The organism is Streptomyces sp. NPDC006283, assembly GCF_040613325.1.
Taxonomy (GTDB): Bacteria; Actinomycetota; Actinomycetes; order Streptomycetales; family Streptomycetaceae; genus Streptomyces.
Window position 1 is genome coordinate 1 of record NZ_JBEXRZ010000002.1, and the last position, 113,618, is coordinate 113,618.

At 70.1% G+C, this 113,618-nt stretch carries 98 protein-coding genes and 9 pseudogenes (1 of these 107 running past the window's edge); 53 read left to right on the top strand and 54 right to left on the bottom strand.

Annotated features, from left to right (window positions below; all coding sequences use genetic code 11):
• Positions 1-177: 177 nt before the first annotated feature.
• Positions 178-702, bottom strand: a complete 525-nt coding sequence (locus tag ABZ070_RS00625) for a transglycosylase SLT domain-containing protein (RefSeq protein WP_356628360.1) — start codon at positions 700-702, stop codon at positions 178-180.
• Between the two features lie 491 nt (positions 703-1,193).
• On the opposite strand from ABZ070_RS00625, the gene ABZ070_RS00630 reads away from it, so the two are divergent.
• Positions 1,194-1,643: a GNAT family N-acetyltransferase gene (locus ABZ070_RS00630; protein WP_356628553.1), complete on the top strand. Its 450-nt coding sequence runs from the start codon at positions 1,194-1,196 to the stop codon at positions 1,641-1,643.
• An 86-nt stretch (positions 1,644-1,729) separates the two neighbouring features.
• Here the strand turns inward: ABZ070_RS00630 and ABZ070_RS00635 are convergent, their stop codons facing one another.
• From ABZ070_RS00635 to ABZ070_RS00645, 3 genes are all read right to left on the bottom strand, one after another.
• Complete coding sequence (locus tag ABZ070_RS00635; protein WP_356628362.1) at positions 1,730-3,100, bottom strand: MFS transporter; 1,371 nt, start codon at positions 3,098-3,100, stop codon at positions 1,730-1,732.
• A gap of 243 nt (positions 3,101-3,343) precedes the next feature.
• Positions 3,344-3,814 carry an RpiB/LacA/LacB family sugar-phosphate isomerase gene (locus ABZ070_RS00640; protein ID WP_356628364.1) on the bottom strand — a complete coding sequence of 157 codons (471 nt, stop codon included), beginning with the start codon at positions 3,812-3,814 and terminating at the stop codon, positions 3,344-3,346.
• Between the two features lie 61 nt (positions 3,815-3,875).
• Positions 3,876-4,886: a LacI family DNA-binding transcriptional regulator gene (locus ABZ070_RS00645; RefSeq protein ID WP_356628366.1), complete on the bottom strand. Its 1,011-nt coding sequence runs from the start codon at positions 4,884-4,886 to the stop codon at positions 3,876-3,878.
• A gap of 241 nt (positions 4,887-5,127) precedes the next feature.
• On the opposite strand from ABZ070_RS00645, the gene ABZ070_RS00650 reads away from it, so the two are divergent.
• Positions 5,128-5,913 (top strand): SDR family oxidoreductase, encoded by a 786-nt coding sequence (locus ABZ070_RS00650; protein ID WP_356628368.1) that lies wholly within the window; start codon positions 5,128-5,130, stop codon positions 5,911-5,913.
• 163 nt (positions 5,914-6,076) lie between these two features.
• Complete coding sequence (locus ABZ070_RS00655) at positions 6,077-8,302, top strand: catalase (RefSeq protein ID WP_356628370.1); 2,226 nt, start codon at positions 6,077-6,079, stop codon at positions 8,300-8,302.
• Positions 8,303-8,407: 105 nt separating this feature from the next.
• Here the strand turns inward: ABZ070_RS00655 and ABZ070_RS00660 are convergent, their stop codons facing one another.
• A complete protein-coding gene (locus ABZ070_RS00660) occupies positions 8,408-9,157 on the bottom strand; it encodes a class E sortase (protein WP_356628555.1) in 750 nt (249 codons plus the stop codon).
• 235 nt (positions 9,158-9,392) lie between these two features.
• On the opposite strand from ABZ070_RS00660, the gene ABZ070_RS00665 reads away from it, so the two are divergent.
• Positions 9,393-9,806: a helix-turn-helix transcriptional regulator gene (locus ABZ070_RS00665; protein ID WP_356628557.1), complete on the top strand. Its 414-nt coding sequence runs from the start codon at positions 9,393-9,395 to the stop codon at positions 9,804-9,806.
• Between the two features lie 58 nt (positions 9,807-9,864).
• Positions 9,865-10,311, top strand: coding sequence for a VOC family protein (locus tag ABZ070_RS00670; protein WP_356628372.1), 447 nt, complete (start codon positions 9,865-9,867; stop codon positions 10,309-10,311).
• A gap of 22 nt (positions 10,312-10,333) precedes the next feature.
• Here the strand turns inward: ABZ070_RS00670 and ABZ070_RS00675 are convergent, their stop codons facing one another.
• The 3 genes from ABZ070_RS00675 to ABZ070_RS00685 all read right to left on the bottom strand — a co-directional run bounded on the left by ABZ070_RS00675 (position 10,334) and on the right by ABZ070_RS00685 (position 14,178).
• Positions 10,334-11,503, bottom strand: coding sequence for an aromatic acid exporter family protein (locus ABZ070_RS00675; RefSeq protein WP_356628374.1), 1,170 nt, complete (start codon positions 11,501-11,503; stop codon positions 10,334-10,336).
• A gap of 169 nt (positions 11,504-11,672) precedes the next feature.
• Positions 11,673-12,554, bottom strand: coding sequence for a diacylglycerol kinase family protein (locus tag ABZ070_RS00680; RefSeq protein ID WP_356628376.1), 882 nt, complete (start codon positions 12,552-12,554; stop codon positions 11,673-11,675).
• Positions 12,555-12,582: 28 nt separating this feature from the next.
• Complete coding sequence (locus tag ABZ070_RS00685; protein WP_356628378.1) at positions 12,583-14,178, bottom strand: FAD-binding oxidoreductase; 1,596 nt, start codon at positions 14,176-14,178, stop codon at positions 12,583-12,585.
• 73 nt (positions 14,179-14,251) lie between these two features.
• On the opposite strand from ABZ070_RS00685, the gene ABZ070_RS00690 reads away from it, so the two are divergent.
• From ABZ070_RS00690 to tgmB, 4 genes are all read left to right on the top strand, one after another.
• Positions 14,252-14,851, top strand: a complete 600-nt coding sequence (locus ABZ070_RS00690) for a TetR/AcrR family transcriptional regulator (RefSeq protein WP_356628380.1) — start codon at positions 14,252-14,254, stop codon at positions 14,849-14,851.
• On the top strand, positions 14,848-16,437 hold the full coding sequence (locus ABZ070_RS00695; protein ID WP_356628382.1) for a glycerol-3-phosphate dehydrogenase/oxidase: 1,590 nt from the start codon (positions 14,848-14,850) through the stop codon (positions 16,435-16,437). Before ABZ070_RS00690 ends, ABZ070_RS00695 begins: the two co-directional genes overlap by 4 nt.
• A gap of 510 nt (positions 16,438-16,947) precedes the next feature.
• The gene (gene tgmA / locus ABZ070_RS00700; RefSeq protein WP_356628384.1) at positions 16,948-17,139 is read left to right on the top strand and encodes a putative ATP-grasp-modified RiPP; all 192 of its coding nucleotides are present in this window, start codon (positions 16,948-16,950) and stop codon (positions 17,137-17,139) included.
• A 13-nt stretch (positions 17,140-17,152) separates the two neighbouring features.
• Positions 17,153-18,082 carry an ATP-grasp ribosomal peptide maturase gene (gene tgmB, locus ABZ070_RS00705; protein WP_356628386.1) on the top strand — a complete coding sequence of 310 codons (930 nt, stop codon included), beginning with the start codon at positions 17,153-17,155 and terminating at the stop codon, positions 18,080-18,082.
• 43 nt (positions 18,083-18,125) lie between these two features.
• Here tgmB and ABZ070_RS00710 read toward each other — a convergent pair whose 3' ends face one another.
• From ABZ070_RS00710 to ABZ070_RS00720, 3 genes are all read right to left on the bottom strand, one after another.
• Positions 18,126-19,133 carry a SchA/CurD-like domain-containing protein gene (locus ABZ070_RS00710; protein WP_356628388.1) on the bottom strand — a complete coding sequence of 336 codons (1,008 nt, stop codon included), beginning with the start codon at positions 19,131-19,133 and terminating at the stop codon, positions 18,126-18,128.
• Between the two features lie 227 nt (positions 19,134-19,360).
• On the bottom strand, positions 19,361-23,830 hold the full coding sequence (locus ABZ070_RS00715) for a tetratricopeptide repeat-containing serine protease family protein (protein ID WP_356628390.1): 4,470 nt from the start codon (positions 23,828-23,830) through the stop codon (positions 19,361-19,363).
• 13 nt (positions 23,831-23,843) lie between these two features.
• On the bottom strand, positions 23,844-24,155 hold the full coding sequence (locus ABZ070_RS00720) for a trypco2 family protein (RefSeq protein WP_356628392.1): 312 nt from the start codon (positions 24,153-24,155) through the stop codon (positions 23,844-23,846).
• A gap of 364 nt (positions 24,156-24,519) precedes the next feature.
• Between ABZ070_RS00720 and ABZ070_RS00725 the strand changes: the two genes are divergently transcribed.
• On the top strand, positions 24,520-24,873 hold the full coding sequence (locus ABZ070_RS00725; protein ID WP_356628394.1) for a cupin domain-containing protein: 354 nt from the start codon (positions 24,520-24,522) through the stop codon (positions 24,871-24,873).
• Between the two features lie 48 nt (positions 24,874-24,921).
• On the opposite strand, the gene ABZ070_RS00730 is transcribed toward ABZ070_RS00725, so the two are convergent.
• Complete coding sequence (locus tag ABZ070_RS00730) at positions 24,922-25,410, bottom strand: potassium channel family protein (protein ID WP_356628396.1); 489 nt, start codon at positions 25,408-25,410, stop codon at positions 24,922-24,924.
• Between the two features lie 348 nt (positions 25,411-25,758).
• Between ABZ070_RS00730 and ABZ070_RS00735 the strand changes: the two genes are divergently transcribed.
• Entirely contained in the window at positions 25,759-27,192 is a 1,434-nt protein-coding gene (locus ABZ070_RS00735) for an amino acid permease (RefSeq protein ID WP_356628398.1), read from the top strand.
• 120 nt (positions 27,193-27,312) lie between these two features.
• On the opposite strand, the gene helR is transcribed toward ABZ070_RS00735, so the two are convergent.
• The gene (gene helR, locus ABZ070_RS00740; RefSeq protein WP_356628400.1) at positions 27,313-29,463 is read right to left on the bottom strand and encodes an RNA polymerase recycling motor ATPase HelR; all 2,151 of its coding nucleotides are present in this window, start codon (positions 29,461-29,463) and stop codon (positions 27,313-27,315) included.
• Positions 29,464-30,217: 754 nt separating this feature from the next.
• On the opposite strand from helR, the gene ABZ070_RS00745 reads away from it, so the two are divergent.
• Together ABZ070_RS00745 and ABZ070_RS00750 are read left to right on the top strand one after the other, a co-directional pair.
• A complete protein-coding gene (locus ABZ070_RS00745) occupies positions 30,218-31,102 on the top strand; it encodes a serine protease (RefSeq protein WP_356628402.1) in 885 nt (294 codons plus the stop codon).
• Between the two features lie 310 nt (positions 31,103-31,412).
• On the top strand, positions 31,413-32,021 hold the full coding sequence (locus ABZ070_RS00750; protein WP_356628404.1) for a GPP34 family phosphoprotein: 609 nt from the start codon (positions 31,413-31,415) through the stop codon (positions 32,019-32,021).
• A 74-nt stretch (positions 32,022-32,095) separates the two neighbouring features.
• Here the strand turns inward: ABZ070_RS00750 and ABZ070_RS00755 are convergent, their stop codons facing one another.
• The gene (locus ABZ070_RS00755; protein ID WP_356628406.1) at positions 32,096-36,202 is read right to left on the bottom strand and encodes a hypothetical protein; all 4,107 of its coding nucleotides are present in this window, start codon (positions 36,200-36,202) and stop codon (positions 32,096-32,098) included.
• Positions 36,203-36,541: 339 nt separating this feature from the next.
• Positions 36,542-40,912: a S8 family serine peptidase gene (locus tag ABZ070_RS00760; protein WP_356628408.1), complete on the bottom strand. Its 4,371-nt coding sequence runs from the start codon at positions 40,910-40,912 to the stop codon at positions 36,542-36,544.
• A gap of 701 nt (positions 40,913-41,613) precedes the next feature.
• Between ABZ070_RS00760 and ABZ070_RS00765 the strand changes: the two genes are divergently transcribed.
• The 6 genes from ABZ070_RS00765 to ABZ070_RS00790 all read left to right on the top strand — a co-directional run bounded on the left by ABZ070_RS00765 (position 41,614) and on the right by ABZ070_RS00790 (position 45,361).
• On the top strand, positions 41,614-41,937 hold the full coding sequence (locus tag ABZ070_RS00765; protein ID WP_356628410.1) for a TraR/DksA C4-type zinc finger protein: 324 nt from the start codon (positions 41,614-41,616) through the stop codon (positions 41,935-41,937).
• Positions 41,938-41,983: 46 nt separating this feature from the next.
• A complete protein-coding gene (locus tag ABZ070_RS00770; RefSeq protein WP_356628412.1) occupies positions 41,984-42,352 on the top strand; it encodes a TraR/DksA C4-type zinc finger protein in 369 nt (122 codons plus the stop codon).
• The gene (locus tag ABZ070_RS00775; RefSeq protein WP_356628414.1) at positions 42,349-43,167 is read left to right on the top strand and encodes a hypothetical protein; all 819 of its coding nucleotides are present in this window, start codon (positions 42,349-42,351) and stop codon (positions 43,165-43,167) included. Before ABZ070_RS00770 ends, ABZ070_RS00775 begins: the two co-directional genes overlap by 4 nt.
• A 67-nt stretch (positions 43,168-43,234) precedes the next feature.
• Complete coding sequence (locus ABZ070_RS00780; RefSeq protein ID WP_356628416.1) at positions 43,235-43,858, top strand: hypothetical protein; 624 nt, start codon at positions 43,235-43,237, stop codon at positions 43,856-43,858.
• Between the two features lie 243 nt (positions 43,859-44,101).
• Entirely contained in the window at positions 44,102-44,734 is a 633-nt protein-coding gene (locus ABZ070_RS00785) for an HAD-IA family hydrolase (protein ID WP_356628418.1), read from the top strand.
• 93 nt (positions 44,735-44,827) lie between these two features.
• Entirely contained in the window at positions 44,828-45,361 is a 534-nt protein-coding gene (locus ABZ070_RS00790) for an SMI1/KNR4 family protein (protein WP_356628420.1), read from the top strand.
• A gap of 136 nt (positions 45,362-45,497) precedes the next feature.
• Here the strand turns inward: ABZ070_RS00790 and ABZ070_RS00795 are convergent, their stop codons facing one another.
• From ABZ070_RS00795 to ABZ070_RS00805, 3 genes are all read right to left on the bottom strand, one after another.
• Positions 45,498-46,502 carry a MerR family transcriptional regulator gene (locus ABZ070_RS00795; RefSeq protein WP_356628422.1) on the bottom strand — a complete coding sequence of 335 codons (1,005 nt, stop codon included), beginning with the start codon at positions 46,500-46,502 and terminating at the stop codon, positions 45,498-45,500.
• On the bottom strand, positions 46,489-47,184 hold the full coding sequence (locus ABZ070_RS00800; protein WP_356628424.1) for a HEAT repeat domain-containing protein: 696 nt from the start codon (positions 47,182-47,184) through the stop codon (positions 46,489-46,491). Before ABZ070_RS00800 ends, ABZ070_RS00795 begins: the two co-directional genes overlap by 14 nt.
• A gap of 587 nt (positions 47,185-47,771) precedes the next feature.
• On the bottom strand, positions 47,772-49,151 hold the full coding sequence (locus ABZ070_RS00805) for a DUF5685 family protein (protein WP_356628426.1): 1,380 nt from the start codon (positions 49,149-49,151) through the stop codon (positions 47,772-47,774).
• 612 nt (positions 49,152-49,763) lie between these two features.
• On the opposite strand from ABZ070_RS00805, the gene ABZ070_RS00810 reads away from it, so the two are divergent.
• Positions 49,764-50,234 (top strand): GNAT family N-acetyltransferase, encoded by a 471-nt coding sequence (locus ABZ070_RS00810; RefSeq protein WP_356628428.1) that lies wholly within the window; start codon positions 49,764-49,766, stop codon positions 50,232-50,234.
• Between the two features lie 495 nt (positions 50,235-50,729).
• Here ABZ070_RS00810 and ABZ070_RS00815 read toward each other — a convergent pair.
• Positions 50,730-50,831, bottom strand: a pseudogene (locus ABZ070_RS00815) (TetR/AcrR family transcriptional regulator); the annotation flags it as partial.
• A gap of 768 nt (positions 50,832-51,599) precedes the next feature.
• Between ABZ070_RS00815 and ABZ070_RS00820 the strand changes: the two are divergent.
• Positions 51,600-52,259 carry a lysophospholipid acyltransferase family protein gene (locus tag ABZ070_RS00820; RefSeq protein WP_356628430.1) on the top strand — a complete coding sequence of 220 codons (660 nt, stop codon included), beginning with the start codon at positions 51,600-51,602 and terminating at the stop codon, positions 52,257-52,259.
• A 406-nt stretch (positions 52,260-52,665) separates the two neighbouring features.
• On the opposite strand, the gene ABZ070_RS00825 is transcribed toward ABZ070_RS00820, so the two are convergent.
• Positions 52,666-53,712, bottom strand: coding sequence for a class I SAM-dependent methyltransferase (locus ABZ070_RS00825; protein ID WP_356628432.1), 1,047 nt, complete (start codon positions 53,710-53,712; stop codon positions 52,666-52,668).
• Between the two features lie 153 nt (positions 53,713-53,865).
• On the opposite strand from ABZ070_RS00825, the gene ABZ070_RS00830 reads away from it, so the two are divergent.
• On the top strand, positions 53,866-56,868 hold the full coding sequence (locus ABZ070_RS00830; protein WP_356628434.1) for a BTAD domain-containing putative transcriptional regulator: 3,003 nt from the start codon (positions 53,866-53,868) through the stop codon (positions 56,866-56,868).
• Between the two features lie 43 nt (positions 56,869-56,911).
• Here the strand turns inward: ABZ070_RS00830 and ABZ070_RS00835 are convergent, their stop codons facing one another.
• Both ABZ070_RS00835 and ABZ070_RS00840 read right to left on the bottom strand, forming a co-directional pair.
• Positions 56,912-57,652, bottom strand: a complete 741-nt coding sequence (locus ABZ070_RS00835; protein ID WP_356628436.1) for a PIG-L family deacetylase — start codon at positions 57,650-57,652, stop codon at positions 56,912-56,914.
• Entirely contained in the window at positions 57,649-58,908 is a 1,260-nt protein-coding gene (locus ABZ070_RS00840) for an MFS transporter (protein WP_356628438.1), read from the bottom strand. Before ABZ070_RS00840 ends, ABZ070_RS00835 begins: the two co-directional genes overlap by 4 nt.
• A gap of 342 nt (positions 58,909-59,250) precedes the next feature.
• Here ABZ070_RS00840 and ABZ070_RS00845 point away from each other — a divergent pair, with 342 nt between their 5' ends.
• On the top strand, positions 59,251-59,751 hold the full coding sequence (locus ABZ070_RS00845; RefSeq protein WP_356628440.1) for a GNAT family protein: 501 nt from the start codon (positions 59,251-59,253) through the stop codon (positions 59,749-59,751).
• A 116-nt stretch (positions 59,752-59,867) separates the two neighbouring features.
• On the opposite strand, the gene ABZ070_RS00850 is transcribed toward ABZ070_RS00845, so the two are convergent.
• Positions 59,868-61,040 (bottom strand): serine hydrolase domain-containing protein, encoded by a 1,173-nt coding sequence (locus ABZ070_RS00850; RefSeq protein ID WP_356628442.1) that lies wholly within the window; start codon positions 61,038-61,040, stop codon positions 59,868-59,870.
• A gap of 74 nt (positions 61,041-61,114) precedes the next feature.
• On the bottom strand, positions 61,115-61,606 hold the full coding sequence (locus ABZ070_RS00855; RefSeq protein WP_356628444.1) for a hypothetical protein: 492 nt from the start codon (positions 61,604-61,606) through the stop codon (positions 61,115-61,117).
• Positions 61,607-61,792: 186 nt separating this feature from the next.
• Here ABZ070_RS00855 and ABZ070_RS00860 point away from each other — a divergent pair, with 186 nt between their 5' ends.
• Both ABZ070_RS00860 and ABZ070_RS00865 read left to right on the top strand, forming a co-directional pair.
• Positions 61,793-62,929 (top strand): ROK family transcriptional regulator, encoded by a 1,137-nt coding sequence (locus ABZ070_RS00860; protein ID WP_356628559.1) that lies wholly within the window; start codon positions 61,793-61,795, stop codon positions 62,927-62,929.
• Positions 62,930-63,017: 88 nt separating this feature from the next.
• Entirely contained in the window at positions 63,018-64,283 is a 1,266-nt protein-coding gene (locus tag ABZ070_RS00865) for a Gfo/Idh/MocA family oxidoreductase (RefSeq protein ID WP_356628446.1), read from the top strand.
• 382 nt (positions 64,284-64,665) lie between these two features.
• Here the strand turns inward: ABZ070_RS00865 and ABZ070_RS00870 are convergent, their stop codons facing one another.
• The 4 genes from ABZ070_RS00870 to ABZ070_RS00885 form a co-directional block, all read right to left on the bottom strand.
• Entirely contained in the window at positions 64,666-66,090 is a 1,425-nt protein-coding gene (locus ABZ070_RS00870) for a serine hydrolase domain-containing protein (RefSeq protein ID WP_356628448.1), read from the bottom strand.
• An 82-nt stretch (positions 66,091-66,172) separates the two neighbouring features.
• Positions 66,173-66,493: a GYD domain-containing protein gene (locus ABZ070_RS00875; protein WP_356628450.1), complete on the bottom strand. Its 321-nt coding sequence runs from the start codon at positions 66,491-66,493 to the stop codon at positions 66,173-66,175.
• A gap of 388 nt (positions 66,494-66,881) precedes the next feature.
• The gene (locus ABZ070_RS00880) at positions 66,882-67,544 is read right to left on the bottom strand and encodes a hypothetical protein (protein ID WP_356628452.1); all 663 of its coding nucleotides are present in this window, start codon (positions 67,542-67,544) and stop codon (positions 66,882-66,884) included.
• Positions 67,544-67,675 (bottom strand): hypothetical protein, encoded by a 132-nt coding sequence (locus ABZ070_RS00885; protein ID WP_356628454.1) that lies wholly within the window; start codon positions 67,673-67,675, stop codon positions 67,544-67,546. The genes ABZ070_RS00880 and ABZ070_RS00885 overlap by 1 nt, the downstream gene beginning before the upstream one ends.
• 201 nt (positions 67,676-67,876) lie before the next feature.
• Between ABZ070_RS00885 and ABZ070_RS00890 the strand changes: the two genes are divergently transcribed.
• Together ABZ070_RS00890 and ABZ070_RS00895 are read left to right on the top strand one after the other, a co-directional pair.
• Positions 67,877-68,116 (top strand): hypothetical protein, encoded by a 240-nt coding sequence (locus tag ABZ070_RS00890; protein ID WP_356628456.1) that lies wholly within the window; start codon positions 67,877-67,879, stop codon positions 68,114-68,116.
• Positions 68,109-68,279: a hypothetical protein gene (locus ABZ070_RS00895; protein WP_356628458.1), complete on the top strand. Its 171-nt coding sequence runs from the start codon at positions 68,109-68,111 to the stop codon at positions 68,277-68,279. Before ABZ070_RS00890 ends, ABZ070_RS00895 begins: the two co-directional genes overlap by 8 nt.
• Before the next feature lie 141 nt (positions 68,280-68,420).
• On the opposite strand, the gene puuE is transcribed toward ABZ070_RS00895, so the two are convergent.
• Positions 68,421-69,329 (bottom strand): allantoinase PuuE, encoded by a 909-nt coding sequence (puuE, locus tag ABZ070_RS00900; RefSeq protein ID WP_356628561.1) that lies wholly within the window; start codon positions 69,327-69,329, stop codon positions 68,421-68,423.
• A gap of 376 nt (positions 69,330-69,705) precedes the next feature.
• Positions 69,706-69,798, bottom strand: a pseudogene (locus ABZ070_RS00905) (IS5/IS1182 family transposase); the annotation flags it as partial.
• Positions 69,799-69,802: 4 nt separating this feature from the next.
• Here ABZ070_RS00905 and ABZ070_RS00910 point away from each other — a divergent pair.
• The 6 genes and pseudogenes from ABZ070_RS00910 (at position 69,803) to ABZ070_RS00935 (ending at position 72,648) form a co-directional block, all read left to right on the top strand.
• Positions 69,803-70,288 carry an ArsR family transcriptional regulator gene (locus tag ABZ070_RS00910; protein WP_356628563.1) on the top strand — a complete coding sequence of 162 codons (486 nt, stop codon included), beginning with the start codon at positions 69,803-69,805 and terminating at the stop codon, positions 70,286-70,288.
• Positions 70,285-70,557 (top strand): hypothetical protein, encoded by a 273-nt coding sequence (locus ABZ070_RS00915; RefSeq protein WP_356628460.1) that lies wholly within the window; start codon positions 70,285-70,287, stop codon positions 70,555-70,557. Before ABZ070_RS00910 ends, ABZ070_RS00915 begins: the two co-directional genes overlap by 4 nt.
• An 82-nt stretch (positions 70,558-70,639) precedes the next feature.
• Positions 70,640-71,299, top strand: coding sequence for a DUF4097 family beta strand repeat-containing protein (locus ABZ070_RS00920; RefSeq protein ID WP_356628462.1), 660 nt, complete (start codon positions 70,640-70,642; stop codon positions 71,297-71,299).
• A gap of 18 nt (positions 71,300-71,317) precedes the next feature.
• Positions 71,318-71,416 (top strand): annotated as a pseudogene (locus ABZ070_RS00925) (IS5/IS1182 family transposase); the annotation flags it as partial.
• A gap of 179 nt (positions 71,417-71,595) precedes the next feature.
• Positions 71,596-72,048 (top strand): hypothetical protein, encoded by a 453-nt coding sequence (locus ABZ070_RS00930; protein WP_356628464.1) that lies wholly within the window; start codon positions 71,596-71,598, stop codon positions 72,046-72,048.
• Between the two features lie 171 nt (positions 72,049-72,219).
• Positions 72,220-72,648, top strand: a complete 429-nt coding sequence (locus ABZ070_RS00935; protein WP_356628466.1) for a VOC family protein — start codon at positions 72,220-72,222, stop codon at positions 72,646-72,648.
• 68 nt (positions 72,649-72,716) lie between these two features.
• On the opposite strand, the pseudogene ABZ070_RS00940 reads toward ABZ070_RS00935, so the two are convergent.
• Together ABZ070_RS00940 and ABZ070_RS00945 are read right to left on the bottom strand one after the other, a co-directional pair.
• A pseudogene (locus ABZ070_RS00940) lies at positions 72,717-72,809 on the bottom strand (site-specific integrase); the annotation flags it as partial.
• 239 nt (positions 72,810-73,048) lie between these two features.
• Entirely contained in the window at positions 73,049-73,261 is a 213-nt protein-coding gene (locus ABZ070_RS00945) for a hypothetical protein (protein WP_356628468.1), read from the bottom strand.
• A 526-nt stretch (positions 73,262-73,787) separates the two neighbouring features.
• On the opposite strand from ABZ070_RS00945, the gene ABZ070_RS00950 reads away from it, so the two are divergent.
• The 3 genes from ABZ070_RS00950 (at position 73,788) to ABZ070_RS00960 (ending at position 77,499) form a co-directional block, all read left to right on the top strand.
• Entirely contained in the window at positions 73,788-74,186 is a 399-nt protein-coding gene (locus ABZ070_RS00950; protein WP_356628470.1) for a hypothetical protein, read from the top strand.
• A 335-nt stretch (positions 74,187-74,521) separates the two neighbouring features.
• Positions 74,522-74,653: a hypothetical protein gene (locus tag ABZ070_RS00955; RefSeq protein WP_356628472.1), complete on the top strand. Its 132-nt coding sequence runs from the start codon at positions 74,522-74,524 to the stop codon at positions 74,651-74,653.
• 773 nt (positions 74,654-75,426) lie between these two features.
• Positions 75,427-77,499 (top strand): SpoIIE family protein phosphatase, encoded by a 2,073-nt coding sequence (locus ABZ070_RS00960; protein WP_356628474.1) that lies wholly within the window; start codon positions 75,427-75,429, stop codon positions 77,497-77,499.
• Positions 77,500-77,740: 241 nt separating this feature from the next.
• Here the strand turns inward: ABZ070_RS00960 and ABZ070_RS00965 are convergent, their stop codons facing one another.
• Positions 77,741-78,310, bottom strand: coding sequence for an XRE family transcriptional regulator (locus ABZ070_RS00965; RefSeq protein ID WP_356628476.1), 570 nt, complete (start codon positions 78,308-78,310; stop codon positions 77,741-77,743).
• 139 nt (positions 78,311-78,449) lie between these two features.
• Between ABZ070_RS00965 and ABZ070_RS00970 the strand changes: the two genes are divergently transcribed.
• A complete protein-coding gene (locus ABZ070_RS00970) occupies positions 78,450-79,703 on the top strand; it encodes a benzoate/H(+) symporter BenE family transporter (RefSeq protein ID WP_356628478.1) in 1,254 nt (417 codons plus the stop codon).
• On the opposite strand, the gene ABZ070_RS00975 is transcribed toward ABZ070_RS00970, so the two are convergent.
• From ABZ070_RS00975 to ABZ070_RS00985, 3 genes and pseudogenes are all read right to left on the bottom strand, one after another.
• Positions 79,663-80,391 (bottom strand): type 1 glutamine amidotransferase, encoded by a 729-nt coding sequence (locus tag ABZ070_RS00975; RefSeq protein ID WP_356628565.1) that lies wholly within the window; start codon positions 80,389-80,391, stop codon positions 79,663-79,665. The genes ABZ070_RS00970 and ABZ070_RS00975 overlap by 41 nt on opposite strands.
• Positions 80,392-80,532: 141 nt before the next feature.
• Positions 80,533-80,910, bottom strand: a pseudogene (locus ABZ070_RS00980) (cyclophilin-like fold protein); the annotation flags it as partial.
• 31 nt (positions 80,911-80,941) lie between these two features.
• Positions 80,942-81,073 (bottom strand): annotated as a pseudogene (locus ABZ070_RS00985) (IS110 family transposase); the annotation flags it as partial.
• Between the two features lie 168 nt (positions 81,074-81,241).
• Here ABZ070_RS00985 and ABZ070_RS00990 point away from each other — a divergent pair.
• Positions 81,242-82,306 carry a PP2C family protein-serine/threonine phosphatase gene (locus ABZ070_RS00990; RefSeq protein ID WP_356628480.1) on the top strand — a complete coding sequence of 355 codons (1,065 nt, stop codon included), beginning with the start codon at positions 81,242-81,244 and terminating at the stop codon, positions 82,304-82,306.
• Positions 82,307-82,942: 636 nt separating this feature from the next.
• Here ABZ070_RS00990 and ABZ070_RS00995 read toward each other — a convergent pair.
• The 3 genes from ABZ070_RS00995 to ABZ070_RS01005 are packed head-to-tail and all read right to left on the bottom strand — an operon-like array spanning position 82,943 to position 84,869.
• A complete protein-coding gene (locus tag ABZ070_RS00995; protein ID WP_356628567.1) occupies positions 82,943-84,088 on the bottom strand; it encodes an MFS transporter in 1,146 nt (381 codons plus the stop codon).
• A gap of 35 nt (positions 84,089-84,123) precedes the next feature.
• Entirely contained in the window at positions 84,124-84,690 is a 567-nt protein-coding gene (locus tag ABZ070_RS01000) for a Chromate resistance protein ChrB (protein WP_356628482.1), read from the bottom strand.
• A gap of 20 nt (positions 84,691-84,710) precedes the next feature.
• Positions 84,711-84,869, bottom strand: a complete 159-nt coding sequence (locus tag ABZ070_RS01005) for a hypothetical protein (protein WP_356628484.1) — start codon at positions 84,867-84,869, stop codon at positions 84,711-84,713.
• 91 nt (positions 84,870-84,960) lie between these two features.
• Between ABZ070_RS01005 and ABZ070_RS01010 the strand changes: the two genes are divergently transcribed.
• Complete coding sequence (locus tag ABZ070_RS01010; protein WP_356628486.1) at positions 84,961-85,908, top strand: hypothetical protein; 948 nt, start codon at positions 84,961-84,963, stop codon at positions 85,906-85,908.
• A gap of 38 nt (positions 85,909-85,946) precedes the next feature.
• On the opposite strand, the gene ABZ070_RS01015 is transcribed toward ABZ070_RS01010, so the two are convergent.
• From ABZ070_RS01015 to ABZ070_RS01045, 7 genes and pseudogenes are all read right to left on the bottom strand, one after another.
• Positions 85,947-86,624, bottom strand: a complete 678-nt coding sequence (locus ABZ070_RS01015) for a hypothetical protein (protein ID WP_356628488.1) — start codon at positions 86,622-86,624, stop codon at positions 85,947-85,949.
• A gap of 69 nt (positions 86,625-86,693) precedes the next feature.
• The gene (locus ABZ070_RS01020; RefSeq protein WP_356628490.1) at positions 86,694-87,251 is read right to left on the bottom strand and encodes a DUF3291 domain-containing protein; all 558 of its coding nucleotides are present in this window, start codon (positions 87,249-87,251) and stop codon (positions 86,694-86,696) included.
• Between the two features lie 546 nt (positions 87,252-87,797).
• On the bottom strand, positions 87,798-88,466 hold the full coding sequence (locus ABZ070_RS01025) for an NUDIX domain-containing protein (RefSeq protein ID WP_356628492.1): 669 nt from the start codon (positions 88,464-88,466) through the stop codon (positions 87,798-87,800).
• A 58-nt stretch (positions 88,467-88,524) separates the two neighbouring features.
• Positions 88,525-89,169 (bottom strand): NUDIX domain-containing protein, encoded by a 645-nt coding sequence (locus ABZ070_RS01030; RefSeq protein ID WP_356628494.1) that lies wholly within the window; start codon positions 89,167-89,169, stop codon positions 88,525-88,527.
• Positions 89,166-91,169: pseudogene (locus ABZ070_RS01035) on the bottom strand (ABC transporter ATP-binding protein). The gene ABZ070_RS01030 and the pseudogene ABZ070_RS01035 overlap by 4 nt, the downstream one beginning before the upstream one ends.
• Positions 91,170-91,643: 474 nt before the next feature.
• On the bottom strand, positions 91,644-91,961 hold the full coding sequence (locus ABZ070_RS01040; protein ID WP_356628496.1) for a hypothetical protein: 318 nt from the start codon (positions 91,959-91,961) through the stop codon (positions 91,644-91,646).
• A 156-nt stretch (positions 91,962-92,117) separates the two neighbouring features.
• Positions 92,118-92,279 carry a hypothetical protein gene (locus ABZ070_RS01045; RefSeq protein ID WP_356628498.1) on the bottom strand — a complete coding sequence of 54 codons (162 nt, stop codon included), beginning with the start codon at positions 92,277-92,279 and terminating at the stop codon, positions 92,118-92,120.
• Positions 92,280-92,481: 202 nt separating this feature from the next.
• On the opposite strand from ABZ070_RS01045, the gene ABZ070_RS01050 reads away from it, so the two are divergent.
• From ABZ070_RS01050 to ABZ070_RS01060, 3 genes are all read left to right on the top strand, one after another.
• Positions 92,482-92,940: a universal stress protein gene (locus ABZ070_RS01050; RefSeq protein ID WP_356628500.1), complete on the top strand. Its 459-nt coding sequence runs from the start codon at positions 92,482-92,484 to the stop codon at positions 92,938-92,940.
• Positions 92,941-93,192: 252 nt separating this feature from the next.
• Positions 93,193-94,080, top strand: coding sequence for a universal stress protein (locus ABZ070_RS01055; RefSeq protein ID WP_356628502.1), 888 nt, complete (start codon positions 93,193-93,195; stop codon positions 94,078-94,080).
• Between the two features lie 416 nt (positions 94,081-94,496).
• Positions 94,497-94,913 (top strand): hypothetical protein, encoded by a 417-nt coding sequence (locus ABZ070_RS01060; protein ID WP_356628504.1) that lies wholly within the window; start codon positions 94,497-94,499, stop codon positions 94,911-94,913.
• Positions 94,914-95,115: 202 nt separating this feature from the next.
• Here the strand turns inward: ABZ070_RS01060 and ABZ070_RS01065 are convergent, their stop codons facing one another.
• On the bottom strand, positions 95,116-96,123 hold the full coding sequence (locus ABZ070_RS01065) for an NAD(P)-dependent alcohol dehydrogenase (RefSeq protein ID WP_356628506.1): 1,008 nt from the start codon (positions 96,121-96,123) through the stop codon (positions 95,116-95,118).
• A 244-nt stretch (positions 96,124-96,367) separates the two neighbouring features.
• Between ABZ070_RS01065 and ABZ070_RS01070 the strand changes: the two genes are divergently transcribed.
• A complete protein-coding gene (locus tag ABZ070_RS01070; RefSeq protein ID WP_356628508.1) occupies positions 96,368-97,414 on the top strand; it encodes a lactonase family protein in 1,047 nt (348 codons plus the stop codon).
• A 160-nt stretch (positions 97,415-97,574) separates the two neighbouring features.
• Here the strand turns inward: ABZ070_RS01070 and ABZ070_RS01075 are convergent, their stop codons facing one another.
• On the bottom strand, positions 97,575-97,793 hold the full coding sequence (locus ABZ070_RS01075; RefSeq protein ID WP_356628510.1) for a hypothetical protein: 219 nt from the start codon (positions 97,791-97,793) through the stop codon (positions 97,575-97,577).
• A 20-nt stretch (positions 97,794-97,813) separates the two neighbouring features.
• Here ABZ070_RS01075 and ABZ070_RS01080 point away from each other — a divergent pair, with 20 nt between their 5' ends.
• Together ABZ070_RS01080 and ABZ070_RS01085 are read left to right on the top strand one after the other, a co-directional pair.
• The gene (locus ABZ070_RS01080) at positions 97,814-98,272 is read left to right on the top strand and encodes a universal stress protein (RefSeq protein WP_356628512.1); all 459 of its coding nucleotides are present in this window, start codon (positions 97,814-97,816) and stop codon (positions 98,270-98,272) included.
• A 610-nt stretch (positions 98,273-98,882) separates the two neighbouring features.
• Complete coding sequence (locus tag ABZ070_RS01085; protein ID WP_356628514.1) at positions 98,883-99,593, top strand: hypothetical protein; 711 nt, start codon at positions 98,883-98,885, stop codon at positions 99,591-99,593.
• Between the two features lie 505 nt (positions 99,594-100,098).
• Here the strand turns inward: ABZ070_RS01085 and ABZ070_RS01090 are convergent.
• Entirely contained in the window at positions 100,099-100,566 is a 468-nt protein-coding gene (locus tag ABZ070_RS01090) for a MarR family transcriptional regulator (protein WP_356628516.1), read from the bottom strand.
• A 94-nt stretch (positions 100,567-100,660) separates the two neighbouring features.
• Here ABZ070_RS01090 and ABZ070_RS01095 point away from each other — a divergent pair, with 94 nt between their 5' ends.
• On the top strand, positions 100,661-101,122 hold the full coding sequence (locus ABZ070_RS01095; RefSeq protein ID WP_356628518.1) for an ester cyclase: 462 nt from the start codon (positions 100,661-100,663) through the stop codon (positions 101,120-101,122).
• Between the two features lie 755 nt (positions 101,123-101,877).
• On the opposite strand, the gene ABZ070_RS01100 is transcribed toward ABZ070_RS01095, so the two are convergent.
• Positions 101,878-102,747, bottom strand: coding sequence for a YhjD/YihY/BrkB family envelope integrity protein (locus ABZ070_RS01100; protein ID WP_356628520.1), 870 nt, complete (start codon positions 102,745-102,747; stop codon positions 101,878-101,880).
• A gap of 317 nt (positions 102,748-103,064) precedes the next feature.
• Between ABZ070_RS01100 and ABZ070_RS01105 the strand changes: the two are divergent.
• Positions 103,065-103,642: pseudogene (locus ABZ070_RS01105) on the top strand (cation:proton antiporter); the annotation flags it as partial.
• Positions 103,643-103,679: 37 nt separating this feature from the next.
• Here the strand turns inward: ABZ070_RS01105 and ABZ070_RS01110 are convergent.
• A pseudogene (locus ABZ070_RS01110) lies at positions 103,680-103,946 on the bottom strand (TetR family transcriptional regulator); the annotation flags it as partial.
• Between the two features lie 71 nt (positions 103,947-104,017).
• Between ABZ070_RS01110 and ABZ070_RS01115 the strand changes: the two are divergent.
• Both ABZ070_RS01115 and ABZ070_RS01120 read left to right on the top strand, forming a co-directional pair.
• Complete coding sequence (locus ABZ070_RS01115) at positions 104,018-105,538, top strand: AMP-binding protein (RefSeq protein WP_356628522.1); 1,521 nt, start codon at positions 104,018-104,020, stop codon at positions 105,536-105,538.
• A gap of 149 nt (positions 105,539-105,687) precedes the next feature.
• The gene (locus ABZ070_RS01120) at positions 105,688-106,080 is read left to right on the top strand and encodes a helix-turn-helix domain-containing protein (protein ID WP_356628524.1); all 393 of its coding nucleotides are present in this window, start codon (positions 105,688-105,690) and stop codon (positions 106,078-106,080) included.
• A gap of 178 nt (positions 106,081-106,258) precedes the next feature.
• Here ABZ070_RS01120 and ABZ070_RS01125 read toward each other — a convergent pair whose 3' ends face one another.
• Positions 106,259-106,819 (bottom strand): DinB family protein, encoded by a 561-nt coding sequence (locus ABZ070_RS01125; protein WP_356628526.1) that lies wholly within the window; start codon positions 106,817-106,819, stop codon positions 106,259-106,261.
• A gap of 420 nt (positions 106,820-107,239) precedes the next feature.
• On the opposite strand from ABZ070_RS01125, the gene ABZ070_RS01130 reads away from it, so the two are divergent.
• From ABZ070_RS01130 to ABZ070_RS01140, 3 genes are all read left to right on the top strand, one after another.
• Positions 107,240-108,796 (top strand): oxidoreductase, encoded by a 1,557-nt coding sequence (locus ABZ070_RS01130; protein WP_356628528.1) that lies wholly within the window; start codon positions 107,240-107,242, stop codon positions 108,794-108,796.
• A 775-nt stretch (positions 108,797-109,571) separates the two neighbouring features.
• On the top strand, positions 109,572-111,155 hold the full coding sequence (locus ABZ070_RS01135) for an alpha/beta hydrolase (RefSeq protein WP_356628530.1): 1,584 nt from the start codon (positions 109,572-109,574) through the stop codon (positions 111,153-111,155).
• Between the two features lie 139 nt (positions 111,156-111,294).
• On the top strand, positions 111,295-111,468 hold the full coding sequence (locus tag ABZ070_RS01140; RefSeq protein WP_356628532.1) for a hypothetical protein: 174 nt from the start codon (positions 111,295-111,297) through the stop codon (positions 111,466-111,468).
• Between the two features lie 658 nt (positions 111,469-112,126).
• Here ABZ070_RS01140 and ABZ070_RS01145 read toward each other — a convergent pair.
• Positions 112,127-112,513, bottom strand: a complete 387-nt coding sequence (locus ABZ070_RS01145; RefSeq protein WP_356628533.1) for a fic family toxin-antitoxin system, toxin component — start codon at positions 112,511-112,513, stop codon at positions 112,127-112,129.
• Entirely contained in the window at positions 112,510-112,806 is a 297-nt protein-coding gene (locus ABZ070_RS01150) for a DUF1778 domain-containing protein (protein ID WP_356628535.1), read from the bottom strand. Before ABZ070_RS01150 ends, ABZ070_RS01145 begins: the two co-directional genes overlap by 4 nt.
• A 281-nt stretch (positions 112,807-113,087) precedes the next feature.
• On the opposite strand from ABZ070_RS01150, the gene ABZ070_RS01155 reads away from it, so the two are divergent.
• On the top strand, positions 113,088-113,618 hold the 5' portion of the coding sequence (locus tag ABZ070_RS01155; RefSeq protein WP_356628537.1) for a DNA topoisomerase IB. The gene runs 483 nt beyond the window's last position; 531 of the gene's 1,014 nt are visible here — the first part of the coding sequence; it begins with the start codon at positions 113,088-113,090; the stop codon falls past the right edge of the window.

Consider the following 113,618-nt stretch of genomic DNA (forward strand, 5'->3'; position numbering starts at 1 on the left):
GGACCTTGCCCGCCCGCAGGGGCAACACCAGAATGCCGACCTGGGCGAGCGTGAGCGCAGTGGTCAGAGCGCGCGGCCTGCGGTCGGGTGGGGGCCGGGGCCTTGCGCGGCCCGGGACGGACCGAGCGAGGTGCGCTCGGCCGAGCGGGGCGCTCCTCGGGCCGGGGAGGAGGAAGATCAGTAGGCGGAGTCGACGTTGTCGATCGAGCCGTACTTGTCGGCCGCGTAGTTGGCGGCCGCGGTGATGTTGGCGACCGGGTCGGTCAGGTCGTGCGGGGTGCCGGCCACGTGGTAGGCGTCGAACGTCGGCTGGATGACCTGGAGCAGGCCCTTCGACGGCGTGCCGTTCTGCGCGTTCACATCCCAGTTGTTCTGGGCGTTCGGGTTGCCGGAGGACTCACGCATGATGTTGCGGTGCAGGCCCTCGTAGCTGCCGGGGATGTCCTTGGACTTCATGATGTCCAGGGCTTCCTTGATCCAGCCGTCGAGGTTGTCGGCGTACTGCTTCTTCGCCTTCTTCGCCGGAGCGTCCGCCGCCGACACCTGCGCCGCCGCGACGTTGGCCGACACCGGTGCAGCCTGGGCGGCCGACGGCGCCAGGGTGAGCGCCGCTGCTGCGGCACCCGCGGTGGCTATCCCCGCGACGGAGAGCTTGCGGAATCGGGCGATGCGGCTGCTGGTGTTCTTGGCGGTGGCGGTCATACGGGGGTAACTCCATCTGAAGACGACATGGGGATGCCGACCGAATGCGGTGATGCGGTGCGGCATAGGCGGAGAAGATCTCCACCTGGCGGCCGGAGCGGTCGAGCGGACTCGTTCTGCTGTCCGGCCCTGCGCCGGGCTCCCCGGACGACAGCCATGTTTAGGGGCGCTTCGAGGGGAGCGCAAGGATGTGACGTACTACCCGACTACAGAGCAATTGCCCGAAATGGTCCGGCCGGTACGCCCTGGTGCCGGATCGAGGGCTGCTCGGTCTACTACCTCCCCTAGGACGTGACGTGGGCCCTATGCGGGGCATCACAGCCACGACGCCCTTCGGGGGTATTCACCTGACTCAACGGTCGACGGTCCTCACGCTCCGTGCCCGCCCCCGAGCGCTGGCCGACGAACAACGGTGTCCGTCTTCGGGCCAATGGCATGATCCGGCCGTGGATACGCGTACGAAGGCAGACGGGATACAGGCGGACCGGCCCATGGAATGGGCCGTGCGGCCCGCCGGGGCGGCGGACGTCGAGGCGATCGCGGAGCTGCGGGCCGTGGTGATGCGCCCGGACCTGGAGCGGTTGGGTCGGTTCGACGAGCATCGGGTCCGGCAGCGGCTTCGGGATTCCTTCTCCCCGCGGCACACGTCGGTCGTCCTGGCCGCCGGCGCCTTCGCGGGATGCGTCGCACTGCGTCCGGCCGACGGCGGGCAGTGGCTGGAGCACTTCTATCTGGCCCCGGAGGTCCAGGGACGGGGGCTCGGTTCGGCCGTCCTGCGGACACTGCTGGACCGGACCGATACCGACGGCTCGCCCGTCCGTCTGAACGTCCTGCAGGGCAGTGCCGCCCGGCGGCTGTACGAGCGCCACGGATTCACTGTGGAGACCGAGGACCCGATCGACGTCTACATGGTGCGACAGCCGGGCGCGGCATCCTCCTGAACGTGACCCCTTGCCGGAGGCAGCAGACGGGGGCGGCGGGACCGAGTAGGTCCCGCCGCCCCCGTCTGCTGCTTGCCTCCGCCGCGTCAGGGACGCTTCTGGGGCATCTCGCTCCGAGAGCCCTGCTGGGCGGGCAGGCCGTCGAGAGCCGTGACCGTCCCGGCGTCGGGGACCGCCCGCTGCGCGGGGCCCCACGTCTCGCGCGTCATGAGCACGCCCACGAGGCCGATGACGGCCACGCCGACGTAGAAGCCGGCTGGACCCCACCACCCGAAGGAGTCGGCGAGCAGCACGGCGATGAACGGTGCGAAGCCGGCCACCGATGCGGCGGTCTGGTACCCCAGGGAGGCTCCCGAGGTGCGGGTGCCGGTGCGGAACAGCTCGGCGAACCAGGCCGCCTGAGTGCCCGTCAGGGCTGCGTGGATGACGCCGATGGCGATGAGGAAGACGAGCACGATCAGAGCCGGGGCCCCGGTGTTGGCCATCATGTACATCGGGATGCCGAAGGCCACCGCGAGCAGGCAGCCGACCAGATAGACCGGCCGGCGTCCGACACGGTCGGTCAGTGCACCGGACAGGACCGTGGTGGCGACGGCCAGCAGGCTCGCGATGACAACGCCGGCGAGTGCGACGCTGCGGTCGTCGGGGTCGCGGTCCGTGATGTACGACAGCAGGTACGTCGCGGTGAGGTAGTAGGCGCAGGACTCGACCACACGCAGGGCGATGATGCGGAGGATGTTGCGCCAGTCGTCGCGGAGCACAGCGGCGAGCGGATTGCGCACCGTGCCGCCCTCGGCCTTGGCCGTCTCGAACTCCGGCGACTCGCTGAGCTTCATCCGGACGACGAGCCCGACCACGATCAGCAGGGAGCTGGCCAGGAACGGCAGGCGCCACGCCCAGTCGCCGTCGAGGGAGGCGGACAGCAGAAAGGCGACGTTGGCCAGCGCGATGCCGAGCGGGTTGCCGGCCTGCGGTATCGCCGCGTACAGACCACGGCGCCTGCGGGGGGCGTGCTCGTACGTCATCATCACCGCTCCGCCCCACTCGGCGCCGAACGCGAGGCCCTGCACACAGCGGATCGCGACGAGCAGGGCCGGGGCGACCACGCCGACCTGCTGGTACGTGGGGAGCAGGCCGATCATGACAGTGGCGACGCCCATGGTGAGCAGCGCGCCGACGAGCACGGGCTTACGTCCGTGCCGGTCGCCGAGGTAGCCGCCGAGGGCTCCGCCGACGGGTCGCATGAGGAAGCCGACGCCGAGCGTGACGAAGGCCAGGAGGGTGCCGACCACCGGGTCGGAGTCGGGGAAGAACGCGTCGCCGAAGTAGAGGGCGGCTGCGGTTCCGTACGCGACGAAGTCGTAGTTCTCCACACAGGTGCCTGCTGCCGAGGCGAGTGCGGTCTTGATGCGGCCGGGTCGGGCGTCCGGCGCGGAGGATGTGCTGAGCGCGCTCATGCCGGGATCTCCTTTGATGGCGGTATGCGCGGGGGACGGTTCAGCTCGCCGGCCACGGGGAGACGGCCGGTTCTCGGGGAGCGGGGGGCTTTCGCGGAGGGGACGGGGGCGGGGGTGCTTTCGTGGGAGGGGAAACGGGGACGGAGGTGCGTCGCGGGGCGGCTCGGAGCGGTGGAAACCGCAGACGGGGATGCATGCGGTGGGGGAAACGAGGACCGGGTGGGCGGTGCGCGGCGCGGGCGGTCAGAGCCGGTCGGCGAGCTCGCGCGCGGACCGCAGTTCGAGCTCGTGGAGCTTGGCGACGCGCCGCACGGTGTCGTCGTCGTTGTCGAACGTCGCTCCGAGGAACGCCTCCAGCACTTCGGTCGCCGTCCCGGGGCCGATCAGCCAGGCGCCCATGGCGAGGGCGTTGGCGTCATCGTGTTCGACGGCCTGGTGGGCGGAGTAGACGTCATGGCCCAGACCGCACCGGATTCCGGCGATCTTGTTGGCCGCCATCAGGGCGCCTGCGCCGGTGCCGCACACCAGCACGGCCCGGTCCGCCTCGCCCTTGCGCACGGCGTCGCAGGTGGCGAAGGTGACGTCCGGGAAGTCGACGGGCGTGTCGGTGCCGACGCCCCGGTCGATCACCTCGTGCCCGAGGCGGAGCAGCACCTGGTGCACATGGTCCTTGAGCCCGAGGCCCGCGTGGTCGTTGCCGAGCGCGATACGCATGGCAGTCCTTTCTGACGAAGTGTGAGGCGGTGGGAATCCCCGAACCTCCGGGGACGGGCGGTCAGTCGGTGGGCCGCCCGGTCGAGGACTCCCGCACCACGAGCCGCATCGGGAGCACCACGGACTCACCCGTGCCGCCTTCGATGACCTCCAGCAGGAGCCGCATCGCCCGTTCTCCGAGGGCGCGTGCGTCGTGGGCCACCACGGTCAGGGGCGGATCGATCTCCCCGAACCACTCGATGTCGTCGAAGGCGATTAGAGCCAGATCCGTTCCGATGCGCAGGCCCCTGCGCCGTACCTCGCCCAGGGCGCCGACCGCCATGAGACTGTCGGCGGCCAGCAGGGCTGTGGGGGGACGGTCCGTCGCGAGGAGCGCCGCGGCCGACGCGCTGCCGCTCGCACTGCGGAAGTCGCCGACGGCGATGAGTTCCGGATCCTGGTCGAGGCCGTGCCGTGCCACGGCGGCGAGGAACGCGTCGTGGCGCGCGCGTCCGGTCGACACGGACGGAGGCCCCCCGATGTACCCGACGCGGGTGTGTCCCTGGGCGGCGAGGTGGGCCACCGCGAGGTCGACCCCCTGCGCGTTGTCCGCCGTCACGCTGGGCACGTCGAATCCTTCGACGGTCCGGTCGACGAACACGAGCGGGGTACGGCCCTGTTCCAGCGCTCGCAGGTTGCCGCTGCCTGCACCCTGCGGGGCGATGATGATGCCGTCGACCCGTTGGGTGAGGAACGCCTCCAGGTAGGTGTCCTGCTGTGCCGTGTCCTCATTGGCGTTGGCGAGCAGGGTCACGTAGGAGGAGGCGAGTGCCGCTTGTTCGGCTCCGTGGGCGACATCGGCGAAGAAGGGGTTGCGCACGTCGGAGACGAGCAGTCCGACGGCATGGCTGCGGGCCGACCGCAGGCCGCGGGCGCGGGCGTCGGGCCGGTAACCGAGTTCCGTGGCGGCCTGGTTGACCCGCTCGCGAGCCGAGGCGGAGGTGGCCGGGCTGCCGGAGAGCACGCGCGACGCGGTTCCCACGGACACGCCCGCGCGGGCTGCCACGTCCTTGATGGTCACGCTGGTGTCCATGGGTGCCTTTCGGGCACGGCTCCGCACTGAGGCCGGCCGGGCGGGGATGGGTGGAGTGGGCGGAAACGATTCCATGGAATCGTTTCCAGCGGGATCATGGATGACGACCGTCCCATGCGTCAAGGGGTGTGACGGGCGCACTTGAGTGCACGCCGTCCCAGCTCTTCCAGCTGCGACCGTCGGCCCGGCACGCGCCGGACACGCACTCCCTCGGGCCCAGGGCCCGGCAGGCGCGTGTCCAATGCGCGGCGTTCTAGAGTCGGAACGCCTCGCCCGCCCCGTGATCGGAGACCACGTGTCCCAGCACCTCACCATCGTCACCGGTGGCAGCCGCGGCATCGGCGCCGCGGTCTGTGCCCGCCTCGCAGCCGAGGGTCATGACGTCGTGATCGGCTACCGGACCGACATGTCCGCCGCGCACGACGTGGCCGAGGCCGTGCGCGCGGCCGGCCGCCGGTCCCTCGCCGTCCAGGTCGACACCGCCGACGAGGCCTCGGTCGACCGCCTCTTCGACAGCGCCGCAGAGCTCGGCGTCGTGACCGGCCTGGTGAACAACGCGGGTATCAGCGGCCCCAACGGCCGCCTCGCCGACGCCGACGCGGACGGCATGCGCCGCGCCCTGGAGATCAACGTCTGGGGGTACCTGCTCTGCGCCCGCCGTGCGGTGCGCGACATGACCCGGTCCGGCGGCGGGGGTGCCATCGTCAACATCTCCTCCGCCGCGGCCACCCTCGGCAGCCCCGGCCAGTACGTCCACTACGCGGCCACCAAGGCCGCCGTCGACGCCATGACGACCGGCCTGTCCAAGGAAGTCGCCGCCGACGGCATCCGCGTCAACTGTGTCGCACCGGGCACGGTGTGGACCGATTTCCACGAGGACCCGGAGCGTCCCTCGAAGGTCGCCGTCAACGTCCCCATGGGCCGCGCCGGAGAGCCGCAGGAAATCGCGGGAGCCGTCGCATGGCTGCTCTCCGACGACGCGTCGTACGCGACCGGCGCGATCCTTCGTGTGGCGGGCGGAATGTAGCCGGCGCCGACCGCATCACGGGAGGCCCGCCCCGGTCTGCTTCACCCACCGGGATGGGGGTACTCAGGCTGCTCCCGGCCGGTCGCGGCAGAAGAATCGGCTGGGTGTGCCCGAGGCGGAAGCACTGCTTCCGCCGCCCGCCGCCCGAATCCGTGGAGGATGAATGAACCGGAACGACTCCGGCCCCGAGGACGGCATCCCCGGCAGGCCGGCGCCGCAGCCGCCGGCCGTCGAGGAGCCGACCGAACCACGCGACCCGCTGCCGCCCAAGCCGGATCAGAGCGGGCCTGCGAGCGTGAGCCCGACGGGGCAGGAAACCGGAGCCGTCCCGGCAGCCCTCGCCCAGGGCGGCGCGTACCTCACGACCGCGCAGGGTGCGCGGCTTCCCGACAGCGACCACTCCCTGAAGGCCGGAAGTCGCGGTCCGGTCCTGCTGCAGGACCACCATCTGCGCGAGAAGATCACGCATTTCGACCACGAGCGCATTCCCGAGCGCGTCGTCCACGCGCGCGGGGCCGCCGCGCACGGTGTGTTCAAGGGCTACGGCAGCGCCGCGCAGATCACCAAGGCGGCATTCCTGCGCAAGGACGTGGAGACCCCGGTCTTCGTGCGTTTCTCGACCGTGCTGGGATCGCGCGGTTCGGCGGACACCGTCCGCGACACCCGAGGGTTCGCGACCAAGTTCTATACGAGCGAGGGCACGTTCGACCTCGTCGGCAACAACATCCCGGTGTTCTTCATCCAGGACGCGATCAAATTCCCGGACGTCATCCACGCCGGCAAACCGCACCCGGACCGTGAGATCCCACAGGCGCAGAGTGCCCACGACACCTTCTGGGACTTCGTCACCCTGCACACGGAAGCCACCCACCACACGCTGTGGAACATGTCCGACCGCGGCATCCCCCGCTCGTTCCGCATGATGGAGGGTTTCGGCGTCCACACCTTCCGGCTGGTCAACGCCGAAGGGGCAACCACCCTGGTCAAGTTTCACTGGAAGCCGAAGCTGGGCGTCCACTCCCTCGTGTGGGAGGAGGCGCAGATCACGAGCGGTATGGACCCGGACTTCCACCGCCGTGACCTCGCCGACGCCATCGAGGCGGGCGCCTGCCCGCAGTGGGAACTGGGCGTTCAGACCTTCCCCGACAATGCCGAGCAGACATTCGAGGGCATCGACCTTCTCGACCCGACGAACATCGTTCCCGAGGAAATGGCGCCGGTGCAGCCGATCGGCCTGTTGACCCTGAACGCCAACCCGTCGAACTTCTTCGCCGAGACCGAGCAGGTGGCCTTCCACCCCGGCCATCTCGTCCCGGGCATCGACGTCACGGACGACCCGCTGCTGGCCGGGCGGCTCTTCTCGTACCTCGACACCCAGATCAGCCGGCTCGGTGGCCCGAACTTCGCCCAGATCCCCGTCAACCGCACCCACGCGCCCGTCAACGACATGCTGCGTGACGGCATGCACCAGACGGCCGTGCACCGCGGAACCGCCCCGTACCGGCCCAACTCGCTCGACGGAGGCTGCCCCTTCCAGGCCGGCCCGGACACGGGTGCGTACATCGAGGTGCCCCGCGACATCCCGGCGGCCAAGAAGGTCCGCCAGGCGCCGGATTCCTTCGCCGACCACTTCAGCCAGCCCCGGCGCTTCTGGCTCAGCATGTCGCCCGTGGAACGCGAGCACATCATCGCCGCCTATTCCTTCGAATTGGGCAAGTGCTACGAGCAGGCCATCAAGGAACGAGGGCTGCGCGTCCTCGCCAACATCGACCCCGAGCTGTGCGCCGGGGTCGCCGCCGGCCTCGGTCTGCCCGCGCCCGAGGCGAAGGAAGCGCTCTCGAACGTCGAACCCAGCCCGGCCCTGTCGCAGATCGGGCGTGAGTGGCCGCTGGACGGCCGCGTCATCGGCATCGTCGCCGACGCCGGCTGCGACCTCCACGGCGTACGCGCCGTGCGCCGTGCCGTGCTCGAGGCAGGCATGGTCCCGCTGGTGGTCGCGCCGGCCGGAGGGGAGCTCGGGACCGGGGGAGAGCGCGTTGTCGTGCAGCGCACCTTTGCCACAGCCCGCTCGATCGAGTTCGACGCCCTGCTGCTCGCAGGGGCCCCGGCCCCGGCGGCCGATGCGCTCGGCGCCCGGGACGCCAAAGCGGGGGATTCGGCAGGGCGGAATGCGGGGGTGGACCCGAGGGTGCTGCTGATGCTGTCCGAGGCCTTCCGGCACGGCAAGGCCATCGGTGGATGGGCCGGCGCCGACCGGGTCCTCGAGGCGGCGGGCGTGCCGGCCGACGCGCCCGGGGTGGTGAGCGGCGACAGCGGCGAAAGCGCACTGCAGGGGATCACCCGGCTGCTCGGCAGGCACAGGGTCTGGGACCGCTTCGACGCGGGCTGACCGGACCGCCACGCCACCCACCGGCCGGGGCGCCGCCTCACGGGCCCCGGCCGGTGGCGTCGTCCGTGCGTATGCCCATCGACGGCTGTACGGGTCCTCGGTGCTCTACCGCTCGGACACGTCCCGCAGCACACCGATCTTGTCGATGCGGTGCTCGGGATTGCCCTTGGCGTCACGCCAGAAATTGCCGGCCGCGTCGTCCTCCGGCGTCGCGCAGGTCGAGATCGTGATCATCGCCTTGGTGGGCCGCTCGCCGGGACGGCCGGGCACCGGCGCCCGCTGCTCCGCGAGCGAGCGCTCGGAACGGAAGGACGTCTGCCGGGTCTCTGTGATCACGTACTCGTACACGGAACCGCCCGCGGCGACGAACACGGAGTCGCCCTTGCCGACGGACGGCAGGTCGCGCAGCGGCCCTCCGGCCGACAGGCGATGGGCCGTGACCAGGTAGTTGCCGATCTCGCCCGGCCCGACACCGCCTTGGTCACCGTACGGGCTGGCGGCTACGCCGCGGTTCTGGATCAGGGTTCCCGGCCAGTCGTCCGTCGTGCCCTCGTACGGGACGACACGCAGATCCGTGAGCCCGATCGACGGTATGGACAGCACGGCCGTCTCGGTCCGTGGGTCGGCCCTGCGTGCCGCGGGCTCCGAAGACACGCCTACGCCGGGCCCGGACGCGCCGGCGGCGGTCTGCGACGGGGCGGTGGCCGGGTCCGTGGTGCGCGGCGGCGCCGGCGCGGAGGCGGGCGACGCGGCGGGAACGGAGGCGGACCCCTCGGCAGAGGCGCCGGCGCAGCCCGCGAGGAGGATGCCGAGAATGCCCGCGACAGCGGGGAGAACCACACGGGAAGGGATCATGAGCAGCCGGAATCCGTAGCCGGGACGCTCCTTCGGTCCTGGTCGAGTCGACTCGGCCAGGAGCAGGATGCGTGAAAACAGCATAATCCGAGCAGACGTTCCCATCCTGGTCAATGCCCGCCCACCCCCGCACCCCTGCCGATCACCGTCGCACCCCGCTGTCAGTGCCCCGTGCCAGCATGGAAACGTGACGAATCTGGCCCACATCCGGCAGCTGCGACTGGCCAAGGACGCGATGGACCGCGACTGGGCCGAGCCGCTCGACCTCGACGCGATCGCCGCCCACGCCGGATACTCCCGCTACCACTTCGTGCGGGCCTTCAAGGCGGTGTACGGGCAGACACCCGGCCAGTACCTCTCGCGGCGCAGGGTCGAGCGGGCCGAGGAGATGCTGCGCACCGCCAATCTGTCCGTCACCGAGATCTGCACGCTCGTCGGATTCAGCAGCCTGGGGACCTTCTCCGCCCGCTTCAAGAAGCAGACCGGTCTCTCGCCGAGCGACTACCGCTCCCGGCATGTCGGCGCCGGCGCCGCGCTCATCCCGGGTTGCTACGCGATGCTCTGGGCCGGCGGCTTCTCACCTGCGCGTCCGTCTGCCGGGCAGGACGTGGGTTCCGCCGAGCCCCGCAATTCTGAAGAAGCATGCTGAGGCAGCCGCCGCCTACGGTGGCAGAGCCGGAGAACACCACACCTTCCAGGAGCACGACATGATCAAGGGCCTCGCCATTTCCACCGTCTGGGTGCTGGACCAGGACCGGGCCAAGGAGTTCTACACCGAGAAGCTCGGCCTCGAGGTACGCACGGACATGACGATGGGCGAGGGCGGCATGCGCTGGGTGACCGTGGGCGCCAAGGACCAGCCCGATGTCGAACTGACGCTGATGGTGCCGGGCGCTCCTTCGATGGACCCCGAGTCGGCCGCGGCCATGAAGACCCTCGTATCCAAGGGCATTCTCGGCGCGGGCGTCCTGACCACGGACGACATCCACGGCGACTACGAGAAGCTCAAGGCTCGCGGCGTCGAGTTCCTGCAGGAGCCGCAGGAACGCCCCTACGGCACGGAGGCGATCTTCCGCGACGACTCGGGCAACTGGTTCTCGTTCACCCAGCGGCGACAGGGCGACCTCGATCTCGACAAGGACTGGGCCTGCTGACGGGCACGCCGGACGGGCCTCGTCACGCCGGGTGGGCCGCGTCCCGTCCGGCACCGAGGTCCCGCCCGGCATCGAGGACGTAGAGCAGCTGCTGTGTCTGCGCCACCAGCCCGCCGACCGCTGTCGCGATCTCGTGATCCTGATCGTGATGGTGGTCCAGCATCTGGGCCTTGAGTCGGCGGTGGCTCTCCCAGGCGCGCTCCATCGCCCTGCCCCGCGCATCGCCGTCGGGCCGGGACGAGGTGATCGCGGCCCGGTCCGCCTCGCACACGTCCGCCGTCGCACGGAACAGCTCAGGCAGGCAGCCGAGCACGTGTTCCGGCGGCGCGGCGAGCCTGCGCCAGTCGCCGGCCGTGTCGACCAGCATCCCGGTGACCGACTCGAGATGGTCGGTCACCTGGTACCAGTGGGAGTCCCAGTCGCGTGGCGGCGCTTCGGGCGCGCGCCGCAGACGGCGCCCCGGGTTGAAGCGGTGACTCTCGTCCGTCCACATACGTGCGTCGTGCAGTCCCTGGAGCGGGCCGGCGAGCCGCCAGGCACGCTCGTACCACTGCTCGGCGCTCGCCCGGGCGTAGCCGTTCTCCACGTCCTGCGCCATGTCGCGCAGCAGCGCCGCGCTGTCACGGCCGAGCCGGTCCAGGCTGTCGCGCACGTCGCGCAGGTGGACGGGCGGCAGGATCAGCGCGTTCACACCGATTCCGATCACCGCCCCCACCAGCGCCTCGAAGAGGCGGTGAAAGACGGCGGTACCGGAGAACGAGCTGTAGGCCAGCACGAAGACTGCCGTCGTGGGGGCGTAGATGCCCTGGTCACCGAAGCGGGGGTAGTTCCCGAGCAACACGGTCAGCGGCAGGGCGAGTGCCATCGCCGCCATCGTGTTGCCGGTCAGCGCGGCGGCACCGGCCGCGAGCACGGTGCCGACGCCGATGACGACAAGCTGCTGGACTCCGGCGCGCAGGGAGCGGTAGACGGTGCTCTGCACGAGGACCACGGCCGTCCAGGGAGCCATCAGTGCCATCGGCGCCTGCCACCACCACCCCACCAGCGCCCAGGCCAGGATCGCGGCTCCGGCGGCCTTGAGCGACTGGACAGCCAGGTCGCGTTCGGGCCCTGATGTCGTCAGGGCCCGGCGCACGGACGCCGCGACCGCCGACAGTTCCCACCCGGCGCGCCGCCACCATGCCACGGCCACCTGCAACCTCCCCGTCATCCGCCGTATCGACCGCCTGTCGGGGCGGTCGGTACGGCGGGTGCCCCGGTGGCCGCGCCCAACGCATGGTGAGCCGTGAACGGGCGATGAATCGTCGGAAGCGGTGAGGTCGGGGGAGCAGGGGCGGGCGGCAGCGGCCCGGCCCGGCAGGTCACCAGATCACGTTGAGCGCGCCTGGTTGGACCCGCGCCGTCACCGGGAGCGATGCGTCGACCTCGCCGTCCGCGCCGTAGGGGACGGGACGGTCCGCTTCGATGCGCACCTCCTTGCCGCGCAGGATCTCCACCTCGGGCCGTTCGAGGTGAGCGCCCGTCTTGAGCTCGTTCATCATCGTGAAGAACAGCCGCTTGGGGGCGTGCCGTATCACAACGACGTCCAAGAGGCCGTCGTCGACCCGTGCACCCGGCGCGATGTTGCGGCCGAAGCCGTAGAAGCCGGAGTTGGCCGCCACGACCGTGTAGCCGCGCCGTTCGTACTCGGCTCCGTCGATGGTGAGGCGGTACGCGGCGGGCCGCCACGCCAGCACGGCCCGCAGGCCGCCCGCGTAGTACGAGGCGGCGCCCCGCAGCAGCCGGGAGGTGTTGGCGTGCCGGTTGGCCACCGCGTCCACGCCCGCGTACACGCTGCCGAGCACGGACGTCGCGTCATGGACGGCGGAGGTGACCTCGATGGTGTCGACCGGCCTGGGGGAGCCGCCCAGCAGCAGCTCGGCGAGGGCTTCGGGCCGGGACGGCAGGCCGAGTGCGCGGGCGAAGTCGTTGCCCCGCCCGGCGGGGACCAGGCCGAAGACGGCGTCGGTGCCGCTGAGGGCCCCGCCCACGCAGCCGGCTATCCCGTCCCCGCCCACGGCGAGCACGACATGGCCCTGCCCGCCCGCCTGCCGGGCCACCTCCCGTGCGTGTTCCAGGCTGCGGCTGTACTTCGTATCGAGCTGCGCCCCGGCCTCCCTCAGGGCGCGGGCCAGCGGAAGCAGGGCCGCCGTGCCGCTCGACCCGCCCGCGGCGGGGTTGACGACGGCGGTGAACTGTCGCATGAATACGCCTCCGGAAGGCTGGGGCCGGTCAGCGGACGGGGATGAGGACGCCGGGGTTGAGTACCCCGGCGGGGTCGAGCTCGGCCTTGAGAGCCTGCAGGATACGGACCCCGACGGGGCCGATCTCCTCGGCGTACCAGTCACGGTGGTCCGTGCCAACGCCGTGATGGTGGCTGATGGTGCCGCCCGAGGCCACGATCGCGTCGTTGGCCGCTCGCTTGGCGGGTGCCCAGTGGGCGACAGCGTCTTCGCCCTGGGCCGAGACCACCGTGAAGTACAGCGACGCGCCGTTCTCGTACACGTGGGAGATGTGGCACATCACCAGGGGCGGCGTGCCGGCCTCGGTCAGCGTGGTCGTGAGCGCCTGCCGCACGGAGTCGTAGAGGCCGGGCAGGGCCGACCAGAAGCCGGCCGTCTCCAGGGTCTCGGCGAACGCGCCGGCGTCGAGCAGCGCGTCACGCAGGTACGGCGCGTTGTAGCGGCCGTGCGCCCAGCGGTCGCCCGGCTCCTCACCGACGTACTCACCGCCGCAGGCGAGCAGCACCTCCCGGGCATGCGCCCGGCGGTCGGCGTTGTCCTCTTCGGTGCCCTCGTAACCGGCGATCGCCATGCAGCCGGCCGGCGGCTGCGCCTGCGAACTGCCGATCCGGTCCGGCTGCGCCAGGCCGATGAAGGTCTCGGTCTCGTCCGACAGCCGCAGCACGGTCGGCCGCGGGCCGTCCTGCGCGAGCCTGCGCAGGGCGGCGGCCCCGGCCTCGAAGGACGGGAAGCGCCAGCCCTCGTAGACCTTGGCCGCCGGCCGCGGCCTGATCCGTACGGTGACGGAGGTGATCACGCCGAGTGCGCCCTCCGAGCCGAGGATCAGCTGCCTCAGATCGGGGCCTGCCGCAGAGCGCGGCGCGCGGCCGAGCTCCAGCGTCCCTTCGGGCGTGGCGACGGTGAGACCGAGCACCATCTCGTCGAAACGGCCGTAACCGGCCGACGCCTGGCCGCTGGAGCGGGCCGCGGCGAAACCTCCGACCGACGCCCACTCGTACGACTGCGGGAAGTGCCCCAGGGTGAAGCCCTGCTCGTCGAGCAGCCGTTCGCACTCGGGCGCACGCAGCCCCGGCTGCAGGGTCGCCGTGCGGGAGACCTCGTCGAGGGCGAGCAGGGCGTCCAGCCTGCGCAGGTCGAGGGCGATGAAGCAGCGCTTGCCCTCGGGCGCCAGGCCGCCGACGACGGACGTGCCGCCGCCGAAGGGGACGACGGCCACCCCGTGTTCCGCGCAGACGCGCAGCACGGCCACCACTTCGTCGTGGCTGCCCGGCAGCACCACGGCCGCGGGGACGTCGTCGACCTCGCCGGCCCGGATGCGCAGCAGGTCGGGTGTCGACTTGCCACGGGTGTGGCGGATACGGCTCTCCGCGTCGGTGCGCACATGGGCCGCGTCGCCCACGCACGCGGCGAGCGCCTCGCGTACCGCGCCGGGCAGCTCGGAGGCGGGGACCTCGATCGAGTCGAGCGAGGCCGGTGCGCCGGCGCGCGGCGTCACACCGAGCAGATCGCGCAGCAGGCCGATCACCGTGTCCGGCAGCGGGGCCGCCTTGGCCGGGTCGCCCCAGCCGCTCCACAACATGTCCACTTGGGCTGTTTCCTCACCGTCGGTTCGCGGGGCGCACTGCCGCGCGGCCTGCACTGGCATTACACTGTGACAGATGACGCCCATTCGTCACAACCATTCGGACGGAGACACCGTCCTCGACGCCGCACGCGACTGCGTCCTGGCCGTCGGTGTACGCAGGACGACCCTCACCGACATCGCCCGGCGCGCCGGGGTCTCCCGTATGACGCTGTACCGCCGCTGGCCCGACGTGCGCACCCTGGTCGGCGACCTGATGACGCGGGAGTGGATCGCCCTCGCCGTCGGGGCCATGCCCGAGCACGATCCCGGCACCCCCGCCAGGACACGGCTCGTCGACGGACTGGTCGCAGGAGTCGCCGCCTTCCGGGCCCATCCGCTCTTCCACAAGATCATCGACGTGGACCCCGAACTGCTGCTGCCCTACGTCCTCGACCGCCGGGGCGCCAGCCAGGACGCGCTGCTGGGACTCATCACCGGCGGACTGGAGGAGGGCCACGACGACGGGTCCGTCCGCCGCATCCACACCGACCGCCAGGCCCGCTCGCTGCTGCTCGTCGTGCAGTCCTGCACGCTCTCGCTGCGCACGATGACCGATGAGGCCGACCCCGAACTCACCGAAGCCGCCTTCCTCGACGAACTGCGGATCATCCTGGAGAGGACCCTCGCACCATGAGCAGCCCGGACAGGCCGGCCGCCACTCCCGCCACCTCCTCGCTGAACACGGCACGCCGCAGCCGGGAGCTCGCCGAACTCGCCGAAGGAACCGAGGTCGACGTCCTCGTCGTAGGCCTCGGGGCCACCGGCGCGGGCGCCGCCCTCGACGCCGCCTCGCGCGGCCTCAGCGTCGCCGCGATCGACGCACACGACCTGGCCTTCGGCACCTCGCGGTGGAGCTCCAAGCTCATCCACGGCGGACTGCGCTACCTCGCGACCGGACACCTGGACGTCGCGCACGAGAGCGCCGTCGAACGGGGCATCCTCATGCAGCGCACCGCCCCCCATCTGGTGCGGGCCCAGCCCTTCGTCCTCCCGCTCACCCCCCTCGTCTCCCGCGGTCAGGCCGCACTGGCCTGGGCGGGCTTTCGGGCCGGGGACGTGCTGCGCGCCTGTGCCCGCACCTCGCGCACCGCGCTGCCCGCGCCCCGCGCGCTCTCCGCCGTGGAGACCCGGCACATGGCCCCTGTGCTGCGGCCGACCGGCCTGCGCGGCGGGCTGCTCTCCTGGGACGGCCAACTCACCGACGACGCCCGCCTGGTGACCGCTGTCGCACGGACCGCCGCGGCCCACGGGGCCCGCATCCTCACCCGTACCCGTGCACTCGCCCTGAGAGGCAACGGCGCCCGGGTCCGCGACGAGGTGACGGGCGACGAGCTGGACATCCGGGCCCGCACCGTCATCAACGCCGCAGGGGTGTGGGCGGGCGGGCTGGTCGACGACGTCCGCCTGCGGCCCTCACGAGGGACCCATCTCGTCCTGCGCTCGCAGGATCTGGGCAGCCTCACCACCGGCATGCACATCCCCATCCCCGGCGAGTCCAACCGGTTCGTCCTCGTCCTGCCGCAGGGCGACGGCCGGGTCTACGTGGGACTCACCGACGAGCCGGTCGAGGGCGAGGTCCCCGACGTGCCCGAGGTGCCGGAGACCGACATCGGCTTCCTCCTCGACGTCCTCGGCTCCGCCCTCGACGTACCCCTGGGCCGCCAGGACGTGGTGGGTGCCTTCGCCGGACTCCGGCCCCTCCTGGACACCCGCGCGGCGGGTCCGGACGGCGCCGCCGGTCAGGGACGTACGGCGGACATCTCCCGCCGGCACGCGGTGCTCACCTCACCGGAAGGGGTGGTCACCGTCGTCGGCGGCAAGCTCACCACGTACCGGCGGATGGCCGAGGACGCCGTCGACGCGGCCCTCGTGTCCGGCTGCCTGACCGCCGGCCCCTGCCGTACGGCCGCCGTGCCCCTGGTCGGCGCTGCCTCCGCGAGCACGCTCGCGCGGCTGGACGCGCCGCGGCGCCTGGTCCGCCGCTACGGGGCCGAGGCCCCCGCGGTCCACGCCCTCGGCCTCGCCGACCCCGCCCTGGGCCGTCCGGTCGTCGAGGGGCACCCCGTCACCGGGGCCGAACTGGTGTGGGCAGTACGGCACGAGGGCGCCCTCGACGAGTCGGACGTCCTGGACCGTCGCACGCGCATCGGCCTCGTCGACGAGGACCGCCGGGCGGCTCGGTCCGTGGCCCGCGAGGCGCTGGACCGCTGCACCGTCTGACGCCACGGCTCCCGCCATGGCGCTCGGCCCGCGACGCCCTCGACCCGGAGCCTGCTCGCCGAGCGGCGGCAGGCTCCGGTCGGGGGCGTCGTGCACGGCCTCCTCCCCGATGCCGTGCTCCAGGTCGAAGAACGACAGGCGCAGGGTCACCTCGCCGGCGCCGTTCCCCGCCATCCCGATTCCTCGTGGCTCCCCTCGTTCCGCGCCGACACATCCGCCCGGCCCGCCCGTTCCCGTGATGTCCCGCAATCCTGCGGTTTGGTGTGTCGCCTGGGTCACGTTAAGGCCAGAGCTTGAAACCCGTAGGGCTGATGGCGCGTCTGTCTCGACGGCGCCGGAAGGCAACGGAGAGCAGTCTCGAGGAGCTGTTTTCCGACCCGCCCTCCATCGGGGGAGCCGTTGTAAACAGGATTCACATGGTCACGGTACGTACTGAAACCACTACGTCGTAGCCACGTACTGTCACATGAGAAGCCCGGGCACGCTCGCACGGGCAGGGGAGGAACTGACATGAAACCGTTCGCGTGGAACTACGCTCGCCCTGCCGATCCGGCGGCGGACATCGCCCCCTATGCGTACGACGCCGCACTGCAGTTGAACGTTCTGGCCGACGGCCGCCCCGCCATCATGGACAGGGCACTGCTCGCCGCGGCCGGCACGACGACCTCGAAGGCCGGCTCCGCCACCCACTTCGACGACTGACCGGCTGTGCGACGTGACGGTGCTGGTACTCACATGCGAAGGCGATGTCACCGCCGACATGGTGGTGGCGGAGCTCCACGAACAGGGCGTCCCGCTGGTGCGGTTCGACCCTGCTGAACTCCCCGGCGGCGGGGCGATGTCGGCGGAGTACGTACGGGGGGAGTTCCGCGGCTATCTGTCGAGCGGCGGCCGTGTGGCGAGCATGGAGGGCCTGCGGTCCGTCTGGATCCGCAGGCCCGGGGAGCCTGCGGCGCACGCCGCGGAACCGTCCGACTGGCTGACTGTCGAGAGCTCCCACGCCCTGTACGGAATGCTCGACAGCACGAGTGCGCGATGGATGAACCATCCCAGCGCGGCCGCCAGGGCGCGCCGCAAGCCCTGGCAGTTGCGCATCGCGCACCTCAGCGGCTTCGCCGTGCCCGCAACCCTTGTCACGACTCATCCGACGATGGCCCGTCAGTTCGCCGAGCAGTACCGGCATGTTGTCGTCAAGTCGGTCTCCGGCAAGTCGCCGGGCAACCCGCCGATGGCGCTGCCCACCACACTCGTCCCCCCGGACGCCGACTTCTCCGGTGTCGCCGCAGCGCCCACGCTGCTGCAGCGCTACATAGCCAAGCGCGCCGACATCCGGCTGACCAGCGTCGGCGACCAGCACTTCGCGGCACGCAAGGCGGCGGAACCGGGGCAGGTCGACGGCCGTTACGGGGACACCGGCCACGAGTGGCAGCCCGTGGAGACGCCCCCGCAGATCGCCCGGGCCGTCGAGACCTACAAGAAGCACGCCGAACTCGCTTACGGGGCCTTCGACTTCGCCGAGGACTCCACGGGGCAGTGGTGGTTCCTGGAGTGCAACCAGGGCGGCCAGTTCGGTTTCGTGGAACTGGAGACCGGCCTCCCGATCGCCCGGGCGGTCGCATCCTGGCTGGGCGCGGAAGCGGTGTGAAGAGGCCGGCCTCGAGGACCGTCCTTGCGGCCGAGGGGACCTGTCAGGACACGGCAGAGGCGTGCCGGTCCGTGACGAGACGCATGACCCTGCCGCTGACGGGTTCCTCGAGCTCGCCGCGCACGTCGAGCAGACGGACGACGATGTTGTCCCGCTGGAAGATGGTGCTGGCGGCCACCAGGCTGCCCGGCCGGTCGGCCTCCGCCTCGTCGGCCTCGGCCAGCGCACGGGCCGCCCCCATCCCCTGCCCCGGCTCGACCTGGTGGATCACCGCCATCCGCCGGATGCCCACCTCGTCCGGCCGGTCGGCCATGACGTGGTGCACGGTCGGCAGTGCGGCGCGCATGAAGAACATGCGGGCGGACTCCGGGTCGTCGAGATCCCGCTCGACCTCGAGATACGGGTTGATGGCCTCCTCCACGGCCCGTACCTCCGGCTGCCGCGCGACGTGCTGCAGGGCCGTCATCAGGTCGCCCTGGACCTCGATGGTGCGTACGACGCGGTTTCCGTGCATGAAGAGCGAGGTGCGGTGCAGTCGCGTGTGCGCGTCCACGCGGGCCTGCGGTGACGCGTAGTCCGCCAGGATGTCCGCCACGTCCTGCTCGCTGCCGGGCTTCACCGTGAAGGTGAGCGCTGACCGGACCAGGCCGTCACTCGCGCGCGGCGCCGTCTGGAGCCTGCCCAGCCGGCGCGGGGCGACGTGGACCGTTCCCGTTTCACGCAGGACGCTGTACCGGAAGGACCTCGTGCTGCGGGCGCAGACGCTCAGCGGTTTGACCATCTCGAGGTGCTCTTCGCTGTTCACCCAGGACAGGAAGGGCACAGCGCTCTGCCATTCACTGGTGATGAGCCACTGCGAGGGATTCTCGATCGACTGGCACAACTGGTCGCTGATGTGGCCTGGTACGGACGCCACCTGGTCGCACAGCTGGTCGTACGCTGCGAGAAACTGCGGCTCGGTACCTTCGTGCAGATCCATCAGGAGTACGACCCTGAGCATGGCACCGTCGAACGACGAAATCGACACGCGGTCAGAGGCTGCGATAGTCATGCGCTCCTGCCTTCATCCATTCCGATGGTTCCGCCGGGCACAGGAAACGCCGGCCTGCTGCCTTTTCGGCCCGTTGCGGAAAACTGAGGGTGCCGCCGATTCTTGTCGGGCCGTATCGATGATGCGAGGGGAGTGATCCATCCGAGGGAGCACCCGTACACGCAAGCCGAGCACCCCGCGGTGCGGCACAACGGACACTGCCTGTGGGGCTGCCCGGTTTGATCACATCATCGAGTGCTGAGCGGAATGCCCGGGTTGCCGCCGGGGTCTGCCTCGGCCAGCTGTGCCCAGAAGGGACCGCTGCGCCGCACCACTTCCTCGGCCAAGCGGCCCCGGCCGACCTCGGCAAGTTGCCCGGCCAGATGCTCCAGGAAGTGAGCCAGCTGTACCTGCTGGGTACGTGCCACGGGCGCTTTGAGCCGCCGCCAGACAAGAACGGACTCCATCAGGGCCGGCATCACCTCCGCCTCCCGCCCTCCCTCGCTGAGCCACAGGGCGACCTGCACCTGGGACGTCGCACAGTGCGCTGCGTACTTGACCGGCATGAGGTTGGCGAGCCTTTGGTAGCTCTCCACCGCCTCCTGCTGACAGGCCAAGGCGTCATCGAGGCTGCCCGCCGCACGCAGCCGCCCTGCGACTGCGGCGACGACTTGCGCGTACTGGCTCAAGTACGCCTCGGTGTCGCTCCCCGCCAGATTCCGGTAGATGGCCGCCGCCTGGCGCAGCACCGCCAGGGATTTCTCGCTCTCGCCCGTTGCTTCCAGAAATGTGGACTGCGTCTTGAGGGCCTGGGCGTGGTTCAGCTGGTTCACCGGCACCGTGTGATCCATGGTCCGGTACACATCGAGCGCTCTGTCCAGCACGGCTCGCGCGTCCTCGCGGCCGACGCTCATGAGCTTTTTGGCCAAGGGCACCAGAGAGCGGGTGTAGAGCAGTGTGTAGCGTGCCGGGTCCGCAGCGGCCGCACGCTGATACGCCGCCGTCACGCGTTCGAGCATGGCCAGCGCCTCTTCGTGCCGCTCCGCATGGCCCAGGCGTTTGGCAGCCGTGTTCAGCGCACCAACGAGCTGCCCGACGTACCGGGTGACATCGCGCTCGGCGAGTTTTCCGTACGCGTCCGCCGCCCGTACGAACACAGGGAGTGCTTCCTCCTCCCGTCCCGCCGCGGCCAGCGTGTGCGCCCGCCTGAGCAGTTGCGGGGCCTGCGAGACCAGCTCCGGGTCGGTCGGCGCGGTCAGTGCCTGCCCGTACGCGGTGACGGCCTGCTCATACGCGGTGAACGCGTTCTCCTCCCGGCCGGTCCCGACGTGCTCCTTCGCTTCGGACTCCATGGCCTGTGCCCGCGCCACCAGCTCCGGTTCCCGTGCGGCCGCCTTCGTCCGGGCAAAGGTCGCGCAGGCTTCCTGATACGTCTGGAGCGCCTCACGGACGTGTCCCAGCCCGGCCTCCTGGCGTGCCAGCCTCACCAGATTCGTCGCGTAGATCTCCAGAGAACTCGCCGGCTTCTCGTCAGCGAGTTGTCGGCGCGTGACCATGGCGCTGCGCAGGACCCTCAGCGCGTCGTCCCCTCTGCCTGTCTCGGCGTACCACTTGCTGAGCATGGTCTCCGAGTCGGCCAGACGCAGACCGTACTTGGATTCTGTGGCATACAGCTGACGGCAGACCTCCACAGCCTCCTCCAGGCGAGCCAGTGCCGCAGGCGAAGGCGCCTTGGTGCCTGACGAGGAGGCGGAGAGGAACAGCTCCCGTTCCAGACGGGGGCGGTAGCGTGACGGATTCATCCTCGCGAGCCGTCGCCAGATCTCCACCGCCTGCTCACGGCTGCTGCTCGCCTCGTCCTCCCGGCCCAGGACGGTCCAGCGCCGGGCGACAGCCATGAGGCACTCCGCCAGCACCGACAGGTTCCCGTCCGGTCGCGCGTCAGCGAGGTCGCGTGCGACCTGCGCCGCTTGCTCGGAAGCCCTCAGCGCCCCCTCGGCGTCCCCGCAGCCGTCGAGTACGATCGCCAGCCGGCCGAGCGCACGGGTCAGCGCCACTGCCGTTTCCGACGCGGGGTCTGCCGCCTGTTCGAACAGCTGCCGACGGATGCCGACGGCACGCTGGACCACGATCAACGCCTCATGGTGCTGCCCGAGGTCGAGCAGACGTTTGGACAAAGTCAGCAGCGAGTCCGCCAGATAGGCCTCGGCATCCGCTCCGACCAACCGCGCGTGCATGGCTACGGCTCGTTCCACCTGAGCGATCGCTCGCCCGTACTGCCGCAGGTCGGCGAGCCTGTTGGCATGGCTGACGAGGTAACGGGCGAGTCGTGACGTATGTGCTTCCGGGTCCGACGTGGCCAGTCGTTCCGCGTGCTCCACTGCCTCGCTGACGGCTTGGGCGGCTCGCTTCGCATCGCCCTGGGACACCCGCCTCTTCCGGTCCCGGTCCGCATACCGGTTCGCGAGGCCCGCCAGAGCCTCCGCGAGGTCGGGCTCGTAGGTCTGCGGGTCCACCGCGACCAGACCTCGGTAGAGCAGCACCGCGTCCTTCATCGACGTCACGGCCTCGGCCCGACGGCCCTCCCAGGCCAAGCGGCTCGCCAGTGCTTCGAGGGACCGGGCGTACCGGTACGAGTCGCCCAGGGCGCCTGATTCGGCCGCCAGACGGCAGCGGCCGGCGATCAGCTCCGCAATCACCGTCCCCTGGCGCACCAATCGCTCCGTGGATCGCGGGACGGCCTCGAGCAGCGCCTCCAGCATGTCCAGCGAAAGGGCGTCCGGCTCGGCGAGTACGCCGTCGACCGCACTCACCAGCGGCCCCGGGTTCTCGGTCTCAGCGATCACCGTGACTGCGGCGACACCGAACCGTGCCACATGGCCCTTGATCAGGTCGGCGAGCACGTCGGCCACATGGCGATGACGCACCTCCGCCCGGGCCAGCACGGTGAGCAGATGGTTGATCTGCCGTCCGGTCGCCACGTTCGCCGCATCATGGAGCAGCTGCGGCTGCTGCTCGAGCACGGCGCCGATGAGGTGTTCGCCGAGTCGGTCCGGCTGCAACGTCGCCCAGAAGTGACTGGACGTCCGGTACAGATCGCTGATCCATCGGGCGGCCTCGACGCTGCGGTCCTCCCCCAGGTCCCGCAGGCCGAGCACCCTGCCCAGTACGAGCAGTGCCTCCGTCTCGTCGGTGGCGCTCCACGCCGACGCCGAGGCGACTGCATGCCGTCGCGTCGTGGTCAGAAGTGTCAGGCCGCGGGTCTTCGCCGCCTTCTCCCAGTAATGCTGTTCGTGCAGGAGCAGCACGTCCTCCGTGCGTGTCGTAGGCGAGGCCAGTGGACTGCCCGCCTCCAGCAGGGCGGCAAGGGCGTTCATGTGCAGGGCCAGCACCGAGCGGTCGTCGGTACCGCCCGTTCCGAGGGCCGGCCGCAGGGCCACCTCGTCGCGTACGGTCCGCCAGGGCACATCCCGGTAGTCGGACAGAGACGAGAGTGCGTCCGCCAGTGAGCCGACAGCGCCCCGCCACACGGCGACACGGCCTGCCGGGGTGACCTCCAGTGGCTTCAGGTGCTCGACCGGCACGGCCACCAGCGACGACAGGTTCGGCGACATGGCCAACTGTGCCAGCCAGTCGCCTGCCGACCGGGCGAGGAGCAGCAGCCTCACCGGGTGCATCGGGTGCCCCAAGTGGCTCGCCAGTGCGTGCAGTTCCTCCTTCCTGGTCTCGGCGTAGTCGACGACCAGCAGCAGGGGGTGGGACAGCTGCTCGAGCGCCTTCAGCGTCTCGGCGGGCGCATCCTCGGCGAGCCGGCCCGCGACCCAGCCCTGGGCACGGAGGCGATGGCAGAGTTCCACGCCGAACCGCGTCTTGCCCTCGCCACCGCCGCCTACGAGCAGCCGCGTGGAGAAGGATCCGGGTTCGAGGCACCAGCTCTCCAGCGACGCCAGGAGGTCCGCGCGGCCGTGGAACGGCACCACCTCCACATCCGCGCGCAGCAGTGCTGCCGGTGAATCGGCCCTCGGCCGCTCCGCGAACAACCGCCGGAGATCCGCCGGTTCGACAACGCACGCCCGGCCGGTATCGGCCTTCAGCAGCGAGCGGAACTCCGGGTCGGCGGCGGGCGAGGCGATGGGCACGGCCGTCAGCCGGCGGCTGGAAAACCCTCCCTGGTCACCGGCGACGACGCCGACGAGAAGCCCGTCGGCGAACAGCGCCGCGCCCGACATCCCATGCCAGGGAGTGCTGCTCGCTTCCACCCGCGTCGGCGGATCGTCGACGGCCACCGCGTACCAGCCGGCCTTGACACCGGTGAGCGGGCTGACCCGGCCACTGAGCTGCTCCGTGTCGCGGAATCCGTCCGAGTGCCGCTGCACGTCGGGGAACCCCACGGCGGTCACCGGTGTGTTGATCGCCGAGGTCACCAGCCGGCCCCAGCGGACAGCCTTGCACCGGGACGGCAGGCTCTGTTCGGGATCGCTGACGCGCAGGAGTGCGACATCGAGATTCTGGTCGTAGCGGTACCAGGCGACGGTGCACTCGATGTAGTCGAGGGTGTTGAGCAAACGGACCTGTACCGTGCGGGCCGGTGCGCCGTCGACCAGCACCACATGGGCCGCCGTCAGCAGCAGGCGTGGTCCCACGCCGTAGGCGGAACCACAGTTCCAGGGGCTGTCACCGGTCGTCGCGTAGACCTCGGCGATCAGGGCCGTGTCCATGCCGGGGCCCCGGTCAGCGGGTAGGGAGTTCGTTCACCCGGCCCTTGATCTCCAGGGTCCTTCCTTCGCCGTCCCTGGGCAGCAGTTCGAGCCGCAACCTGTGCGTCGTCCCGGAGGAGTACTCGCCCTTTCCTTCGAGGGCGAACACGCCGAACTGGAGCTTGCCCCCGCCGCCCCCGGAACGCCTGGCCTCCAGACCCAGTTCGACCTCCACCTTGCCGACGGCGAAGGACACCTCGCTGTCCTCGCCGGCGGCCTTGGCGGTCAGCAACTGCTCCCGCAGCACCTGGATCGCCGCAGACAGCTCCACCCACTCGTGTGTCATCGACCCCGTGTCCCCTCGTCCTTGAGCGTGGGCAGCATGATAGCCGAGGGGGCGCAGCCCGCAGGGCCAAGTCATCAGTGGCACAGCAGGCTTGATGTCGGGTCAGGTAGTCGCTGACGACCTGCGGCACGCAGGCCACGTCAAGATCGCCGCCGGTCTCCGCGACCCCCGCCGCCCGCTCGCCGGACTCGGCGTCACGTCACCGTGACGCTCGGTGGTGATGTGATGCCTGACCGGTCCCGACGAGGTGGCTTACGGGCCCGGCCGGGCGGCGGTGTCCGGTCGACGTATCGTCGTTCACGGGCACGGCACACGCGACACTCTGGCCATGGGCCGCCGACGCGGCATCCCCTAGCGTCGGCTCATGACCGAGTTCAGCAGCTTCGCCGTGCACGTCCCCGATGCGGACCTCGAGCCCGACCCGCTCGATCCGGCGCAGATCGTGGCGGGCACACCCGAAGTGTCGGGGACAGTGCTGTGGGAATCCCCCGACGGTACGCAGATCCGCGGCATCTGGCAGATCACTCCGGGGGTGGTCACCGACACCGAGGCGAACGAGCTCTTCGTGGTGGTCAGCGGCCGCGCCACGATCGACGTCGAGGGCGGCTCCACCTTCGACGTCGGGCCGGGGGACGCCTGCGTACTGCGCGCCGGGGATCGGACGACGTGGACGGTCCATGAGACGTTGCGCAAGGCGTACCACATCACTCTGAGCTGAGCCCGGCCCTCTTCAGGCCGCCGTGCGAAGCCCCCGACCCCGGAGATGTCAGCGCGTGTCACGGTCGACGAGCAACTGCTCCACTCGGTCGAAGCGTTCGTGCAGCGCCCGTACCTCCGCGTGCATCGCGGCCTCCCCGGCCTCGGCGTAGCGGTGCGCCGCCGAGCCCAGTGCCCGGGCGTCCTGCTGGGCCCTTCCGACGAACCACGTGGCGAGGGCTGCGGTGATCATGCCGAAGGTCGTGATGCCGGCCAGCATCACCACGGCGGCGATGACGCGGCCCCACGCGGTCACCGGATAGAGGTCGCCGTAGCCGACCGTCGTCGCGGTCTCGACGGACCACCAGACGGCCCGCGGGAAGGAGGTGATGGTGGCATCGGGCGCGTCCCGCTCGGCCGACACCATCAGCGCCGACCCGGCCAGCAGGACGACGGCGGTCACGAGTGACACGCACAGGGCCGCCCGCACGTGGAAGGCGCGCCACCATCGGTTGCCCAGCAGGCGGCTGAGGAAGAGGGCGAGGAACGGCTGCTGCACGGGCAGACCCTCCGGGCCGCGGCGGGCGGGGACACCGTGGGGAGGCTACCGCCGCGACGCGAACGCCGACCGGTACGACACACGCCGCGGACGGAGACGGATCCAGAAGCCGTGCCCGATCACGGGGGACCTGGCCGACAAGCTGCGCCCCCTGGTCGAGGACACCCGACCTCGTTGCCGGTACCCACCTCGTTGAGGCGCGCGGGTCGGGAATTGGCCCATGACGGTGGTCCTGCCATGTTCCAGCCAGGCTCACGCCGGCGTTTCCGCATGTCGGGTTCCGCCACCGCCTCGCCTGGGCCATCATGAGCCGCCATCGGCCGACAGCAGTCTGCGAAGAGGTGGACCATGGCAGGACTCCAGATGGGAAAGGGCGTACTGCGCCGCAAGCCCATCGAGCAGATCGAAGAGGGCGCCCCGAGTGAACAGCTCACCAGAACGCTCGGTCTGACGCAGCTGACGGCCATCGGTGTCGGTGGCATCATCGGCGCCGGTATCTTCGCGCTCGCCGGGGCGGTCGCCAACGGTACGGCCGGGCCCGCGGTGCTCGTCTCGTTCCTGATCGCGGGCGTGGCGAGCGCGGCCGCGGCCTTCTCCTACGCCGAGTTCGCGGGCATGATCCCGAAGGCAGGATCGGCGTACACCTACGGCTACGCGGTGCTCGGTGAACTGGCGGGCTGGTTCATCGGATGGGACCTGTTGCTGGAGTACACGGCGATCGTTGCGGTGGTCGCCATCGGAATCTCCGGCTACTTCGGCTTCCTCCTCAACTCGATGGGTGTCGACCTGCCGGTATGGATGCTGGGCGCGCCGGGCACCGGCGAGGGGCGTGAGGTCGACCTGTTCGCGATGATTCTGTGCCTGTTCACCGCGTACCTGCTCACGCTCGGCATCAAGAACGCGGCGCGGTTCGAGACGGTCGTCGTGGTGCTGAAGGTCCTGGTGGTCCTGCTGGTGATCGTCATCGGCTTCTTCCACATCGACACCGCGAACTACAACCCGTTCTTCCCGTACGGCATCAGTGGGGCGTTCACGGGTGCGGCGACCGTCTTCTTCGCCGTGTTCGGATACGACGCCATGTCCACGGCGGCCGAGGAGTCCAAGGACGCGCAGCGGCACATGCCGAAGGCGATCATCTACTCCCTGGCGATCTCGATGGTGCTGTACGTGCTGGCCTGTCTGGTGCTGACGGGCATGCAGAACTACACGGAGATCGACCCGGAGAGCGGGTTCTCGACGGCCTTCGAGTCGGTGGGGCTGGGAGGTCTCGCGAACCTCATCGCGGTCGGCGCGATCATCGGCATCCTCACAGTGATGTTCACCTTCATGCTGGGCGTGACCCGGGTGTGGTTCTCGATGAGCCGCGACGGGCTCCTTCCGCACTGGTTCGCGAAGACGCACCCGACGCGGCACGTTCCGGTGCGGGTGACGTGGATCGTGGGCGTGGCGTCGGCGCTGATCGCCGGGTTCCTGCCGATCGGCGAGGCGGCGGAGCTCACCAACATCGGGATCCTGCTCGCGTTCGTCGTGGTGTGCATCGCGGTGATCGTGCTCCGTCGCCGCCAACCGGACCTGCCGCGGAGCTTCCGCTGCCCGGGCGTGCCGTTCGTCCCGGCAATCGGTGTCGTGTTCTCGCTCTGGCTGATCACCTTCCTGGCCTGGCAGACCTGGCTCCGGTTCCTGGTGTGGCTGCTCATCGGCCTCGTGATCTATTTCGCGTACTCGTACCGGAAGTCGAATCTGGCCACGGGAGAAAGCGGGGCCGCGCCGAAGCAGCGGTGACGCGACCGACGACCGACGACCGACGACCGTCCTGGCCGGGCGGCCTCGAACCGTGGGGCGGGCCGCCCACTGGTGCGGTGCGGCCCGCCCGCGGTCGCGATTCGGTCATCCGGGTCTGTCTCAGCAGCTCGTGAGGACGACGAGTTGCTGGGTCGCCCGGGTCATCGCGACATAGCGGTCGACGGCGCCTTCGGTACCGTCGCCGAATGCCTCAGGGTCGATGAGAACGACGAGGTCGAACTCGAGTCCCTTCGACAGCTCCGGTGTCAGCGACCGGACGCGGGACGTCGCCCGGAACGTCGGATCGCCGATGACGCAGGCGATCCCGTCGGCATGCGAGGCGAGCCAGGTGTCGAGGACAAAGTCCAGGTCGGAAAGAGCCCCGTGCCTGACGGCGATGCCGGTGCTGCGGATCGAGGTCGGCACATTGGCGTCCGGGAGAGCGGCTCGGATGACCGGCTCGGCTTCCGTCATCACCTCTTCCGGCGTCCGGTAGTTGATGCTCAGCGAGGCCATGTCGATCCGGTCGAGCCCGATCCGCTCGAGCCGCTCCTGCCACGACTCCGTGAACCCGTGCCTGGCCTGGGCGCGGTCCCCGACGATGGTGAAGCTCCGAGACGGGCAGCGGAGCAGCAGCATCTGCCACTCCGCGTCGGTCAGTTCCTGGGCCTCGTCCACGACGACGTGCGCGAACGGGCCGGCCAGCAGATCCCGGTCGGTGCTCGACAGTGCTGCCTCGTCGACCAGAGTGCCTTGCAGGTCCTGGCCGCGCAGCATCGACATCACGAGCATCTCGGAGTCGTCGGACGCGATCAGGTCGTCGACGACCCGGTTCCGCTGCTCGCGCTCGGCGGCGACCGCGGCGTCGTGCCGGCGCTTGCGCCGTGCCGCCTCCGGGTCGCCGAGCCGCTGCCGGGCAGCGTCCAGCAGCGGCAGGTCGGACACCGTCCAGGCCTGGGGAGCATCCTTGCGCTGCAGCGTGCGCACCTCGTCGGAGCTGAGCCAGGGAGCGCACATCCGCAGGTAGGCGGGCACCGTCCACAGGTCCGAGACGAGGTCGGCCGGGTCGAGCAACGGCCACGCGCCGTTGAGCGTGTCGGTCAGCTCCTTGTCCTGCAGCAGCGACTTGCGGAACAGGTCGGGAGAGGCATCGCCGTCGTACTTGTCCATCAGGATCGTGACCAGCTCTTCCAGGATCTGGTCGCGCGCTTCGTTGTGCGGAGTGCTGGGTCCCGGTGCTGCGAACGCCTCGGCCCAGTCATCGGCGCTCAGCCAGAGGTCGGACCAGTGGGTCGTGACCGTCATCCCCTTGGCGGGCGGTTCCTCGTAGAACCTGACGGCCTTCTCGATCGCTTTCACCATGTCCGCGGACGACTTCAGACGGGCGACCTCGGGGTCGGCCTCCAGCGCGGCTCCGGCCCCCTCGGCGACGAGGTCCCGCACGGTGCAGGTCTGTACACCCTCCTCGCCGAGGCTGGGCAGGACGTCCTCGACGTAGGCGAGGTAGGGCCGATGCGGACCGACGAACAGCACGCCGCCGCGACGGTGACCGAGACGGGGGTCGGAGTAGAGCAGGTGGGCGGTGCGGTGCAGAGCGACGACGGTCTTCCCGGTGCCCGGCCCGCCGTCGACGACGAGAGCGCCGCGGGACCCCGCCCGGATGATGGCGTCCTGGTCGGCCTGGATGGTGCCGAGCACATCGCGCATCCGGGCCGACCTGTTGCTGCCCAGGCTGGCGATGAAGGCGGACTGGTCGTCGAGCGCGGCGTGCCCGACGATATTGTCCGAGGTGAACACCTCGTCCCAGTAGTCGCTGATCCGGCCGCTGGTCCAGCGGTACCTGCGGCGGCTTGCCAGCCCCATCGGGTTGGCGTGGGTGGCCGCGAAGAACGGCTCGGCCGCCGGTGAGCGCCAGTCGATCAGCAGCCGACGGCCCTCGCTGTCGGTGAGGCCGAGGCGACCGATGTAGACGGGCTCGGGGTCGTCCGCGCCGACGATGTGGCCGAGGCACAGGTCCAGACCGAAGCGGCGCAGTGTGCGCAGGCGCGCGGTCAGCCGGTGGATCTCGGTGTCCCGGTCCATCGCCTGCCGGCCCTCGCCGACAGGGGCCTTGAGTGTGGCGTCGAGGGTGTCGGACAGTTCGGCGATCGACTGCTCGAGGCTCTGCGCGATGGCGGCGAAGCGCTGCTCGTCGCCGGCGATCAGCGTCGGGTCTGCCTTGGGGGCCAGGTGGTCGGGAAGGTCGAAGGCGCTCGTGGTCAGAGGGGTCATTTCAGCAGTTCCGATCTGTTGTCACGTCCGTGAAGTCCCATGGCGCCCACACCCGAACCTCGGTGCCGGGGGCCGGCCACCGCGGCGTGAGCTTCCCGACCGGTTCGGCGTCCGCGCACGACCCGTAAAGCGACAACAACAAACGCACGTTGTGCATCTCCGGTTTCCCCTGGTACAGGCCTCGGTGAGGTGATTGCCGAGTGATTGTGCGGCACCACCCGGGCCTTGCCGCAAGGCCCCCCATGCGCTATATGTTGAGAGTGGAAAGGAGTGGGTACTCCCCTTTCCCTGATCGTCCGCAGTCGACGGACAGCCTCCTCGCACAGCGCAGCGCGCGCGTACGGCGATTTCGTCCGCCCAGGAGGTACCACCCGGTCGGCCGGCACGCAGCCGTGGAAGCGGACGCTCACACCCTCTTCGGCGACAAGCACCCCGTCGGTGTGAAATCCGCGCCCGCCCAAGCCTGTTGTCGATGCGGCGCGCCCGTCGTCGCAGCGTACAAGTTCCCCGGCACACGCCGGACGGCGAGAAGCAAATCGCCAACCTCCCGTCCGTCAAGGCTGGTTGGACGGAGCTGCGTCGACGTGAACCAGTCCCCAACGCGGGCCGGGGGACGTCCGCCGGACAATTTTCGCCGCCGAGTGAACCTCGGCGGCATTTCCACGGTCTGAGATCACGGCAACGCGCCGAAGGGCCAACGACCGTAACAGCCCGGCCCTTTGGCGACCGACCCGGAAATGGAGACCAACCCCCCATGAGAGACTTCCTGCCCCGTCGCCACGCCCGCCGGATAGCCTCCGTCGGACTGGCGTCGAGTGCGGCGCTGGCGCTCGTCGTCACGGCCGCGGCGACGGCCCAGGCGGCGCCTTCCGACGAACGGAGCAAGCCCAGCATCAAGATCATCGGCGGCGTCGAGCAGTCCGACTCCGCCTACCCCTGGATGGCGGCCGTGCTGGCCAAGGGCGCGGAGAGCCCGGTGAAGCGCCAGTTCTGCGGCGCGAGCCTGATCAGCCCCGACGTCGTCATGACCGCCGCCCACTGTGTGACGGGTACCAAGGCGAAGGACATCGAGGTCACCGTCGGCCGCACCGTGCTGTCCGACAAGCGGCAGGGCCAACTCCGCAACGTGACCGGCATCATCTCGCACCCCCGCTACCTCAAGGGTGACGAGGCATACGACCTTGCACTCCTCGAGCTGGCCAAGCCGGTCAAGGGCATCGCCTCCGTCAAGCTGCCGACACCCGGCACCGACGCCCTCCTGCGCCCCGGAGCCAAGGCCAAGGTCATCGGCTGGGGCAACACCGACACCGAGCTGCCCAGCTACCCCGACCGGCTGCGCGGAGTGAACGTGCCGTTGCTCTCGCACCCCGAGTGCACGGCGACGTACCCGGGCTACAACAAGGCCGTGAACGTCTGCGCGGGCGTGGAGGGCAAGGACTCCTGCCAGGGCGACAGCGGCGGCCCGTTGTTCCGCAAGGTGTCCGGCCGTACGTACCAGATCGGCATCGTGTCGTACGGCGAGGGCTGCGGCGAGCAGGGCGCCCCCGGCGTCTACACGTCCACCAGCTCGGCCAAGCTGTGGAAGACCCTTGAGGAGTCGCCCGAGGGCAAGCGGATCAAGAAGAAGATCGGCCGCTGACCGTAGCCTTGTGCCGGTCGCGGTGGCGGCGTGACGCGCTGCCGTCGTGACGGGTGCCGGGCCGGTACGACCGGCCCGGCACCCGGTGCGTCCTTCGGGCGCGCCGTCGCCGCACACCGCCACGGCGAGAACGGCGATCGGGCACGCGGGCGGGATGCAGGCACCGTGCACGCTGCGTAAACTCACATTCGGACATCGGTTCAGCGATCGCCGCGACCACATGTCGCCGCGGCGGCCTGGCGGTCCTGCAGACCCGGCGGGGGACACCTCAACGACATGACGACGTCGACGCTTGAACGTGAGGCCTCTCATGACCACGCCGCGGGACCTGTTCATCGTCGCCCTTGATGTGGGGCAGCCCAGCCGCCCAGTGGAATCAGGTGACCTGTCGCTCGCGCTCGCAGGAGCCGAGTTGATCGACCTTTTGAAGCTCCCTGCCGGCCGATTGGACGACGGTCGCATCGTGCCGGGCCGCCTGCCCGCACCCACAGATCGGATCCTGGAAGAGGCTGCCGCCTCATTCGTTCGTCAAGAACCCTTCGAGTCGGTCAGTGACTGGCTGTGGCGCAGAGGCAACTCCTTGGCCGGCAAGTACCTTGCCGCCCTCGAGGCGGAAGGGGCAGTTGTGCCGCAGGGCAAGCACCACTTCCGGGGCGGCCGGAAGGTCCTTGCCGATTCGCCCTCCCGCCGCCATGCGGCGGAGCGCTGGGCAGCCTCCGAACCCGTTCTCGTCGCTCTCGCCGAGAGCCTCGGGGTTCGTGGCGAGCAGCAGACCGGAGACCGACCGGACGATGTGGACCACGTCGTGGCGACGGTGGTGGCCGGTGTCAACGACGCGCTGCTGGAACTGGAGGCAGAGCGGCAACGCCGAGGTGTGGAGCAGGCAGCCTTCGACAACATCTGGCGCGGCCTTGAGTGATCCGTACGCAGGGCAGGTCCCCAAGGGGCCGCGGCCGCGGGAATCCCACGACCGCGACACTGTGAGGCGCGCCGTCACCGTGCCGGTGCCGCCCAGGCGCGGGCGAAGCGCTCGTGCACGGGGAGCGGGACCTCCCTGGGCTCGTCCGACGGGGCGGACGCGGGCGCGGGACGGGGGGCTTTGGCCGTGGTGAGTTCCTTGCGGACGGTGCGGTGGTGGTCGAGAGTCCAGGCGTTCCAGCGGCGGACGGTGCGGTCGGCCGGGCGGTCGAGGGCGTGCAGTTGGAGATGGAGGGCGGCCGCGTCGCGGCCGACCCCGAGGGCCGTCGCAGCCTCGTCCACCAGGGCCGGGACGCTGAACAGCGGGTTGGTCTCGTACTGGCCGGGTGGGACGGGCGTGGCGGTGGACCGGTCCGCCAGTCGGCGCAGGTCGGCCACCAGAGTCGCGGGGGCCCTCGTCAGCTGGTCGATGAGCACCCGGGCGCCGGTCGCGGCCGGGTCGCCGACCGGGCGCTCGGTGAGCGCCCAAGCAATGGCGGTTGCCGCGGCCCGTACTCCGTCGGCGTCGAGGGGCTCGAGGAGTCGGCCGGTGAGCAGGGCCGTGGCCCAGGCCTCCGGCAGCCCGCGATCCGCGGCCAGCGCCGCGGCGTGGCTGCCGTCGTCGGTGTACGGCCCGGTGCCGAGGAGCCCGGCCCAGGCAGCGGCCATCCGGTCGGCAGCGGCGGTCGGGCCGCCGGGCGCCCACAGTTCGGCCGGGTCCGCAGGCACGGCGGCCGCCAGCACGGTGCGCCGCCCGACCGTGCCGAGGCGTCGCCGGAACTCGTCGTACGCCAGGGAAGTGGCCCGGTCCGCCCTGTACGGCTTGGCGCGGAGCAGTTTGCGGTGCACGTCGTAGTCGGCGCTGCCGGCGAAGCCGTCGAGTGTCAGGGCCGCGATCGGCCGCGGCACTCCGGTCCGCCAACGGAACAGATCCACGGCCTCGTCGGGAATCGGCAGCGGGCCGCGCTCGGCCAGCAGGGCCAGCAGGACGGGAAGCCGGGTGGTGTCGTCGAACGCGATGGTGTGGGTCTCGCATTCCTCGGCGTCGGCGGGCACCGGTTCGGCGGCGCGCTGGAGGAAGGGGGCGAGGCCGCTGCGGACCTGCCCCGAGGCCACCGTGGCGACTGCGCGGAGCGCGGCGATGTGCCGGTCGGGGGCGCGGCCGGTCCGCCATGAGCTGCCGGACTCGGCGAACGGCTGTCGGCTCCACACCTCCAGCAGCGCGGTGAGAGCCTGCCGTTGCCCGTCGGGGGTGGCGCCTGCCGCGGCCCGCCAGGCCACCGCATCGATGCGGCCGACCAGCGCTGCCCACTCGGGCGGAGTGGCGGGCAGCGCGAGCACCCGGACCTCGTCGTCGATCTCGCCGCGCAGGTACCGGCCGTCGGCGGCGACCGCCGTGAGCAGGGCGGGATGCGGCTGCGACGGCTTCTCCTCGTAGGCGCGCAGCTGGGGGAGCAGATCGTGCAGTGCGGGCACGAGTCGGGTGTCGGGCACCGGGTCGGGGAGATCGACCACCGGGCCCGACCGCATGACGGCCACGCGGTGGGACAGCTCCCGTCGGCGGCGCAGCACGTCTGCCGCGAGCCGGACGGCGCGGGCGACGCCGACGCGGATCCGGGGGTCGGTCACACCGGGCAGGGGGTGGGACTCGCCGTCGCAACTGCTGGTCCTCGGGTCCAGCAGCCGGCGTACAGCGGTGTCGGTGACGGCGCGCAGGGCCTGTGAGGACGCCTCGTCGCGGGGGGTGAGGAAGTGCCAGTAGGCAGGCGGCGGCACGGGCCCGGCCTGCTCGCCGAGGGTCGCGCGCACCGGTGACTGATCACGGCTGCCGGGGAAGCCACGGGCCTGCCAGAGCAGCGAGTTGTCCTCGGCGGCGTGGCAGCGAACGGTTGTATCGCCGGCCATGACGCCGTCTTCCCCGCCGAGTGGCAGGGCGAGGATGCCCCAAGGGCGGCGGCCCCAACGCCGGCTGCGGTAAGAGGCGGTACGGCCGTCGATGGACTCCAGCACGAACTCGCGGGGCGACGGCCCGGCATACGGGGTGCGATGGTGGACGCGGCAGCCGGTGAGCCGCCCGTCCTGGCCGAGCGGGGAGTTCACGACCCCTTGCGGCAGCCACGCGAGGATCCGGTGGTCGGCGAAGGGCGCGGTGCCGGGCGGCACTTCGGCGGGCCGGTGGAAGGCGGGCAGGGTGCGTTCGTCCGTGGGGGAGCCCGTGTCCGGGTCGAGACGGGCCCAGCCGTTGCGGCGCTCGCCGAACACCTCGGAGCTCCAGACCTCGCGGCCGTCACTCATCTGGTAGTCGCGATGGCCGATGCCCTCGCGGCCGCCTGCACGAAGGACGCGTTCCCCGTCGCACCGGCCCTCGCCGTCGGAGGTGGCGAACTGGTAGCCGAGGCCGCCCTGGATGCTGCCGCCGTAGGGGCGGAGTCCGTACGTCTCTTCAGGAGCGAAGATCTCGCCGGGCCGGTCGGACCAGTAGGCGCTGTTGCACCAGTTGCCCTCGTGGTCCTCGTTCCAGGCGACGAGGAACTGGCCACCGACCCAGTGAACGGTGTGGCCGCCCGCCGTGGCGGGCAGCTCCAGGGAGTGGTCACCGCGGCGACCGGCGTGGTCGACGGCGATGGCACGCGCGTCCCCGTACACGGTGAGCACAGGCCAGGTGCAGGTGACATGCACGGTCTCGTCGGGGCGGAACTCGGCAAGGGCCTCCTCCAGCGCGGGCCACCCCAGTTCCTCGGGCAGCCCGGCGCGCAGGGCGCGGGCAAGCGGTCCTTGGAGGTCGAGGGCTTCGAGGGCCTCCTCAATGCCGTCCAGGGCGATGGCGGTGGGCCGGTCGAGGAGGTCGCGCAGTTCGTCGACGGCCTCGTCGGCGGCGGCGAGCCCGCCGCCGTGCAGAGCCCCGATCAGCTTCTCGATACGGTTGTGCACCTCGGCGGCGATGCCGGGGTTCTGCGGGAGCCTGCTGATGGCCGTGCCGCCGCCCCTGCGGAGCCCGGCGTGCACGGTGCCCTCCAGCCGGGGCCCGAAAACGGGGTCGGCGGCCAGCGCTTTGAGGTCGCGCTGTGAATGCTCGTCCCAGAACTCGATGCTGATGGCAGGACCTGGGTCCTCGACCGGTATGCCCTCGGCGAGGCACACGTCGAGCAGGTCGGCGTCCAGGTGCGGCCATCGGTAGCGGTCCTCGTGCAGCTTGACCGGAGTGCCGGCCGCACGCAGGAGCGGGGCGAACCGACATACCAGGTCGAACAGTTCGCCCGGCATGGGCTGCCGCGTCACACCGCCGCCGGCGACGGTGCGGTGCGAGTACGCGGCCGAGTAGCGGCGCAGCCATTCGCCGAAACCGCCCTCGGGGACGATCCGTCCGACGGCGGCGGCATCGGCGGCGCCGCATCCGACGAGCAGCCGCAGCCAAGCGGCGGCGTTGTTCTTCGACTCGGGGAACAGGTCGAGCAGGGCGGTGGCCTGGTCGTCGGTCGGCGGGTGCGCGGCGAGCGGTCCGGCGGCCGCCTCGAGCAGCCGGTCCGGAACTGCCTTCCCACGGGCCGCCGCAAGCAACCCGCCCAGCACCCGCGCCTCCTCTTCGACACCGAGGCCGCAGGCGCGGGCAGAATCACGGACACGGCGGCCCAGGTCGGCGGGCAGCGCGCCGGGGGACACCGCCCAGACCGTCAGCATGCGCACGAACTCGCGGTGCGCGTCACCCGGTTCGAGCACACCGGCCAGCCACGGGGAATGTCCGCTGAGTTCGGTGGCGGGCAAGGCGCCGAAGCGTGCGAACAGCAACACGTTCGCCTGCCGCCAATCGGGATCGACGTGCAGTCCGTGGGTGCGTTCGGCCGCGCGTGCCCGGCTGTACGCGCGGGCGGCGGAGCGGGCATGCGTTTCCAGCAGCCAGTGGCCGATGGTGTCCCAGAACCACGGCAGATGCGCAGCCGGCAGTCCACGGGCCACCCGCTCCATGCCGTCCACGAACCGGCCGGGCTTCTCCCACGCCCGCCCCCGGTGCCGGTCCGCCTCTTCGAGCACGGCGCGGGCATCGGGCTCCGCATGCGGGGCCCGGGCGCGTGCCCAGTCGGCATAGGTCTCGGAGATCCGGTGGTTGGCCGGAAGGGGGACGGGAGTACCGGTGCTGCTGGTCATGCCTCCGATCTTGCCAGGCGGACCGTGCCCGGCCGGCAGCAAACACGAGGTCGCTCAGTAGCGTCTCGCCGAGTGGCGACGGCCCGGCGGCGCGGTATCTCAGCGGCCACGGCTGCTTGTTCATGAACCACCAGTTGGTGAGCTGCCCGGCTTCTTCGGCCACGAACAGCGTGGTGTGGAGCACTGCGCCGGCGTGGGCGCTCTGTCCGACGGCCGCTCTGCCGATCGCGGCGGCCCGCGACCTGCTGTTTCCGGACGGGAAAGGCAGTGGCGCGCGATCCGGCCCGCCTGCTGGTGACAGCCAGGCGGGCCGGATCTGTTCCGTTCAGGTGTCAGTCGTCAGCAGCGGATGGGAGACAACGCGAAGTCCTCCACCGTGGGTGTGCTGGGGTTGACTTTCGCCGTGCGGGTCTGGGGCTTCCAGCCGTCCTTGGCCACGATCATCGTCAGCGGATTGTTCCGCCGATCCAGCCAGTGGGCGTACCTGCCCTCGGCGTCGGTGGCGAAGGTCCACGACATCGCCCACGAGTCGACCTGGACCACCGCGCCGGCGAGCGGTGACGCGGCACTCTGACAGTTCCTCGCGGTGACCGTGCCCATCAGCTTGCCCCAGGTCGTCGGAGGCTGCGCCTTCATCGTCACAACCACCGGCTGCACCGAGTACGGCGTGTTCTCCTTGATCGAGACCGACCCGGAGTAGGTGCCGGGCTGGTCGACGCTCGCCGACATTCCGACGGTGACCGTGACCTTCTGCCCCGGGGCCAGCGTGGCTGTCGACTTGTCGATGGTCATCCAGCTGACGTCGGCAGCACCCTCGGCGCAGTCATCAAGACCGGGCAGCACCTCGCTGTCCGGTGTCGCGGTGAAGCCGCCGGACGAGCCGCCCACCTTGTAGAAGCCGCACGCCGCGCCGCCGCGGTAGCGCGGGGTGTTGGCGTTCGGCAGGTTCGACCACGCGTCGGTGGCCGGGTCGTAGGCGAATCCTGCGTTGGTGACCGCTCCGCCCTGCGAACCCCCGACGACCATCAGCTTGCCGCCGGCCACGGCGAACGAGCTGGCCCAGTTGTCGGCCGGAGCGTCCGCGATGGCGGTCCAGGTGCCGGCGCTCGGGTCGAAGGCGTAACCGGCCTTCTGCGAGGCGGTCCCGTCGTTACCACCGGTGCAGTAGATGACGCCTTCGATGCCGCCGCAGGAGGCGAAGGCCACCGACTTCGGATAGTCGGGAAGCGTCTCCCACTTGTCGCTGCCCGGGTCGTACCGGACGACGTCGTTGGACATCGGCGCACAGCCCGAAGTGGTGCAGCCGCCGACGGCGTACAGCATGCCGTCGATGACGGCCTGGCCCGCAGCGGCACGCGGCGCCGGGTTGTCGGCCTCCTTCGTCCAGGTGTCGGCCCCCGGGTCGTACGACCAGGTGGTGCCAGAAGTGCCTCCCGTCGCCCAGCCGCCGGTGGCGATGATCTGTCCTTCCACAACACCCACTGCCATGGCGTTACGTGCTGCGGGAAGGTCGGCGATCGCTGTCCACTTCTGCGCGATCGAATCGTAGACGTAGTTCTTCGCCGTGGACGCCGACCCGTTGCCGCCGGCGATGGAGTACACCTTGTCGTCCAGGTACACCACCCGGTTGTCCATCACGTTGGACGGGTGGTTGGCGATGCCCGTCCAGGGCTCGGCCTGCGGGCCGGCCTTGGCGGGCGGCGCCTTTGGAGACTTGGCATTGACAGCCGCGGCGAACGAGGTCGGAACGTCGAGCCGCTGCTCCGGTGCCCCGTCGGACCCGAGCACCTGCCCGTCGCTCAGCTTGGACCCGTCGGCCCGCAGCAGCTCGAACCCTGCGTCACGCTCCCCGAACTCGACCTCGACCGGAGCCTCGCCGGTGTTGGTCACGGTGAATGTCTTGCCGGTCTTGCCGCCCGGCATCCGGAGCGTCCCCGCCACCTTGTCCGGCTCGACGCTCAGCCGGCCGGCCGCGAGCCGGAAGTTCGTGGCCGTTGCCCAGTCGGCCTGAACGTCGACCGTCTTGCTCTGGCTGACGTAGTTGCCGGCCTTCGCGGTGAACCGCTGGCTGTCCGTCCGTGAGGAGAACATCCAGAAGAACCCGTCCGCCAGAGCGGTGTCGTCCGGCGTCGCCGCGGTGGTGGCCTTCTCCGCCGGCCGGTCGTCGCTCGCGACGGTGGCGCCGTTGACATAGCTGTTGTCGTTCTTGTCGCGGACATGACCCAGTACAAGACCGCCCTCGACGGGCTCGCACGTGATCTCGCTGCCGATCAGCACGTTGTCGACCTGCCACCACCACTCGTACGTCGCCTCGTAGTAGCGGAACCGGACCTGGACCTGCGCCTGGCCGGCCGCCTGCGGGATCGGGATCTCGGTCACCTTCGGTCCGCGGACGTCGGCCGACTGCCGGCGTACATTGGTCCAGGTCTCGCCGTTGTCGAGGCTGAGGTCGACATCGGCGAGGTCGGTGGCCAACCGGTTGTAGTCCTGGTCGAACCGGATCACCGGCGCCGTGACGTCGGTCAGATCGACGACAGGGCTGACGAGCGAGGTGTCCTGCCGCCCGCCGGCGCCGTAGCTGTCGCTGTCGACGATGGCGAAGTTGCCTGTGCCGCCCGTCGTGTTGCCCCTGTTGCCGGGGTCGTTGAACTTCCAGGTCTGACCGTTCCCCACGTGGTCGACCACGGACCAGCCGGCCGGGGCGGTGTCGCCGTCGAAGGTCTGGTACACGCCGTCCGAGCCGTATCTGTATCCCGGCGCCGACGTGCAGTCGTCGACGGACGCAGGGATGGCGACGTTGTGGGTGATGTTGCCCGAGCCGACTTCGACCTCCTTGGTCACCGTCTTGTAGCCCGGGTACTGCGGCTCGACCTTCACGTTGTACGTGGCGCCGGCGGGGAGTTCGAACGTGTACCGGCCATTGGCCGGCGTCGTGTAGTCGGACACCCCCGATGGACCCTCGACGCTCACCTTCGCGTAGAGCGGCCAGCCGTGTCCGGAGCCGTCGGTGACGGTCCCACTGACAGTGACGCTCGGAGCCGCGGTGAGTGCCACGTTCACCGTTGTCGTCTCTTCGGTGGCTATTTCGGCCTGGACCGTCTTCGCCTCATAACCGAACGCGCTCACCGCCGCCTCGTAATCACCGGCCGGCAGCAGGGACGAGTACTTTCCGTCGGCCCCGGTGGTCAGCCGGCGATCCGCCTGTCCGGTCAGGGTGATGGCGGCATTGGCGACCGGGTCACCGGTGGCGGCGTCCGTGACCGTACCAGCCAGGGTGCCGGTGTCGCCGATGGGAGCCGCTTCGAGCAGCGCCAGTGCGTCGAGGCGGCCCTCACCGAAGACGTTGTTGTCGTCCGCGGTGCCGCCGCACTGGCTGTCCGCCCGGTCGATCGCCGAGTTGTTCAGCAGTGCGCGGGTCGCCTCGACGTCACCGGCCAGCGCCGGCGCCGCCGACCACAGCAGAGCGATCACGCCCGCGAGGTGCGGCGTCGCCATCGATGTACCGTTGAAACTGGCGTAGCCGCTGTTTCGGATACTCGACCGGACGTTCACACCGGGCGCCGAGATGTTCGGCTTGATCTCACCGTTCTGCCCGGTCCCACGGCCCGAGAAGCTGCCGGGGTTGTTGCTGACGTCGTAGGCGCCGACCGAGTAGTTGCTGACCAGACTGCCGGGAGAGCCGCTGGTCTGGCACCCCGGGCCGCTGTTGCCGTTGGCGAAGGCCCCGAAGATGCCCGACGCGGTCCAGGCCAGCGTCACGTCCTCCATGAACGGGTCGTTGGACGGCAGTTGCGAGCCCCACGAGTTGTTGATGATGTTCGGCCGCTTGCTGACGTCAGGGTTCTGACCGTTCAGATCCCGGGGCTCGAGCATCCACTCGCCCGAAGCGATCAGTGCGGCGTCGGAGGGGCAGCAGCCGTTCGCCGCGATCCACTTGACGCCCGGTGCGACGCCTATGTGGTTGTCCCCGTCGGCACCCGCCATCGTGCCCATGGTGTGCGTGCCGTGGTTGTTGTTGTCGCAGGGTGCGCCGTCGCAGGTCCCTGCCGCGTCGTACCAGTTGTAGTTGTGGTTGAACGTGCCGTTGCCGTTGTTGCCACGGTAGGAATCCACCAGGGCCGGGTGGTCGAACTGGACGCCGGTGTCGATGTTCGCCACCGTGATGCCCTCGCCCTTGACGCCGAACTGGGACCAGACGTCATCGGCGTTGATGTTCGCGATGCCCCACTCCAGGGAGTTCACCGTCTTCTCTTGGGTGCCCTTGGTGACTTCCGGCGCCTTGTACGCGATCGGGGCGTAGAGCGCCTCGACCTCGGCGTGGCCGGCGAACTTCTGGGCCATCTTCAGAGAGCCACTGCTGACCTTGATGGCGTTGCTCGCCCAGAAGGTCCGGTACTTCGCGCCCGCGTGATCGAGTTCGGCCCTTACCTTGGCCTGGCTGTCGGCGGCGGTCCCTTTCAGCGCGTCCACCACCGCTTTGCCGCGCTTGGACCAGTCCTTGTGTGAACTGGCCGGCTTCAGATCCGCTCGGTCCTTGAAGCGGATCCAGAAGTCGCCTTCGCTCTTCTTCTCGAACTTCTTCGCGAGCTCCGGGCGAATCTTGTCCCCGGCGACCGCCTCTGTCATCGAGTCCGCCGGCGCGCCCTGTGCGGGGGAACCGGCCAGGGCTAAGCCTGACGCGGCGATGGCCATCGTCACGACGGCGCTCATCAGGGAGCTGACGATGCGTCTCTTGCCTGGACGTCTCAACTCGGTTCTGCCTTCCTCCGGACGACCTATGGCCGGATGAGCCACGGGTGAAGGGTGCAGGAGCTGCTTCCAGTTCAGGGGAAACCGGAACGGATGTCCCCTGCCCCCCAGGCGCCGCACGGGTCACGCACGTTGCCTGGCTGGAGCGTACGCAGCGGAGCGGTCGTATTGATAGGTACACGACATGTATTTTTGTTGATAGAGGGTTTTATGTGTAAACAGGCATGTAGGACGTGCCGCATGAGGCCGGAAAGAGCCGTCGCGGCGGCTCTGCGCAGGCGGAACTCCGGTCGTGGGAAGTGCCACCAGGCGGGCAGCGGCCGCAGGCGCGTGGCGTGCCTCTACGGTGGGTCACCGCGCAGCCCGAGCGTGAGCCGCGGCCACTGGTCTTGACCGGTCTGGCCCCGGCTGCCCGCCCCGGCTGCCCGCCCCGGCGCCGGCGTCGAGGGGGCCCAGACCCCACGTCCAGGTGTGCGCCCTGCCCGCGGCCGGATGGGCTCCGGGATCTGCCACAGATGGGTATCGCGCCCGATGGGCTTCACGCGGCGCATCGGCCACGGTGGAGCCATGACACACCGACCGTGACCCCCGGCCATCACCCCGAGCCGGGCCTTGCCCCACCAGGCCCTTTCCCGTACCCCCTGCTCAGAGAAGGACGCACCATGTCGCTCGACACGCCCCGGATCGAAGCTCGTCCCGAGCGTCTGACGGCGCACGAAGCCCGCCGGCGCCTCGAACACGAACGCAACGCCCGGCTGACCCAACTGCAGGCCGTCGGTGAGGCCCGACAGGGCGCGGAGGAGATGATGTCGGCGCAGAAGGAGACCCTCGAGCGCGTCCTCAAGGAGATCGAGGCCGCGTTCACCCGCGTCGAGGACGGCAGCTACGGAATCTGCCTGGGCTGCTCCAAGACGATCCCGGTCGAGCGACTGGAGATCCTGCCCTACACACGGTTCTGCGTCCCCTGCCGGTGCACCACGGCGTGACCGCCCTGCCCATCCCCTGTTCCCGCCCTGCCCAAGGGGTGAAGTGATGAACCACCAGATCGTCGCGGAACGCAACACGATGTCGGCCGAGGACCTCGCCGCACTCCGCGCGAATCTGCACGAGCAGCGCCTGTTCCGCCAGGAGCAGCTGCAGCAGATCACGGACGCCGCCACGAATCGCACGCAGGCGCTGCTCGACCGGCGGGCCGCCTCCCAGATCGAGGTCCGCGTCAAGCTCGCCGCCTCCGCCCGCATGGTCCTCGCCGACGTCGAAGCAGCCCTCACGCGCATGGACCAGGGCCGCTACGGCGGCTGCCACCTGTGCCGCAGGCCCATCGCCCGCGAGCGGTTGATGATCGTGCCGCAAGCCCGCTACTGCACCCGCTGCCAGCAGGTGAGGGAGGCCGACCGGTGACCACCACACCCCGCACCCGTGCGGTGACCACCCGGCACCGGCCCTGGCCCTTGTACCGCCAGTGCTCCGGCATCGCCATCGACCTGGGCAGCGCCCGCACCCGGGCCTGGATATCCGGCCGACGAAGCATCCTGGACGTGCCCACGGTGACCTTCCCCGGTGACGGCGCCATCCACCCCATCCAGCGCGGCACCATCGTCGACACCCCCGGAACCGCCCGGATGCTCGAGCGACTGCTCGGCCACCGCCTGCCCCGCTTCGGCCGCCGCCTGATCGTTCTGACTGCCCCCGTCCTCGGAGGAGTCGCCTTCAGGACCGAGGCCCGCACCGCGGTCGAGGTCCTGCGGCCGTACAGCGTGCTGACCATCCCCACCGCGCGAGCCGTGGCCGTGGCCGCGGGCGCCGACCTGACCCGTCCCCTGCTCGTCGTGGACATCGGCGCCCACCTCACCGAGGTCACCCTCCTCACCGACGGTGCAGTGACCGACGCCCGCCACACCGCTCTCGGCATCAGCGACCTGGAGAGCCGCACCCCACCTGCGCAGATCACCGACGCAATTGTCGTGATGGTGACCGCGATGCTGGAACAGGACTCCACTTCCCAGACGCTCGACGCCCTGCGGGCAGGCGCACTCCTCGCCGGCGGGGGCGCTCTGCGCCCCGACATCACCTACCACCTCACCCGTCAACTGCGCGCCCCTGTCGCGCCCGTGCCCGCGCCCCACACCGCCGCGGTCCGCGGCGCCGCCAGACTGCTCGAGGCCGCGCGCACCCACCCCTCGACCACCGGAAACCCCGCCGCACACCCCCAGTGACGCCGCCCCCGTCCCCACCTCAGCCCTTCCACATGCTGCCACCCCCGGACCCGGAAGGAGAGACACCATGGCCCGCGGGAACCGCCCGGCTCAGCCACCCCCCGAAGAGCTCCCGCGCGTCCTGCTCTGGCGATGGCGCCGCAACCCACTGCGCCGCCGCTCCGACCTTACGCAGGCGTGGATCGCGCTCGGCCTGTTCCTGGCCGTCCTTGCCACCACACCCGCCGTCGTGCTCCTGGTGGGCGACGGCGCCTACCGCCACTTCCAGCAGACAGCCCGTCACGAAGCCGGCACACGGCACGACACCACCGCCGTCCTCGTCCACGACGTCCCCCGCCACCCCGAGCCGGGGTCGGACGAAGCGAAGGGGACCCTGTATCCGGTCACCGTCCGCTTCACCGATCCCCACGGGCAACCCCGCACCGCAAAGACCGACGTCGAACCCGGCCTGCACGCCGGCGACACCGTCCGCGTATGGGTCAGCGACGAAGGCAAAGTCACCGACCCGCCCCTCACCCCAGAACGGGTCCGCAGCCACACCCTGGGCTGCGCTCTCCTTGCCGCCGTCGCTGTCCCTCTCATCGGCGCTGCATGTTACGGCTACGTCGGCCGCAGGCTGGAGCGGCGCAATCTCGCCGAATGGGACTCGGCTTGGGCCCGCACCGCTCCCCGGTGGACGACCTTCACATGACACCTGAGACGCGGCCTTCTGCGACGTCGGTGGTCAGGAACGTCGCGCCTCGCCTACGACCAGCCCCTTCGAGACGGGCTCCGGCGCTGACGCGGCCGGGGAGATCGCCTGGGACATCTCAGAGGACTCCACGATCGTGCGCACGGATCACCCCGTCGGGACGTCCCCGGACCGAGATCCACGCGGACCCTGGGTAGGCGACCCGCTCGTCGGCTGTGATCAGGCCAGTGGTATTCATGCAGCGTGAAGACCGCGAGAGACGCCGGTGGCCTCCCCTTTGACGCCGTCTTGTGTGACGTCGACGGGGTGATCCGTTTTTATGACACCGCCGAGGTGACGCGTCTGGAGGAAGCAGCGGGTCTGCCGGCGGGCATCACGGCGGCTGTCGGATTCGCGCCGGAGAACGACCTGCCGCTGCTGCTCGGGCAGATCACCAGGGATCAGTGGGCGCAGTCGATCACCCAGGACCTCAGCTCCCATGTGTCGTTGAGTGACGCTCACGCGCTGGCCAAGGCGTTCACCGAGGCCGGCTTCTGGGCGGATGAAGCTGTCGTGGCCCTTCTCCGTCAGGTCCGGGAGCATTGCCCGGTCGTCCTTGTCACGAACGCGACTGTGTGGCTCGACGAGGACCTTGCGGCGCTCGGGCTGGCTGATCTCGCGGACAGCGTCGTCAACAGCTCTCTCGTCGGTGTCGCCAAGCCGGACCGTCGCATCTATGAGATAGCGGCAGAGCAGGCCGGCGCCCGCGTCGGCCGGTGCCTTTTCGTGGACGACCGGGAGGAGAACATCGACGCGGCACATGACCTGGGGATGACCACGGTGCTGTATCGCGCTGTCGGGGACCTGCGGGAGGCTGTGGCTCTGATCGTTCAATGACAAGGTGTCCGCTCGAAGTTCACCATGACGCTTTCGTGAAGCCAACCTGCCTGCCGCCCGGACTCATTGATCCTTGGAAACAGGACTCCCGCCATGACCAACGCCCTTAGACGTCTCGTCGAGATCGCACCAGCGCCGAGCGAGCCTCGCCAGAAAGACTGGGGCGAGGTCGAGCGCAGCCTTGGCGTGGAGCTTCCCGTTGACTACAAGGAACTCATCCACGTCTATGGAGGCAGTAACTGGGACGACTATGTGTACGTCCTGGAGCCCGGCTGCTCCAACGAGAACTACGACCTCATCGAATGGGCAGAGCGCCAGGCCGAAGGCCTGGCAGGCCTCTGGGAATTCGAGAAGAAGCCGGCGGAACTGGAGGTCGAGGGGTCCCGGGTCATCCCATGGGCGACCACGGACAACGGAGAATGCCTCTACTGGCTTGTTCGGCCAAGTCTTGAGCCGGACCGATGGACCGTCATGGTGAACGAGGCGCGCGGCGGCCGATGGGAGCATTTCCCCGTATCCTGCACGCAATTCCTCGCGTCCACCCTTTATGGAGAGCTGCAGTCGGACATCCTCTCGTCCTTGTTCCCGCGCGCTGCACATGAATTCCGCCGGCTCGGTGCGGTATGACGACGCGGCACTCTGTCGGCCCCAGGGCTTCGGCGTAGTCGGACGACGTCCGATTGCTGACGCTGCGTCGGGTGGGAGTGGGGTGGGGTCTAACTACAAGCCAGGCCCCCGAGTGCGCAGCACCCCAAGAGATACGTCACCGTGCGTCGCGTAGCCGAAGAAGGTACGCCGCAGTCAGCGCAACGGCACGGTCCTCGTCATGCGACAGCTCCACAAGGGCACGTGACGCCTTCGCCCCCGGGACGCCGGCCAGCGCCTGAGTCAGTCGTCCGCGTGCAGGCGCTTCAGTGGTGTCGTGGGCGAGGCGGTCGACGAGCCCGCTTGCGATCTGATCCGCCATCGCGGCGCCGCTCGCCAGCACGCTCAGTGCATCGGCTGCATCGATGTCGTTCTTTCCTTCCACGATCATGTCGATGAGCGTCGGGACCGCCTCGGCCACTCCACGTGTCCCGAGCGCCAGGGCCGCATACCCGCGGACCACGACGTCGGGGTTCGCGAGGGCCTGCCGCAGCAGCGCGGTAGCCTCTCCGCCGGGCATCTCGGCGAGGCACTGAACGGCACGTTCCCGCACCGCGGCCACCGGTGAACCGAGGCCCTCCGCCAGCAGCGCCGGGCCGCCGTCGCCCGATCTCGCCAGCGCCCATCGCAGGGCTCCGGCGACGTTCGGCTCCGTCTCGCTCAGCGCCGCCTCGACCAGGGCCTCCAACGGCACCGGAACCTCGTCGACCGAGGAAAGGGCCGCGCGCTGACGCACGTCGGCGCTCTTCGAGCCCAGTGCCTGAAGGAGCGCAACGACCTGGAGGGCGTCCTCCCAGCCGGCGGGATTCGCGGCATCGATCCGGCGCAGCCGCCTCAGCAGCTCGGTCTCGGCCGCGATGCGTTCGCGTGTCTGACCGATGAGGTCGCCGACGAGCGCCGACGGCGTGAAGCCGGGATCGTCCAGCGCGCGCCCGATCTCACGCAGCGACAGCCCGAGCGACCGCAGGCTCTCGATATGGAAGACCCGCCGGATGTCCTCCCTGGAGTACTCCCGATAACCGGAGCCCGTACGACCGGAAGGCCGTACCAGGCCCAGCGACTCGTAATGCCGGAGCATGCGGGCACTGACCCCGGACCGTCGCGCCACCTCACCGATCAACACGTCCTATTCTCCCTCCTGCCTCCTGGCCGGACCCGCCGAGGGCCACGACGCGCTTCGCCTCCTCGATCGCGAACTCGAATCCGGCGTCCGGGTCGCGCAGCAGCCGTTGTGTGGCAAGCGCGTGCGCGCGCACGCGCGGATCAGGGGCCGCCGTCGCAGTACGCAGAGCCGGCACAACTGCTTCACCCAGCGCGACCAGTGCCCGGCTGAGACTCAGCTGCGTCTCCCGCTGACCGCGTCCGAGCTGCGTCGCCAGCACAGCGGCCGAGGCGGACTCCTCGCCTTCCGGCACGAGCACGACCGCAGCCCGCCAGGCACTCCGTGCCACGTCGTCGTCGGCGTCGGACAACAGCGCCCGTGTGATCGCCGGCCATGCCTGCCGGTCCCCGATCTTGGACAGCGTATGCAGCGCCTGGCTCCGTGCCTGCGCCCGCTCCGAGCGGACTTGGCGGGCCAGCTCGGGGAGCGTCATGGACACCGGGTGGCGGGTGAGCGCCCAGGTCAGCATGTCGCGGACGAAGAAGTCGGGCTCGACCGCGCATCGCTCGATGAGCTTGTCGACGAAGCGCGGGTCAGGCGCCGTGCCGACCGCCAGAGCAGCCCGCAGCCGCACGGACGAACGGCCGTCCTCCAGCCCCTGGAGCGCTCGTGTCGCATCCGTGTGCCGTCTCGTGATCGTCATCTGGATCACCTCCTGGCGAGCAGTGAAGACCCTGTCACCGTGTCAAGGTCAAACTGCGCCAGCCGCGCGATCACCAGCAGGACGTGACGTCGGTGAAAGCGACGTCACCCCGGCCGTGGCCACCATCAACGGCCGCAGCCTCCGGGCACGGCCCGTCACTCGGCCGCGCCTGCGTCAGTGCGCAGCGGCAAGTCTCTGCAGCAACACCTTCACCCCGGCGGCCGCTTCGGCGAGCCCTCCTGACGTGAGAGCCCGCCGGAGGAGGAGCCCTCGCCGTAGAGCCGCTGGTGCCACTCTCGGCGTCCGACCCAGGGGCGGCGGCAGGACGGGGTTGGGGACCGTCTCGATGAGGTACAGGAGGGGGGCCAGGCGACGCCGTGGTCCGGCAGTTGGCGTCCCAAGGGGCGTCCCGCCGGATCCGGATGCCTGACACGCGCCTTTCCGGGCCACCTCGCCGGATGCCCGGCACTCCGAGAGACCTGAGCCCTGCTGGCCGCGGCCGCGCTCCGGTGACACCCTCGGTGAGATGTCCCGGCCCCCCGGTTCCCCTCTGGGGGTTCGGGGGGCCCACCCGGCTCATCCGTCGTTCAGTCGCAGCAGTCGCAGCAGCACTTGCACGGGTTGCAGCAGCCCCCGCCACTGCAGCAGCCGTCACCACCGGAACCACCGGAACCACCGGAGCCCCGACCACCCCCGCCCGAACCGCCGGAGGTGCCGCCCGAGTTGCCGCCGCCTGGTCCGCCGAACCAGCCCTCGCCCCCGGAACCGTCCCGGCCGGAACCTTCATGGCGAGAGCCGCCGTTGCGGCTGCCGTCGCCGAACTGCCAGGGCTCTCCGTCATCCGGGCCGGCGTCCTCGTTGCAGGTGCAGCAGTTGAAGCACAACCTGCAATCGCGGCACAACTGGCGCCACTGGCCGCACCGCCGACACTGCCCCTCCGAGGGCCGGCCCGACGCCATCGAGGCGCCCTCCGTGGCCGCGCCCGTAAGCGCCCCGACGCCGCAGTCTGTGCCCGTGCCGGCCCCCGAGAGCGTTTCCGTCGCCGTACGGCGTCCCAACCAGGGCAGCATGCGCGGGCCCCGTGCCTGGTGGCGGTGCTGGTGGTGACGATGCCGAGGGTCGAAGACACGGTCGACAGCACTCTCCAACTCGCCGCCCAGCAGCGCCCGTGCCAGCCGCCCGTCAACGAACTCGGCGTCGGACAAGGCGAGTCGGATCCCATGGACTGCGTCGTCGCAGAGCCGGCGCACCTCTGTGCGGTCGACGCCGGTCACGGTGATCGGGTTCCACGCGCCGGTCGCCTCGTCCGCGTCCAGATCCTCCACAGCGTCGAGCAGATGCGCCAGCCGACCGAACAGACGGCCGGCCTCCGCCAGCGGCTCGGCGTTACCCGGGCGGTCGGCGAGCACCGCGGTGTGCGCGAAGGCGGCGGCGGTTGCCGTCTCCGTAGGTTCCGTGACCGTCAGCAGCGAGTCGCCGCGGCCGGTCAGCCGTTCGATCTCCGACTGCCGTTCGACCGCGCCGAGCAGCACCGCGGTGTCGAAGCCGAGCCGTTTGCCGCCCGCGGCACCCGCACGGTCCCAGCCGTGGGCGATCCGGCGTGCCGCCAGCGTTACCGGGCGGCGGCCCAACAGGCCGTCGCCATCGGCCACATGATCACGTACTTTCGCCGCGGCCAGCACCAGCGACACCGTCGCCGCCAGCCGGGCGCCCTCGCCCTGCGCCACGTCCGCCGAACGCATCCCGCGCAGCGGGCAGGGACCGGCGCCTCGCCGCCAGTCGCCGGTACGCTCCGACTGCGCCTCGGTCAGCACCGAGACGATCAGGCCGTCGTAATTGGTGGCCACCCGCGCGAACTGCCCGTACTCGCCGCGCAGTGCCAGGCACAGCCCGCACAGATGCGCCATCCACTCGGTACGCATGCCCTCGCCCAGGCGATGACGGCATGGCCTGATGATTCCGAACATCGAATTTCTCCCCCTGTAGACACGGCTGCCAGGACACAGCCGGACGGGCGGCAACGTCGCACATGAGGCACGACCGCACATGAGGCACGACCGCGCGTGACGCAGGACCGCCTGTCACCCAACGGGCGACATGCTAAGGCCTGTCCCGTACCGGCGTGACCTGGCGCTTTGCCGACGGTACGTTCATGGGGCGAGGGGTCCAAGCCGCCGCCGCTTCGGCACCGGTGGACGGTCCGGCTCGATGCCCTGCGGCAACAACGGTTCCAGCCGTGCCCGCACCGGCCCCCGCGGCGCCGCGGCGGGACGCATGAGGGGCACGCGGTAGTTCGTCGAGTGGCGCAGTCCATGCCTCTGGCACGAGGGCGGGAGGGTGGTCGCGTCGAGCCGCCCGCGAAACCTGTCCACGGGAGTCGTCTCACCCGCCAGACCGCCTACGCTACATCGGCAGCTCCCCGACCGACAGGAACGGTTCAAGTCGCGTGATCAGTCACGCCGGCTGTGTCACTGGACGGCGCTGGTCCTCTGCTCCGGGTGGTGTGGCTCGTCAGCGTGGAACCGTGATCTAGTCGGATCGACGGCTTCAGGCAGCGATCGAGAAGGGTGGTCCGTGCCGTGTCAACCAGAGGTGCCAGGCGGATCCGACGCGCCGAACCTGACGAGGCCGGCGAGCTTGAAGGGCTCCAGGAGCGATCGTCGACTCACTGGGGGTACCCACCGGGCTACTTCGACTGGGCGGGTGAGGCTCGGGCGATCCCAGATGTCTATGTCCGGGACAACCCGGTCTTCGTCCTGGAGGAGGATGGCAAGAGCCTCGGCTTCTACGGTTTCACCGAAGAGGACGGTGACCTGCTCCTGGACAAGCTCTTTGTTGACGCCGACGAGATCGGCAAGGGTTACGGCAAGCTTCTCTGGCAGCATGCGATCCGGACTGCGCGCGAGCTTGGGCGGTCGGAGTTCATCGTTGGCTCGGATCCGAACGCCGCTCCGTTCTACGCGGCCATGGGGGCCGTGCAGTACGCGACGAAGCCGACCGCCGAGCCATCCTGGACCCTGCACATGTTCCGTTACACCCTCTCAAGCTAGAGCGCTACTGCCGGTCCATCGTGCGGACCTGATGTGGCTGCCGGCGATGTGGAGGCGGCCAGGTAGACGGTGGCGGTTGTGTTGCGCCGGCGAGCGGTCAGCCGCCGTAGCGGACCCACTCGTCGAGTCCGCTGTAGACGTAGGCTCGACGCGGGGCACTGAGGAGCGTCAAGGCCGACGGCTTCGCCGCGGTGGAGGGCGATCAGCGAGCCCTTGCCCCGCCAGCAGGTGTCGGGGAGGCCCTGAAGCCGAGATCACTGGGCATGGCGCTGGAGACTGGCGACGGGCTTCGGCACCACCTCGGCGGGAGCCCCTCATGCCCGCTGCCCTACGGGGCATCTCCAGCCCCAACCCGGGTCGACCAGAACGCTTCGGCAGCCCGAGCCTCCGTCCTTCGAGGGCCGCCTGAAATGCACAGCGGGCCCGCTGTCGGGCTCAGGGGGTCGCGGCGAGCAGCCGGGTCAGGAAGGCCTCCAGCTCCTCGATCCACAGCGCGAGTCCGGCGGAGGTCGCGATCGAGCGGGCCGAGGTCTTGGCGATGCCCTGCTCGACCAGGGCGCGCAGGGCCCCGTCGAGAAGTTTGAGGCGGGTGGCCCTCCGGACGCGCTCACGCGCGGGCTTCCTCGCGGCTGGCGGGACTTGCCGCGCAGCACGCTCACGCTCCTGACGTGCTAAGCGCAGTGCGGAACGTGCAGAAGCGGAGAACGATGCTCCTGGCTGCGTACGAACCGGCACGAAACTCCGGTAACCACGGTAGATTTCACTCTTCCCCCCCAGGTTCATCACGCCTTCTTTGAAAGGGAACGCCCCCGTGAGCAACCCGTACCCGGGCCCCCGGCAGCCCTACGACCACCAGCCCTACCAGGGGCAGCCGTACCCGGGCCCGTACCAGCAGGGCCCCGCGCCCTACCAGCCCCCGCCGCCCGCGTCGCGGTCGCCCCGCGCAAGCCCGGTCCGGGACACACGGGACGTGCCTGCTGAGCCCATGGAGGGGCGGTCCGCCAAAACCGTCCCGCACCCCCTACCTTCGTGACCCTGCGTCCACCGTATGGTCGGCGAGTGGGAGCAGGGTCCGGGCGGTTGCCTGGACCTGGCAGGGATGACCCGCACGGCCCGTCTCGCAGTTCCGGCCTCTGACCCGCTCTGCCCATCGCGCCGGGCGGTCTGCCGCCGGCCTCACCCCCGTCCCCTGTGAAGGGGCGACGCGACGCCCGAAGCCACCGCCCATCAGATCGGGCAAGTTGATACCCGTACTGAGCACCTGATCCCTGCATCACCAGGAGAGATAAGTACGCGGACTCAGGCGTTCGGACGGCCCTGGCGCGACGATGAGGATCACCTCGACGTTCGAATAGCAGGAGTCTTGTGCTCAGCCGCATCGCCGCTTCCGTCGTTCCCTTCCTCGGCCGCCTTACGACATCCGCCGAACCGGCCACCTTCCCGGCCCCCGGCATACTCGTCGCCAATCACACCTCTCTGGCGGACCCCGGCATCGTGCTGGCCGCGTTGCGCGGGATGGACGTCGAACCCGTCATCCTCGCCGCCGCCGGCCTGTGGCGCATCCCTGTCCTGCGGTACCTGTTGGACCGCGACGGCCATGTCCCCGTCTACCGCCGTACCACCCATGCGGCCGACGCCCTGGACAAGGCCGCCGCTGCGCTCGAAGCAGGCCGCCACGTGCTCATCTACGGCGAGGGGCGTATTCCCTGCCGCAGGGACGCCGCCGAAGCCGCCCCCGAGGCCTTCCGCAGTGGCCCCGCTCGCCTGGCCGCAGCCTCCGGCGCTCTCATCGTTCCGATCGGCCAGGCCGGCGCCCGCCGGGTCACCTCTGGCAGCCGCACCAAACAGGTGGCCGGGTTCCTCACAGCCCCCGCCCGGCGTCCCCGACTGCACGTGCACGTCGGCGCTCCCCTCCAGTTGCCGGCCGAGATCACGACAGCGAGCGTGGCTGCCCACCAAGCCGTCACCGCGGCCTGGCGCACCGCCGCCCAGCACCTGGGCGAGCCCGCTGCGCTCGTGGCGTGATGGCCACCCCGAGCATCGCTCTGCCGACTCGCACGCTCTGTGGTGCCAACTCAGCCGCTCGGGTGCCCACTTGAGTGCTCTCCTCAGAGTTGGCCGCCATGGTGATGCAAGTTTCGCGTACTGCGCTGCGGACGACGACCGGGTTCACAGCCCGGCGAAGCCACTCGGTGGTACACCGGCCGGGGAGCGGTGGGCTCTCCGCCAGCGAGGCCTACTTGACCCGCTGGGCCGAGGAGTTCACCGCCGCAGACCCGACACGGCCGCCGCCATCGCCTGCGAGCACTGTCGCAGGTGGGGCTGCCGGGCAAAGGGAGGTTCGGCCGCAGCCTCGCCGAAGCCGCCGGGCTCCCCGCGTCACGGCGGGCGGGGAGCCCGGGCGCAGTGGTCCGGCCAGGCGCCCGGGGCGCTACGGCCGGATCTCGTACACCAGGTTGAATGGGGTCTGCGCCGCTGTGCGGAACCGGGTGAAGCCGGCATCGGTGATTACCTCGCGGATCGCGGACTCCCCGGCTTGCGCACCCAGGGAGTAGCCGCCGGGCTGGGAGAGGCCGTTGGGAACGCACAGGAACGTGGAGCCGCTGTAGAACAGCCGGCCGACCGGGTTGAAGTTGTCCTCGACCCTGTCGGATGCGTACGGCTCCACGAGCAGCCAGGTGCCGTCCGCGGCCAGCGCCTGGCGCACCCGCTTGGCCGCTCCGAGCGGATCGCCCATGTCGTGCAGGCAGTCGAACATCATCACCAGGTCGTAGTCGCCGCCGGTGAACGTCTGCGCGGTCGCCACCTCGAAGGTCACGCGGTCGGTCAGGTCGGCCTCGTCCGCCTTCTTCCGCGCCAGCTCGACCGACTCGGTGTGGTAGTCCGAGCCGACGACGGTGGTGCGCGGGTAGGCCTCGGCCAGGAGCAGCGACGAGGAGCCGAGACCGCAGCCGAGGTCCGCCACCCGCGCTCCAGCGGCCAGCTTCTCGTCGACCCCCTCCAGCGCCGGGATCCAGCTCGGCACGAGCTCTGCCACGTACCCGGGGCGGTAGAACGCGTCGCACCCGACGAAGACGTCCTCCTCGTGCTCGTGCCAGGCGACGCCCTCACCGGTGCGGAACGCCTGGGTGATCCGCGGCTCGGCGCGCAGGTAGCCCAGCACGATCAGGAAGGCGGCCGGAACGTTGGGACCGTTCGGGTCGGCCAGGCAGAAAGCCTGCTCCTCGGTCAGCCAGAACTCGCCGGTCTGCGGGTCGTAGCTCACGTACCCGCCCGCGGCCTGGCCGAGCAGCCATTCGGTCAGGTAGCGCGGATGGCATCCGGTGCGCTCCGCGAACCGCTCCGGCGTCGCCGGCCCCTGCGCCAGCGCCCGGTACAGGCCGAGCCGGTGACCGATCACCACCGAACCGGCGGCACCGGCGGCGCCCAGGTCCGTCACGAACCGTCCCAGAAACTCGGTAACCTTGTTGTGATCCATTCCCTGGTCTCCTCTCTTGCGCGACCGGCTCCCGCCGGTCACCACGGACAGGCTCGAACGGCGGGTTGGCACGGCGCTCGCACGCGCTGTCACCGCGCTCACCCGGCTGAGTCCGTCCTCGAGACAGCACACGCTCCGGACGCGAGGAGCGCCATGGCAGACGAACGTCCGCCGCCGGTCCGCGTCGAGTTGCTCGGGCCGCTGCGGCTCAGCGTGGGCGGAACCCCGGTGGACGTCCCGGGGCCCAAGCGCCGCGCGGTCCTCGCGATACTCGCGCTGGCCGAGGGCAGGACGGTGCCGGTCGAGCACCTCCTGGACACCCTGTGGCCCTGTGAGGTGCCCGAATCGGGCCGTCAAGCCCTACAGAACCACGTGTCCCGGATACGCGCGCACCTCGGCCCGGCAGCGGACCGTCTGGAGACCTGCTACGGCGGCTACCGCCTGTCCTTGGGGCGCGACGAACTGGACGTGGCCCGGGCCCGGGCGCTGCTGGCGACGGCTCGTGCCACGGCCCCGCGGGACCCGGGCGAGGCGTGCACCCTGCTGCGGGAAGCCCACGCCCTGTGGCGCGGGCCGGTGCTGGCCGACCTCACCGACTTCGTCGCCATCGCCACCGCGGTCGAGGGGTACGCGCACTTGCGGCAGGAGGTGACCGACGCACTCGTCACCGACGCACTCGCCGCGGGATCGGCGGACACGATCCTGGGCATCGCCGCTGCGTCCTCGGCCGACGACCCCCTGCGGGAACCCCCCGTCCTCCTGCACATGCGGGCCTTGGCGGCGACCGGCCAGGCACCGGAGGCACTGCGCCTCGGACGGGAGTTCCGGCGCAGACTCGCCGACGAGACCGGCCTCGACCCCTCACCGGCGCTGGACGAGCTCGAACGCGACATCATCGGCGCCGGCGGTGCGGCTCCCGCCCCACAAAAGGTCGCCGAGCGGCCCGCCACCCGGCTGATCGGCCGCGAGCAGCAGATCGCGGCCCTCCACGGGCTCCTGGCGGCCGAACGCCTCGTCACGCTCGTCGGCCCCGGCGGCGTCGGCAAGACCCGGGTCGCCCTGGAAATCGCCCGCCAGAGCGGCGACCCCGCGGTGCTGCTGCTCGCACCCGTCACCGATCCCCATGCCCTGCCTCACGCGCTCGCGGCTGCCCTGAACCTGAAGGTGGAACAGGGGGACGTGCTGGCCGCCTGCGTCGCCGTCCTCGTCGACCACCCGGGACTGCTGGTGCTCGACAACTGCGAGCACCTCCTCGACGCCGTGAGGGACACCGTGGTCACCATCCTCACGTCGTGCCCCGGGACCACCCTGCTGGCCACCAGCCGGGAACCGCTCGGCCTGGCTGCCGAACACGTCTCACGGCTGACCCCGCTGACGCTGCCCCGCCCCGGCCAGGACCCCGCGCGGGCCGCGTCCGTGGCGCTCTTCCTGGACCGGGCACGCCGGGTCCGGCACGATCCACCACCGACGCCGGAGGAGATGCGCGCGGTGGCCGACATCGTGCGCCGGCTCGACGGCATGCCGCTGGCCATCGAGCTCGCCGCCGGCCGGCTGTCCACGTTCTCCCTCACCGATCTACGGGGCCGCCTCGACCGCTCGCTCGACCTCCTCGGCGGAGGCACGTCGCGTGCCGATGCCCGGCACCGCACGCTGCGCGCGACCGTCGAGTGGTCGTACCGGCTTCTCACGGAGGACGAACGCCGGCTCTTCCGCCACCTGTCGGTCTTCGCCGACGGCGTGGACCTCACCACCGCCGAGCAGCTCGGCGCCGACCTGGGCCTGAACAGCGACCCCGGCACCGTCCTGGCCCGGCTCGTCGACGCCTCCATGATGGACGCCTCGTTCGGCGGCACCACCCGATTCCGCATGCTGGAGACCCTGCGGGCATTCGGGCTGGACCGGCTGACGGCGACGGGCGAGTACGACGGAGCCGCCGCACGCATGGTGCGCTGGGCCGTCGCACTGACCTCGTGGATCGCCGTCACCATGGGCACCGGGCGGGAACCCGAGGCCGACGCCGTCCTGCGCCGCGAACTCGCGAACCTGCGGGCCGCGTGGCGCCTGGTACGCGACCGGGCGGCCCTGGACGAGGCCGCGGCGATGGTCACCTCTCTGTTCGACGCGATCGCCTACCGTGACCTCGTCGAGCTCAGGGACTGGGCGGCGGAGCTGGCCGCGGACCCTGCGCTCCATGGACATCCGAAGGCCTCTGCCGCGCTCGCGGCCGCGGCGGAGGCGGCCTACCACCGCGGCGACTACCGCCGGGCCGACCTGCTCGCCCGGGCCGGGCTGGAGAACGCCGGCGAGCGCGCCGCGTCATGGCACTGCCTGTTCGTGCTCGCGGTGGCCGACTTGGCCCGCGGCGCCTACGACGATGTGGTCGAGCACTCCCTGGCCGCGACCGCCCTGGGCGGACCGCAGCGGGAAGGCTTCGGGATGGCGGCCCTCGCGACGGCCTACGCCGGCGACCCGGACACGGCGCGCGCGCTCAACGACCGGGGACGGGCCGCAGCGGTGTCGCCCACAATGCGCTCGTGGGGCGCCTACGTCGCCGGCGAGATCGAGAGCCGCGTCGGCCACGGCGACGCGGCCGAGCGGCATTACGTCCGCGCCATCGACCTGGCCCGCACCTCGGGAGCGACCTTCCTCATCGGCGTCGCGACCGTCGGGCTGCAGTCAGTACGGGCCGCCGCGGGCCGCGACCAGGAAGCGCTGGCCGGATACCGCGACGTCATCGCCTACTTCGCCCGCAACGGCAACTGGACCCACCTCTGGACCACCCTGCGCAACCTTGCCGACCTGCTGCGCCGGCTCGGCGACGAAGCACCGGCGGCTCTGATCGACGCGGCCGCCGACCGGGCTCCCGACGCACCGGCCGTTGAGGGCGGGTGGTGGGGGTGTGCGGAGACCCCCCGTGACGGTGCGGAGGTCCTGCCGGCACACGTGGAGGTCCGTACCGCCTGCGACGGCCCGCCCACCGGCGGGGACCGCTCCCACCGGTCCGGGGCCGCCATGCCCACCACGGTGTCCCCGAGCGGGCTGATGTCCCCGGCTCCTCCGGGTACGGGCCGGGATTCGACGACGCCGGCCCCCTGCCGGGCGGCAGCCCTGGATGCCGCCCGGGAGGCGATCGCGCGGCACCTCACCTGCGGATGACACCTGCCCAGGCCACCGGGGCTCCAGTGGCCGGCGCCCGCGGTCACGGCTGCTCGACGAACGACTCGTCGCCGACCCAGGCCGTGAAGCGCTCCGCGCCCATGACTGCGATGAGCTCGCCCGTCTGCGTCTCCTGCGCCGCCAGGGCACGGACCTTGCGGGCCGCCGTGTTCTCGTCCAGCACCAGGTCGACCGCCAGCAGCTCGGCGGGCGTCATGACCGGCAGCCCCGCAGGAAAGATGCCCAGGCTCTTGTTGAGGGCACTCCAGCGCGGTGCCCGCCGCGCTGCGAACGTCGCGTACAGCAGCCGCGCGCTGTCCGGCGCCGCGCGGTGGAACGCCGCGGTGGCCCAGGCCGAGACCGCCCGGTGGTCGGGGTGCCCGGTGATGCCGTCCGGGCCGAAGGTGAGAACCGTGTCCGGTCGCACCCGGGCGATCGTGGCGGACAGCTCCGCGACCGCGTCGGACGCGCGGACGTCCCCGCACCGCCCGTCACGGTGGCCGAGCCAGTGGTGCTCCGTGACGCCCAGGACCTCCAGACACCGTGCCAGCTCGCCGGTACGCGCAGCGGCCAGTCGCTCGGGCGGCCACTCGTCGGGACGAGCCGTGCCGAGCTCGCCGCGGGTCGCAGTCACGCACACCACCCGTGATCCGCTGTCACGGGCCAGCGCCATCACACCGCCGGACAGATAGGCTTCGTCGTCCGGGTGCGCCCAGATGCCGAGGATGGTGCCCAGAGCGGGGACTGCGGACGCCTGGGTCACCCGGGTCGTGGATGTGGTCATGCCCGTACCGCCTTACCGAGAATGCCGAGGCCGCCGAGCGCGGCGGCACAGCAGACGACGGCGACCGTCCAGAGCCGGTCGGCGCCTATGCCCTCGACCACCATGCCGCCGAACAGCGCACCCGCCGCCACCCCGAGCTGGATGGCGCAGCTGTTCAGGGCGAGCAGCAGGGGCGCCGCCACGCCCGTGCCGGGGCGGCCGGGAATCCTGGCCGCCGCCCCCAGGCCGATCAGACGGTGCTGTTGTGCGGGAACGAACCCCCAGGCCGCGACGCCCCACGCGACCATGACCGCGAGCGCGCCGCCCGCCGTTGTCGCCAGGTGCGGCAGCGCCGTGAAACCCGCGGCCAGCCCGACCACAGCCAGCACGCCCACCCGGTGCGGCCCCCTCCGGTCGGCCGCGGTCCCGCCCCACCAGGTGCCCGCCATGCCGCCGACGCCGAACGCCGCACCGAACAGGCCGATCCAGGGGTACCCGGCACCGGTGGCCACCAGGAGCGGCAGATAGGTGTACATGCTGAATGAGGCGGTCATCACCAGGAGTGTCACGCCGAGCACTCCGAGGACGGCCGGGGAACGCGCCGGCCGCAACCGTTCGCGCAGCGCGTCGCGGACCGGTGGGGCCGACCACCTGGCGTCGGTGAGCAGCAGAGCAGCGACGGTCGCCCCCGCGAGCAGGGCGATCAGCCCGAAGGCCGCGCGCCACGACAGCGCAGACGCCAGCAGGCCGCCCAGCGGGGCGCTCACCACCATGGCGGCTGACGTGCCCGCCAGGATCATGCCCAGCGCCCGTCCTCGGTGGCTCGGGGGCACAGCGGCGACGGCGGCCGCCCCCGCCGCCGGCACATAGGCCGATGCGGCGAGCGCCGCCGGTATACGGGCCACGAGGAGCAGGGGAAACGTCGGCGCCAGCGCCGACAGCACGCTCACCACCCCGAACAGCGAGGCCGAGCCGATCAACACCTGCCGAGGTGGCCGCGGTCCGAGAAGCGCGCCGAGCGACACCGCCCCGATCGCGTACGACGCCGCGAACACTGTCACCGTCAGCCCGGCGGTGCCGACACCCACATGGAAGTCCTCGGCGATCCCGCCGAGGATGCCGGCCAGGACGAACATGTCGGTACCGACGGTGAACGTGCCCATGCCGAGAGCCACGACCGGGAGCCAGGCCGGGTCTGCGTCGGTCCGTCGAGTGGCCTGGTCCGGTTTCACTGTGCCGATCGTGTCGTCGCCCATCTCGTCCTCCCGGTGCGTCACGGCACGATCGTCGGAACACGGCCTCGCACCGCGGTAACGCAGTGCTGTCACGGGCAGGGGAGGACGGAAGGGCGCGCAGCCAAGGTCCTTCCCACCGGAGGCCCGGCAGTCGGTCGACGGGGGCGGATCATGCAGGCTGAACGCGTCGTCCGGGCGGGCCGGTCCGCCGACATGGCCGCCCCGTTTCGAGATCACGCTCGACCCCAGCCAGCAGATCCGCCGGCAACTGCGCTATTACCTGTTCCTGATCCCTTCAGGCGAAGCGTCGCCTATCAGGCGGCTGATGTGGAGCGGCAGCCAACTCGTTGGAGGTAGTCGTAGGCACCGTGACAGCATGCGGCCATGCGATCCGATGTCATGCTCCACCCTCTTGACCGGACTCTCCTCAAGGAATTGCTGCATGCGGCGGTTGAGGATGCCGATCCGCTCGAGGTGATGCCGCCGGTGGAGGGGCCGGGGGAGTGGACGCCGGAGCGGCGGTCGGCATTCGTGCAGTTTCACGAGTCGCGGTCGCTGGCGGCAGACCCCAAGGAGATCACCTTTGCGATCGTCGCTTCACGGCGGGTCGTGGGAGCAGCACGGCTGTGCCCCGTGGAGAAGCAGGCCGGGATGGCGGAAGCCGGGATGTGGGTCGGACGGTCCCACCGAGGCGTCGGCGTAGGCGGTGCCGTGCTGAAGCTCCTCTTGGACCAAGCCCGCGCGGAGGGGTTCACATCCGTGTATGTGAGCACGACGCCGCAGAACACAGCAGTGCAGGCTCTCATGGCCGGTATCGGTGTGGATCTGGTCCGTGACGGTGATGTACTCACCGCGTGCGTGGATCTCATGGCTGACGCTCAATAGCTGTTTGAGTGCCTTGCCTCGCCCTCCACGCGGGTCGCGGACCACACGATGATGCTGTGCCGGCCGGAGCTGGGGTCGCTTCCTCGGCTCCGGTCAGCGGGAATTCGGTGTGTCCGTCACGGCATCGAACTTCGCACTGCGTCAATCAGCGACACTGCGCGTGCGTCGTCAGGATCCTCGATGATGTGGTTCATCACGTAGCCGAACGCGATGCCGTGCTCGGGGTCGGCGAAGCCGAGTGAGCCGCCTCGGCCGGTGTGGCCGAAGGAGGTCGGGCCGATCATGGGGTTGGTCTCGGTGGGCAGCATGTATCCGGAGCTGAACCGGCTCGCAGACACCAACACCTTGTCCGGGCCGCTGACCTGTTCCTCGGTCGCCGATGCCAGGGTGTCCGGAGACAACAGGCGCGCGCCGTCCACTTCCCCGATCAGTGCGGCATACATGCGTGCCAGGCCGCGGGCGGTGCCGATGCCGTTGGACGCCGGGAGCTCGGCGGCCTGGACCTCGGGTGAGTTGAAATCCATCTCGGCGGGGTCGGTGACCTGGAAGGCCCTGTTGTTCAAGGAGTTCGGGTCGCGCTTGGCCGCGACCAGTTCGCGGAGTCCCTCGGGGATCGACTCCGCGGGCACGGTGGTGAGATCGGCCTCGGGCCGCCGGTACACCATGCGGCTGACCCGGTCGCGTTGGTTCGCCGGCAATCCGATGTAGAAGTCCAGTCCCAGCGGACCGGCGATTTCGGCGGCGAAGAAGCGGCCCGGTGTGCGGCGGGAAACCCGGTGGATCACCTCCCCGATCAGCCAGCCGAGGGTCCGGCCGTGATATCCGTGGGCGGTTCCCGGCGTCCACAGCGGACGTTGAGCGGCGAGCGCGGCCACCATCGGTTGCCAGGCCAGCGCATCGGCCAGTGGCACCGGTTGGTCCAGTGCGACCAAGCCGGCCTGGTGGGACAGCAGCCGACGCACCGGGATCTCCGCCTTGCCGTTGGCGGCGAACTCCGGCCAGTACGTGGCCACCGGGGCGTCCAGGTCGAGCGCACCTCGCTGGGCCAGCAGATGCGCTGCGGTGGCGGTCGCCCCCTTGGTCGCCGAGTAGACCAGTTGCAGGGTGTCCCGCTTCCACGGGCGACCGGTGTCGGGGTCTGCCGTTCCACCCCACAGGTCCACCACCGGCCGGCCCTCCCGGTACACGCACACCGCCGCGCCGATGTCCCCGTGCTGATCGAAGTTCGCCGCGAACGCCTCGCGCACCGACTCGAACCCGGGCGCGACCTCACCGTTGATCGTCGTCATGCCGCCCCATCCTTGTCAGGGCCTGTCCGGCGGATCAGGCCCTTGCTCGGTTACCTGCTTTCCAGGGACTCGTTTCACGGGCGACGCGTTGCCTTCACAGACACCGTGTCGACGTATGCCGTCATGCGATTCTCCGCAGATGAGTACAGCGAGAGGCGGACGTGGGCCGTGCCTGTCGGTGCCGTACCCAGGGCCTGAACGCCGAACCAGTGCTGCTGCGGCGCGCTGTGTTCGCGCCCGATCGCGTGCCGCCAGGACTGTTCCACTCCGGTGAGGGTGAAGGAGCGCAGTCGGCGGTTGTCGCGGATGTCGATGACGTTGAAGACGGCGTTCTCCCCGGAGACCGTCGTGTAGGCCGTGGGCCTGCCGTCCTCCGTGCCCACCACGGCGTCGATGACCGCGGACGTGTACTGCTGCACGCCGAGATCGGTCGGGGGCCCGAACCAGGTCCGGTCCAGCGGGGATGCGCCGGTGTTCCGGTCAGCGGCGCCGGATCGGGCCGGGAGGAACAGCGAGGTCATGGCGAGCAGGAGAGCGAGGAACAGGCGGGGCAGTTGTCGGGTCACGGCGGTCACAGCCTCCTCGGATTATGTGACGCTGTCCAGTAATTCGACGTCCTGGTGAGCCGAAGGATCAGTCTTTGATGCGCAATTACCCTTGACTGCTTGTGCAGTTCTCGTAGAGCCTCCGATTATTCCAGTGAGTGCGACATGTCACGGGGGTTGTCGGTGCTTGAACCACACGCGGCCGGAGTGGACTTGGCGCGATTGCGCCGGCTCAACCTCTTCGGGGTGCTCCAGGCACTCCGTGGCTCTGCCGAGCCCGTGACTCTGACCGAACTCGCCGCTCTCACCGGCCTGTCCCGCGCCTCGGTGGACGACCTGACCGGCGAACTGACCGGCCAGGGCTGGGCAGTCGAGGTCTCGCCGGCGCCCGGCTCGGTCGGACGGCCGGCCCGGCGCTACCGGTTCCGTGCCGAGATCGGTCATGTGCTGGGCATCGACATCGGCGCCCACACCGTCCTGGTTTCACTCGCCGACCTCGGCGGTACGGTACTCACCTCCGCCCGACGACCGGTCCCGCCCGGCATCGGGCGCGCCGACCGCCTCAAGGCGGTCGACGACGTCGTCGACCGCTGTCTGGCGGACGCCGGCGTGGACACCTCCCAGATCTGGGTGATCGCGATCGGCACCACCGGCGTCGTCGGGCCGGACGGAGAGGTCACAGTGGCCTGGGCGGCCGCCGACTGGACCGGCGTGCCCCTGGCCGAGCATCTGCGCGACCGCTGCATGGGGGCCGTCCTGGTCGACAACGACACCCGGCTCGCCGCGCTGGCCGAACAGCATCTCGGCGCCGCCCGCTCCGCACAGGACGTCATCTACCTGCACGCCGGGCTGCACACCAGCGCCGCGCTCATCGTCGCCGGGAGGGTACACCGGGGCTCCGGCGGCGCAGCAGGCGAGATCGGTACCTTTCCCGTCATCCCGTGGGCCACCGCGGCCGAGCGCCTGGCCCAATGTCCGGTCATCCCGCCGGACATGCCTGTGCGCGACGCCGCCGCCCACGTACTGAGCGCGGCCCGCGAAGGTGACACCACCGCGATGAAGGCCGTGAACCGGTACGCCAACGACCTGGCCCTCGGCCTGGCCGCCATGATCCTCACCGTCGACCCCGAACTCGTCGTCCTCGGCGGCGGCCTCGTCCACTCCGCCGACGTCCTGCTCCCTCGACTCCGCGACCATTTGGAGCCGTTGTGCCTACGGCTACCCGACCTGAGCCCCTCGCCGCTCGGGGACGACCGCGTCGCCCTCGGCGCCATCCGCCGAGCCATCGACCACGTTGAAACGACCTATCTCGCGCACAACACGCGTCCGTCTCCGCGCACTTGAACCGAGCCACGCAGCACCACCGCAACCGCAACGCCGTCGCCGGACAGCTCGCACTCCCCGCCCGCTCTGCGAAAGGCGAAGAATCGTGATGAGCTCGCTGCACGCGCCGTCCCCCTCGTACCGACCCCCGGTCACCGTCGCCGTCGTCGGCGCCGGCAACCGCGGCGGCATCTACGCCGACTGGATCAAGGCCCACCCCGACAAGGCCCGCCTCGTGGCCGTGGCCGACCCGCGGCCGACTGCCCGAGCCGCGATCGGCGCGCCCCGGACCTTCGAGGACTGGCGCCCGCTGGCCGAGGAGCGGATCGCCGACGCCGTCATCGTCGCCACTCGGGACTCCGACCATGTCGAGCCCCTCCTCGCCCTGGCCGAGGCCGGATACGCGATCCTGGCAGAGAAGCCGCTCGCCCCCACCGAGGACGAGACCCGCGCCATCGTCGACGGTGTGGAAAAGGCGGGTGTCCTGTTCGCCGCCTGCCACGTCATGCGCTACACGCCGTACACCGATCTGGTGCGGCGGGTCCTCGCCTCCGGGGTGCTGGGCGACCTCGTCACGCTCGACCTCCTGGAGCCGGTCGGCTGGTGGCACTACGCGCACAGCTACGTCCGCGGCCCCTGGAGCCGTGAGTGCGACTCCTCGCCCATGCTGCTCGCCAAGTCGTGCCACGACCTGGACTGGATCGCCTACGTCACCGGGCAGCGCATCGAGCAGGTGGCCAGTTTCGGCGGGCTCAAGCACTTCCGCCCCGAGCATGCGCCGGCAGGTTCTGCCGACCGCTGTCTGGACTGCGCCGTCGAGCCGGACTGCCCGTACTCCGCGCCCCGCCTCTACCTGCCCACTCTGCAGGAACGCGGCCCAGTATGGCCGGTCACGCATGTCACCGATGCCACCGAGGAGTCCGCCCTGCTGGCCGCGCTGCGCGAGGGCCCGTACGGGAAGTGCGTGTACCGCTGCGAGAACGACGTGGTCGACCACCAGGTGCTCGCCATGCGGCTGTCCGGCGGCGTCACGGCCACCTTCACCGTGGTCGCGTTCACCGAACAGACCCACCGTCAGACCCGGATCCACGGCTCGCACGGCTGGCTGCGCGGCGACGGCGAGCAGGTCACCGTCCAGGACTTTTGCACCGGCGAGACCACCGTCCACACGGTGGAGGCGGGCGGCGCCACCACCGCGGACGGACACGGCGGCGGCGACGCGGCACTGATGGAGGCGTTCGTACAGGCCGTCGCCACGGGTGAGGCCGCCGCCATCCGGTCCGGTACCGCCGCTTCGATCGGCAGCCACTTGGCCGCCTTCGCCGCCGAACGTGCTCGCTGCACCGGCACCGTAGAGACGGTACCGGCGCGCTGACCGTTCCCGATACCGCACGTGCTCCGCCGCTCCCGGGCCTCCTGCTGACTCCGCATCAGGCGGCGGGTACCGCCGAGTGCCGACTGCGGCTCGGCGAGAGCGCCGTCGGCGAGGTCCTGCGCCTCCTGAGCGGAGAGCCACCCCGGCACGCCGTGGGGCCGGACGCCCCGGCCCGCGTACTGTGATCACTACGCGTGCCTGCCTGACGGTGCTTGCCGACCGGGCCGAGTGGGACAACCCGGGGAGTCAGCCCACCTCCCGTGGACCGGGTCATCGTGCACTCTGCCAGCGAGTGACCAGTCGCCCCCTGCTCACCGAGCACGGCTCCGCATTCGAGGAGGTGGACCTGCCCCGAGCACGTCGAGCCGGCTACTCGGCGTCCCTACGGCACACGGGTTTCCTGGTTGCCGACGAGGGCGTCGTGGACGGCCCAGCCCATGTCACCGGCGCACCAGCTGATGTTGGAGAGAACGGCGACGTCCAGGTCCTGCTGCGGATAGTGGTAGAGACGGGCACTGACGCCGTCCTCCTCGCCTGTGTGGCCCCAGCGGACGACGGTCCCTTCGTCGTCGAGGATGTGGGTGAGGCCGAAGCCGTACATCCACCGGTAGCCGCGGACCTTCTCTTCACGCTCGTCGACCTGAGGGGTCAGGGCCAAGCGCGTGGTCTCCTCGTTCAGCAGCCGTCCGTGGCGCAGCGCATGGGCGAAGGCCGTCAGGTCGGCGGCGGTGCACGTAGCCCCTCCGTCGGCAGCGGCACGGGGGGTGGTCGCGTAGTGATTGGTCCGGTACGGCGTCGCGCTGTCAGCTGTGGCGAGATACCCCTCGGCGATGTCCGGCCCCAGGTCGTCCAGGGCCGGGAATCCGGACGCGCTCATTCCGGCGCGGGCGAAGACGTCGTCCACGATGACCTCTTCGAAAGAGCGGCCGGTCACCGATTCGATCAGCAGGCCGAGCATGATGTACCCGGCGCCGTTGTAGAGATAACGCTCCCCGGGCGCGAAGTGGGGCTGCTTGTCGGCGAACAGCGGCAGGTAGTCCTTGTTGTCCCGCAGGAGGTAGAGCGGCTGGGAGGACGTCAGGGCCGCCCATTCGGCCTCCCAGTCGTCGCTGCCCTCCTCGAACCAGTCGCCGATGCCCGCCGTCATCGTCAGGGCGTGGTGGACCGTCACACGCGGATCGAGCTCCGGCACATGGTCCTTCACGAAGTCCACCAGTGCGTCGCCCAGGCGAACCTGCTGCCGCTCGACGAGTTGGAGGACGGCCACTGCTGTGAACATCTTGGACACCGACGCCACCCTGAAGCGTGTGTCGTGTGTGTTGGGTATGGACCACCGGCGTGAGGCCATCCCGAACACCCGGGTGAACACAGGTTGCCCGTGGCGCGTGACACGGACCGTGCCGGAGAAGCCCGTCCTTTCCGCCACCCTGGAGACAGCCTCCTCCAGATCGATGCCGTCAGTCCTCGTCACGTTCGTCACCGCAGACCCCTCGCAGAGATGGTTGACCAGCCAACAGCCCATCATGGTCATAGTCGTCCGCTCGCCGGCAACCGCTTTCTCGACCGCCCCGACCGCCCCGAATGCCGAGGCAGGCGAACAGCCCGGGTGCTGTGGCCGTTTGCGTCGGCCCACGGCCAAGTCCAGCGCCCGGAGGCGCCCCGGATGGGCCTGGCCCTCTGTGAAGACGCCGGCGCGCGCCGATGCGGGCTTGCCTGAACAGCCATGCAGCCGACGCGCACCCGTCAGTCGGTCGGTCAGCACACCAAGCCGTCGATGAAGGCTGCTCGGATCGAGTGAGTGCCGCATCAGCCATGTTCGCCCTGGTCACAACCCCGCGGTTTGACCAACGAGCGCCGCGACGGGCTTCACCCGGCACACGTCCCCGGTGTCAGGCGCCGGGAGGCCGGAAGTCCACCTGCGTGCGGGCCGCCGCATCGATGTCAGCCACGCTCAACAGCGGGACGGCTGTGGACAGCACGGTGCCCGTGGCCCGGACCGCCATCACCGTGGCAGCCATGGTGACCTCGTCCGGTAGATCGATCACCGCATACAAGTCTCGTTCCCCCAACGCGAAGTACATCCACTCCAGCGTGCCTCCGCAGGATGTGAGGACCTGCTCCACCGCCGCTTTGCGGCCCGAGCCGCCCTCGGCGAGCAAGCCCTTCATTCCCTCGGCTGTGTAGGTGGCCTGGACGAGGTACTTCGGCATGCTCTTCCCTTTCTGCATCACGGGCTATGCCGTTCAGCTTGGGGCAAGGGGGACGGTGGCGCCATGTGGGAGCGGCGGAGGGAAGGCTGTTCCCCCGAGCGGACGGGTGCCGTGCAGCCGAGTCGATCCTCGAGCGACCAGAAGCGGTCGAGCAGTCGCAGGAAGCGTTCTCGGTGCTGAGCCGGCTCCGAGAGGTCGAGGGCGCGCGTTGGCGTGCCGGGCTTCGGGGATCAGGTGCAGCCCGGAACCGGGGATGCGGTCGGCGAGCAGGGGTGCCGGGCTGGTCTGCGAGCCGGCGGGGGGCATCAGCTCCCGCAGGGCCTGTCGCGCGGCTCCCGGCTGGGCCTGGGCCAGGGTCTGGCGGACGTCGTTGCTGCGTTCGATGCGATCAGGCGCCGTGGAGGCCCCACTCGTCGAGGCCGCTGTAGACGTGGGCTTCGAGGCACTGAGGGGCGTCGAGGCCGACGGCTTCCCCGCGGTAGAGGGCGATCAGCGAGTCCTCGCCCCGCCACCAGGTGTCGGTCAGGCCCTGCACTTCAGGTACCGGCTCGTAACTGCCGAGGTCCAGGGACTCGACAGCCTTGCCGGTGATCTTCGTGACGGTCTTGGCCCAGCGTCCCGCATGGGCGGCCGGCGCCAAGGATTCCACCCATCCGTCTGTGCTGGCATGCAGAGGTGTCCAGCGGTGAGCACTGATCCCGAACGCGCCCTCGGGGCCGATCATGAAGCCGTAAGCCATGGACACCCGGCAGTTCCCGGCAGAGAACCACCAGCCCTCCACGGCCGAGCCCTCAGGGCAGTCGGCGTCCAGGATGCGCGGGCCGCCCTCGTAGAACGGGGCCGGCGGCAGGGCGAGACCGCCCCAACGGTCCTGGAAGACCGCGGCCCGGTCGATCTCCGCAGTGGGGATCCCGCGCCCGGTCCACGCGTCGCGGTGGTCCCGGATGCCCTGTCGGGGAACACGGATGCCGTCCACCTCAACGAACCTCTGCGCCCTGCGGCTCAGGCCGGCAGGCGCGACCGGGATCGGCGATACGGATACGCCGGTCATCACCGCTGCTCGCTGCCGCGGGAGTGGAACACGGCCGTCGCCATCTCCCGCACGCGAGCCGTGTGGTTCATCGGCAGCTCAGGGTGGTGGGCCTTACTGCACGAGCAGGTGAAGCCGGGATCGCTGGTCATGGTGCTGGAGCCCAGCGACGGGCTCAGGCACCGCTTCAGCGGGAGCCCCTCCTGCCCGCTGCGCTGCGGGCATCTCCAGCGCCAATCGGGGCCAACAGGAACGCCTCAAGGCCAGGTAGCAGGGCTCAGTGACAGCGGGTTGCCTGGTGCCCCCACGTGTCCGGCGTGCACAATAAATCGAACACGTGTTTTACTGCGGGCATGGCGCGATCGACGTTTCCCGATGACTTGATGCAGGTCCAGCGCGAGTGGGACCGCGTATACCGGGCGCTCGCCGCCCCGCGCCCGTACGGCACGGCGGAGCTGCGCCGGCGTCTGCTGCGGCTGTCGGCGCGGATCTTCACCGACCCGCATCTGGGCACGAACCGGCCGAGCACCGGGTGGGCGGAGCTGCGCCACCAGGCGCGCGTCGAGGATCGGGAGGCGGGCGGGCATGGATGACCTCTCCGACCGGCAGGTGCGCATCCTGCGCTGGATGCGGTCCTACGTGGCCGTGCCTGGCGAGGCGCCGTTGCTGCGGGAGATCGGTGCCGGCGTCGGTCTGTCGTCGCCCTCCAGCATGCTGTGCCGGCTGGAGGCTTTGGGCGCCTCAGGCGACGGCTGAGCCGGCCGCGTTGTGCCGCACCGTCATGGTGCCTCCTCGGCGTTCCGATACGCCGGCCGAGGCCACCAGAGCACGTGGCGGTGTACAGGGCCAGGGCCGAGGCGGAGTTGGATGAGGAGCAGGGCAGGCGCGCCTCGGGGTTCAGAGCTGTGGTGGGTGGGTGATGAGCCAGTGACGTGCGATCTGTTCCCGTGTGGCGACCCATGCACCGCCGCGTTGCGCGACATGTTGCAGGAAACCCTCGAGTGCGCGGATGCGGCCGGGCCTACCGATGATCCTGCAGTGCATGCCCACGCTCATCATGCGCGCGCGGTCGGCGCCTTCGGCATGGAGTGTGTCAAACGTGTCGACAAGATAGGTGAGCATGTCGTCGGCGGTGGTGAAGCCGTGGACGATCAGGAACTTGAAGTCGTTCACGTCGAGGCTGTACGGCACCACGAGGTGCGGCCGCCCCGCCGCCTCGACGTAGAACGGCAGGTCGTCGGAGTAGTCGTCGGAGTCGTAGAGGAAGCCGCCCTCCTCGACGACGAGGCGCCGTGTGCGGGGGCTGGTCCGGCCGGTGTACCAGCCCACGGGCCGGCGCCCGACGAGCCGCTCGATCGTCGCGATCGAGCGCGTGATGTCATCGCGTTCCGTGTCCTCGGGCACGTGGCGGTAGTCGATCCAGCGCCAGCCGTGGCTTGCCACTTCCCAGCCGGCGGCTCCCATCGCTCGCGCCGCTTGCGGATTGCGTTCGAGCGCCTGCCCAACGGCGTAGACGGTGAGGGGCAAGCCGTGTGCCGCGAGCGTGCGATGGATACGCCAAAAGCCGGCGCGCGAACCGTATGCGAACATCGACTCGACGTTCAGTTCACGTTCGCCCACCACGGGCGGCGCGCCGACGAGTTCGTGGAGGAAGCCTTCGGACGCGGGGTCACCGTCGAGGACGTTCCGCTCGCCGCCCTCCTCATAGTTGAGGACAAGGCTGACAGCGACGCTGGCGCCGCCGGGCCAGGCGGCATGCGGCGGTTGGGCGCCGTATCCGACGAGGTCCCGCTGATGCTCGGACACGGGCCGCACACTATCTCCGATCGGTCGCCGCATCAGTCAGGCGGAGCCGGCTGTCACCTCTGAGGACCTACGCTCCTGCTCCTCAGGTCACGTCCAGGCGCGAGGACTGTCAGCCGTACGCCGGCCGCCTCGGGGCTGTACCGGTGGTTTCGTCTGCTCCATGCTCCAACCGGGGCGCCCTCCTGGCCGCCGCCGGCCCGACCGGTGTGCGGACGACGCCTCGGCCATCGATTCCGCCTTTCGCCGTCTTTCGCTGAGCGCGGTCGCATGACGGCACAAGAGGCAAGCGGCCCTGGCAGAGCCATGGACCGGTCTTCCTCGACCTTGCCGCCGCCCTCTGCCGCCACAAGCGACTCGCCCGCCTCACCGCATAGGGCAGGGTGCAGGCGATGCTGGTGAAGACGAGGAAGCGCTTGGCCTTGTCCTCGTAGCGTCGGTGGAGGCGGCGGTAGCCGGCGAGCCGAGCCATGACGATCGGCCGGTCCGAACGACGCACCCTCACCTCGGTCACGTGTGGTTTTCCGTCACGCCTGCACACCGATCAAGCCATCTGGTTGAACGCGTTTCTGGCACCTGCTAACTTTTCTTGGCAGGAGAAGGGAGTCCGTATGAACCTCTCTGATCTCACCGGAGACGAGTTGACGAAGGTGCTTGCGGCGCTGTCCAATCCGCACCGGCTGCGTGTCGTTGCGGCCGTGGCCAGGGAGCGCAATTACGTGAGCCGACTGGCTCGCGACCTCCGTATCAGCCGGGCCCTGCTTCAGGTGCACCTGCGCAAGCTGGAGAGCGCCGGTCTGGTCTCCTCCACGCTGGAGGTCTCGGAGGACGGCAAGGCGATGAAGTATTACGAAGTCGTGCCCTTCGCCTTGAACCTGACTCCAGGCAGCGTCATCGCGCTCGCCGAGACGATCACCATCGCCACCGACGAAGAGGCCGGCCAGGCCAAGGGGGAACGTTGAACCACATCTACGGTTTGGACGGCATCATTCTCACGCTGGGCGGTCTGCTGCTGCTCACGCCCGTGATCATCGTGGCCCTGCGCCAGCGTGGCAAGACACAGCGCGCCGAGGCCGTCCTCGCCCGCGAGCAGGAATACCACCGGCTCACCGAACTGGCCCTGACAACACAGGAACTGACGGACCAGAGGCTGTTGGAGATCTCGACACAGCTTGCCGACATGCGATCACGGGTCGAGTCGATGGAGCGCACCCTCAAGGACGTCGAGTAGCCGCGGCCGAGCACCGGAGTGCAGGAAGCGTTCCTGTCACCATCCGTGCTCTTGCCTTCCCAACCCAACCTGAGGAAGAACCATGTACTCGACGTGTGCCAGGAACACGACCGGACGTCTTCTCGTGATCACCGTGTCCGTCGCCCTCGCCGGCGCCGCACTCACGGCGTGTAACAGCCAGACCACAGTGGAAGAGTCGCAGTACCAGGTCAACGAGAAGGTGAAGTCTCTGCGCATCAAGACCGACGGCGGGAACGTCGAAGTGGTTGCCGCGAACAGCTCCGGCGTCAGCGTCACCGAGAGGTTCGAGTACACGGACGAGAAGCCGCGCACCGAACACTCCGTGCGCAACGGCGAGCTCTCGCTGAACGCTCTTGGCTGCACGGAGAGTGACACCAGCGAGTGCAGTGTCAACTACACCGTGGCGGTCCCGCGCGGCGTCATTTTGTCGGTGGAGACGGGCGGTGGCAACGTCCGGATCGCAGAGTCAGCTACGAAGAAGGTCTCCGCACACACAGGCGGCGGCAGCCTCGACGCCTCCTTCACCGCGGCGCCCGACCAGGTCGAGGCGGAGTCGGAGGGCGGCAACATCACGGTGCGGCTACCCGAAGGCGTCTACGCGGTGGATGCCAGGAGCGACGGCGGCGACCGTGAGGTGGGCATCGCCAGCGATCCGTCCTCCTCGCACAAGGTGAAGGCGTACACGGGTGGCGGAAACGTCACCGTCGTCACCGCCAACTGACGACCGCATGGCATCCTCCGCCTCCTCCACCGACGCTACGAGCGCAATGCCGAGTGTTTCCTCGCCTTCACCAGCATCGCCTGCACCCTCATGTGCTACCGCAACCTCACCATGTAGGACACGGTCTAAGTGGTGGGTCCCCCGGAGCGGTCGTAGCGTCGATACGGGGAGCAGCCGTTCGAACGGTGATCGGGACCCGGTCGTGACGCGCTGCGAGGTGTGGGGCGAACGCGCTGGGCGATCGGGCGTGCAGGGCGGTGGCCAGGTGGCTCGGGGAGAGACGGCTGGGATCAGACATGCAGAGACGAAAACTGAGGACCGCGGCCCTGATCTTCGCCGCGACGACACTCGCAGTAGGCCTTGTACCGGCAACCGCCTCGGCCGTGCCCTCGGTCGCGGCACAGCCCGGTGACCAGGTCGTGGTCGTGGACTGCTTCATGAAGGCTCAGGTGCGTCCGAGCGAGTTCCTGATCGCCTGCGGGGACGGCAACAGCGGGCTGACCGAACTCAAGTGGTCTTCGTGGGGGCCGACCTCCGCCGTGGCCACCGGGCTGAACGTGGTCAACGACTGCAAGCCCTACTGCGCCGCGGGCACGTTCCACTCGTACCCCGTGAACGTCAGGTTCGAGCACCCGGAGGCGTGGGCAAAGAACCCCGATCAACAGCGGTACGGACAGCTCCACCTCAGCTTCACCGGCAGCAGGCCCGAGCACCTCCCGCCCGAGGTGACGTTCAAGCTGTGGGACTGACGGACGGATGGGCCGTTTCGTATCGATGCGATCGCCTGGAAGTTCCAGACAGGATCGCAGTGGTACCACCCGCCCGCACGATGCAGCAGCGGCCCGCGAGGACCCATCCTCGCCAACACGCGGGCTCCTGCTGAGAGATGAGCAACAGAGTCCCCCTGTTATGGTGCGCCGATGGCATCGATCAAGCAGTTCCAGGTCACCTTCGACTGCGCGGAACCTGAGCGTCTCGCTCGCTTTTGGTGCGAGGTGTTGGGGTACGTCGTACCGCCGCCACCGGCGGGGTTCGCGACGTGGGACGAATTCGACCGGTCCCGGTCTCCTGAGGACCGGGGTTCATGGTTCGCCTGCAGTGATCCCTCAGGGGTGGGCCCGCGACTGTTCTTCCAGCGCGTTCCTGAAGGCAAGGTCGTCAAGAATCGGGTGCATCTTTGCGTGCGGGTCGGCACGGGGCTCGTGGGCGAAGAGCGCTTGGCAACGCTCGAAGCCGAGTGCGCACGCCTGATACCGCTCGGCGCGGTACGCGAGCGACTTCTGTATGACGGCCACGATTCCTGCATCGTCATGCAGGACATCGAGGGCAACGAATTCTGTCTCGACTGAGCGTTCTCCCAGTCAGCGAGGTGCGCAGCCGCCACGACGCAGCCCTGACCATCAGCGCCGCCGATCGCCGGGGCGAGGACGCTGGTCAGATCCGTGATCGCCTCCGGCGAAGGCTTGAAGCAGCGGTGGACGTTCTCCGGCTTCTTCTGCCGGGATTCGGCCCTTCTGCTTCTGCTCTTCGGTCCATCCGGGGCTGTCCGCGCGGCCGCCGCTGACCGCACCGGTGTGCGGGTGCTCGGTGCCCGGCCAGTCGGCCATCGGCTCCACGCTCCACGGCAGGGTCCGGCACAGCGCGGCCGGCTCAGCCGTCGCCTGATGCAGGCGGACCTGTGCGGCACGCAGGTCGTCCGGGGAACTCCGTCTCAACCATGGGGAACCTTCTCCTGCTCGAACTTCACGGTCAGCACGTCAGCCAGGCCCGGCGACGGGCCCGGCCGCGGCGCTCGACCGCGCCCAAAGCCTCCAGCCGCTGCAGCTGGTACAGCACGCTGGAGGGCGACGACAGGCCGACGCCCGCGGCGATCTCCCTAAGCGACGGCGCCTCGCCGTGCATGGCCACATCGGTGCGCATCCAGCGCAGGATGCGCACCTGCCGGTCGGTGAAGTCATCCATGACGCCCCGCCTCCCGGTTCTCGACGCGCACCTGGTGGCGTAGCTCCGCCCACCCGGTACTGGGTCGGCCTGTGCCCAGATGCGGATCACTGGAGGTGCATCAAGTCATCGGGGAACGTCGATCGCGCCATGCCCGCAGCAAAACATGTGTTCGATTTGCGGCGCATGCCGGACGCACCGAAACCCGACGCGCGTCTGTGACTGAGTGCTGGAGATGTCGGTTGAGCATCGGACCTGTCGGTGTGCATTCCGGGTTGGTTGGCAGGGTGGAGCTCGCGTGGACGGCCCCTGCTCCCGAGGGAGCAGGGGCCGGTGGTCATCGCATCCCCTGCCCTTCACTCTCGTGTGGGCCGGAAGTCCTGGCGAGGCCCCGAGGAGCACTCCGGTTTTTGAGCATGTTCAAATATGGGTTGGGCGGCAGACCTGCCGTCCGACTACGGGGGAGGGGCGTGTGGACATGGGGGCCGGAACCGTGAGGACGAGGGGCGGGGTCAGAAGCGGGTTCGTCACCGTGCTCCTCGCGGCCGTGGCAGTGCTCGCTTCGGGGTGTGCAGGGCCGGGCGCGGTCAACGTCGATCCGGACCGCCTGCCGGGGGTGTACCGCGACGACGAGACCGGCGCGGAGATCCGCCTGCACCCGGGCGGACGGTTCTCCGCCGTGGGTATCGCGAAGAGCGACGCCTATCACCGCGGAAGTGCCACCCGCGTCGACTTCGGCGGCACCTGGGATTCCACCCCCTCGAATTTCGTGTACCTGGAGCCCGACAAGATCGGAGGCCGCCGGGTCCTGGGCGACATCCAGCTCTGGACCGCAAGCCCCGAGAAGGTGTTTCTGCACCCGGACGTGGACGGACCGGTGACTCTGGAGCTCGTCAGGGTTCCAGGTAATGGACGACCCTCGACACCCCCTTCGGCGGGAGGCTGACATCCGACCTGATCGTCGGCTCCCTGGTGACCGCCGGCATGAAGCCGACTTCATCGACACCGGCTGACTCCAAGGCGGCCCGAGGCTGCCCACTCGCTTTCCCGGGTGTCGTCGCTCGGCACCCGGAACTGAGCATCGAAGTTGTCCACCAGGGAGGGACGAACTCGATGCGCTCAAGACCTTCACCGACGGCCCCTGCGAGGACGACGTCATCGACCACCAGCCCGCTCAATAGGCGCTCGGCACCCTCACGCTCCTGCGGCGGTGACCTGCCGCCGCACGGGCGCGTTGGTCAACACCTCGAGGGCGGCCCGCTGCCCGGCGGAGCGGCGACCGTGGACGCCGGCGAGCACGGCCTGCCTCCCTACCGGCAGAGCTGGAACGGCGCCGTGTACCTGCGCGAGCCGTTCGAGCTCGAGTCGCACGACCCCCTCTGGCACTACTGCCACCGGTCCCGGGTCTGCTGAACTCTCCTTCACGCGGTCTGTTGTTACCAAAGGCGCCTGACCTGCCGGAACCCACCTCAAGGAAGCTGGATCTCAAGGCGCCGGTGAGGCGGGATTTCAGGGCCGGGGTACGGGTACCGATCTTTCGACGCGTGCCGCACCCTCGAGCGTCCGGCGGGTGGTGGACGGACGGCTCCCGCGTGCCGGCCGGGAACTCCCCCCCGCTGGTCGGGATCGGTCTCTGTGCCCGGCGGTACGCGGCCGTGCTGCTCCAGGTCGGACGCCGTCATCGCAAGGTGGGCGTATTGTCCGCATATGAGTGATGTTTGGTGTGGCTGGTGCGGTGCGGCCCTGCCGGAGTCTGTGAGACACCGCCGCCGATACTGCGGTCCGGCGCATCGGCAGGCGGCCTGGCGGGCGCGGCGGCGGTTGCAGGCCGCGGCCGTGGCGCGGCAGGAGATGATGCTGGACGGCAAGGGGCTACTGGTTCAGTTGGAGCCGACCACTGCAGAGATGAATGGGTTTCCCTCGGCAGCGCCGGAGACTGGTTGTCATTGTGCTGCGGTGGCCGAGGTTCCGAAGCTGGCGGGGCAGCTGGTGCGTTCGGCGGTGCTGGCGGATCGGCAGGCCGGGGCGAGCTGGGCGCAGATCGGGGCTCGCTTTGCTATCAGCGGTGAGGCGGCCCGGGCTCGCTTCGGGCGGCCGCGGGGTCGTCGGCGGCCGCCCGCCGACACCGAACGGTGCGGAACCGGCTCCGCCTCGTTGCCCGTGCGGGCGTTGGTGGCGCGCCATTGATGGACACCGCAATGGCCGCTGTGATGCGGGAGAGCGGCGCGTTCGGGGGGCTGCTGTATGTGCTGCCGCCAAGGGGGAACGCCTTGTGGCTGGCGATGGTGGCGGGAGCTCCGCATGAGATCGCCGCTTCGTGGAGGCGGGTCGCGCTGACGGATCCGGTGCCGGTGGCGGACGCCGTACGCGAGCGGCGTCTGCTGTGGATCGGTGGTCAGGAGGAGATGGCGCGCCGATACCCGCGGGCGGCGCTCGTGCTGCCGTACGACTTCGCGCTGTCGGCCGCTCCGGTCGCTTCCAGTACCACGGTCCACGGCGGGCTGGTGCTGCTGTGGCCCGGGAGCCATTCACCGCAGCTGAGCCCCGACGAGCGTGACGCCATCGAGACGGGCTGCCGTCGCCTGGGCAGTCTCCTGCAACAGGCGGCGGACCGCGGCGAGCCGCTGCTGCCCTCCGATCGGCCACGGACCCTGCCCCCGCCCGCCGGGCGCACTGTCTCCCCCGCCGAGGCGACGGCGGTCGCGGCGTTCCTCGACCGCCTGCCCGGAGGGGCGTGCGCGCTGGACCTGAACGGACGCATCACCTTCATCACGCCCGCCGCGGCCGACCTCGTCGGTGCCGATCCGGCCGACCTGGTGGGTGCTCTGCCCTGGGAGGCGCTGCCGTGGATGGACGTTCCCCAGGTCGAGGACCGCTACCGGGCCGCCCTGGTCAGTCGCCAAGCCCAGGCCTTCACGGTCCTGCGCCCGCCGGATGTGTGGCTGTCCTTCGAGCTGTACCCGGATTCCTCCGGTATCAGTGTCCGCATCAGGGGCAGCAACCCTCCCAAGGACGCTCCTGTATCGCCGTCCGTACCGGCCGCGGGTCCCAGCCGCGCCACCGTGCTGTACCACCTGATGCATCTGGCGGCCACGCTCACCGAGGCTGCCGGCGTCAAGGACGTGGTCGAGCAGACCGCCGACCAGCTCCTGCCTGCTCTTGGGGCGCAGGGCATGGTGATGATGACCGCTGAGGACGGCCGCCTGAAGATCCTCGGCCACCAGGGGTACAGCGCCGCCCTTATGGAGAGCTTCGACGGGATCCCGCTGAGCCTGGACATTCCCGCCGTCACGGTGCTCACCACCGGTACCCCGAGCTTCTTCGCGAGCTTTGCCGAGCTCCAGCGGGCCTACCCGACCACCGTGCACGAGGACGGGATGGCGGCTTGGGCGTTTCTGCCGCTGATCGCCTCTGGCCGGCCCATCGGCTCTCTTCTCCTCGCCTACAACCGGCCCCACACCTTCCCGCCGGGCGAACGCGCCGTGCTCACCTCACTGGCCGGCCTGGTCGGCCAGGCCCTCGACCGAGCCCGTCTCTACGACACCCAGTACGAGGTCGCCCACCGTCTGCAGGCCGCTCTGCTCCCTCACACGCTGCCCCGCATCCCGGGCCTGCAGGTGGCTGCCCGCTATCTGCCGGCCGCCCGCGGCCTGGGTATCGGTGGCGACTTCTATGACCTCATCCGCCTCAGCGAGCACACCGCAGCCGCGACCATCGGCGACGTGCAAGGCCACAACGTGGACGCCGCCGCCCTCATGGGACAGGTCCGCACCGCCGTCCACGCCTACGCCACCGCGGGCGCACCACCCAACCACGTCCTGGCCGCCACCAACCGCCTCCTCATCGACCTCGACCCGGGCCTGTTCACCAGCTGCGTCTATACCCACCTCGACCTCGCCCGCAGGCGCGCCTGCCTCGCCACCGCCGGCCACCCCCCACCACTGCTACGCCACGCGGACGGACGCATCGAAGTCCTGCACGTGTCACCCGGCCTCCTGCTCGGCATCGACCCGGACGCCCGCTACCCGACGCTCGAATTCGCGCTGCCACCCGGCTGCGTGCTCGCCCTCTACACCGACGGGCTCGTCGAAGCCCCCGGAGTCGACCCCGACGACGCCACCGCCGCCCTCGCCGGACTCCTCGAACACACCGATCCCACCGACCTCGACGCCATGGCCGACACCCTCATCCGACACGCCCCCGCCCCCGGCGACGACATCGCCCTGCTCCTTCTCTGCCTCCAGCAGGCAAGCGATTGATGAGCACGCTGGCCCGACAGACGCCGCGGTCCGCCCGAGCCTGTGGCTGCGGTGGAGGCTTTCGGCCTGTGGGGCGCAAAATCACCGGTCTCCGGGCCGAGAGGGCGGAATGGCCCCGCGGCCGCGCGGCGTTCGGCGGCTCACCCCGGGGAATGCGACGGCATAGCAACGTGAGGTGTCTTCCTCGGCCTGGCCGTCTGCCTGATCACCCACCGCCACGTCCAACGCCTTTGTCAGGACCTCAGGCCCTTTCCGATGGAGCATCCTTCGAAGACGTGCCCCTCGGGTACCGGACGAAGAGGACGCCCTGGACCTCGCCGTCCGGTGCACTGTAGAAGTGCGGGACGTCGGCCGGCCAGTGGGCGTGGCCGCCGGGTCCGGCCGTCTGTGGCGCGTCCGGCAGGCCGATGACCGCCGTTCCGGAGAGCACCATCAGGCTCTCCGTGGTCAGCGGGACATGCGCGGCCGACTCCTGGGTCGCTCCCTCGGCGATGGTGACGCGGAAGACGTCGGTGGCCGCGCCCTCGTCCTCGTACCGCTCCAGGAGGACCGCGGTGACGGCGCTGCCGGAGACTCCGCCCGTGCCCGCCGCGATGCCGGGCGCCGGCTCGTCGAGAACGGCACTGAGCGGGCGGCCGAGCGCGGTGGTCAGGGCGTAGAGCGTTTCCAGGGTGGGGTTGCGCCGGCCCGTCTCGAGTTCCGAGAGCGTGCCCTTGCCGACGCCCGAGCGGCGCGACAGCTCCGACAGGGACAGGCCGTCGTCCTGCCGCAGCCGTTTCAGCCTGCGCCCCACTTCGTCGTTCAGACCCATCCGCCCGGTTCCGTCCGTTTCTGCGCCCACCGGCGCTTTGACGTGCCGCCACCTGCGTCCTTAGTGTTCCACAAACAGAACGATCTGTTTACGGAACGCTTGGAACCCGCTCTCCCGCCCCTCCGGAAGTGATGCCCGCATGTCCCCGCTCGCCCGCATACGCGCCACCGCACCGCCCTCGGCCGTAGCGGCCGGGCTCATCGCGGTCACCGTCGGCGTGACCAGTGCCGCCGCCCTCGTGTTCACCGCGGCGCGGGCCGCGGGGGCGGACGCGCGGGAGGTCTCTTCATGGATGCTGGCACTCGGCGTCGGAATCGCCGTGACCTGCGCGGGCCTGTCCCTGCGGTACAAGGCCCCGGTCGTCACCTCCTGGTCGACACCGGGAGCCGCGCTCCTCGCCACGAGCCTGAGCGGGGTGTCCATGGAGAAAGCCGTGGGCGCCTTCGTGTTCAGCGCCGTACTGATCCTGGTGAGCGGTCTGACGGGATGGTTCGCGCGGATCATGGGCCGGATCCCGGTGCCCCTTGTGTCGGCGCTGCTCGGCGGTGTGCTGCTCGAGTTCGGGACGGGGCTCTTCTCCCAGATGGGCGGCAGTTTCGCGATCGCGTTTCCGGTGTTCGTGCTGTATCTCCTCGCGCGTCGGCTGCTGCCCCGCTACGCGGTCCTCATCGCGCTCGGCGGCGGAGTCGTCGCCTCCGTCCTCACCGGGGGCTGGCATCTGGAACGGGTCCGACTGTCGCTCGCGCAGCCGGTGTTCACGGCTCCCGAGTTCGACTGGAAGGTGCTGATCAGCGTCGGCGTGCCGCTGTTCGTCGTCACCATGGCCTCGCAGAATCTGCCCGGGGTCGCGGTGCTGCGCGGGTCCGGCTACGAGGTGCCCGTCTCGCCCATCCTGACGTGGACGGGTGCCGTGCAGGCGGTGCTCGCGCCGTTCGGGGCGTTCGGCATCAACCTGGCGGCGATGACCGCCGCGATCTGCACCGGCGACGGGGCCCACCCCGACCGGCAGCGGCGCTACCTCGCGGCCGTGTGGGCGGGCGTCTTCTACCTGTGCGTCGGCCTGCTCGGCGCGACCGTCGCGTCGCTGCTCACCGCGATGCCTCACGCGCTCGTCCTGGCCGTCGCCGGGGTCGGCCTGCTCGCCACGATCGAGGCGTCCCTGGCCAGTGCCCTGTCGGAGCCCGCGTCCAGGGAGGCGGCCGTCGTCACCTTCCTCGCCACGGCCTCCGGTGTGACGCTGCTCGGCATCGGGTCAGCGTTCTGGGGGCTGCTCGCGGGCGTGCTCACCAGCGTCATCGCGTCGGTGGGACGGCGGCGCCGAGCCGCCGCATCCGCGCCCGCCCCGCATCAGGTCACGGCAGCCTCGCGCACACCTGAGCGAACCTCCGCGTGAACACCGACCACGCCGAGACCGCCGCGGCTTCGTCGGCCACGGCCTCGGCGTGCAGCCGGTCCCTGTCGAAGCCCTGCCTGGCCAGCCGCTCCCGGTCCCAACCGGCGATCCGCTCGGCCTCCGCCTCCGGGTGGAACTGCACACCCCAGGCCCGTGCCCCGACCCGGAACGCCTGATGGGGGCAGGCCGCGCTGGACGCCAACCAGGAGGCGCCCGGCGGGAGTTCGGTGATCGCGTCGACGTGCCGCTCGATCGCGGGAACCGTCGCGCCGAGCCCGTGCAGCAGCGGATCGTCGGCGGCTTCGGGGCGCAGCCGGATCTGTGTGCTGCCGAACTCGGGCTGTCCGTGACGTGCCCGTACGCTGCCGCCTGCGACCTGTGCGAGCAACTGGCCACCGAGGCAGATGCCGAGGACGGGCGTGCCGTCGCCCAGCGCCTGCCCGACGAGACGGCGAGTGGCCGGGAGCCAGGGCGCGCGCTCGTCGTCGTCCGGCAGGTAGCCGCCGCCGAGCACGAGGAGCGGCCTGCCGTCGAGCGCCTGGGGCAGGGCCTCGCCCTCGTAGGGACGCAGCACTTCGAGGCCGATTCCCGCCTCGCGCAGCCAGGTCCCGACCCGGCCGGGACCGCCGCTCCTGGTGTTCTGTACGACCATGGCGGTGGGCGGGCCCGGTGCGTGCGAGGGCGTCATCGCCTCAGCTCCCCTGCTCGGCATCTGCGTTCGCTGCGTTGATCGTGCCAGTGTTCCTCGCCGAGCGGGCAGGTGACGGTTCGGCCAGGGTGGGCCACGAAGCGCGTGCCGATGTAGGCGATGCCGGTTGCTGCTGTCGGTGAGGCGGCCGAGGATGACCAGGCCCGGGGAGTGCTCGCCGTCGCGGCAGAAGAAGGCGAGGTTGCCCCGGGGCGCGTAGTGGGCGCGGTCACCGGCCTTGGGCGTGACGGCCTCCGGGGCGCCGGAGGTGTCGAGCTTGCGCGGCGGGTCGCCGACCCGTTCCGTCCGGTGGAAATCCTTCAGCTCCAGCGTGAGCGGCAGCAGAGCGGCGAAGTCACGCGCCGCGGCGCTGTCGTTCAAGGCTGCCTCGACGTGCCGGCCGTCGATCGTCAGGCGGATGCTCGTCACCGTGCTCCTGTCGGACGGGGCGCTCGGTGCGCTGGGCGGCGTGTTCGCCGCGGCCTCTTGGAGGGAGGACGACCTGCCCGGCGCACGCACCTGCTCGGGAGAGGTCGGCGATTGTCCGGGAGAGGTCGGCGATCCGCCGCCACGTCGGCCCGGACGGACAGGCGGCCGGGCAGCCCGTCTCCCTCGCGACTGCCGGAGACAGCGCACCGACTGAAGCCGGCTGGTCGACCGCCACGAGAACCGTTCCGTGCTTGCCCTGCTGGTGGGGGCACCTTGGAAATGAAGCCCGGGGCGGCCGGGCAACTCCGGGACTCGGGGCCTGCCCGTGTCCGGCCATGCGCGCCGCACAGGGCAGGTGTAGAGAGGAGGTGTGCCACAGCACCTCCTAGGTCCTCCCCGGTCGGCGCGAGCGGGATACGCGATGATGGCCTTCCCGATCGCGCTGATCGTGGCGATTCTCGTCGTCGACGTTCTTGCGCCGCCCGACATCCACCTGGGCCCATTGCTGGTCGCGGCCCCGGCGATCACCGCGTCGTTCGCCGGCCCCCGGCAGACGGGGCTGGTCGCCGCCCTCGCGGTGGTGGCTCAGACGGTCATCGCGGTGCTGCGCGAGCGGGACGAGTTGTTCTCGGCGAACCACCAGGCACAGATCGCGGCCTTGGTCCTGGTCGGATCGAGCCTCGTGATCTTCTGCGTGGTGCGGGAGCGCCGTGCCAGAGAGCTGACGCAAGTGAGATACGTCTCCGAGACCGCTCAGCGTGTCGTCCTGCGGCCGCTGCCCAAGCAGATCGGACCGCTGCGAGTCGCCTCCCTCTACCTTGCTGCCGAGGCCGAGGCCCAGATCGGCGGTGATCTGTACGCGGCAGCACGCACCAGCTCCGGCACCCGGCTGATCATCGGCGACGTGCGGGGCAAAGGCATGACCGCCGTCGGGGACGCCGCCCTGCTGCTCGGTGCGTTCCGCGCCGCCGCCCACCGCCAAGCGACTCTGACGGAACTGGTTACCTATCTCGACCGAAGCGTGTGCTGGGGCCTGACGGAACCCGGTGAATCGGACCGGACCGGAGAAACCTTCATCACCGCCGTCATTCTGGACATCTTCGATCATGACGGCAAGGTCGACCTGATCGACTGCGGGCACCCGCCGCCGGTTGTTCTGCGAAACGGCCGGCCCACGACGATCGATTCCCACCAGCCCGCGCCTCCGCTGGGCCTCGGTGAACTAGCGCACCCTCGCTACCACGTCGACTCGTTCACCTTCGAAGAGGGGGACCTACTGCTGCTCTACACGGACGGGGCCCTGGAAGCCAGGGACTCCACCGGCGCCTTCTATCCACTCACCGAGCGGATCGCCGGCTGGGCCGAGAGCAACCCCGATGCATTCCTCCGTCGCCTCCGGCGTGACCTGCTCGACCACGTCGGCGGACACCTGGGCGACGACGCCGCGATGATCGCGATCGAGCGCTCACTCCCATCTCAGGCGTGATGTCAGTGCTCGGCACCAGTAGTGCTCGCAGCCTGTGCGTCACCGCCGTTCAGAACGGCCAATACCACGAGCAGGAGCAGCAGCCCGCCCCTTCCCCCCTGCTGCTACAGCGGCAGGACCGCTGATGCGACGGGCGTGCGGCCGGACATCTCGGCTTGATTCCCGGAGGCGCGGCCGTGCGGCTGGCCAAGGGCCGGATCAACGCAGCGGCTCTCCGTCCAAGGAGGATGTCCAGGCCGACGCAGTCCAATTCCAGGTCCTGGCACGTGGCCCGGCGAACACCGCCCGGGTCGGCGCCGCGCGACGAGACAGATGAATGAGCCTGTCCAGTCCGTCGCCGGGTGGTGAGCCGGCGGCCGATGTGATCGCCGCCGGCGGTGACTCCGGGCTGGATCTGCACCAGGACGGCTCCGTCCTCAAGGAGTGCGCGCAGGCCGGTGCAGCGGCGTTGCCAGTCGAAGGGCCCCAACTCTTGCGGGTTCCGGTCCCGGGCGATCCCGGCTGGCTGCGCGGCTCGCCTGGCTGCTCGTTCGGAGTCGTTGCCGAGTCCGCCCGGCCGGCGGCGAGGGTTTCGGTGCTGACCTTCACCTCGTTGCCCGGATGGATTCTCATCGAGGTGCCGCAGAGGCCGGGTGGCTACTGCACCGTGGATGCCGTGCGACGGTTTGTGGCGAGGGTGATGACAGGGCCGATGGCCAGGATGACGGCGAGCGCCGCGAAGCCGTAGGTGAGGGTGGACAGGGCGGCGACCGCGGCGACGATGAGCGGACCGCCCGCATCGCCGAGTTCGCGGCCCAGTTCGGCCGATCCCATCGTTTGGCCGAGGCGTTCACGCGGTGTGGTGGCGGCGATCGCGGCGAAGCCGAGGGGTGTGATCAGCCCGGTTCCCGTGCCGATCAGGGTCGCGCCGGCCAGGATGCCGAGCAGGCCGGGCAGCATCGCGCATCCCAGGCCGACGGCGGTGATCGCGAGTCCAGAGGCCAGGCCGGTGCGCGTGGTGAGATGCCCGGTGTCGAGGGCCCGTCCGGCGAACGGCTGGACGATGGCTGCGGTGGCGGCGAGGACGGAGACGGCGGTACCAGTGGCGACGGTCCCGAGCCCGGCGGTGGCGCCGGAGACGGGCAGGAAACCGACGCCGACGGAGAGCGCGGCGGTCGCGGCGGCCAGGGCGGAGGTGGGAACGAGAAAAGAATGCGCGGTGAGCCGCCGGGCCAGATCCAGCACGGTCTGGCGCTTGCGGGGCAGAGGCGGCACAGCGGGTACGGCAACGGCAGCCCAGACGGCCACGGCCGCAGCCAGGATCGCCATGACGGCGAACAGGAGTCGCAGCCCGCCGGCCCAGACCAGGACGCCGCCGAGCAGTGGCCCAAGGGTGTAGCCGATGGACTTGTAAAAGCCGTAACTCCCGAACGCGCGACCGTGCTTGGCGGCCGGGTTGAACCGGGCTACCAGGGCGGAGGCCGAGGGGGAGAAGGCGGAGGCGGCGACTCCCTGCCCAAGACGGGCCGCCCACAGCCAGCCGGGACTGTCCGCGACGGCGTACAGCGCGGAGGCGGCGGCGAAGGCCACAAGTCCGCCGAGCAGGACGGGCCGGGCGCCGATGCGGTCGGCGAGGCTGCCGAATATGGGCTTGAGCAGTACTTCGGCGCCGTCGTAGAGGGCGAGCAGCCCGCCGAGGACAAGGAGCGAGGTGACGGCGTCTTCGGAGAAGCCGCCGAGGTTGGCGGCGATGCCGTGCGCGCCGAACGCGGTGGTGAACCCGGCCGCGTACAGCGGCCACATCGCCCCCTTCGGGGCCAAGACGCCTGTCTGGACGCTCACGCGCCATCCCCCTCGTGCTGGTGGAGTGCGGCGAAGACCCGCTCGGCGTAGTCCTCGCAGACCGACGCGCACTGCTTGAGCCGCTCGGTCGCCTCGGCGGCCTGCGGCGCGCCGAACACGTCCCGCGCTGTCAGGTCCCGATGCCAGCGCCGCAGCCGCTCCAGGCTCTGCTCCTCTTCTTCCAGTTCGGCCAGGGTGAACTTGGCGATACGGATCTCCTTGGCGATCTCCTCCTCGAACTTGCCGCAGTCCGCGAGGAACTCCGTCCAGTCCTCCGACCGGGCGGCGGTGAACAGCGCCTGGAAGCGGACCGCGTCTTCGGGACCACGCCCGGAGGCCTCCAACGTCACTGCCTGACCCCCGGCCCGCTCGGTCAGCTCCAGTGCCCGCCGCACACCGTCGGCGAAGATGGGCACGTCCGGCACCGCCCAGATCCCCTGGCCCAGCGAGAGGGCGCCGGCTTTGCGCAGTTCCCGCCACACCGCTACCCGGTGCCGTGACGGCTCGGCAGGCAGCTTGATCACCAGGACCAGCCACCGCGTTCCTGCATCCTTGATTGTCACATCCAAGAATGTAGCAAGCGTTACAAGTGATCGATGGCTCGTTCTTCGCGCTCGTCGCGTACGTCACCTTCGACGCCGTCCGCCCTGCTCGTGAACATCTCGTTGCCGGCTCGCGCCCGCCCGGCCGAGTCCGTCGACGCTGTCCGGGTGATGGAGGAGCGGTGGGTCGAGGGGGCCATGCACAGCATGGTTCGGTCTGCTTGAACAGCACCTGTTCCAGCCGAGTTGATCTATCCTGCCACGCGCGAACCATGCGAACAGGGGGCGGGAATGAAGCGGTCGGCAGGCAGACGCAAGTACCGGCACGGGCGGAGCGTGTGGACCACTCTCACCGGCTGGGGCATGGTGCTCAGCGCAGCAGGGGCGATCGGGTGCGTGCTGTGGGGCGTCGGACCGTACCCGCCGCTGTACGCCGAGACGGCGATGGCCGCACTGGCCTTGCTCTTCGCCGCCGCCTGGATCATCTCTTCGCGCCGGGCCCTTCGGCGGAAGTCGTACTGGCCGCGGCGTGGTCCCGCGAGCACCAGGCCCTTCCGCGACACCTCGGCCGACGACGGCGAGTACAGCGGCCGCGCGCTGGTGTGGTTCGTCGCGTTGCTGGTGCCGCTGGCCACCCTGGCCTGCTTCGCCATGGGGCTCATGGTCTCTCCGGAGTACGGACGGGAGACCGCTCGGCTGGACGCAGCCGGCTGGGGGGAGCATCCGGCGACCGTGGTCCGGCTCGCCGGGGATCCGGTCCGCGGGCAGGACCACTCCGACGAGCCGGTGTACTTCCAAACCGACCTCATCCTGTGGATCCCCTACGACAACGGGCCCCGCGAGGTGACCAAGCGCGCGATGACCACCCAGCACGTCCCGAAGGCGGGCACGACGATCCAGCTGTACTACGCGCCGGGTGACCCTCGCCCGGATTCACCGGTGCTGACCGACGGCCGCCGCCAACGGCCGGGCCTGGCCAACCTCAACTTCTACCTCCTCCTCGGACTCCTCCTGATCGTTCCACCGGCCGCGATCCTGAAGGGCGCCCTCGACTGGGACATGACGCCCCGGGTACGGCGGTTTCGACCCGTCGTCCACCTTCCGGCCCTTGGGATCCTCGTCCTCGGACTGCTCCTGCTGCTGCCGACCGCCCTGGGATGGGAGTCGGCCGGTCCAACCGCCTTCCTGTCCTGCGTCGCCCCTGGTGCCGCCCTGGCCTGGGTCTGGCGTACTGCCTGAAGATCCGGTGGAGAAGGCCGAACGAATACCCGCGTGCGTCAGCTGCACTGCTCCCAGCCATCACCCTCGGGACGGCGGTTCTGGCCTTGCGGAGTGAAGGTGAGGCTGTCGGCGAAGTCGCCGTCGCCACATCGCACGGCCAGCAGCAGCGGCTGCTCGTGGCTCGGCCAGTCCTGGAGTCCGGGGTCGGTGCCATTCCACAGGTGGAAGGCCACCATCGGCTGGGCAGGATCGCCGGTCACGTAGCCGAGAGTCTTGCCGTAGCGCGGGTTGTTGCCCCCGATCTGGATCGACGCGGGTCCGAAGGCTGCGGTGACGTCCGCCCACGACCGGTCGTAGTCGGCCCACCGGCCGGCTTCGTTCCGCAGTGCGGAGTACGCTTCCGCGTCAAGCACGCGGTCGGGCTTCAGCCAGCCCTCCCTGCGGGCGAACTCGGCGTAGACGGACGATGCGCCGAGGCTGTGCTCGGACGGGAAGTAGCGGGCGAACGCACCCCGTACCCCGGTCGAACTCCACGCCCCCTGTCGCTCCCAGCGGCCCTTCTGCTGCTCCCACACCTCGAGCCTGCGCTCCAGGACGAGGAGATGTCCGATCAGGAACCACATGCTCGTCTCGAGTTCCCCGTAGACGCCCACCCTGCGGAGGGCGAGGTTCAGTTCGTTTACGAGATACTCGTGCATGTCCTCGGATGACGCGAGGGCCCGATCGGTGACCATCCCGACAGTGTCGCGCACAGCATCGAACCAAGGCGTTTCACAGCGAACCCAGTCCTTCAAGCTTCCTTGTCAGCGAACCTGGTCGCTCTTCGGCCCGATGCCTTTGATCCTGGTCGGAGTTCCCTCCGGGGCGAACGAGTGGTGGAAGGTGAAGGCGTGCGGCGCGGAGCCGTGGTCGTGGAGGTGTTCCAGCCTGGACACCCCGTCCTGCCAGGTGGGTATCACGCCGTCGGAGACCCACCAGAACACGTAACTCGGGTGTCCTGTCCTCTCGAACCAGTCGTAACGCCTGTTCAGCGCCTCACGATGCAGACCGGTGTAGATGGCGTCGAAGGCGGGGCGCAGATCGGTCCAGAGTGACAGGGTCGCGGCCAGGGCGGTGGTTTCCACCGTACGGCCCTTGCCGTACCACGTCGGTACGGCGAACTCTCCCCATGCACCCCAGTCCGCGTCGAAGAGCGCGCCCCGGTCACCGTCTGCCGATTCAGCACGCGCGAGGTACCCGGGGTGCTGACTGATCTTCCGGTAGACGGCCGCACCAATGTCGTAGAACTCGCGCGTGCGAGGTGCGGGATCGGCGAGAGGTGACTTCAAAACGCCGAATGTGTACAGAGCAAGTTGGGGCATGCGTCTCTCCTGGTTGGGGGTGTCTGGTGTGGACCCGGTTCGGTGGCTTACGCATGGGGGCGAGGGTTCGTGGGGCCTGACCGACTCGTCCCGTCGCGGGTGGCTCAGCCTTCAGGAACTCCTGTGCGACCGTGGGTGATCGCCGAAGACCAGGTGAAGGTAGCTGCCTCTGCGGGGCCATGTCGAAGTTGCGTTTTCGCTGTCCAAGTGGCCTCTTGCACCGGTCATTGCGGGGGCTGGGGCGGTGACGGGCGGGGCGGACTGCGGGGCACCAGTGATCCACTTCGGCCGATCGGTTCGCCCGCCATGCCCGTCCCCGCCCCCTGTCCGATAGCCCCGAGTGCCGCCAACGCCTGCGGCTGGCTTCCGGCTGAAGGCCGCCTGGGTGCTGGGCCTGTACGCCCGCACCTGGTAGGGCGAACAGCTCGGCGATGACAAGTACGTGATCAGCGCGGACGAGAAGACCTCCATCCCGGTCCGGTGCCGCTGCCACCCCACCCTCGCCCCCGGCAAGGCCAGGGCGATGCGCGTCAACGACACCGACCACTAGGGGTGCAGAGGGAGCCGCCCAAAGGGGTGTGCCTGGAAGGTACTTGAAGCCACAACGGACCACTCGGGCGTACCCTGCCGTCTCGGCAGCGGGGGAGTGGCCGGATGCACGTCGGTATCGGGATCGCCGGCGGGTGCCGGTGCATGGGCGTCGAGCACGATGCGGAGGCGGTCGACGCCGGGTTCGTGGGCGATCGCGTCGCCGGGCAGTTGGAAGTGGACCGCGAGCCGCGCACCCGTCCCGTAGGCGTCCAGTCCGGCACGGCAGTACGCCACCATCCCGTCGGGCAGAGCATCGAGTCGCACCCATTCCATCGCGTCGCAGAGGTCCGGCTCTGCGATGCGAGGCTCGCCCTGCCACCGTCGGACCTCGAAGAAGATGCCGGTGCGCGAGGAACCGCCCGGTGCGCGGTGGTGCACGGTGACGGCGGCCCGCACGTCCTCCCGGGCGATGACGACGCCGGTCTCCTCCAGGGCCTCGCGCACCAAGGCGGTGACGACGTCCTCGTGCGGGCCGTCCAAGTGCCCGGACGGTAGATGCCACAGGCCGGCGGCGTAGACCGCGCCGGCCCGGCGGGACAGCAGGACCTCCGGCCCGGCGTGGCTCTCTCTGCGAAGGATCAGATGGACGTCCAGGGGCTCGGTGTGCCGCGCCGTTCCGCTCACGAAGCACCCCCGGACGGCCGGGCGGGCAGGCCGGGCCGGTGTTCAAGGAGGTCACTGCTCACCATCCCACCTCGGAGTACGGCCGGCCGGCAAGGATCTGCTCGATCGCGTGCTGCGCATAGGGGACAATCGGTTCGGGCAGGGCCTGTGGCCGCCACCACTGCCAGCCGAGGCACTTGTCGGGCTCGCGCACCTGCGGCGTGCCCCGCCAGTTGCGTACGCGGAACACCACCTGCATGCGGGGCTCGTCGTCGGGGCTGTCGCGGAGGTGCACGGTGTGCGCGTACTCGGCGTCGGCCGGATCAATGGTCAGACCCGCTTCCTCCTGTGCCTCCCGGACCAGGCACTGGACCGCCGACTCGCGTTCGCAGTGGCCCGCGAGGAAGTGCCATCTCCCGCCGGCGTACGCGGAGTCCGGGTGCCGCCGTCCGAGCAGGATCCGGCCCCCGGCGTCCTCCAGGTACAGATGGACGCCGATCACGTTGCGTACCGTCCCCACTTCGACCATCCGCTTCGGCGGCCCTGCATGGGCGGCCGGCCGGTGCGGAAGGTCGATCGTCGACCGTTCGGCGTGGTGGCGCCCCGCGTACCTCTCGACGAGGGCACGGATGTCGAACCGGGCGTACAGCGGCATGCGGTCACCTCTCGTGGAAAGGACGTGGGCGCCGACGAGTGCGGCGGGCGAACGGGCGGCGATGGTCACGTGGCCCCCTCCGGCTCCGCGCTGCGGGGCCGATAGCCACCGGCCTGCAGGGCGAACATCGCGGAGTAGGCACCGCCGAGGGCCATCAGGTCGTCATGGGTGCCCCACTCGGTGATGCGCCCGCCGTCGAAGACGTAGATCGTGTCGCAGTCGACGACGCTGGCGAGCCGGTGCGAGATCAGGACGGTGATCTGGTCCTCGCGCAGCCGGCCGCGCAGCACGGCCTCGTAGACGGCGTGTTCCGAGGGCGGATCCATGCTCGCGGTCGGCTCGTCGAGGAGCAGCAGCGGGGCGTTCTTGTACAGGCCGCGGGCCACCGCGATCTTCGCCCACTGGCCCCCGGACAATTGCTGGCCGCCCTTGAACCGCTTGGACAGCAGCGTCCATCAGCCGTTGGGCAGGGAGGCGATGACCTTGTCGGCACCGGAGGAGCGCACGGCGGCCAGGGCGCGCTCGGGGTGGGCCTCTGTGAGGGTGCCGGTCGCTGCGGTGACGTTCGACAGGGCGCTGAACGGAAAGCGCACCGGCTCCTGCAGCACACACGCGACCTGACGGTGCAGGGACTCGGCGTTCATCTCGCGCACCTCGACGCCGTCCCACCGCACGCTGCCCTGCTGCGGCTCGTACAGTCCGGCCAGGAGCTTGGCACAGGTGGACTTGCCGGAGCCGTTGAGACCGACGAAGGCAATCTTCTCCCCGGCCGTCAGGGTCATGTTGATGCCGTCGAGGGCCGGCGTGTCCTTGCCGGGATAGGTGAAGTGGACGTCGGTCACCGTGATCGTCCCCACCGTCGACGGAGCTTCCAAGTCCGCCTGCGGCGGCAGGAGCCGGCGGCTGCGCTCCTGCACGGCGAGGAGGTCGTCCACCCACAGGGCGTGCTCGTAGACGAGATGAGCGACCTCGACGAGGCGGGTGAGTGCGGCCTGCCCGGACTGGATGGCGAGGACCGCGCTGGCCCCGGCGGCCAGCGGAAGCCATCCGGCGATCAGCATGCCGGCCAGGGCGGCGTACGTGATGCCGCTGCCGAGACCGCCGACGGCCCGTCCCACGAGGTTGAGCAGTGCCGAGTGCACGCCCAGCCGGGTGTCCTCCGCGGCGATTTTCACGGTCAGGCGTCGGTGTTCGTCCAGCAGTGCACCTTGCGCGGTGTCCGAGCGCAGCTCGGCGGCGGCGTCCACGTCGAGCATCAGCCAGGAGAAGACACGGACGCGACGCTGCAGCGCGTTCCACCGCTTGAAGGACGCGAACCGCGCTCGGGCGCTGCGCACGGCGGCGATGCCGACGGGCAGCACGGACAGCAGGAGCAGCGGCAGCAGTGCGGGATGGAGTACACCGAGCACACCGGCCGTCCCGACGAGCGCGAGCGCGGCAGAGGCGAGGGAGACGACCTGGCCGACGATCTGCCGTGCGTAGAACAGGCCGCGGTCGTTGGCGCGGTGGACCTCGTCGTGCCAGTCGGCGTCCTCGACCGCCTCGAGCCGTGCGTGCGCGGTGAGACGGAGGAACTCGCACTCCAGGGCGGTGCGGATCTTCGGTGTGACGTGAGCCTGCGCCACCGCGACGGCCGCCTCGAGCAGCGCGCGGGCGGCCAGCAGGCCCACCACCAGGAGCAGTTGCGGGATGGACGCCCGCACGCGGTCGGGGGTGGGTCCCTGGGCGAACAGGTGCTGGAGCACCGCTACGCCGGCGATCAGCCCGAAGGCGCTCATGGCGGCCGACGCCAGCTGGCACACGAGGATGCAGAGGGTGGCGCGCCGGTCCGCCTTCCAGGCGAGCCGGCCGATCAGGGCTGTGATCTCGGGCAGACGGACGAGGACCTGTCGCACGGTGGCGCCGGCGGCGGCGCCGTCGTGGACCGACCAGTACGCCTCCTCCAACTCGTCGGTCAGGTTGTCGTCCTGAGGGCCGGCGGGCACCGCCGCTGGCGGGGTAGTCAGCGGGGCGGTGCGCGGCCCCGGTACGCCGCCGGTAGCGGTAGCGGCATCCGTGGGGTCGCTCATGCCACCCACCTCGCGTCGGGTCGTGTTGCGAGGCGGGCGCCGCAGGCACGGCAGACACCGCGGGCATGGATCAGGACGAGCGTGGAGCACGGGACTGCCGGCCGGCGATGTTCGATACCGGCGGAGGGAGGCACGGGGGCAGGCCTGGGGTTCAGGAGTCCTCCAGATGGGTGCAAGAGGGGTACTGGTGCTCCAATAACGGCCCCCGGATGGACCCGTAACGGGTAGTTCCGGGGCAGATCGTGGACGGGTGTTCTATATGGCGCTCGTGGTCAGCTGCGTCCTGCCTCGGGGCTCAACTGCGTCGCTCGAACAGGCTGGACCACCCCTCCGGGGTATTGCCCCGTCCCGCGAGCCGATGCCGGTATTCACGACAATCTCGTGCCCGTGGCCTGCGCGATCCGCGCCGACGTGGCAACACGGTGGCCGTGAAGTTGCTGCTCGACACGATCAGTGGGGAAAGGCCGTCACGCCTCAGGCCACCGCGCGAACAACCGCCAAGGTCAGGGCGATACCGGTCGTGGCACCCAACACCAGAGCGGCGACAGCGGTCCTCCGGCCGACACCCTGCTCGAACGGGACACTCGGCACGACCTTGTGCAGCACAGGCGCCACCACCGCGATGAGGCCAAAGCCGACGCCAAGACGCCAGTAAGTCGCGCCCGAGCACGAAGCATGAAAGCGACCCCCGCAACCACTCGGTTCCACGGAGAAGCCCGTCACTACGAGGAACAACGCGCTGGCATACACCGCGCCGAACAGCACCGTTACGCCGAAGTCGATACGCCGCACTCTGCCAGAGCTGTTGCCGTCACCTGCCACATCGCCCCCAAGCGCACCGAACCAAGAGCGTGGAGTCTACTGCGTCGGCGCCGCGGCCCAGCGTCGGAGGAGCCTCTGATCCGCAGGAAACGGCCTCGGTGCGGCAGTTGCATAGCCGGAGACCGATCACACCGGAAATCTCACCCATGAGGCCAGACGTTCACCTACTGCCAGATTTTCGCGCCAGTACCGGAAGACGGTTCCCCGGACGATGCCGAGCTGCTCGGCCGCGACCAGACCGGAGGCGAGGCTTGGCCCGCCCGCATCGGCCTCGAAGGCGACCAGCACGGGAGGTGACTCACCGAGAGGAGTCTCGTCACCGCGCTGCTGACCTGCCCTTGGAGCGCCGTTCTGCGCTCGGCGGGATCCGCTCCCGTCTGGAGCCGCCGGACTGCGTACACGGTGCGGCTGGACGATGCTGGAGGTCCAGCCTGTGAAGGCGGTCCGCCGATACCGCGGTGGGCCGCCACTGTGGAGTCGAGGAGGGCGCATGGCTGACCAGGGCGAGAAGACAGGTCCCATCGTCGTCGGAGTGGACGGTTCGGACGCATCGAAGCAAGCGCTTCGCTGGGCGGTGCGTCAGGCGGAGGTCACCGGTGCCGTGGTGGAGGCGGTGACTGCCTGGGACGTTCCGCACTCCCACGGCGCACGCGCCTGGCTGCCGCCGGCGAGCGGCGCGGAAGCTGATCTGGAGGCCGGGGCACGTAAGGAACTCACGGAAACCGTCGACGAAGTCGCGGGATCGCAGCCGCGGGTAGAGGTACGTGTTGAGGTGCATCGCGGCACCCCGGCCGAGGTGCTGTTGCACGCGGCACGTACCGCATCCCTGCTTGTGGTCGGCAGCCGGGGTCGCGGTGCCTTCGCAGGGATGCTCCTCGGATCTGTGGCCCAGCACTGCACTCAGCATGCCGCATGCCCTGTCCTCGTCATCCGCGGCGACGGCCAGTGAGAACCGCGCAGCCGAGTGGCGGGGGGCTGGGTGGAGAGATTGCATGGCCGTCACCCGCAGCGGGGAACCGCCCCGACACTTCTCAAGGCCCGTCGGCGCTGCCGCTGCCTTCCCCAGCCCTGAGTGGTGATGTGTTCGCCGGACTTCTGCCGCCCGTCCGGAGCGCCGTGACGGCGTCGCCGTCGAGTCCTCCGTCGACTTCTCTCCTGGAACCCCACCAACTGCAACCAGCCTCATGCAAGGAGACGCGGCATGGCACAACGGCCCATCATTGTCGGAGTTGACGGCACCTCCGACAGCCTGATCGCAGCAGGCTGGGCGGCTGGGGAGGCACGACGGCACAGGGCACCGCTGATACTGCTACACGGTTTTGTTCCGCCCATGGGGTACTCCCGGATGCTCTCCGGCGACATCGAACACGAGCGCCGTGCGGCGCGGCAACTGCTTGATGACGCCCTGCGGTGGGTGCGCGAACACTTCGACGACGTCGAGGTCAGTGCCGACCTGATGGTGCAGCCGGAGGCAGATTTGCTTGTCGAGCGCGGCCAGGACGCGCAGATGATCGTGCTCGGTTCCCGCAGGCCGGGCCCAGTGACGGGCTTCTTCTTGGGATCGGTCGGACTTCGCGTGCTGAGCCGAGCCACCTGCCCCGTGGTCATGATCCGCGGCGGTACGGCCGGCAGCCGTCCGCGGGACGGGGAGATCGTGGCAGGCGTCCCCCGAGAAGAGGAAGCAGAAGCAGTCTTGGACTTCGCCTTCCGGGCCGCCGCCGCGCGTGGTGCCCCGCTGCGCGCAGCGCGGGCCTGGAACCTGCCCGGCCTGTTCACGTATGAGCCCGGGCTGATGCGCCGCTCGGACGAGCACGGTGGGCTGGAGGAAATGCACCGGCATGATCTTGCGGAGTTCCTGGCGCCGTGGCGTCAGCGCTTTCCGCAGGTCCCGGTCGTCGAACATGTCGAACTGGGGCTGACTTCGGAGGTGTTGGTGACCCTGGCCGCTTCGGCTCAGCTGCTTGTCGTCGGCCGCCGCGCCGAACCTCGCAGCCGTTATGTGGGGCACGTCGCGCACGCGACACTCCACTTCGCGGACGCCCCGATTGCCCTCGTTCCCCGGTTGCAGGATACGAGCATGGATGAGTGACGCAGTTCATGACAACACCGATGCGCACCGAGGCGACTTCATCACCGAAATACGCGACGCACGGCCGCGCGGGTGTGCTGCTGAACGCCGCCGCAGCGAATATCTGCCCGTGGCTTCATCCTTCGAGCACCCGCGGCCCCGGGTGCCCCGGCACCGAAGCCGGACCCGGAAACGGCGCGGTACGGCGGATGGTCGCACGAGACGGATCCCATGTGCGTCTCGGGACAGTGCGCAGATCCCGCGCACCCGTGGCTGCTCTGACGCCTCCCTTCTCTTCGGCGGACAGACGGGCGGCCCTCGTACCGGTCGGCCGAGACCCTCGTCTGTTCGGACACGCTCAGGTTGCCCCACGGGGCGCCGGAGCAGTCTCGGCGTCGACGGCCGAGCCCGTGGCGCCACACCTGAAGGAGCCCTTCATGCCACGATTCCCCACAGCACACGACTTTTCGGCCGGCAGCGCCTCGACTGCCGGACGACAGGTCTTCGCCGGTGTCATCTTGCAGGTCGATGGCCTCCTCAACGTCTTCAAGGGCACCGCGGGGATCGCCGGGGACGACGTCTACGACCGGCTCGGCGACTATGTCTTCAGGTTCAACCTCACGGCATGGGGATGGATCCTGCTGGTCCTCGGCATCGTCCTGCTCGTGACGGGCGGAGGCGTCCTCCGGGGCGTCGGCTGGGCGCAGGGAGCGGGTGTCAGCCTCGCAGCACTCAGCATCCTGCTGAACTTCGCCGCGCTGCCTTATGCGCCGCTCTGGGCCGTCATCTCGATCGCGGTCGATGTCTCCGCGATCTGGGCACTCAGCACCTTCCGCGGCTCGCCGACCGCCTGACCACTGCTGCGTACACCAGAAGCGCCCCTTGGCCGGATCGGGCCGACCTCGCAGATCTGCTCGCAGTGCGGCGTCAAGAAGGGCCCCCAAGCCCCTGCACATCCGCGTCTGGGAGTGCGGGGCATGCGCAGACGTCCTCGACCGGGACGCTTTCCGCGAGAACGCCTGCAGGGCGCGGCGCTGCCTGCCCGCGCGCGCCTGTCTAGAAGCTCACCAGCACCTTGACGACGTCCTCCAGCTTCTTGTCCGACACCTCGAAGGCACGCTCCATCTCGTCGAAGGAGTACGTGTGTGTCGTCATGCGCGTGGGGTCGAGGCGGCCCTTCTCCAGGACGCGCAGCAGCCGCTCCATCCGGAGCCGTCCGCCGGGGCAGAGCCCGGAGGTGATCGTCTTGTCGGCCATGCCCACGCCCCAGGCGACGCGGGGAATGCTGACGTAGTCGCCGGACCCGAAGTAGCCGATGTTGGAGATCGTCCCGCCGGGCTTCGTGATCTCGACTCCGGTCTTGAAGGTGACGTCCGCGCCCAGCGCCTCGATCGCCGTGTCCACCCCCTGCCCGCCGGTCAGTTCGAGAACGCGCTCGGCCACGTCCTCGCGGGTGAAGTCGACAATCTCGTCCGCTCCGTAGAAGCGCGCGAGTTCCTGCCTGCTCGGCACGGACTCGACACCGATGACGAGTCCCGCGCCCAGAAGCCTGGCCCCTGCCGTCGCCATCAGACCCACGGGGCCCTGGGCGAGAACGGCCACGGTCCCGCCCATCGGAATATTGCCGTGCTCGGCGCCCATGAATCCCGTTGAAAGCATGTCAGCGCAGTAGACGGCCGCTTCGTCGGAGATTTCGTCGGGGATCTTCGCGAGATTGGCGTCGGCGTCACCGACATGGAAGAGCTCGGCGAATACGCCGTCCTTCAGGTTCGCGAACTTGAATCCCCCGAGCGGTCCGCCCGACTGGGACGGATAGCCGTTCTGGGAAGCCAGATCGCCCCAGTCCGGAGTAATGGCACCGACGAGGACACGGTCGCCGGGCCGGAAGTCCTTGACGTCGCTGCCCACGGATTCCACGACACCGACGGCCTCATGCCCCAGCGTCAGGTCTTCCCGCGGCCCGATGCCGCCCTGCACTGTGTGGGAGTCGGAGGTGCAGATCAGGGCCTTCGTCGTACGCACCAAGGCGTCACGGGAGCCGACGTGGGGCACCGGCTTCTCCATGAAGGCCACTCTGCCGATTTCCTTCATGACAAATGCCCGCACAGCTTCTTCCTCCTGCCGGCTCTTCCCGGTCGGGGAAATCCCGGAGCCATCGGTAGACCGGATTGCGTCACCGCTTGTCGGTCCCCCGCGCGGCGACTGCTCCAGACTCGTTGAAACCTACCTCGGCCGCAAGCGGCGCCTTGGGAACCGACCTCCCGGCCATACGCCCGGATTGTTGGACCGTCCCATAGGGTGGTGACCCATGAACGGCACGGGTGCCCTGAGGGCTTTCATCGGTTGCTTTACATCGAATGGGGGACGGGGAATCGTCCAGGCCGCAGTGGATCCGGGCACAGGAGCCTTGACCGCGGCAGGCACCATCGAGACCGTTCCCGACCCGTCGTATCTGGCTGTCGGGCACCGGGAAGGGGGCCCGGTCCTCTACTGCGTGTCCGAAACGGTCGAAGGAGCGGTCGCCGGCTTCGACGTCTCGGGGCCGGCACCGCGGTTGCTCGGCGAGCCCGTCCCGACAGGAGCGGCCGAGCCGACGCACCTCACCGTCTGTCAGGACCATCTGGTGACGGCGGACTACGGATCCGGGAGCGTCACGGTGCTGCCGCTGGCCGCCGACGGCGCTCCCCTTGAGCCGAGCAGCGTGTTGCACCACGAGGGATCCGGGCCGCACCCGGAACGCCAGTCGGCCCCGCACGCCCATCAGGTGATTCAGGATCCTTCGGGAGGCTGGGTGCTGAGCGTCGACCTCGGCACCGACTCGGTGCGGGTCTGCTCCCTGGACACGCGCACCGGACAGCTCACCCTCCACAGCGTCATGAGTCTGCTGCCGGGCACAGGTCCGCGTCACCTCGTCTTCCACCCGCGCGGGCACCATGCGTACGTGCTGGGGGAACTCCGGCCCACCGTTGTGGTATGCCGCTGGAACCCGGAGACCGGAGAGCTGCGGTCCATCGGAGAATGTCCCCTCTTTCCGGATGGCGCCGGCGTTCCGGTGCAGCCCTCCGCCCCCGTTGTTTCCAGGGACGGCAGGCACCTTTGGGCGGCGGTACGCGGCACCGACACCATCGCAGTCCTCTCCGTGGACGAGCCCGGTGAGGGGGTGCGGGTCGTCACCTCGGTGCCGTGCGGAGGCCGCTGGCCGCGCGACCTCGCGCTGCACCCGTCGGGCGCCCACCTGTACGCCGCCAACGAGCGCTCGGGCGATGTGACCTGGTTCGACATCGATGCGACAGGGGTGCCACGCCGAACCGGGTCACTTGCCGTGCCGGCAGCGTCCAGCGTCACCTTCGCATGACGCGGCTCCACCCTGCTGCCGTTCGGTCGATGCAGCCACCGCTCGTCCACCGCTGTTCTGCGCCGGGCCCAGGCGGAGCGATTCCTTCAGTTCCTCAGTCGGGACACGTTCTACGGCCCGCAGCCGTATCGCTCCCTGTAGCGCTGGCGTCGGGTCTGTCTCAGTACCGCGGCAGGGCGGCCACGCCGTCCGTCGCACGGTAGGGAGTGGGGCAGGGTTCGGTGAAGGCTGTGCCGCCCGGAACGGACGCGCGCCGCAGCAGCAGCGCTGCAGGTGTGCCCGTCTGGACCCGCCGAACTGCGCGTACGGCGCGGTCGGCATGATGCTGGAGGTCAAAGCCTGCGGCGGCGAACGGCAGCACCCCGTGGGGGTCTGGCACCGTCGAGTCGAGGAGGATCCATGGCCGACCAGCGCGAGGAGACAGGCCGCATCGTGGTCGGAGTGGACGGTTCGGACGCATCGAAGCAAGCCCTTCGCTGGGCCGTGCGTCAGGCGGAGGTCACGCGTGGTGTGGTGGAGGCGGTGACTGCTTGGGACTTTCCAGAGTTCCACGGCGCGCTCGGCTGGCTGCCCCCGTCGAGCGGCGACGAAGCTGCTCTGGAGGCCGAAGCGAGCAAAGAACTCACAGAAGCCGTAGAGGAAGCCGTGGGACCGCAGCCGCCGGTGGAGGTACGTACCGCGGTGCGTTACGGCACCCCGGCCAGTGTGCTGCTGAACGCGTCCCGCAGCGCGTCCCTGCTTGTGGTCGGCAGCCGAGGCCTCGGGGGCTTTGCAGGGTTGCTGCTGGGGTCGGTGGCCCAGCACTGCATTCAGCATGCCGCCTGCCCGGTCCTTGTCGTTCGTGGCGACGGCAATTAGCACCGGATGGACGAGCTGAGCGGACTCCCGAACGCGCGCCGAAACAGCGATCCCGGGGGAGCGGCACAGCCATCCTCGGGACTGGTACTCCGCCAGCGGTGTTGCGACAAGGGGCCGGGAGCCACACGACTCGGCCCCGCGCTCACCGAGATCCTGCGCCCACCAGGGCGCCGAGGGCGTCCTCGCCCCACTTCGCCACTGAGCCCCAGTCGACCTCCGGACACCACCACAGGCAAGATCCGTTTTCCTGCGGTCTGCCGCGGGATCGTCACCTTGCGGTGGGAGATCGTCGGCACCCCTGCCGGACGACGCATCGTGGAGGGCACCGTCCAGATCCAGCCGGTGCGGACACGCCAGGTGGTCAGGAGGGGCGAAGGTCGTCACTGCGCGGCCGTGCCGTCGTTCTTCTCACTGCGGCAGCCGGAGACGGCGCTCGCGGAGAGGGCCCTCGACGTGCCTGTCAGTGGGCGTGGTCAACGCGCCTGTCGGTGGGTGTAGTTAGGGTGCCGCCGGGGATGGCTGGTAATCGAGTGCCTGCCTGCTTGCCAGGCCACCTTTCCTGTCACCCACTTCCGTTTTGAGCAGTCCGTTCGCGAAGAGAGCTCACCCTATGACTGACCTCTACACGATCTCCATCGACGCGGTGGAGGACATGGCCTGCCGCGGGCGGGTCCACATCATCAACCCCGACTCCCTCTTCGTCCCCGAGGGCCGGACCTTCCCCGTGTCGTTGATTTTCGAGACCTGGTTCCCGGAGGACGACGAGGCCCCCAGCACCGCGGTACTTGGTGACGAGGATCCCTTCGTCACCGCGCAACGCCCCGCACTGGAGCCGATGATCTACTGCAGGCGAGAGATACGTATCAATGAGGACGGCTACCTCCTGTCATACGACGGGCAGACTCTGCTCGAACCACGCCAGCACGCGAAGGACGTGCCCGGGAAGAGGCGCGGCGGCGGACGCGACGAGATCTCCGAGTACTTCGCCCTGGATGTCCCGAAGGAGGACCTCGTCCACCACGCCCCGTCGATCGTCACCTCGTATGAGGTAAGCCCGCTGCGGAACGTGCCGCTGCTCAGGGAGATCCTCCGGTTCAACGACGGAGACCCGCTGACCGAGGAAGAGCTGGCGGCGGAGGAGGAGGCTTACGAGGGTGTGGAGATGGACGAGTGGGAGTTGCTGGATGACGGCTGGGAGTTGATGATGACCCGTCCCTTCGAGGAACGCCCGTACGCCGATATCACCTTCACGGTGACCGACGTCCGATACCTGAAACACCTCACCCCCGGCCTCCGCTGGCGCACGGCGATCTGGCGGTAACGCCACGCATAAGGGGGCCGCGTACCCTCGGTTCAAGCGGCTGCTCACCGCGCATGAGCTGCATCTGTTCTTCTCTCCGACTCGCGACGAGGACAACGAGTTCCGAGGCATCGCAGCCCCTTCCCGCGGGCAGCGGGCGACACGTCCTGCCGAACTCAGGTTGGCTGTGCGGGTGGCCGCGCCGATCGTTGCGTACCGGCCCTCCCTGCGGACCTGATCGTCGGCAAGCACCGCAACGGACCCACCGCCAACATCTCGGTCACCTTCCAAGGGCACGACAGCCGATTCGTGGACATGGCGCAGACCTGAGACTCCCCGGACGCGATCGCCTCATCGGCGACAGCCTCAACTGCGCCGGCTCCGCGGTGTTCACCCGTCCGATCCCGAAAAACGCCGGCGCCGAACGAACGTTTTGAAGGACTGCGGCGGCCCAAGGGTGGCCCTCGGGCGTGAGCCGTCCCGTCGTTGCGCGTGGAGGCGGGTGAGGTGGTCGGCTGTTCTTGGGTCAGCCGTCGCGCAGGCGGGCGGTCTGTTCAGTGCCGACGTCTGTGGTGCGTCGCAGGTAGCGCTCGATGACGGTGAGCTCTTCGTCGGTGAAGTCGTCGAGCGCCCGGCCGAAGGCTTCGCCGGGAGCGTCCCAGGCTGCCTCGATCTCGGGGCTGCGGCCGGCCGCGAGGGTGACGAGCATCTTGCGCCGGTCGTGGGTGTCTGGATGGCGTTCGGCGAGGCCGGCCTTTTGCAGGCGGTCGACCAGGCGGGTGGCCGATCCGGAGGTGAGTCCAGTCAGTTCCGCGATCTCCCCGGTGGTACGGGGGCCGGGCTCCAGGGCGAGCAGGCTCACGCACTGCAGGTCGGTGGGGTGCAGGCCGAGGTGCTCGGCCATGGCCTGGTTGAACAGTACGTAGGCCGCGTGGTGGCGCTGGGCCGCCGCGGTGACCTCCGCGACCAGCTCCCCGCGGGTTCGGTTTGACATGGAATCGTCCTCGTGTCCTACTCATATCTGCGCCGCGCAGATGTTGTGTGGTGCAGATTCGAGTTTCTTTTTTACCACGACCCCGGGAGAACCCATGACCAGCCATACCCCCGAGCAACTGCGCGCCCTCTACGGTCGCTGGAGCGAACTGTGGCGCGGTGACTTCAGCCACGCCGAGGAGATCCTCGACCCCGACTTCATCGTCCACCAGGCCCGTCCCGACGGCAGTGACTCCGAGGCCGTCACCGGACCCGAGCGCCTGCTGCCTGAGATCGAGCAGACCATGGCCGCCTTCGGCGACATCACCATCACCGTCGATCTCGGCCCGATCGTCGACGGTGACCTGATTTCCGCCCGCTGGACCATGAGCGCCACCTACACGGGCGGCATTCCCCAAGCCACCGCCCCCGTCGGCACGAAGATCTCCTTCAGCGGCAACGACATCCTGCGCGTTCGGGACGGCCGGTTCGTCGAGTACTGGACCTGCACCGACATCCTCGACGGCCTGTCCCAGCTCGGCGCGATCTCCGGCCCCAACGGCCCCGCCCACCACTGATACCAGCGGGACCGGGCCCCGGCGAGGAGCCGGTGTGACCTTCCGCGCCGCTCTCTTGGCACCGGCCCCGAAGCGCCGGCGCAAAGCATCCGCGCCGCCGACCTTCTCGACGCACTGCCAGGCGTCCGCCTTCCCGACCTCGTGAGCAGCGTGACCGTGGGGTGCTTGGAAGGCGCCCAAAGCGCCGACGAGCCCGCGCCGCAGCGCTCGGAGTCGGCGGTTGTCCGGACGAGTAGTCGTCAGGTTCCTCCAGCTGATCGGCGGCCGACGGTTCCCTTAGGGGCGTGGCCGGGGCGCCTTGACCGTCAAGAGGTCTGAGCCCCGCGAATGCGGCACGGGCTCGGGCCTGGCGGGCGAGCTGCCCGACACCCGCGCCGCCCGGCCGCCAGCCGTCGCACCTCGCGGCGGCGTCCTTGGGCGAGCGCTACACGCGCCGGCACCTGATGCGACGCATGCGACGAGACCACTCCGGGCCAACGGCCTGCGACCGCCAACGCGTTCCTGCCTGCCAAGCAGCACATCACGGTCGCTATCCAGTTCCTGCGATGGCTGGTTGACCGCGGAAGGAGCCTTGGCGAGTGCAGTCAGCATGACGTCGATGCCTGGTTCGGCAACGGCACCAGCACGCGCGGGCACGCCGACAACTTTCTCTATTGGATCATCAAGCAGAGGCTGGTCAGCAAGATCGCCGTCCCCTGCAAGGCTCCAGCGCGCCGTCGGCCGGTGGACCAGGACGGGTGACGACCCCTGGCCGATCAGCGCGGCTGCGACGTCTCCGGTGCCCGGCCGCCGTCGGCTGGGTCAGGGGTGAGGTACCGGTGCAGTGGGGGCTCCGTCGCCAGCACGGCGCCGATGGTCACGGCGAAGGTGACGGCGGCGCACAGGACGATCAGCCACGACAGCATGACCAGGACCAGCCCCATGGATCCGTATTCCTGCACCGACCGGTTGAGCGCGCCAGGCATGTAGAGCCGGGCCGTCAGGCCCAGGGCGCTGGTGGAGGCCGCGGCCAGCAGCGCGCCGGGAAGAAGCTGCAGCCATGCGATGCGCGCGGCCAGCAGCAGGTGCTGGGTCCACAGCCACACACCTGTGCTCACCACGAAGAACACGGGGACACCGAGCCACAGCCCCGCGCCGAAACCGGTTCTGACCGGGTCCTGGAGCAGGACCAGCAGAACCAGGGCCAGCAGCCACACCACCCAGCGCCAGGCCGAGATCCGTGCCCCCGTCTTGGGCAGCTGCCACGCACGTTGGCAGACCCTGGCCATCGCGCGGCTGAAACTGGTGGCGGAGATCAGCGCCAGCGCGACGCTGATGGCGCCACTCGTCTCGCGCAGGCTCTTCATGGTCGGGTCGCCCAGAACCTTTTGAAGTTCCCGCTCCGACGCCCCGCTCAGGCCGAACATGGCGCGTAGGGACTCCAGGAGCTGATCCCGCACGCTCTGCGGTGCGAACGCGGCGAAGGCGAACAGCAGTGGTACGGACGCCAGGAACGCCTGAGCCGCGAGCCTGGTCCCGGCGTCCAGCAGGTTCGCGGACAGAAGCCGGGCCGTCAGTTCGGTCAGGACAGGAAAGCGCTGTTCGGCTCCGGCGCGCAGATGTTGCAGCCGCGCCGTCCACGCCATCCCGCCTCCCGAGCCCACGCCGCGCCGACGCAGGCCAGTCAACACCCGCACCCGCCGCGAGCCAACGATGCTGAGCCGACCGAAGAACGCGCACGGCACACGTCCCACGGACAGCGCACACCCGCTCGTGCCGGCGCGCGGACCGGGGAAGGGTGGCAGGCGGCGTCCGGGACTGCCGCGAGCGTCGCCAGAAAGGGAGAGCGCGGTGAAAGGGAACACAGTGGGGCGCCGGACGGTGCACCCGGATCCGGCCGACGCTCCACGCGGCACCTGTTCCGCCTTCCACGGGCAGCGGCCCGAGCCATGGCGAGACGCCCATGACCCATCTCGGCACGCTCGTACTGATCATGGCCGTCGCCGTGCTCGCCCCGCTGCTCGCGGGAGGCGCGGCGCGCAGAATTCGCATTCCGCTGGTCATCTTCGAGATCGCGCTGGGCATCGTCGTCGGCCCGCACGTCCTCGGGTGGGCGCACACCGACCAAGTCATCGACACACTGGCCGACCTGGGCCTGTCCATGCTGATCTTCCTCGCCGGGTACGAGATCGAGTTCGCGGCCGTGCGCGGCCGGCCCCCTGCGGCGTTCGCTGTGGGCCTGGCTGGTCCCCATCGCCGCCGGCATCGGGCTCGCCTTCCTGCTCAGCGGCGGGGCGGCATACGAGGCGCTCGTCATCGGGACCGCTCTGACCAGCACGGCTCTGGGTACCGTGCTGCCGATCCTGCGGGACAACGGGGATCTGCGGGGCCGCTTCGGCACGGCGATGTCCGCGTTCCGAGCCGCCGGCGAGTTCGCCCCGTCATCACCGTAAACCGGCCGAGTCCGCGGCTCTGCTGATCGCGTTCGGCGTGATCACCACGGCCGCGGTCTTCTGGTCCACGCGACCGACGCCGCCCTGGACGTCCGTGGAACATCGCGCAGCGGCACCGGCGGGATTGCGAGTCGTTCGACCGGGGTTCCGGGGCCGCGCAGCACGTCGCCGAGGATGTCGACCTCGCCCCCGGCGGCGTGCCGGAACACCCCGACGGCGAGCGCCGCCTTGGACGGGAAGTGCTGGTAGACCGAGCCGGCCGCGTCGGCGACCGCCGTCACGGTGGCGTGTGCCCAGCCCACCTCGGCGACGACTTCGGTGGCGCGGGCGACGAGGTGTTCCCGGGCGGCTTCGAGCCGACGAATTTCGGCTGGGGTCTTGCGGTAGGCCACGAAAGAAGTGAACCATCATTCATAGTTTCCCGACGAGCCGGTGCGACCGGCTCGGAACCCCTGGAGAACGTGTGCATCTCTGTGCCCTGCTGGACAGCGTCGTTCGCTCGGCCGGCCGCGAAGAAGCTCTGGTCCACGGAGACCGGCGCTGGACCTACCGTGAGTTCGCGGACGCGGCTCGCCGCGCCGCAACCGTGCTGACGGAGGCCGGACTGCGGCCCGGCGACCGCCTGGCCGTGATGACGTACAACACCCCGGCCTTCCTGTTCGCCGCCTTCGGCGCCTGGTACGCCGGCGCCACACTGGTGCCGGTCAACCACAAGCTGCAGACGGCCGAGATCGAGCACCAACTGCGCCACTGCGGCGCCCGGCTCGCGGTCGTCGACCAGGAGATCGGTGTCCGAGCGACCTCCGCCGGCGTCGACGTCCGCTGGCTGGTGAGCCACCCGGACACCGCCGCGGCCGACCTCCCGGCCGATTCGTTCGAGGCCCTTGTGGACGCGGCCCACGAGTGGGCCGGTGAGGGCGGAGAGGACAGCGACATCGCCCAGATCCTGTACACGTCGGGCACCTCCGGCACCCCCAAGGGGTGCGTGCACACCCACCGGGGCATCGCGCTGACCGCCACGTACACCGCGGCCACCGTTCCGCTGCGGCGGGACGAGCGGTTCCTGGTGTGCATGCCCATCTGGCACGCGTCCCCGCTCAACAACTGGACGATGGGCACCCTCTTGCTCGGCGGCACCGTGGTGCTCCAGCGAGAGTACGAACCCCGCGCCATGCTGGAGATCGTCCAGAAGGAGCGGATCACGGCGATGTTCGGAGCGCCGATCGCTCTCATCGCCCCGGTGCAGACGGTTGCGGACTTCGACGCGTACGACCTCTCGTCGGTGCGTTCCTGGATCTACGGAGCCGGACCGCTGGACGCGGACACGGCGCGCCGGCTGATGAAGGCGTACGGCAGCGACAACTTCCACCAGGTGTACGGGATGAGCGAGATGGGGCCCGTGGGCGCCTCTCTCTCGCCGGCGGAGCAGGTGGAGAAGGCCGGTGCCATCGGGCGCGGCGGGATGCCGGGCGTCGACCTGCGGGTCGTGCGGCCGGACGGCACCGACGCGGCGGCCGGTCAGACGGGTGAGATCTGGCTGCGCTCGGACACCCGGATGGTCGGATACCTCGACAACGCCGAGGCCACCGCCGAGGTCTTCGCCGGCGACTGGTACCGCAGCGGCGACCTGGGCCGGATCGACGAGGACGGGTTCGTCACGATCGTGGACCGGATCAAGGACGTGATCATCACGGGCGGGGAGAACGTGGCGTCGCAGGAGGTCGAGGGCGCGCTGCGCGGCCACCCCGACGTTCTCGACGTCGCGGTCGTCGGCCGCCCGCACGAACAGTGGGGCGAGACAGTGGTCGCCGTTGTGGTCCCGCGTGAGGACGCGCAGCTGGACCTGGCGGGTGTGCGTGAATGGCTGGAGCCGCGGATCGCCCGCTACAAGATCCCGCGTGAGCTGGTGCTGCGGCAGGCGCTGCCCCGTACGCCCTCGGGGAAGGTCACCAAGCACGTACTGCGAGACGAGTTCGCCGCCTGACCGGGTGGTGAACAGCGGTGTCTTGCCTACCGGGCCCGCGGTGGGCGCTCGTTCGCCTGGTTCGCTCCGTCCTGCTTTCGCTCCTTTCGGCCCCGTCGAGGCGGGCTCCCGGATCAGGGCGCGTGATCGCAGCCGCGTAGAGTCGCGGCATGGCGGAGGAGCGGGCCCAGCAGGCGCGCAGGGGGCCGGGCAGGCCGCGCGAGGAACGGGTCACCCGCGCCGTGCTGGACGCCGTCGTCGCCCTGGTGGCGGAGTGTGGCATGAGCGCGCTGACCATGGACGCCGTGGCGGCACGCGCGGGGGTGAGCAAGCCGGCGATGTACCGGCGCTGGTCCACCAAGCAGGACCTGGTCATCGCCGCGGCGGAGTTGCGGATCGGTCCGTTGTCCGTGCCCGACATGGGGCACTTTCGGGCCGAGTTGCGGGCCGTGCTGACGGCGCGCATGGAGGCGTACGGGCAGCCCGGGGGCGACCGGCTCCTCGCCGGGGCGATCGGCGCCGCGGCGGAGGCGGGCGCGGAGCCGTCGAGAAGACCGTGCTGAGGGCGCCGTTCGCGCCCGCGCCGCGCGGACTGTTCACCGGATCACCGTCACTGTCGCCCCGCCCCCGTACTTCGTCACCAACCGGACGGACCGTACGACCGCGGCTCGCTGCGTGGGCGGCATGTCGCATACGACGTCACGTCCGCCCGGGACGCCTTCCGGAAAGGGGCAAGCAGTCCTACTGCCCTACCCGGCCGTCGATGCATTCGCGCAGCAGATCCGCGTGCCCGCAGTGCCGGGCGTACTCCTCGATCCGGTGAACCCACAGCTCCCGCACAGCGGTCCCGTCCTGACCCACCCGGGCGCCCAGATCGGGATACTCGGCCAGCAACTTGTCGGTGGCGGCCTGTTCACGAGCGAGATCGGCGAACGCTCCGTCGACGAGCGCCTGTTGAGGCGCGGCTCCCTCGAAGTCGGCATCACCCGGCCCGTACAGCTTCGGTGTCGGGCCGCCTGGCAGAATCCAATCGCGCCAGTCCCGCTCGACCTCGGCAAGGTGGCGGACCAGTCCCAGCAAGGACATGGTCGACGGCGGCACCGACCGGCGTGCCAGTTTCTCCGGATCCAACCCCTCGCACTTCATCTGCAGGGTCAGTCGGTAGTCGTTCAGGAAGCCCTGCAGCGTCGCCAACTCACCATCCGCGCCGGCTCCGTCACGATTGCGGGGATCCTTGTCGGGGTCCGCCCACATGTCGGGGTAGACACTGGCCTGACTCCACCGCTCGGGCATGTTGTTCATGTGCGCACACTGCTGGGCAGTGGCCCGACATGCAAGCGAGTTTTCACGCGTGGCCGTCGGTGCCGGTCGCCCGTACCGGGCTCCGGCTCGCCCGCCCTCTTGGCGTCCAAAACCTGAGGGCCCGGCAGGGTGCAGCCCCTGGTGGGGTGGGAGCGGTGGTTTGTCAGTGCTGGCTCAGTGCTGACTCCTGGGGTGGAGGAATCGCTCGACTTCAGCACGGACCCGGTAGCCTGCCGCCCTGCCGACGGCCCGGACGACAACCGGTACTGGCCAGAGGTCTTCCACGACGAGGCGGGCGGCGTGCTGTGACGGGACGGCAGCGTCTGGCGCTCCTGGCACCGCCCACCGTTCAGCGCAGGTCTGCGGGGCGCCGTAGGGCAGGGCAAGGCGAGCACGAAGGAAGATCACTACTCTTCACGAGTGCTCTCATACGACGAGTTGACCTCACCAGAGCGTGAGTTGTGGGATGCGTTCCCCGAGGGACGCCGCGTTGACCTGCGCACGGGCGTGCCCGAGGACGACAGTGTCGCCGAGGGTGGACAGTGGGGCCCCGGGCGGACGGTGCGGGCCGCCGTGATCACCACGCTCCTCATGAGCGCCGCCACCGCGCAACCAGGCGGCGTCGCGAGCCTGAGGCTCGCCGGGGCGCGCATATCCGGACACCTCGACCTGGCCGGCGCGCAGATCGCTCATGCCCTCTGGCTCGAAGACTGCTGGTTCGAGGAGGGAGCGGACCTCTCAGGAGCGTCGACCCGGTCGATCGCCATCGTGGGCAGCCGAGTGCCGGGTGTGGAAGCCGGCTTGACGCGTGTCGAGGGACGCCTCGACCTGCGGCGCTCTCGGCTGGTCAGCGGCTCTCCCTCGCCTTTCCACCGCAGGGTCACCGCCCTCTCGCTCATCAACGCCCACGTGAGTGGCGCAGTGAACCTCAACGGCGCCGAGATCAGCGCCCCCGGCGAATGGGCGGTGTCCGCCGGCGGGCTGGTTGCGGACGGTGGCCTCTACTGCGAGGACGGATTCGTCGCGCACGGTGAAGTCCGCCTCATGGGCGCACAGCTACCAGGCGGACTGCACATGCGGGGCGCACTACTGGAACGCCCCGGCGGGCGCTGGGTGACGCTGGCCCTGGACAACGCCGTGGGGTCGACGTTCAACTTCTCGGACGGTTTCGTCGCGAACGGGACCGTACGGCTGCGGGGCGCCCGGATCTCGGACAAGCTGACCTTCGCAGGAGCCGTCCTGAACGGGCCGCCCGACGGCGACGGTCCATCCTTGGCCGCGCCACTGATGCAGGCCGTCGACTTCGACTTCACCCTCGTCCGGCCACCGTCCGGCACAGTGGACTTGCGGGGTGCGCAAGTGTCCCACGTCCACGACAGCGACCACAGCTGGCCGGACGTGGTGGAGCTGGACGGCTTCGTCTACGGCTCCATCAAGACCGACGAGGCCGGCGAGCGGAGGGAGACGGTGGGGCGGCGGGACTCCGTGGCCGGACGCGTGGCGTGGATACGACGCAACCCGGGCTACAACCCGCAACCCTACGAGCAGTTGGCGGGCTGGTACCGGAAGGCCGGCCACGATGACGACGCCCGCCGCGTCCTCCTGGCCAAACAGCGCCATCGACGGCAGGTTCTCTCGCCGGCCGCGCGTGTGTGGGGGCACATGCTCGACGTCACCGTCGGCTATGGGTACCGTCCCTGGCTGGCCGGCGTCTGGCTTGTCGCCCTGACCTTGCTGGGCGCGCTGTCCTTTGGCACTCACTCCCCGAATCCGGCCAAACGGGGCGAGGGTGCCCCGTTCCAGCCCCTGGTCTACACACTTGACCTCTTGATCCCCATCGGCGGTCTGGGTCAGCGGACGGCCTGGTACTGGACGAACGACGGTCTCCAGTGGCTGGCCTACCTGCTGATCGCCTTCGGCTGGGTGCTGACGACCGCCGTCATTGCCGGTGTCACCCGCACCCTGCAAAGGAATTAGGCATCGGCCCATCCTTCGGTTGGAGTTCGGCCGGTAGTCATCCCTTGTCCTGCGGTCCCCATCGCAGTGTCCTCGCGGACGTGATCTTCACGGGACCGGTGGGCATGGCTGACGGGGCGCCGACAACAGCCCGACTGCGGGATGTGCTGAACCGTTCCGGGCGCGTTGTGATCGTCGAGGGATCGCCTGACGAGGCCGACTCGGCCGACCTGGCACTGATCGGGCACATCCAAGCACCGAGGCCATGAGGTTCCGGCCCCGGCTGCTACGGCGCTCAGAGGTCTGCCTGACAGCACCCTGCCGACTGTCGGCCGGGTCTCCACCAAGCCCTTCAGCGGCAGCGCCCCGCCTCCGTGCCGCCGGTCATCGCCGCCCCCTGCCCGGCTGCCGTTGAGGGAGGCCGGGCCCCGAGTGACCAGCGCTCCTACCGCTCGCTCTCGTCCTCGCCGACCGACGGTCCAGCAGTGGTAGGCGCCCGGCTTCCTGCGGCCGGAAGAACGCGCATCGGCCGTGGAAGTCGACGGGGTCGAACGCAGCGGCGAGAGGTGGGCGAGGAGGTCGTCGGTGACGGGGAAGCCGTCGGCGGGGAGCTGCTTGGCGGCGCGGTCGAGGTAGAGGCAGTTCCACAGGACCAGTTGTTGAGGGCCAGGCCGAGCGTGCCGAGGTGGTCCTATCGGCGGGGCCTGGTTCACCCATTCGGTCCACCCAAGCGCCTCGCGAGCACCTTACGTGATGCATTGGTTACGAAGAGTGCTGGACGTCGGAAGGGTGAGAGATGAGGGCTGTACGAGACACCGCTCGAATATCCAAGCGGAAACTGCGTGGCACGCTCGCCGTGCTGAGTGTTTGTGGATTGCTGCTGACCGCCTGCTCGTCGCTGCACCCGCAGCAGCCCCCCGCCGCGACGGGGCCGGCCAGGGCCGGCGCCGTCGGGGGAGCGGACAGCACCGCCACCGTTTCGCCGGAACTGTTGCCCTATTACCGGCAGACCCTCCACTGGAAACCCTGCGCAGCCGTGCCGTCGTTCCAGTGCGCCACGCTGACGGTGCCGCTGGACTACGCCCGTCCGCAGGCCGGCGACATCCGCCTGGCCGCCATCCGCAAGAAGGCCACCGCCGCCGGTGCCGCACGCATGGGCTCGCTGCTGCTCAACCCCGGCGGCCCCGGGGCATCCGCGGTCGAAACACTGCTGGTTACCGCCGACCGATACTCCCCGGCCATGCGCGCCGCCTACGACTTGGTCGCACTCGATCCCCGCGGCGTGGGCGCCAGCACCCCGGTGGACTGCGACACCGACACGCCCGTCACCATCTCCGGAGTGTCCCGACCCGGTAAGTCCACCACGGCCGGGCAAGCGGCGATCAAAGACGAGGACGCGGCGTTCAAGCAAGTCGCCGCTGAATGCGCGCGGCACGCCGGGCGGCTGCTGCCCCATGTCGGAACGCCCGATACGGCTCGGGACATGGACATCATGCGGGCACTCCTGGGCGACGACCGGCTGAACTTCCTCGGCTTCTCCTACGGCACCTACCTGGGCGCCACCTACGCCGAACTCTTCCCCTCCCGGGTGGGCCGCATGGTCCTGGACGGCGCTGTCGACCCCGCACTCGACGGGTACCGCCGGTTCCTGGAACCCGCACACACTCACCAGGTCGCCTGGGAGTCCTTCGCCGCCGACTGTGCCGCCCGTCCCGCCTGCCCGGTCGGCCACTCCGTCAAGGAGGCCGGCCGCGCACTGGACTCGCTGCGGGCCACGTTGAACAGGACCCCGCTTCGACAGGGCAAGGACGTCACCGTCACCGGGGAAGATCTCATGAACGCCGTCGTGGTGGCCCTCATGGCACCCGCGTGGGACCCACTGCGCGCCGCCCTGCGCGAAGTTCAAGCCGGTGACACCACGACATTGCAGCAACTCCTCGCCGAGGTGATGGACGCCGACCCGGGCGACCAAGCGTTCTCGGCGATCAGTTGCCGGAGCTCCACGCTCGGAGCGGGACTCACCTCTGCTCAGGCCGAGGCGGCGCTGCCCGAGTTCCTGCGTGCCTCGCCCCAGTTCGGCGACCTCCTGGTGAAGCTCCTCATGATGTGCACCCACTGGCCGGTCCCGGCGACCCAGCCATCGCACCCCATCACGGCGCCCGGCGCTGCGCCGATGCTCGTCGTCGGCACCACCCGCGACCCCGCCACCCCGTACTCCTGGGCCAAGGCACTCGCCCGCCAGCTCGACTCCGGTCACCTGCTCACCTACGACGGCGACGGACACACCGCCTACCTCCGGGACAGCACCTGCATCAACACCGCCGTCGATCAGTACTTGATCCACGGCCGGCTCCCGGCCACCGGCAAAGTCTGCACGTGAGAGAAGTTCCGATCAGGGGGCCGGGCACCGTTGCGCCCCGCCCCGGCGGTGGGGCTGTGGCACCCACGCTGCGCCGAGACGGCCCAGTTGAGAAGGGGACACCGGTGACAAGCTGATCGATGGTCTGCATCATGTGGGCATGTCACCTGTGAGCGTTCATGTGAAGCCGAAGACAGGCAAAGAGATCACGCTCGAAGACCTGCGTGAGCTCGTGGACAAGACCAAGGGTCTGGACGGGAAGTCGCCGATCCTGGCGACGATCAACAATCGGCAGACGAAGATCAGTCTGATCGACATAGATGCCACTGCCTGACTGCCTTTCACTGCACAGCCGGGCCCCGAGCCGTCTGGTTCGGGGCCGTTGTGCGTTCAAGGCACGCCAACCCATCCATACCCGTGCCGGATGTGCCGGCAGCAGCGCCGGCCTCGGCGGGCGGCCCGCCCGCTGCGCCCTCAGGCTCTGCGTAAGGACCACGTCCACACGCTGACGGTCTCGGTCCCGGCCGTGTCCGTCCTGCCGTTCCACAGCTTCGGCGAATTCACGGACGTCGACGCGGAATGCGCTTTCGACGTCAGGGCGTTGCTGTCGATGACGTCCCGCCGCATCGGGAGTGCGGTCGTGCGCACCAACCGCGCCGACGCCACCGTCCGTGTCCTCGGCCGGCGACGGGGCGACCGCACCGCTCACCCGCCGGCAGCGCCGAGACCTTCAGCACCTACTGCCCGGACGCCGCCACCGGCAAGCGGATACCGCCGGAGCCCGGCACTTCAGTACGCCGACGCCCCGCCCACGACGGCCTGACGCCCGCCACCGGGGCGAGCGCGACCGGCGGCGCCCCCGCCCGGCCGGGGTCGGGGGAGCGGTTCCCTGCCGATGAAAGGCGCAGAGCGGCGGGTCGGTACCTGCTGGATGCTCGCCCGGATCGGGTGGGAGCCGGGCGACTGTCGGCCCGTCAAGTGTTTACGCGTCGTCAGTCGACGGTCCAGCCGCGGAGCTGACGGGCGATGCGCGGAACGCTCAGCGTCCCCGCGGCGACGTCACGCACGAGGATGACGGCCGCTATTGGCGGGTACTCGAGCCTGCGCCCGTGCAGGGAGAGGTACGCCTCGGTGGAGTGCCACGCGAAGGTATCGTTCGAGTGCTCGAGGCAGGGGAGTTTGGCCAGGGTCTGCAGCAGCGCGGCGGCTTTGAAGTGCACGGAGCTGTAGACGTCGTGCTCCATGGACCGGGCGTTGACCCGCGCGGCGGCCGCAAACAGGGGACCCAGATCGTCGACCGGGGGGTCGTCGGGAAGAAGCTCGGCGGCATGCAGCAGAAAGGTGACCTCGAGCGGATGATGCGGTGCCGGCTCGGTCACGCGGCCTGGCCCCGCTCCCGCTGCTCGAGCTCAGCTCGGGCCTGCTGCTCGGCGGCACGCTGCTCCGCGGAGGGGTCGGTGCTGCTGGGCTCGGCGGCGAAGGCAGCGGCGCTGCGGGCCATCGACTCCTTGAAGCCGTCCAGGAACCGCTGCTCGACCGCGGTCGCGCGCGTATAGGCGGCGGAGAGGATGTACTCCTGCATGCTCACCCCTTCCTGGGCTGCGGCGGCAGCAATCACAGCCCGCTGCTCGGGGTCGGGGAAGCGGAGGTTCATGGCTTTGGGCTCTGGCATGGTGCCAATGGTACCAGCGGTACCATCTGCGGGCCCAGGGGCGCTCGTCCCGGGTTGGCGCGGTGGCGGCCTGCGGGCAGAAGTGGGTGGCCGCGGCATGATCGCGCCTGTTTCGGTGTCAGTGCCTTCTGTCTCTGGCTTCTGTCTGTGGCTTCTGCCTGAGGCGAAGGCCGTCCACGCGAGAACGCACGGGTGGCCCTCCAGTTGGGCAATCGCTCGCAGCGGCTGCGGATGGAGCCCGGGTGCGCGGGTAGGCGCAGGGCAGGAGGACGAGGCACGCCATGCGGTTCTGTACGAGTGATCCCTCAGGTCCCGGCTACCGTCGGCGGCGGCACGGACGAGGCTTCCGGTATGCCGGCACCGATGGGCGGCCGATCCGTGCGGGGCCGGAGCTCGAACGTATCCGCGCCCTCGTCATCCCGCCGGCCTGGACCGAAGTATGGATCTGCCCCCACCCCAACGGCCACATCCAGGCCGTCGGTACCGACGACGCGGGACGCCGCCAGTACCTCTACCATCCACGCTTCCGTGAACAGCAGGAGGCGGCCAAGCACGGGCGCGTGCTGGAGGTAGGCGCCGCGCTGCCCCGATTGCGCGCGCGGGTGTCGCGCGACCTCGATGCGCGGGGGCTCACCAGGTCCCGCGTGCTCGCGCTCGGGGTCCGGCTGCTCGACCTCGGCTTCTTCCGGGTCGGTGACGGCCACTACACGCGGTCGAACGAGTCGTACGGGCTGACGACCGTCCTGCGGGAGCAGGTCACCTGCCGCGCCGGCGAGGTCGGCTTCGACTATCCGGCCAAGAGCGGACGGCGC

Excerpts from the sequence above, each read along its gene's own strand:
- ABZ070_RS00665 (WP_356628557.1), top strand. The coding sequence starts at position 9,393 with ATGGACCGCGACTGGGCCGAGCCGCTCGACCTCGACGCGATCGCCGCC.
- ABZ070_RS00630 (WP_356628553.1), top strand. The coding sequence starts at position 1,194 with ATGGAATGGGCCGTGCGGCCCGCCGGGGCGGCGGACGTCGAGGCGATC.
- ABZ070_RS00935 (WP_356628466.1), top strand. The coding sequence starts at position 72,220 with ATGGCATCGATCAAGCAGTTCCAGGTCACCTTCGACTGCGCGGAACCT.
- ABZ070_RS01005 (WP_356628484.1), bottom strand. The coding sequence starts at position 84,869 with ATGGCCCCCTCGACCCACCGCTCCTCCATCACCCGGACAGCGTCGACG.
- ABZ070_RS00735 (WP_356628398.1), top strand. The coding sequence starts at position 25,759 with ATGGCAGGACTCCAGATGGGAAAGGGCGTACTGCGCCGCAAGCCCATC.
- ABZ070_RS00890 (WP_356628456.1), top strand. The coding sequence starts at position 67,877 with ATGGCGCGATCGACGTTTCCCGATGACTTGATGCAGGTCCAGCGCGAG.
- ABZ070_RS01125 (WP_356628526.1), bottom strand. The coding sequence starts at position 106,819 with ATGAACAACATGCCCGAGCGGTGGAGTCAGGCCAGTGTCTACCCCGAC.
- ABZ070_RS00745 (WP_356628402.1), top strand. The coding sequence starts at position 30,218 with ATGAGAGACTTCCTGCCCCGTCGCCACGCCCGCCGGATAGCCTCCGTC.
- ABZ070_RS00975 (WP_356628565.1), bottom strand. The coding sequence starts at position 80,391 with ATGACGCCCTCGCACGCACCGGGCCCGCCCACCGCCATGGTCGTACAG.
- ABZ070_RS00850 (WP_356628442.1), bottom strand. The coding sequence starts at position 61,040 with ATGACGACGATCAACGGTGAGGTCGCGCCCGGGTTCGAGTCGGTGCGC.
- ABZ070_RS01070 (WP_356628508.1), top strand. The coding sequence starts at position 96,368 with ATGAACGGCACGGGTGCCCTGAGGGCTTTCATCGGTTGCTTTACATCG.
- ABZ070_RS00660 (WP_356628555.1), bottom strand. The coding sequence starts at position 9,157 with ATGATCCCTTCCCGTGTGGTTCTCCCCGCTGTCGCGGGCATTCTCGGC.
- ABZ070_RS00720 (WP_356628392.1), bottom strand. The coding sequence starts at position 24,155 with ATGACACACGAGTGGGTGGAGCTGTCTGCGGCGATCCAGGTGCTGCGG.
- ABZ070_RS00945 (WP_356628468.1), bottom strand. The coding sequence starts at position 73,261 with ATGGATGACTTCACCGACCGGCAGGTGCGCATCCTGCGCTGGATGCGC.
- ABZ070_RS01100 (WP_356628520.1), bottom strand. The coding sequence starts at position 102,747 with ATGGCGTGGACGGCGCGGCTGCAACATCTGCGCGCCGGAGCCGAACAG.
- ABZ070_RS00885 (WP_356628454.1), bottom strand. The coding sequence starts at position 67,675 with ATGACCAGCGATCCCGGCTTCACCTGCTCGTGCAGTAAGGCCCACCAC.
- ABZ070_RS00970 (WP_356628478.1), top strand. The coding sequence starts at position 78,450 with ATGTCCCCGCTCGCCCGCATACGCGCCACCGCACCGCCCTCGGCCGTA.
- ABZ070_RS00755 (WP_356628406.1), bottom strand. The coding sequence starts at position 36,202 with ATGACCAGCAGCACCGGTACTCCCGTCCCCCTTCCGGCCAACCACCGG.
- ABZ070_RS01085 (WP_356628514.1), top strand. The coding sequence starts at position 98,883 with ATGACTGACCTCTACACGATCTCCATCGACGCGGTGGAGGACATGGCC.
- ABZ070_RS00965 (WP_356628476.1), bottom strand. The coding sequence starts at position 78,310 with ATGGGTCTGAACGACGAAGTGGGGCGCAGGCTGAAACGGCTGCGGCAG.
- ABZ070_RS00690 (WP_356628380.1), top strand. The coding sequence starts at position 14,252 with ATGACGCCCATTCGTCACAACCATTCGGACGGAGACACCGTCCTCGAC.
- ABZ070_RS00930 (WP_356628464.1), top strand. The coding sequence starts at position 71,596 with ATGCAGAGACGAAAACTGAGGACCGCGGCCCTGATCTTCGCCGCGACG.
- helR (WP_356628400.1), bottom strand. The coding sequence starts at position 29,463 with ATGACCCCTCTGACCACGAGCGCCTTCGACCTTCCCGACCACCTGGCC.
- ABZ070_RS00990 (WP_356628480.1), top strand. The coding sequence starts at position 81,242 with ATGATGGCCTTCCCGATCGCGCTGATCGTGGCGATTCTCGTCGTCGAC.
- ABZ070_RS00920 (WP_356628462.1), top strand. The coding sequence starts at position 70,640 with ATGTACTCGACGTGTGCCAGGAACACGACCGGACGTCTTCTCGTGATC.
- ABZ070_RS00960 (WP_356628474.1), top strand. The coding sequence starts at position 75,427 with ATGGACACCGCAATGGCCGCTGTGATGCGGGAGAGCGGCGCGTTCGGG.
- ABZ070_RS01050 (WP_356628500.1), top strand. The coding sequence starts at position 92,482 with ATGGCTGACCAGGGCGAGAAGACAGGTCCCATCGTCGTCGGAGTGGAC.
- ABZ070_RS00640 (WP_356628364.1), bottom strand. The coding sequence starts at position 3,814 with ATGCGTATCGCGCTCGGCAACGACCACGCGGGCCTCGGGCTCAAGGAC.
- ABZ070_RS00655 (WP_356628370.1), top strand. The coding sequence starts at position 6,077 with ATGAACCGGAACGACTCCGGCCCCGAGGACGGCATCCCCGGCAGGCCG.
- ABZ070_RS00780 (WP_356628416.1), top strand. The coding sequence starts at position 43,235 with ATGGCCCGCGGGAACCGCCCGGCTCAGCCACCCCCCGAAGAGCTCCCG.
- ABZ070_RS00805 (WP_356628426.1), bottom strand. The coding sequence starts at position 49,151 with ATGTTCGGAATCATCAGGCCATGCCGTCATCGCCTGGGCGAGGGCATG.
- ABZ070_RS01015 (WP_356628488.1), bottom strand. The coding sequence starts at position 86,624 with ATGGTCACCGATCGGGCCCTCGCGTCATCCGAGGACATGCACGAGTAT.
- ABZ070_RS00650 (WP_356628368.1), top strand. The coding sequence starts at position 5,128 with ATGCGCGGCGTTCTAGAGTCGGAACGCCTCGCCCGCCCCGTGATCGGA.
- ABZ070_RS00895 (WP_356628458.1), top strand. The coding sequence starts at position 68,109 with ATGGATGACCTCTCCGACCGGCAGGTGCGCATCCTGCGCTGGATGCGG.
- ABZ070_RS00845 (WP_356628440.1), top strand. The coding sequence starts at position 59,251 with ATGCGATCCGATGTCATGCTCCACCCTCTTGACCGGACTCTCCTCAAG.
- ABZ070_RS00645 (WP_356628366.1), bottom strand. The coding sequence starts at position 4,886 with ATGGACACCAGCGTGACCATCAAGGACGTGGCAGCCCGCGCGGGCGTG.
- ABZ070_RS00625 (WP_356628360.1), bottom strand. The coding sequence starts at position 702 with ATGACCGCCACCGCCAAGAACACCAGCAGCCGCATCGCCCGATTCCGC.
- ABZ070_RS00830 (WP_356628434.1), top strand. The coding sequence starts at position 53,866 with ATGGCAGACGAACGTCCGCCGCCGGTCCGCGTCGAGTTGCTCGGGCCG.
- ABZ070_RS00790 (WP_356628420.1), top strand. The coding sequence starts at position 44,828 with ATGACCAACGCCCTTAGACGTCTCGTCGAGATCGCACCAGCGCCGAGC.
- ABZ070_RS00800 (WP_356628424.1), bottom strand. The coding sequence starts at position 47,184 with ATGACGATCACGAGACGGCACACGGATGCGACACGAGCGCTCCAGGGG.
- ABZ070_RS01010 (WP_356628486.1), top strand. The coding sequence starts at position 84,961 with ATGAAGCGGTCGGCAGGCAGACGCAAGTACCGGCACGGGCGGAGCGTG.
- ABZ070_RS01135 (WP_356628530.1), top strand. The coding sequence starts at position 109,572 with ATGAGGGCTGTACGAGACACCGCTCGAATATCCAAGCGGAAACTGCGT.
- ABZ070_RS01140 (WP_356628532.1), top strand. The coding sequence starts at position 111,295 with ATGTCACCTGTGAGCGTTCATGTGAAGCCGAAGACAGGCAAAGAGATC.
- ABZ070_RS00995 (WP_356628567.1), bottom strand. The coding sequence starts at position 84,088 with ATGTGGCCGCTGTACGCGGCCGGGTTCACCACCGCGTTCGGCGCGCAC.
- ABZ070_RS00870 (WP_356628448.1), bottom strand. The coding sequence starts at position 66,090 with ATGCGGCACTCACTCGATCCGAGCAGCCTTCATCGACGGCTTGGTGTG.
- ABZ070_RS00825 (WP_356628432.1), bottom strand. The coding sequence starts at position 53,712 with ATGGATCACAACAAGGTTACCGAGTTTCTGGGACGGTTCGTGACGGAC.
- ABZ070_RS01095 (WP_356628518.1), top strand. The coding sequence starts at position 100,661 with ATGACCAGCCATACCCCCGAGCAACTGCGCGCCCTCTACGGTCGCTGG.
- ABZ070_RS00680 (WP_356628376.1), bottom strand. The coding sequence starts at position 12,554 with ATGCGACAGTTCACCGCCGTCGTCAACCCCGCCGCGGGCGGGTCGAGC.
- ABZ070_RS01120 (WP_356628524.1), top strand. The coding sequence starts at position 105,688 with ATGGCGGAGGAGCGGGCCCAGCAGGCGCGCAGGGGGCCGGGCAGGCCG.
- ABZ070_RS01065 (WP_356628506.1), bottom strand. The coding sequence starts at position 96,123 with ATGGAGAAGCCGGTGCCCCACGTCGGCTCCCGTGACGCCTTGGTGCGT.
- ABZ070_RS00770 (WP_356628412.1), top strand. The coding sequence starts at position 41,984 with ATGAACCACCAGATCGTCGCGGAACGCAACACGATGTCGGCCGAGGAC.
- ABZ070_RS01060 (WP_356628504.1), top strand. The coding sequence starts at position 94,497 with ATGCCACGATTCCCCACAGCACACGACTTTTCGGCCGGCAGCGCCTCG.
- ABZ070_RS00760 (WP_356628408.1), bottom strand. The coding sequence starts at position 40,912 with ATGAGCGCCGTCGTGACGATGGCCATCGCCGCGTCAGGCTTAGCCCTG.
- ABZ070_RS00865 (WP_356628446.1), top strand. The coding sequence starts at position 63,018 with ATGAGCTCGCTGCACGCGCCGTCCCCCTCGTACCGACCCCCGGTCACC.
- ABZ070_RS00635 (WP_356628362.1), bottom strand. The coding sequence starts at position 3,100 with ATGAGCGCGCTCAGCACATCCTCCGCGCCGGACGCCCGACCCGGCCGC.
- ABZ070_RS01055 (WP_356628502.1), top strand. The coding sequence starts at position 93,193 with ATGGCACAACGGCCCATCATTGTCGGAGTTGACGGCACCTCCGACAGC.
- tgmA (WP_356628384.1), top strand. The coding sequence starts at position 16,948 with ATGAAACCGTTCGCGTGGAACTACGCTCGCCCTGCCGATCCGGCGGCG.
- ABZ070_RS00880 (WP_356628452.1), bottom strand. The coding sequence starts at position 67,544 with ATGACCGGCGTATCCGTATCGCCGATCCCGGTCGCGCCTGCCGGCCTG.
- ABZ070_RS00695 (WP_356628382.1), top strand. The coding sequence starts at position 14,848 with ATGAGCAGCCCGGACAGGCCGGCCGCCACTCCCGCCACCTCCTCGCTG.
- ABZ070_RS00875 (WP_356628450.1), bottom strand. The coding sequence starts at position 66,493 with ATGCCGAAGTACCTCGTCCAGGCCACCTACACAGCCGAGGGAATGAAG.
- ABZ070_RS01090 (WP_356628516.1), bottom strand. The coding sequence starts at position 100,566 with ATGTCAAACCGAACCCGCGGGGAGCTGGTCGCGGAGGTCACCGCGGCG.
- ABZ070_RS00725 (WP_356628394.1), top strand. The coding sequence starts at position 24,520 with ATGACCGAGTTCAGCAGCTTCGCCGTGCACGTCCCCGATGCGGACCTC.
- ABZ070_RS00750 (WP_356628404.1), top strand. The coding sequence starts at position 31,413 with ATGACCACGCCGCGGGACCTGTTCATCGTCGCCCTTGATGTGGGGCAG.
- ABZ070_RS00670 (WP_356628372.1), top strand. The coding sequence starts at position 9,865 with ATGATCAAGGGCCTCGCCATTTCCACCGTCTGGGTGCTGGACCAGGAC.
- ABZ070_RS01080 (WP_356628512.1), top strand. The coding sequence starts at position 97,814 with ATGGCCGACCAGCGCGAGGAGACAGGCCGCATCGTGGTCGGAGTGGAC.
- ABZ070_RS00765 (WP_356628410.1), top strand. The coding sequence starts at position 41,614 with ATGTCGCTCGACACGCCCCGGATCGAAGCTCGTCCCGAGCGTCTGACG.
- ABZ070_RS01150 (WP_356628535.1), bottom strand. The coding sequence starts at position 112,806 with ATGCCAGAGCCCAAAGCCATGAACCTCCGCTTCCCCGACCCCGAGCAG.
- ABZ070_RS01020 (WP_356628490.1), bottom strand. The coding sequence starts at position 87,251 with ATGCCCCAACTTGCTCTGTACACATTCGGCGTTTTGAAGTCACCTCTC.
- ABZ070_RS00715 (WP_356628390.1), bottom strand. The coding sequence starts at position 23,830 with ATGGACACGGCCCTGATCGCCGAGGTCTACGCGACGACCGGTGACAGC.
- ABZ070_RS00835 (WP_356628436.1), bottom strand. The coding sequence starts at position 57,652 with ATGACCACATCCACGACCCGGGTGACCCAGGCGTCCGCAGTCCCCGCT.
- ABZ070_RS00710 (WP_356628388.1), bottom strand. The coding sequence starts at position 19,133 with ATGACTATCGCAGCCTCTGACCGCGTGTCGATTTCGTCGTTCGACGGT.